The following is a 115343-nucleotide window of genomic DNA, read 5'->3' as shown; positions in this document are numbered from 1 at the left end:
CCGCCCTGGGCGACGACGAGCGCGGACGCCGGGCCCGAGCGCATCTGGAGGAGTCCGGAGTCGCGGTGTCGGCGCCCGCGCGCGGCACCACGTCGACCGCGGCGGCGGTCATCGGCGCCGACGGGTCGGCCCGGTACGAGTTCGACCTCAGCTGGAACCCGGACCGCGTCGATCCCCACGGAGCCGCGCACCTCCACACCGGGTCGATCGCCGCCTTCCTGCATCCCGGCGCGGACGCGATCGCGGACCTGCTCGACCGTCTGCCGCCCGGGACCTCCGTCAGCCTCGACCCCAACATCCGGCCCGAGGTGCTCCCTCCGCGCGCTGAGGTCCACCGCGTCCTCGAGCGGCTCCTCCGGCGCTGCGATCTGGTGAAGCTGAGCGACGAGGACGCCGAGTGGCTCCACCCCGGCGACTCCGTCGACGCCGTCCTCGACCGCCTCCTGGCCGCCGGCCCCGCGTTGGCGGTCGTCACGCGCGGCGGCGAGGGCATGGTCCTCGCGTCCCGCCGGGCCCGGGTCGTCGTCCCCGCCTGCCGCATCGCTGTCGCGGACACCATCGGCGCCGGCGACACGGCGATGGCCGGGCTGATCGACGCCCTCCTCGACAGCGGGACCACCGCTCTCGACGAGGACGCCCTCCTCGCGGCGGGCCGGTGGGCGGCCCGGGCGGCGGGAGTCACCGCCTCCCGCATCGGCGCGGACCCGCCCCTCCGAGCCGAGCTGGCCGGGGTCTGACGGCCGGGCGGAGCGGACCCCGGCATCGAGCGGACGCGCGCGTTCCGAGCAGAGCGGTCGCGCACTCCTCGCATGCCGCCTTCCGCCCCGAGGCACTGCCCCTACCGCGATGTCCCGGCGATCGGAGCGGCGTCTCGACGCACGACCGGGCCCGACGGCACCGGGATGCTCCCGTGTCAGGAGCAGTGCGTGCTCACCCGGACGCGCACGGGGCCTGCGCGCATCGGCGAGGACACCCGAGAGACGGGCGGAGCGCGATCGTGGGCGCAGAAGTGCGCCGGACCCCTCGGGAGTCCGGCGCACGGCCTGGCGGTGATCAGCTGCCGGTGATCAGCCGGGATCAGCTCCCGGTGCGCTCACCGCGGCGTCGGAGGGTGAGGAGCATCAGACCGCCGCCGACCAGGGCGAGCAGGCCCAGCACTCCGGCGGTCGCCGTCGCTGCGGCGTCCACTCCGGTCGAGGCGAGAGCCGGACCGCGGGGACCGTTCGACCCGGACACGGGAACGACCGCGGCGTGGGAGGGCGCCGGTCGCGGCGCTGTGGTCGCGGTCGGAGTCGGCGAGGCCGTGGGCGTCGCGGTCGGCGTGGTGGTGGGGGTCACCGTCGGCGTGGTCGTCGGTGTGGCCGTCGGAGCCACGGTGGGCGTGATCGTGGGAGTCACCGTCGGAGCCACGGTGGGCGCGATCGTGGGAGTCACCGTCGGAGCCACGGTGGGCGCGATCGTGGGAGTCACCGTCGGAGTGACGGTGGGAGTCACCGTCGGCGTCACAGTCGGCACGACGGTGGGAGTCACCGTCGGGGTGACGGTGGGAGTCACGGTCGGGGTGATAGTGGGCGTGACCGTCGGCGTCACGGTCGGCGTGACCGTCGGAGTCACTGTCGGCGTCACGGTCGGAGTCACGGTCGGCGTGACGGTGGGGGTCACCGTCGGAGTCACGGTCGGAGTCACGGTCGGCGTGATGGTCGGGGTCACCGTCGGAGTGACCGTGGGCGTCACCGTCGGAGTGACCGTGGGCGTCACCGTCGGAGTGACCGTGGGCGTCACGGTCGGAGTGACCGTCGGCGTCACGGTGGGCGTGACCGTCGGGGTCACGGTCGGCGTGACCGTCGGAGTCACGGTCGGCGTCACGGTCGGCGTGACCGTCGGAGTCACGGTCGGCGTCACGGTCGGCGTCACGGTCGGCGTCACGGTCGGCGTCGCGGTCGGAGTCGCCGTCGGCGACGATCCGCCGTCGGAGGGCTCGCAGCCCGGCTCGGTGAAGTCGTTGGAGTCGAGCGTGACCGCTCCCGTGCGGGCCAGTGCGCGGCCCTCGACGGAGACGCCCGTCGTCACCGTGATCGAGACCGAGGCGAGCACGGAGCCCACGAAGTCCGAGTCGGTGCCGAGCGTCGCGGAGCTGCCGATCTGCCAGTAGACGTTGCAGGCCTGCGCTCCGTTGATCAGGGCCACCGTGCTCGACGAGGCCGTCGTCAGCGTCGACGCGGCGCGGATCACGAAGACCGCCTCGTTGACGCCCTCGGCGTCGAGCGTGAGCGTCCCCGTCACTCCGACCGGTCCGGCCGCGGTGTAGACCCCGGGCTTCAGCGTTCTGCCGCCGATCTCGGCGCCGATCTGCGCGGTCGTCGCCTGCGAGGCGAGCTGTCCGTAGGCGGTGCCCACGTCGGCCTGGGCCTGAGCCGCCTCCGCGTCTCCGCGGTGGATCACTCCGTCCGTCCGTCCGGGCGGGAACCCGGTGACGGCGGTCAGCGGGCTGACCCCGACGCTCTGGTCCAGGACGCTCGACCCCGTGTTCGTCACGGTCGACGCGGCCAGGACCGAGTAGTCCTCCGCCGTGCCGAGGTCCGGAGCAGTGGCCGCCTGCGCCGAGACGCCGGCGAAGAGCGCGGCGCCGACGACGGCGAGGACGACACCCGTCCCGATCGCCCCTCTTCTGCGGTTCTGCCGATGACGGCGGAGCGAGGTGCGAGAGGACACGTGCGGCATGAGGCCAGCGATCTGCCCACGTCAGCGTGAGCTCAATAACCCGAGGTGGGAGGCTCGAACCGTAGGTCGCGCTCCTCGCCCGCGTCTACGCCGCGACCCTGACGGGGGGCAGGATCCGCCGACGGCGTCCCCCGACCCGGGACATGGCCGCCACTGGAGTCCTCGCGCCGGTGACGGCGGACCCGGCCGGCGGAGCGGATCAGCGGTGACGCCCGCGGCACCCGAACCGGTCGGAGTGCCGTGCGTCCCGGAGCCCTCAGCCGAGAGCCGCCACCCGCTCGATCACGCCCTCGCCCAGCCGGGCGACGTACCCCTCCGGATCCGGCCCGGCCGGCGCCAGCTGCACGTGGTCGATCCCCAGCGCCGCGTACTCCTCCATCGCGCGGACGAAGCCGTCGGGGTCGCCGATCGGATCGCCGCCCCCGGTGATGGTCTTCGTGATCGTCGCGTAGTCGCGCCCGAGGTCGTCGCAGTGCCGCTTCAGCACGTCGAGCTTGTGCGCCACGTCGTCCGCGCCGGTGCCGAACAGGTTGCAGGCGTCGCCGTACTGCGCGACCAGCCGCAGCGTCTTCCTCTCGCCGCCGCCGCCGATGAGGATGGGCGGGCCGGGCTGCTGGATCGGCGCCGGGTGGTTCAGCGTCTCGGCGAGCCGGTAGTGCGTCCCCTCGAACGGCCCGTCGTCGTCGCTCCACATCTGACGGCAGATCCGCAGCGTCTCCTCCAGCCGCTCGAACCGCTCCTTCAGCGGCGGGTACGGCACGCCGAGCCCGAGGTGCTCGCGCTCGTACCAGGCGGCGCCGATGCCGAGCATCGCGCGCCCGCCGGAGAGCACGTCGAGGGTGGTGACGATCTTCGCGAGCAGTCCCGGATGGCGGTACGTCACGCCGGTGACGAGGAGCCCCAGCCGCATCCGCTCCGTCCGGCCGGCGACGAAGCCGAGCGAGGTGTATCCCTCGAGCATCGGATCCTCGCTCGTCGCGAAGTGCTCCATCTGGAAGTAGTGGTCCATCAGCGTGAACCAGGCGCAGCCGACGTCCTCGGCCGTCCGCGCGGTCGCTCCGAGGATCGGCGCGATCTGCGCGCTCCCCCCGGGCAGAGTGAAGTTCATGAAGTGAATGCCGAGCTGCACGCGCGTCTCCTGTCGTCCCGGGATGTCCAGGAGCCAGTGTGCGCCGAGCCACCGCTCAACACGCCGACGCGCCCGCCTCTGAGCGGCGTCTCATCCGTTCCGCGGCGTCTCGGCCGATCGCACCCGTCGAGGCGCGGCCGCGCTCACTCGCAGACGCGGAAGAGGTTCCGGTCGAACCCGACGACGTCGCCGACGACGAGCTGGCGACCTCGGCGCAGATCGACCTCGCCGTTGACGGTCACCATCCCCTCGGCCACCGCCTCCTTGGCCTCGCCGCCCGAGAGGATCCCCGCGAACTTGAGGAACTGGCCCAGGCGGATCGACCCGCCGCCCAGCGGGACGTCGACGGGCTCGGGGACGGCAGCGGCACCTGTCACGTCAGACCGCCGGGATGTCGGCGAAGCGCGAGAAGTGGCCGTGGAAGCCCACGGTGACCGTGCGGGTCGGGCCGTTGCGGTGCTTGGCGACGATGAGGTCGGCCTCGCCCGCGCGCGGGTTGTCCTTCTCGTAGGCGCTCTCGCGGTGCAGGAGGATCACCATGTCGGCGTCCTGCTCGATCGAGCCGGACTCGCGGAGGTCCGAGATCGCGGGGAGCTTGTCGGCGCGCTGCTCGGGGCCTCGGTTCAGCTGCGAGAGCGCGATGACCGGCACCTGCAGCTCCTTCGCGAGGAGCTTGAGGGCACGCGAGAACTCCGAGACCTCCTGCTGGCGGCTCTCGACCTTCTTGCCGGAGGTCATCAGCTGCAGGTAGTCGATGACGACCATCTTGAGCCCGACCCGCTGCTTGAGCCGGCGGCACTTCGCCCGGATCTCGACGAGGGTCATGTTGGGCGAGTCGTCGATGTAGAGCGGCGCGTCGTTGATCCGGCCACGGGTGGAGGCGATGGTCGTCCAGTCGCGCTGGTCGACCGTGCCCTTGCGCATGTGCTGCAGCGGCACGGACGCCTCGGCCGAGAGGAGGCGCATCGCGATCTCGCTGCGCCCCATCTCGAGGGAGAAGAAGATCGTGGCCATGTTGTGCTTGATCGCGGCGGCGCGGGCGAAGTCGAGCGCCAGCGTCGACTTTCCGAGCGCGGGGCGCGCGGCGACGATGATCATCTGCCCGGCGTGGAAGCCGTTGGTCAGGTCGTCGAGGTCGGCGAAGCCGGTCGGGACGCCGGTGAAGCTGCCGTCCTTGTGAGCGGCCGCCTCGATCTCGTCGATCGCGACGGTCACCGCGTCGGTCAGCGGGACGTAGTCCTCCGCCGTCTCGGAGCCGGTGACGTTGTAGATCTCGGCCTGCGCCGTGTTGACCAGGTCGAGCACCTCGCCCTCGCCCTGGTAGCCCATCTGCGCGATGCGGGTGCCCGCCTCGACGAGGCGGCGCAGCAGAGCGCGCTCGGCGACGATGGAGGCGTAGTAGCCGGCGTTGGCCGCGGTGGGGACCATCGAGGTGAGCGTGTGCAGGTAGTCGGCGCCGCCGGCCCGCTGCAGCTCGCCCTGCTTCGTGAGCTCGTCGGTGACCGCGATGACGTCGGTCGGCTCGCCGTGCGAGTAGAGGGCGAGGATCGCGTCGAAGACGATCTCGTGCTTGGGGATGTAGAAGTCGGTGCCCTTGACGCTCTCGACGACATCGGCGACCGCGTCCTTCGAGAGCAGCATGCCGCCCAGCGCCGACTGCTCGGCGAGGAGGTCGTGCGGAGGGGTCCGCTCGTTCCCGCGCGACTCGCCGCGGTCTCCGCGACCGTCCCGTCCTTCCGAGCCGGGTACCGCCAGGTGCGCGATCGTCATGCCTTCGCCTCCTCCTGTCGGGTGCTGCGCGTCCGGTCGAGCCGGTGCCGGGATCCGGTCTACCAGCGACCTCCGACAGCGGCGCACGGGCGCCTGCCCGCACCCCTCGCGGGGCGCTGCGCCACCCTACGGACCGCCGACCGCGGCACGCAAACCGCCCTGTGGAGAGAGCTGTGCAGAACCGAGGGGAAACGCCGGGCCCACTGTGGGCAACGTGTGGACAACCCTGTGGGATCAGCGGCCCTCAGCAAGTTTTTTCCGGCTCTTGACCAGGCATTTCCTGCTTTCCACAGGTGTGTGGGGAAAAGAGTCTCAAGACCACAGTGAAGGTTGGCCCCGCCGAAGGGTGTATGTGGATGGAGCTGTGGAGAACGGGAACGACGAAGGGCGGTGCGAGGGGACTCGGAAGTCCCGTCGCACCGCCCTCCGCGGCGTTCTCGCGGCCTTACTTGGCCGCGACCACCTGCAGCTTCACAGTGGCCTGGATGTCGTCGCGCAGACGCACCACGGCCTCGTGCTCGCCGACGTGCTTGATCGCGTTCGAGATGACGATCTTGCGCTTGTCGAGTTCGCCGAATCCGGCCGCCGCCACCGCGTTCGCGATGTCGGAGGTCTTCACCGAGCCGAACAGGCGGCCGTCCTTGCCGGCCTTGACCGTCAGCTTCACGCGGTTGGCCTCGAGGACCTGCTTGGTGTGCTGGGCCTCTTCGATGGTCTTGTGCTCACGAGCGGCTCGCGCCGACTTGATCTGCTCGACCTGCTTCTCGCCACCGCGGGTCCACGCGACGCCGAAGCCCTGCGGGATGAGGTAGTTGCGGGCGAACCCGTTCTTCACGTCGACGACGTCGCCGGCCGAGCCGAGTCCGTCGACCTCGTGGGTCAGGATGACCTTGGACATACCGTTACCTACCTTCCGCTGCCGGCGTAGGGCAGGAGCGCCATTTCGCGGGCGTTCTTGACGGCACGGGCGATGAGGCGCTGCTCCTGAACGGAGACGCCGGTGATACGACGGGCGCGGATCTTCCCGCGCTCCGAGATGAACTTGCGGAGGGTCGCGACGTCCTTGTAGTCGATGACACCCACGCGGACCGACTTCGCGGGGGCCGCGTTCTTCGCGCCCTTGCCGCGGATCGGCTTGCGGCGGTCGCCGCTGCTCTTTCCAGCCATAGTGGTTTCCTTAGATTCTGGTTCGCCCCTGCCCCGCCGCGAGCGATCGCGGTGCGGGGGAGGCGTGATTCAGGTGAGGAGAGCGTCCGAGCCGAGGCTCAGAACGGCGTCTCGTCGTTGTAGCTGCCCGGCGTGCTCCACACGTCGCCACCGGCGGGAGCGCTCGGCGCCCACGGCTCCTCGGCCTGACCGCCACGGTTGCCGCCGGCGTTGCCGGAGCCCCCCTGACCGCCGCCGCCGAAGCCGCCCTGGCCGCCGCCGATCTGACCGCCGTTGCCCTGGCCGCCACCGGCCTGGCCGCGTCCGCCTCCACCGGAGGCGCGCGTGACCTGCGCGGTCGCGTAGCGCAGCGAGGGCCCGATCTCGTCGATCTCGAGCTCGATGCTGGTGCGCTTCTCGCCTTCCTTCGTCTCGTAGGAGCGCTGCTTCAGGCGGCCGGTCGCGATGACGCGGCTGCCCTTGGTCAGCGTTCCTGCGACGTTCTCGGCGAACTCGCGCCAGACGGAGGCGCGGAGGAACAGCGCTTCGCCGTCCTTCCAGTCGTTCGCCTGACGGTCGAAGGTGCGCGGCGTGGAGGCGATGGTGAAGTTCGCGACCGCGAGCCCGCCCTGCGTGTAGCGCAGCTCGGGGTCGGCGGTGAGGTTCCCCACCACGGTGATGATCGTCTCGCCGGCCATGAGCGCTACGCCTTGGGAGCGGCCGAGGCCTTGGCGGCCTTGCGGGCGGCCTTCTCGTCGGCGAGCTTCGCGGCGGCCGCGACCTGGGCGATGCCCTCTTCGGCCCGCAGCACCTTGGTGCGCATGACGGCCTCGGACAGCTTCAGCTGACGGTCGAGCTCGTTCGCTGCGGCGGAGGTCGACGTGAAGTCGACGACGGCGTAGATGCCCTCGGACTTCTTGTTGATCTCGTACGCCAGACGACGGCGGCCCCAGACGTCGACCTTGTCGATGGATCCACCATCGGTGCGGATGACGTTGAGGAACTTGTCGAGACTCGGAGCGACGGTGCGCTCATCGATCTCGGGGTCCAGGATGACCATGATCTCGTACTGATGCGTCACTAACCCACCTCCTTCGGACTGAACGGCCACGGTATTTCCGTGACAGGAGGGTATGTAGCATCTGCCCACTCCCGCGGACGCGAGTGCGTCTGGTCGTGGACAACCTGTACAGACTACAACAGGACCGCCGCGACGCGCCGGACGGATCCGCTCGAGGCGCACCATCCCGGGCGCAGGGCGAGGCGGGCACGGGGCCCGGGATGGTGCCTCAGCGCGACGCCCACCATTCGCGGAGCCGCTGCGTCGCGACCTCCTCGCCGAGCGGCCCCTCCTCGAGCCGCAGCTCCAGCAGGAACCGGTACGCCTGCCCGACCTCGGGGCCCGGGGCGAGGCCGAGGATCTCCATGATCCGCGTGCCGTCGAGGTCGGGGCGCTTGGAGGCGAGCTCCTCCTTCTCGGCGAGCTCCGCGATGCGCGCCTCGAGGTCGTCGTAGGCGTGCGCGAGCCGGTCGGCCTTGCGGCGGTTGCGCGTGGTCACGTCGGCGCGGGTGAGGATGTGCAGCCGCTCGAGCAGGGGCCCGGCGTCGGTCACGTAGCGGCGCACCGCGGAGTCGGTCCACGCGCCGTCCGTGTACCCGAAGAAGCGCAGGTGCAGCTCAATGAGGCGGGCCACGTCCTTCGTCGTCTGGTTGTCGAACTTCAGCGCGCGCATCCGCTTGATCGCGAGCTTGGAGCCGACCAGGTCGTGGTGGTGGAAGCTCACCGCTCCGCCCGGCTCGAGCCGCCGCGTGGCCGGCTTACCGATGTCGTGCAGGAGGGCGGCGAGCCGCAGCACGACGTCGGGCGCGGCTCCGGGGTGCCGCGACTCCTCCAGCGCGATCGCCTGCTCCAGCACGGTGAGGCTGTGGGTGTAGACGTCCTTGTGGTGGTGGTGCTCGTCCTGCTCCAGGCGCAGCGCGGGCAGCTCCGGGAGGAAGCGACCGGCCAGACCGGTGTCAACGAGCAGCTCCAGGCCGGCTCGGGGCGAGGCGGTCGCGAGGAGCTTCCGCAGCTCCTCCTGCACGCGCTCCGCCGAGACGTCGTCGATCCGGCCGGCGAGCTCGGCCATCGCCCACTCGACCTCGTCGGTGGTGCGGAAGCCGAGCTGCGAGGTGAAGCGCGCGCCGCGGAGCATCCGGAGCGGATCGTCGCCGAAGGAGAGATCGGCGGGGGAGGGGGTGCGCAGCCGGCCGGCGAGCAGGTCCTCCACTCCTCCCGAGGGGTCGACGAGGACGACCTCCGGGAGCCGCAGCGCCATCGCGTTGACCGTGAAGTCGCGCCGCACCAGGTCGCCCTCGAGCGAGTCGCCGAACTCGACCTCGGGCTTGCGGCTCACCCCGTCGTAGCTGTCGCTGCGGTAGGTCGTGATCTCGACCGTCTCGCCGGCCACGCGAGCGCCGATCGTGCCGAAGGCCCGGCCGATGTCCCAGTGCGCCTCGGCGATCGGAGCGACGATCCGCACGATGTCGTCGGGGCGTGCGGAGGTGGTGAAGTCGAGGTCGTGCACGCCGTGGCCGAGGAAGGCGTCGCGGACCGGGCCGCCGACCAGCGCGAGCTCGTGGCCCTGGGCCGCGAACGCCTCCGCCAGCCGCGTCACCGTGGGCGTCCCCGCGAGCGCGCGGAGGGTCTCGAGAGCGGTCTGGACGCTGTGCATTCGCACGATCCTAGTGGCGGGGGGTGTCCCGGCAGCGGGTGACCGTGCCAGGGGGTTACGGGGGGAACCGCCTGCACAGCGGACGCACCGCCTGCCCCGAGGAGGGCTGCCCGTAGAATCACCCGCATGGAGGCCGAGTGAGTCCGATGCATCGGCGCGACCCCTCCCTCCGCTCCCGCCGCTCGCGGGCGGCCCTCCTCCTGCTCCGCTCGGCAGGTGCCGCCGCCCTCGCGCTCGGCCTGACCGGCGTGGCCTCCCCCGCCCTCGCGACCCCGGTCGCCGCCGCGACGGCGACCTCGACGCCCGCTCCCGGCACCGTCACCACGACCGCCGGGGCCGGCAGTGACGGCGTCCTGCGGCCCGGCCAGGACCTCGAGCTCTCGATCGCCGTGCGCAACGGCACCACCGAGGCGATCGACAGCGCCGACGTGACGGTCGCCCTCTCCTACGCCACCCTCGACACCCGCGCGGAGCTGCACGACTGGCTCGACGCCGAGGCCGACAACGACACCGACCCGGTCCGTACGACCGCCCAGCTGCGCCTGCTGCCCTCCAGCACCGCCGAGGCCGGCCTCACCGTGCCGGTCGACCAGATCCCCTTCTCCAACGACCGGACCGCGCTCGGCACCCACGCCGTCCTCGTCACGGTCACCGGTCCAGGTGGTGTCGTCTCGACCGCCCGCACGGCCGTCGAGCTGACCGACGACGCGGCGGCCCCGGAGCGCGAGACCGGCGTCAGCGTCCTCGTCCCGCTCACCGTCCCGGACACGGCCGACGGCCTGCTCTCGGCCGAGGCCCTCGCCGACTACACCGACGGCACGGGGACCCTCACCCGGCAGCTCGACGCGGTCGCGGGGAAGGGCGTCACGATCGGGGTCGACCCGCGCATCCTCGCCTCGATCCGGATCCTCGGCAGCGCCGCTCCGGAGTCGGCCCTCGACTGGCTCGACCGGCTGCAGTCCGTGCCGAACGAGCGCTTCGCCCTGCCGTACGCCGACGCCGACGTCTCGGCCCAGGCGCAGGCCGGGCTCTCCGCGCTCCTCTCTCCCACCTCCTTCGAGTACGCGATCGACGACACCCGCTTCGCCGCGGTCCCCGGCACCGCCAGCCCGGTGCCCACGGTCGCCGTCGACTCCGACCAGCCGGCCGAGGAGCTGCCGGCGCGTCCGAGCACCGAGTCGCTGCTCGCCTCCGACTGGAGCACCTCCCTCGGCAGCGTCGCGTGGCCCGACGAGGGCACCCTCCGGGGGTCGGACCTCGACGTCTACGCGGCCAGCGGAGTGAACCGCACGGTCGTCCCCTCCTCCGGTCTCCTGCTGCCGGAGGAGGTGACCACGACCTCGCGCGCCACCGTCGGCGACTCGGACCTGGTCGTGGCCGACTCGCGCCTCACCGAGGCGTTCGACGCGGCCGCGACTGCCACCGACGACACCGAGTGGCGCGCCCGCATGTCCGAGATCGCCACCGATCTCGCCGAGGTGCAGGAGGAGGGGACCGCGCCGGACGTCGTGCTCACCCTCGGCCGCGGCTCCGCGATCGGCGCCGCGCGCCTCTCCGAGACCCTCGACGCGATCGAGTCGCTGCCCTGGGCCCGCGGAGTCGCCCTCTCCACCGCCCTCGCCGTCCCCGCGACCGAGGGCGCCAGCGTCGTCGACTCGCCGGAGTCGGAGTCGCGGCTCGACCGGGTGCGCGACCTGCTCGACGCCGGCTCCGAGGTCGAGGCGTTCTCCTCCGTGCTGCAGGAGCCGGAGCTGCTGTCGGGCAAGAGCCGCAACGACGTGCTGGCGCTGCTCTCGGTGACCTGGCGCGGAGACGGCAGCGGCTGGGGCGACGCCGTCGGCGCGGCCATGACCGAGGCCGACCGGACGCTCTCGCTGGTGTCGATCGACGCGACCGGCAGCATCCTGCAGGTCTCCCGCGACTCGAGCATCCCCGTGTACGTCCGCAACGAGCTCCCCTGGCCGATCGCCGTCCGCATCCAGGCCTCGACCTCGAACGCCGTCCTCGACATCGACGAGGAGGCGATCGAGACCACCGAGATCGACGCCCGCTCGCAGGGCCGCGTCCTCATCCCCGTGAAAGCCCGGGTCGGCAACGGCGAGACGAGCCTCGGCCTGCAGCTGACCTCGGCGCAGGGCGTCCCCATCGGCACCCCCACGGGCATGACGACCAGCGTCCGCGCCGACTGGGAGACCGTCGGCACCCTGGTCATCGGGATCGCGCTCGTCGTCGTCTTCGGAGCCGGCATCCTCCGCAACATCCGCCGTCGCCGTCGAGGCGACACCCCAGAGGACGAGGAGGACCCGAACGCCGTGCTCGAGGTCCAGCCCGACCTCGACGACCAGCGATCGGACCCGCGTGGCTAGCTTCTCCCTCGGACGCGCGAGCGCCGTCCTCGCCTCCGGCACGATGGTCTCGCGGATCCTCGGCTTCATCATGTCGATCGTCATGGCGAACACGATCGGAGCCGCGGTCGCGCCGGGCGCGGACGCCTTCACGACGGCGAACCTGCTCCCCAACACGATCTACTCGATCATCGCGGGCGGCGCTCTGAACGCCGTCCTCGTCCCGCAGATCGTGCGGGCGGGCCTCGACGCCGACGGCGGCCGCGGCTACATCAACCGCCTGCTGACCCTGGCGCTCGGCCTGCTCCTGGTGACCACGATCGCCGCCACGGTCCTCGCTCCCCTGCTCGTGCGCCTCTACGCGCCCGGCTACGGACCGGAGCAGTACCAGCTGGCCGTCGCCTTCGCGTTCTGGTGCCTGCCGCAGGTCTTCTTCTACGGCCTCTTCACGATCCTCGGCGAGGTGCTCAACGCCCGCGGCTCGTTCGGCCCCTTCACCTGGGCGCCCGTGCTGAACAACGTCGTGGTGATCGCCGGGCTCGTCGCCTTCATGGTGCTGTTCGGCGCCGATCCGGAGGGGAACCGTCCGGTCGACTCGTGGTCCCCGGCGATGGTCACCCTCCTCGGCGGGAGCGCGACACTGGGCATCGTCGTCCAGTCGCTGTTCCTGATGCTCTTCTGGCGGAGGGTCGGCCTCAGCTACCGCCCCGACTTCCGCTTCCGGGGCGTCGGTCTCGGCACGGCCGGGCGGATGTCGCTGTGGTCGTTCGCCACGGTGCTGCTGACCATCGTCGCCGGCATCGTCGAGAGCCAGGTCTCCTCCACCGCGTCCGGCGAGGGGCCCTCGGCCGCGGCGCTGCAGAAGGCGTGGCTGATCTTCATGCTGCCCCACTCGGTCATCGCGATCTCGATCGCCATGGCGTACTTCACCAAGATGAGCGGCCACACCGCGCGGGGGGAGATGAAGGAGTTCCGCTCGGACGTCTCCACCTCGCTCCGCCTGGTGCTGATGATGCTCGTCTTCGCCGCCGCCGCGATCGTCGTGGTCGCGGTGCCGTTCGGCTCCGTCTTCACCGACTCGTTCGCGGACGCGCAGGCCATCGGAGCGATCGCCATGGCCTACGTGATCGCCCTGCCGCTGTTCTCCTCGATCGCCATCATGCAGCGCGCGTTCTACGCCCTGAGCGACGGAGCGCGGCCGTTCCTGTTCACCCTGGTGCAGGTCGTCGTGGCGGTCGCCGGGTACCTGATCGTGCTCCGGCTCCCCGCCGACCGCACCGCCGTCGGCATCGCCGCTGCGACCTCGCTCGGCATCTGCGTGCAGGCTCTCGTGGCGGCCCTCCTCCTGCGCCGCCGGCTCGGCGGCCGCGGAGGCAGGCGGATCCTCGTCAGGCTCGCGCAGTTCGTCCTCGCCGCGGTGCCCTCCGCCGCCGCCGGCTACGGCGTCCTGGTCGCCCTCGGCGGCACGCGCGCGGGCGGTTTCGCCGTCTCGAACTACGTGGAGCCGTTGCTCTCGATGGCCGCGATCGGCACCGTGATGGCGCTCGTCTACTTCGCGGTCCTCTGGTTCCTCCGGGTGCCGGAGCTGCGCGCCGTCCTCGCTCCGGTGCTCCGCCGACTGGGCCGCTGATGCTGCTCCGGTAAAAACCCGGTCAGAGGCCCTTTCCGGTTCTGCTGAGTCGACCGGACCGTAGCGCTGCCCACGCTACCGGGCCCGCGGAATAGTGCCCGCCTAGGATGTGTTGTAGCCCACGGAGCCGCGGAACGATTCGAGCGACCGGCTCCGGGTGCTCGGCTCCCGCCCCACCCGTCACCGCTCGTACAGATCCCGAGGAGTTGCCGTGCGCGACATCGTCATCATCGGATCCGGCCCCGCCGGCTGGACCGCCGCCATCTACGCGGCGCGCGCCGAGCTGCACCCGGTTGTCGTGGCCTCGTCGGTCGAGATCGGCGGCGACCTGATGAACACGACGGACGTCGAGAACTTCCCCGGCTTCCCCGACGGCGTCCTCGGCCCCGAGCTGATGACCTCGATGCAGGCGCAGGCCGAGAAGTTCGGCGCCGAGACCTTCTACGACGACGTCACCTCCCTCGATCTCGAGGGCGAGGTCAAGACCGTCCACCTCGGCTCCGGCGAGAGCATCGAGGCGAAGACCGTCGTCGTCGCGACCGGATCCGCGTACCGCAAGCTGGGCCTCCACGACGAGGACCGCCTGTCGGGACACGGTGTCTCGTGGTGTGCCACCTGCGACGGCTTCTTCTTCAAGGGCAAGACCATCGCCGTCGTCGGCGGTGGCGACTCCGCCATGGAGGAGGCGACCTTCCTCACCAAGCACGCCGCGAAGGTCTACGTGATCCACCGCAAGGACTCGCTCCGCGCCTCGAAGGTCATGCAGAAGCGCGCCTTCGACAACGAGAGGATCGAGTTCATCTGGAACGCCGAGGTCACCGGAATCACCGGTGAGAACCACGTCGACGGCGTGAAGCTGCGCGACACGGTCGACGGCACCGAGTCCCACCTCGACCTCGACGGCCTGTTCATCGCGATCGGCAACGACCCGCGCACGCACGTCGTGCACGGCAAGCTCGACCTCACCACCGAGGGCACCATCTCGGTGGTCGGCCGCTCCTCCCAGACCTCCGTTCCCGGCGTCTTCGCCGCCGGCGACGTGATCGACCCGACCTACCGTCAGGCCGTCACCGCCGCGGCATCCGGAACGGTCGCCGCCCTCGACGCGGAGCACTACCTCGCTTCGCTCGCCGATGGCACCGCCCACACCGAAGGCTCACCCCGGGCCGAGCTCATCACCCGCTGACCGTCAGGTCATCGCACATCGGAGCCGGCAGCCCGCCGACTCGTGAAGGAGAGAACACCATGTCCACCGCGAAGAGCGTCACCGACGCATCGTTCCAGTCCGACGTCCTCGACTCCGAGAAGACCGTCCTGGTCGACTTCTGGGCCGAGTGGTGCGGCCCCTGCCGCATGGTCGCACCGATCCTCGACCAGATCTCGGCCGAGCACGGCGACAAGATCGAGATCGTCAAGCTGAACGTCGACGAGAACCCGCAGACCGCCGCGAAGTACCAGATCACGTCGATCCCGGCGATGAAGGTCTACCAGAAGGGCGAGGTCGTGAAGACCGTCATCGGCGCCAAGCCGAAGCCGGCCCTCGAGGCCGACCTGGCCGCGTTCCTCTGAGTTCGCACCCCTGACCGCCCGTGCGGTCTCTGAGAGCCCCTGTCACGTCGTGACGGGGGCTCTCCTCGTTCCCGGGGCTGTTTCACGTGAAACAGCCCTGCTCGGGGGCAGGCCACGCTCCCTGCGGTGGCGCCCGACCGCCCCGCCGCAGCACAGGACCGGCCGGTACTGTGGATCCACCCGGCTCCGGCCGGAGAGACCCTGTCCACCGAGCGAAGCGGAACCATCGTGACCAACCGCGGCACCAACCTCGACCCCTGGTACAACTCCTACGCGGAGCGCACGGCCGGTCTGGCCGCCAGCGAGGTCCGAGCCCTGTTCGCCGTCGCGTCACGCCCCGAAGTGGTCTCGCTCGCCGGCGGCATGCCGTTCGTGTCCGCGCTCCCCCAGGACCTGGTGACCGGCGCCATCGACACCGTGATGCGGGAGCAGGGACCCGTCGCGCTGCAGTACGGGTCGGGCCAGGGCGTCCCCGTCCTCCGCGAGCAGATCCTCGATGTCATGGCCCTCGAAGGCATCTCCGCCAGCGCGGACGACATCGTGGTCACCACGGGCTCTCAGCACGCCCTGGAGCTCGTCTCGAAGCTCTTCCTGGACCCGGGGGACGTCGTCCTCTCCGAGGGCCCCAGCTACGTCACGGCGATGGTCATCTTCCGGTCGTACCAGGCCGAGGTCGAGCACGTCCCGATGGACGAGCACGGGCTCATCCCCGCCGCCCTCCGCGAGCACATCGCCCGCGTGCGCGCCGCCGGCAAGACGATCAAGTTCCTGTACACGATCCCCACCTTCCACAACCCCGCGGGCGTGACCCTCAGCTGGGAGCGCCGCGTCGAGATCCTCGAGATCTGCAAGTCCGAGGGAATCCTCGTGCTCGAGGACAACCCGTACGGCCTCCTCTACTTCGAGGACGTCCCGCCGAAGGCGATGCGCTCGCTGGAGGAGGACGGGGTGATCTACCTCGGCACGTTCTCGAAGACGCTCGCTCCCGGCTTCCGAGTGGGCTGGGCTCTCGCTCCGCATGCGATCCGCGAGCGGCTGATCCTCGCCAACGAGGCGGCCGTCCTCAGTCCGTCGTCCTTCAGCCAGCTGGTCATCTCGAAGTACCTCGAGACGGCCGACTGGCGCGGACAGATCGACACCTTCCGGGGCGTCTACCGCGAGCGGAAGGAGGCGATGCTGAAGGGCCTGCAGACCCATCTGCCCGGCCTCAGCTGGACGAACCCGAACGGCGGCTTCTACGTCTGGGTCACGCTGCCCGAGGAGCTCGACTCCAAGGCGATGCTGCCGCGCGCAGTGAAGGAGCTCGTCGCGTACACGCCGGGTACCGCGTTCTACGGCAACGGAGACGGACGTCAGAACATCCGCCTCTCGTTCTGCTACCCGACACCGGAGCGCATCGGTGACGGCATCCGCCGCCTCGCCACGGTCATCAACGGAGAGCTCGATCTGCTGTCGACCTTCGCGGGCACGGGCCGGCTGAGCAGCGCCGACGCGAGCAAGCGTGACGCCGTCCTGCCGCCGAACGTCTCCTGACACCGCTCCTTCGATAAGAAAGCCCTGGTCATGACCGATTTCTCTGTGCTCGACCGTACACTCGACATCGTCGTCATCAGCGGTGGCATCAGCCACGAGCGCGACGTCTCCCTGCGGTCGGGCCGTCGCGTGGCGGATCGTCTCTCCGCGATGGGCCACCGCGTCTCCCTGCACGAACCGGACGCCGGCCTCCTCTCGACGCTCCTGCAGAAGCGTCCCGACGTCGTCTGGCCCGCGGTGCACGGGGCGAGCGGTGAGGACGGTGCGCTCCTCGGGCTCCTCGAGGCGGCTGGCTTCGCCTACGTCGGCTCGCAGACGGACGCGGCGCGCCTGGCCTGGTTCAAGCCGACCGCGAAGACGCTCGTCGCTCGCGCGGGCTTCTCGACCCCGCGCTCCGTCACCCTCCCCCGCGAGACCTTCCGCGAGCTCGGAGCCGCCGGGATTCTGGAGCAGGTCGAGGCGCACCTGCCGGGCTCCCTCGTGGTGAAGCCCGCTCAGGGCGGTTCGGCCCAGGGCGTCAGCATCGTGACGGAGTCGTCGCAGCTCCCGCGAGCGATGGTCGAGGCGTACACCTACGGCGACGTCGTGCTCATCGAACAGCAGATCCAGGGGACCGAGGTCTCGGTCGGTGTTCTCGACCTCGATGACGGTCCTTTCGCCCTGCCGCCCGTCGAGATCGCACCCGTCGCGGGCCAGTACACCTTCGAGGCGCGCTACAACGCGGGGGAGACGCACTTCTACACGCCGGCACGGATCTCGCCGGAGATCACGGAGGAGGTGTCCCGCGTGGCCGTTGCGATCCACGAACTGCTGGGACTCCGCCACCTGTCGCGGCTCGACTTCATCATCGACGACGCCGGACTCCCCTGGTTCTTCGACGCGAACGTCCTTCCCGGAATGACCGAGACCTCACTCGTTCCCCAGGCCATCGAGGCATCCGGCCGCTACCTCGGCGACGTCTACTCCACCCTCGCGAAGCTCGCAGCCTCCTGACTCCATACCGTTTCACGTGAAACGGTCCGCTGCGCGGACGCTCCTGATCACGTGGCTGCTGAGTTCTGAACGAGTGCTCGAATCCATGCCAGACGAGTAATCGCGTCGCGGCCGATCAGGACCCTCTATCGCCGCCTTCTCCCTACGATGCGGGTCGAGTAGCCGCTCAATAACGGGTCCACGTCTTCATCAGCAGACCAGTAGTGCCAACTCGGGGAAGAACCCGAGGCCGCGTATCGACTCCCACCAACGTTAGACATCTGTCGCCGCGCCGGTCGATTATCCGCAGATCAGCGTGGTAGACCCCGCCCCCGCCGCCACCTTTTCACCAGGCCCACGGGCATCCATCGCCACCTGGTCCTCGTCGTCATGCTGGTCGAGTAGACGCATTGTCGCGTATCGAGATCCGGCGACCCCCAGTGGGTACCTGGCGGGGCGTTGCCTGGAGCGATGTATCCATGCCCACTGTCTGGCCATATCCGCAGACATACCGGTGAAGAGCAGTAGTGCGTCGAATCGAGGCTCACCACGATCGCCACCCGCGCCATCTCTGAGGAGACACAACATGGTCGATCGACGCTGATCGACACCAGGCACCCGTCGCCATGCTGGTCGAGTAGCCACAACGCGAGGTATTGAGACCCACGGCCCGAAGGGACCCTTTTCGCTTGGTTCTCCGACCTCAACTCCGCCTCGGGGGGGGTGGTGTCTCTATTCCGCTGGTCAGGCGAGCAATCTCTTTCGAGCATTGCGGTCGAAATCGGTCCCGCGATGATCCGCATGGGCGTCCAATGTTCTCGGCAGGGGCGTTTCACGTGAAACGCTTCCGCAGCCGTTGAGGAACTTCGATCCGAAATGTTGCGCCCGTTGGAGCGAGTCGAGCCGATGAGGGCCTCCCCTCCTACATGACAAGCTCGTAGCTCTTCAATGGCTAGGCCGCCCTAGAGCGCACCGTTTCACGTGAAACGGCCCTTCCATCGTCTCTTTCAGTGCTCTCCGGGGGCGACCGCAGACGGGGTCCTCCGTCAAACCTCGGCGAACCCACTCATCACATCCGCGTCGATCCGCGAGAACGAAGCGATACTGCATTTCGTCTAACTTGCCCCCCCGCCGGCCAATTTCTGGAGGCCCAGGAAGCGGTCCTCACCGGCGACTTGGGATGCACGGACAGCCGAGGGGGTCCTCATCTCAGCGGCCAACGTAGGAATGTTTCACGTGAAACACTCCGCACGGGAATATCGGCGACCATGACGTCGCCCTGGGCAGCGGAGAGCGCCACCGAGTACGACCCACCCAGGCACCCGTCCTGCGCCCGCCAGCGAGTCACCGAAAGCGACATGAACTCCGGAGGTCAACGAGGTCTGAACTCAGCCAACCCTAGATCCGGCGCTCCACGACTACTCAACCGCCATATAGGCGCATCGTGAGCTGCTCTATCCAGAGATCAATGCCCCAGATACCCGGCGATCGTCGCCGTTCGGCTATACCAGCCGTATTCTCGACCAGGCCCGGAGTCAGCAGGGCCCCGCAGAACCTGGGGCCACTTCATCAGACTGTGCCGGTCACAAGGGCTCATCAATCAGAGAGATGGCGACGGCCGAGAATGCACAGCTCACAAGGCATTTCGTAGGCCGCCTCAAGCGTACCGATTCCTGTGATCGCGGTGCCGACGAAGGGAGCGGATACCGCCACATCGGCGATTGCGGCCAAGAACACAACGCGAGCACGCGCACGCCAGCCGCACGGCGAATCAGTGGCGGCCACTAGGCCGGCCACTACGGAGCGAGCGACACCTCAGTCGGCTCCCCGATCTCGGCGAGGATGCGGTTCAAGTCCTGGATGGTGGCGAAGTCGATGACCATCTGGCCCTTACGTGCGCCCAGGGTGACCTTGACGCGCGTGTTCAACCGGTCGCCGAGGTGATCCGCGATGGACGAGAGGTGTCCGGAGTGCCCGCCCTGCTCCTCCACCACGGGACGCGTGGTCGTCCGCGGCGCCTTCATCTGCGCCGCGGCGGCCTCGGCGGCGCGGACGGACAGGTCCTCGTTGACGATCTTGTCGGCCAGGCGGCGCATCATCTCGACGTCGTCGAGGGACAGAACCGCACGCGCGTGTCCTGCGGTCAGGACGCCGGCAGCGACGCGGGCCTGCACATCGGCCGGGAGCCGCAGGAGACGGAGCGTGTTCGAGATCTGCGGCCGCGAACGTCCGAGCCGCGTCGCTAGGGCCTCCTGGGTGATCCCGAAGTCGCTGAGGAGCTGCTGGTAGGCGGACGCCTCCTCGAGCGGGTTGAGGTCGGCGCGGTGCAGGTTCTCCAGCAGCGCGTCGCGGAGCATGTTCTCGTCGGCCGTGTCCTTGACGACCGCGGGGATGGTGGTCAGTCCCGCGGCCTTCGAGGCGCGGAACCGGCGCTCACCCATGACGAGCTCGTACTTCGCTCCGCCGCGAGCCGTCACGGGCCGGACGACGATCGGCTGCAGCACTCCGAACTCGCGGATGCTGTGGACGAGTTCCGCGAGGTCGTCCTCGTCGAACACCGACCGCGGCTGCGCCGTGTTGGGGGTGATGTCGGCGAGGGGGAGTCGCGCCAAGCGCGCTCCGGGGACCTCGAGGAGCTCCTCGGCACGGGCCGAATCGCCGACCTGATCAGGGAAGAAGACGTCGACAGGCCGGGAGCGCGACTCGTCGCTGGTCGGGATGAGCGAGCCGATCCCCCGGCCGAGTCCCGTGCGCTTGGTCGCCATCAGCGTGCCTCTCCTTCGTGTGCCGTCTCGGGTGTCTTCCGAGCTCCGCGTCGTGCGACCTCCGCGGCCGCCTCCAGATACGCCAGCGAACCGGACGACTGCGGGTCGTAGCTGATCACGCTCTGTCCGTAGCTCGGCGCCTCCGAGATCCTCACGTTGCGCGGGATCACCGCGCGCAGCACCTCCTTCGGGAAGTGCTCTCGGACATCCGCTGCCACCTGCTGGGAGAGGTTCGTGCGGCCGTCGTACATCGTCAGGAGGATCGTCGAGACACCGAGGTTCGGATTGAGGTGCCGCTCGATCAAGTCGATGTTCTTGAGCAGCTGGCTGAGCCCCTCGAGCGCGTAGTACTCGCACTGGATCGGGATGAGCACCTCGCGAGCGGCGACGAACGCGTTGATGGTCAGCAGACCGAGCGACGGCGGGCAGTCGATGAAGACGTAGTCGAACGGCTCGTCCATGGTGTCGAGCATGCGGTCGAGCGCACGGCGGAGACGCTGCTCGCGTGCGACGAGCGAGACCAGCTCGATCTCGGCGCCGGCCAGGTGGATGGTCGCCGGCACACCGTAGAGCGAGGCGAACTCCGGGCTCTTCTGCACGACGTCCGCGAGGGGAGTGTCGTTGACGATCACGTCGTACACGCTGGCCGTCTCGGCGCGGTGCTCGATGCCCAGGGCCGTCGACGCGTTGCCCTGCGGATCGAGGTCGATGACGAGCACCTTCGCCTCACCGCGGGCGAGCCCGGCGGCGAGGTTGACGGTCGTCGTCGTCTTCCCGACGCCGCCCTTCTGGTTCGAGATCGTGATGACGCGCGTCGACTCGGGCTTGGGCAGCGGCTGGGCGTTCAGCAGTGCGCGCCGACGGGTCATGTCCGCGATCTCCCGGGCCAGGGGAGTCGAGGAATCGAAGCCTCCGGTCAGACCGGCGGAATCGGTTTGTTTCACGTGAAACCTTCGCTCAGCGAGTGGGACGGACATCAGCACCGAGGAGTCGACGGACGAGGAGTCGGGGGCTCACTGCGGCGTCGTGGCGATCAACCCACTGTAGCCCGGACGACCCTCGTCACCTCGGAGAGCACGCCGTCGCCGAGCACGACGACCTCGGGCGGGGAGAGCCGGAAACGACGGATCTGCTTGGCCGCCGCCTCGATCTCCTTCTCGGCGTTGATGCCCTTCAGCAGGACCAGCTCGCCTCCGGGCCGCAGCAGCGGCGCGGTCAGCGGGATCAGCTTCGAGAGGGCGCTGACCGCCCGAGCGGTCACCTGGTCGAGAGGCTCCGGGAGCTGCACCTCTTCAGCACGGGCACGAAGAACTGAGACATTCTCGAGCCCGAGTCCGTCGACCTGCTCCTGAAGCCAGACGACGCGTCGCTCCATCGGCTCGATGAGCACGAAACGGACGTCGGGCCGCACGATGGCCAGGACGAGCCCGGGAAGGCCCGCGCCACTGCCGACATCACCCACCAGTCCAGGACGCAGGAGAGGGGCCACCAGGGCGCTGTTGAGCACGTGCCGCGTCCAGAGCCGGGGGAGCTCCAGCGGCCCGATCAGGCCGCGCTCCTCGCCCTGGTCGGCGAGAGCCTCCGTGAAGCGCCGCAGAAGGGGCAGGTGGTCGCCGGCGATCGCCGCAGCGGCTGCGGGCTCGGCCTCGAGGGTCGACTCCACGCCGCTCAGCCGCGGGTGATGACGGTGTGGCGCTCGCGCGCCTCGCCGCGCGACTCCGACACGAAGCCGCGCTCGCCCACCATGTCGTGGACGAGCTTGCGCTCGTACGACGACATGGGCGGGAGCGAGGCCGACGTCGCGCCGTCTTCGATCCGCTCGATCGCGCGGTCGACCAGCTGGGCCAGCTCCGCCTCGCGGGCGTCGCGGGAGCCGCCGATGTCGAGGATGAGCCGGGAGAACGCGCCGGTCTTCGTCTGGACCGCCAGTCGCGTCAGCTCCTGCAGCGCCTGGACGGCGTCGGGGCGGGAGAGCACCCGGAGGTTCGTGTCGCCGGAGGCGGTGACCGAGAGGTAGGCGCGGCCGTTGCGGACCTCGATGTCGATGTCGCCGTCGAGGTCGCAGATGTCGAGGAACTCCTCGATGTAGTCGGCGGCGACGTCGCCCTCGTCCTCGAGCTGCGAGAGCGTGGACTCGGGCGCCTCGTCGACGGCGGACGCGTCCACGTCCGCGGGTGCGGACGCGTCGTCGGTGATGGTCTGCATCGGATCGGTCATGGCGGCTCTACTTCTTTCCGGCTTGCTTCTTGGAGCGGTTCTTGCTCACGGGCTGCGTGCGCTGCACGGCCTTCTTCTCGACGAGGGTGACGTCGCCGGCGGCCGTGGTCTCCTCGACCAGCTTGCCCTTGCGGCGCAGGCGCTCCTCGCGGGCCTTGGCGGCCTCGCTGCCCGGGGTCGGCATGTTCCGGATGACGATGAACTGCTGGATCATCGTCCAGATGTTCGAGGTCAGCCAGTAGAACATCACGCCGAGGGGGAAGGCGAAGCCCGAGAAGGCGAAGACGAGGGGGAGGATGTAGAGCAGGATCCGTTGCTGCTTGAACGTCGGCGAGGCCTTCGCCTCGGGCGACATGTTCTTCGACACGATCTGCAGCTGCGTGATGAACTGCGATGCGGTCATCAGGACGACCATGATCACCGCGATGATGATGACCGGCTCCTGGCCGCCCTCGGCGAGTGCGCCCTGGATCGACTGGTGCAGCGGCGCGACGCCGAAGAGGTTCGCCTCGCCGAACTGGCGGGCGAGCGTCTCGTCGAGCGGGCCCACGCCCTTCTGGCTGTGCTGCGCCGCGTTCAGCACCGAGAACAGGCTGAAGAAGATCGGCATCTGGATCAGCAGGGGCAGGCAGGAGGCGAGCGGGTTGGTGCCCGTCTTCTTGTAGAGCTCCATGGTCTCGCGGGACATCGCCTCGCGGGACAGCTGGTCGCGCTTGCCCTTGTACTTGTCCTGGATCTTCTTGAGCTGGGGCGCGACCTCGAGCATCCGGCGCTGGCTCTTGATCTGCTTGACGAAGATCGGGATGAGCGCGGCGCGGATGACGATGACCAGGCCGACGATCGAGAGGACCCAGGTGATTCCCGCGGCCGCCTCCATGCCGGTGAAGGTCAGCAGCTGGTGGAAGGCGACGAGGAGCAGCTCGACCACCCACTTGAGGGGCCAGAGGATCGTGCCGAGGAGGTCCATGGAGTGGGGTCAGTCCTTTCGAGGGCCCACGACGAACCCGGCTCGCGTCACGGCGAAGCGGGTCCGGCCGGAAGCCGGTCGGTGCAGGGGGATCGAGGTCGGGACGTCGTCGATGCCGCCGGCCGCCCACGGGTGGCAGCGGAGCAGACGGCGGGCCGCGAGGACGGAGCCGAGGACGAGCCCGTGGAGCTGGACCGCCTGGAGCGCGTACGCGGAGCACGAGGGGTAGTAACGGCAGACATCCCCGTAGAGAGGGGACACGACCGCCCGGTAGACGATCAGGAGCAGGACGCCGATGTTCCGCGGCAGCAGGAGGATCGCCCACCCGAGCCGGGCGAACGGCGCCTCGCGGCGGGGGAGCACGGCGGTCACGAGGACGCCCCGCTCTTCCGCGCGGCTCGCGCCATCGCGGACCACACCTCGGAGCGCAGCTCCGACCAGGGGGCGTCGGCGCTGCCGGGCAGCGCGCGGACGACGACCTGGGTGCCGGGGTCGATCTCGGGGACGAGCTCGAACGCCACGGCCTTGAGCCGGCGGCGGACGGTGTTGCGCGTCACCGCGGTGCCGACCGTCTTGGCGACGATGAACCCGAACCGCGCCGGATCGCCCGCGGAGGACCGGCGGACATACGTGACGGTGTGCGGTCCTGTGGACCGCACACCGCGACGGACGACTGTCCGGTACTCGCCTCCGTGGACGATGCGATTGGCTCTGGCCAGCACCGCTGGTCGGTACCGCTCGCTGCTAGGCGGAGAGCTCGGTGCGCCCCTTGGCGCGGCGCGCGCTGAGGATGCCGCGGCCGGCACGGGTGCGCATGCGCAGACGGAAGCCGTGCACCTTGGCGCGACGACGGTTGTTCGGCTGGAAGGTTCGCTTGCTCATAATCAGATCTCCACGTACGTGTTCCGCGGCGCGAACCGGCACCACCCGCTCGGGCGGAGACTCGGATCCTCCGGGAAGAAGGGGTGCCCGGCTGCGGAATCCGCTCGGCCTGCGAGGGCCGCACGGACGACACCGGGCAGGCGTCAATTGATTTAAACTACGGCCTGTTCCGCCACCGGTCAAATGTGGACGGCGCGAAACCTCGATCATGCACACGGGACACGGGGTTCCGCGCATTGACACGCGGGTGTCGCTGTGGTGGATTTGTCTCCCGTCGGCTCCGTTCGTTACGGTGTTGAGCCGCAGTTATCCACAGGTGGGATCCGCGTCCTCCCGCGCCCGCACAGGCATCGCTCGAGGCCGGTGGACAACCCTGTGGAGAGAGCGGCACTCGAGACCCGGCTCCGCGCCCGGTCCGCGACGCCCCTGCAGCGGGCGGCGACGGGTCCGGCGGAGACGGCGATCCCGCAGCGACTTCACAGCGACAGCACCCAGGACCGGAGACAGATGGCAGACGACACGTCGATGGTCGACGCGTGGAACGTGATCCTCGGCGCACTTTCCCAGGACGAGCGGATCACCGCTCCCCTCTACGGGTTCGTCTCGCTCGTGGAGCCCAAGGGCATCATGGCGGGCACCTTCTACCTGGAGGTCCCGAACGAGTTCACCCGCGGGATGCTCGAGCAGCGCGTGCGCGTGCCCCTGCTCAGCGCGATCGGGACGCTCGACGACTCCTTCGGCGTCACGACGTTCGCCTTCGTGGTGAACCCCGACATCGAGCACGAGCCCCTCAGCTCCCCGTCGTCGCAGGAGTCGATGAACCCGTTCGAGCCGATCACCGCCTCCTCGGCGACGGTCGCGCCGACCCGCGGGGTCGAGGAGCTGCGGACTGTGCCGGCGACCGACACCCGGCTGAACCCGAAGTACAGCTTCGACAACTTCGTCATCGGAGGCTCCAACCGGTTCGCGCACGCCGCGGCCGTCGCGGTCGCCGAGGCTCCCGCCAAGGCCTACAACCCGCTCTTCGTCTACGGCGACTCCGGGCTCGGCAAGACGCACCTCCTCCACGCCATCGGCCACTACGCGATGAGCCTCTACCCGGGGATCCGCGTGCGGTACGTCTCGAGCGAGGAGTTCACGAACGACTTCATCAACTCGATCGCGAACAACCGGGGCAACGCCTTCCACGGCCGCTACCGCAACGTCGACATCCTCCTGATCGACGACATCCAGTTCCTGCAGGGGAAGGCGGAGACGCAGGAGGCGTTCTTCCACACCTTCAACCAGCTGCACGACCACAACAAGCAGGTCGTGATCACGTCCGATCTGCCGCCGAAGGCCCTGACGGGCTTCGAGGACCGGATGCGCTCGCGCTTCGAGTGGGGCCTCATCACCGATGTGCAGGCTCCCGACCTCGAGACCCGCATCGCGATCCTCCGCAAGAAGGCGGTCAGCGAGAAGCTGCTCGTGCCCGACGACATCCTCGAGTTCATGGCGTCGAAGGTGTCGAGCAACATCCGCGAGCTCGAGGGGACGCTCATCCGCGTCACCGCGTTCGCGAGCCTGAACCGGACGCCGGTCGACATGTCGCTCGTGCAGACCGTGCTGAAGGACCTGATCACGCTCGACGAGGACAACGTCATCTCGCCGGTCGACATCATCAACCACACCGCGGACTACTTCAAGCTCACGGTCGACGACCTCTACGGCTCGTCGCGCTCGCAGGCCGTCGCCACCGCGCGCCAGATCGCCATGTACCTGTGCCGGGAGCTGACGAACCTCTCGCTGCCCAAGATCGGCCAGCTGTTCGGCAACCGCGACCACACCACGGTCATGTACGCGAACAAGAAGATCTCGGAGCTCATGAAGGAGCGCCGCAGCATCTACAACCAGGTCACCGAGCTGACCACCCGCATCAAGACGAACCGCTAGCCGGCAGTCGTACGGTCCCCGGGACCACCTGTCCCGGGCGGCGTGCCCCAGGGTCCATCGGCATCCGTGCGCGGTGGTCGGGTAGTCGCTCCCCTCTCCTCGTGTGAGGGGAGGGAGCGACGGGGATCGCGGCGCGAGCAGCAGGACGTCGGTGTCGGCGCGCGTCGAGATCAGGCGAAGGCGCTGGCGGGGGTCTCGATACGCCGCACTGCGGCTACTCGACCAGCACGGACCGGACGTGCTCAGGGGGTCCGGGTGAGCGGCTGAGCGGCCGGCGTGCGATCGGACGGTGTCGTGTCGATCCGCCGTGCGACGGCCCGGAGAGCAACGCGGGGGAGGGGGAGCGCGCACCGTCTTCCGGGCCGCTCGGACGGCGGCAGCTGCGCTCGACGGTCTCCGTCGTGACCGGAGAAGTCGTCGACGGACTCCTCGGACCTGCCTCGCGCGCCTCGGACACGCCGCCTCGCGCCCCTCGGAGGGCCGATTTCCACAGTGTGAGGAACCTGTGGATAACTGTGGACAACCGCCTCGGGACTGTGCGCCGGGAGAGCCCGCCTGTGGAGGGCGACCGGTCGGCTCGGATCGCTCCACAGGGCGTCCACGGGCCCGCTCACACTCCCTCCACAGGGGCGGGTCCCTCCGATCCCACCCAGGAGTAGGGGTCCGAAGCGTTTTCCACAGTTTCCACACGTGTTAACACTGTTAACGCAGTTCTCTCTTTAATGAAGCCTCGACCGGCAACCTCTCCACAGCGGCTCGGGAGTGCTCGGCGGTCCACCCCCTTCCGAGCTCGTCGAGCCCGGCGGGTACGATGGGCGACGGTCTTCGTCCGCGACTCGTCAGGGGTGTACTCGTGAGGTTCCAAGCCAACCGCGATGTCTTCAGCGAGGCGGTGTCCTTCGCGGTCAAGCTGCTTCCGCAGCGCACGACCCTGCCGATCCTCTCCGGAGTCCTCATCGAGGCGACCGCCGAGGGTCTGACGCTGTCCTCCTTCGACTACGAGGTGTCCGCGCAGACGCAGATCGCCGCCGATGTGGAGGAGACGGGGACCGTGCTCGTCTCGGGCCGTCTGCTCGCCGACATCGCGAACCGCCTCCCCAACGCTCCCGTGCGCATCGCCACGGAGGAGTCGCGCGTCTCGGTCTCGGCCGGCTCGGCGCACTTCACGCTCCTGCAGATGCCCGTGGAGGAGTACCCGAGCATCCCCGAGATCGATGCCTCCACCGGCCTCGTCCCGGCCGACGCCTTCGCGGCCGCCGTCTCGCAGGTGGCGGTCGCCGCCTCCCGCGACGACGTGACCCCCGTCATCACCGGCGTGCAGCTCGAGATCACCGAGAACACGATCGGCCTCGTCGCGACGGACCGCTACCGCGTCGCCGTCCGCGAGATCGACTGGGACAACGGGGACAACCCCGCGCCCACCCAGCCGCTCACCGCCCTCGTGCCCGCGCGCACGCTGCAGGAGGTCGGCAAGACCTTCGGCCACTCCGGCACCGTCTCCGTCGCGATCACCAACCGCGACGAGCGCGAGCTGATCGCCTTCACCGCGGACCGCAAGACCGTCACGTCGCTGCTGATCAAGGGCAACTTCCCGCCCGTGAAGCGCCTCTTCCCCGCCTCCGTCGAGAACTACGCGGTCATGTCGACCAGCGACCTCATCGAGGCCACCCGCCGCGTCTCGCTCGTGCTCGAGCGCGAGGCGGCCCTCCGCTTCAGCTTCAGCAGCGACGGCCTCACCCTCGAGGCAATCGGCTCGGAGCAGGCGCAGGCGTCCGAGAGCATCGACGCGATCGTGACCGGCGACGACGTGGTCGTCTCGCTCAAGCCGCAGTTCCTGCTCGACGGCCTCGCCGCCGTCCACTCGGAGTTCGTGCGCATCGCGTTCACGAAGACCGAGAACCCCAACAAGCCCGGCCCCGTCCTGATCACCGCGCAGACCTCGCGGGAGCAGCCCGGCAGCGACAGCTACCGCTACCTGCTCCAGCCCAACCTGCTGCTGCGCTGACCACTCCCCGGATCGCAGAGCCGCGACCGCCCCGCTCCCGACGAGCGCCCGCCCGCCGGACAACGAATCCAGGAAGGTTCACCATGCACATCGGACTCGTCGGCCTCGGCAAGATGGGCGACAACATGCGCTCCCGCCTCCGCTCCAAGGGGCTCGAGGTCACCGGCTACGACCGCAATCCCGACGTCTCGGACGCGGCCTCTCTCGACGAGATGATCGCCGCACTCCCCTCGCCCCGCATCGTCTGGGTGATGGTGCCGGCCGGCGAGATCACCGACGCGGTCGTCAAGGACCTGTCGGAGAAGCTCAGCGAGGGCGACCTCGTCATCGACGGCGGCAACTCCCGCTTCACCGAGGACTTCAAGCACGACGCGCTGCTGAAGCCCAAGGGCATCCACTACATCGACGCGGGCGTCTCAGGCGGCGTCTGGGGACTCCAGAACGGCTACGGCCTGATGGTCGGCGGCCCGAAGGAGCTCGTCGAGTACGCCATGCCCGTCTTCGACGCGCTGCGCCCGGAGGGCCCCCGCGAGGAGGGCTTCGTCCACGTGGGCGAGGTCGGCGCCGGCCACTACGCGAAGATGGTCCACAACGGCATCGAGTACGCCCTGATGCAGGCGTTCGCCGAGGGCTACGAGCTGCTCGAGACCCGCAGCGACATCATCAAGGACGTCACCGGCACCTTCAAGGCGTGGCAGCGCGGCACGGTCGTGCGCTCCTGGCTGCTCGAGCTCCTCGTCCGCGCCCTCGAGCAGGACCCGGACTTCAAGAACATCGAGGGCTACGTGCAGGACTCGGGCGAGGGCCGCTGGACCATCGAGGAGGCCATCAACAACGCCGTCCCGGTGCCCACGATCAGCGCCTCGATCTTCGCCCGCTTCGTCTCCCGCCAGGAGGACTCCCCCGCGATGAAGGCCGTTGCAGCGCTCCGCAACCAGTTCGGCGGGCACTCCGTCAAAGCCGTCGACTGAGTCGGCTGGTGAGGACTGCCTCCGGCAGTCCTCACGGCGGTCGGCTTCCGGAGGGGGGCGCGTTCCGCAGGGCCGGTGACGGACGGCGGACTGCGGCCCGCCGCCCCCGTGAGGCAGGGATGCTCTCACGGAGGCGGCGGGCCTCCGGCCGCCTCCACCTTGCTACCGGCGTCGGGCGGCGAGCCTGCGGCCGCCTTCACGGGCGGGGACGGGGCGCCGCCGATCATGCTGGTCGAGTAGCCCCGGAGGGGCGTATCGAGGCTCGAGGCGAGGGCCTGGCCGGCACTGGGAGAGCGGATCGCAGGCGCCGGAACGGGCGGACCAGCCCGATCGGGACGGGCGAGGACCCCCAGAGGTGCAGGGAAGGCCCGCGACGACGGGTGGAGGAGAGGAGCGCGACGTGCAGGTGACGCAGCTGGCGCTCAGCGACTTCCGGAACTACGAGTCGGTCGACGTCGAGCTCGTGTCCGGACCGAACCTCTTCGTCGGCCGCAACGGCCAGGGCAAGACGAACCTCGTCGAATCACTCGGCTACCTCTCCACCCTGGGCTCGCACCGCGTGTCGAGCGACCAGGCGCTCATCCGCGCCGGCCGGGACAGTGCCGTGGTGCGCGCCCGCCTCCGCAACGGCGAGCGCGACCTGCTGGCCGAGGTGCAGATCAACCGCTCCTCCCCCAACCGCGCGCAGATCAACCGCGGCGGGATCAAGCCGCGCGAGCTCCCCCGCTTCTTCTCCAGCGTCCTCTTCGCGCCGGAGGACCTCCTCCTCATCCGCGGCGACCCGTCGGCCCGCCGCCGCTTCCTCGACCAGCTGGTGATCCTCCGCTCCCCGCGGATGAGCGCCGTCCAGGCCGACTACGAGCGGGTGCTGCGCCAGCGCAACTCGCTGCTCAAGTCCGCACGGGCGAGCGGCGTCCGCGACCCCTCGAAGCTCGGGACCCTCGACATCTGGGACGAGCGCCTGATCGCGCTCGGGACCGAGATCATGCAGTCGCGCCTCACCCTGGTGGAGGAGCTGAGCGGACCGGTGCGCGCCGCGTACGAGGCGGTCGCCGGTGCCGACCAGCGTCCGGTGCTCCGCTCCCGCCTGAGCATCGAGGGCGCGGTCGACGACGACGGCGAGCCCGTGGAGCAGCCGGGCGCCGCGTCACCGGCGGCGGGCGAGGGACTGGCGGAGGCGTTCGCGTCCGCGCTGGCCGGAGTGCGACGCCGCGAGCTCGACCGGGGCGTCTCCCTCGTCGGCCCGCACCGCGACGACGTGCAGTTCGAGCTGAACGCGCTGCCGGCCAAGGGCTACGCCAGCCACGGCGAGAGCTGGTCGTTCGCCCTGGCGCTGAAGCTGGGCGCTGCGGAGCTGCTCCGGCGCGACTCCCCCATGGGCGATCCGGTGCTGATGCTCGACGACGTCTTCGCCGAGCTGGACGCGCGCCGGCGCGAGCGCCTCGCCTCGGTGGTCGCCGACTACGAGCAGGTCCTGATCACCGCGGCCGTCTTCGACGACGTCCCGGAGGCGCTGGCCGCGCACACCGTGCGGATCGAGGCCGGCCGGATCGTCGGCACGGGCGCCGCCGCCGCGCCGATCGCCGTGCCGGAGCCGACCGCACCCGACTCCGCCTCGTCCGATCCGGTGTCCTCCGACTCCGCTCCTCCCGGTCCCGAGTCCTCCCACTCCTCTTCTCCCGATCCGGTCTCGTCCGACTCCCCTTCTCCTGGTGTCGTCTCCTCCGCCGCGGCCTCCTCCTCGGAGACCGCGTCCCCAGCGCCGGCGTCCACAGATCCCGCGTCCCCAGAGCCGCCCGCCCCGTCGGAGCCGACCGATGGCTGACTCCCCCCGCCGCGGAACCCCCGCACCAGACTCAGAGGCCGCCCGCGTCTACCGCCACCTCAAGGAGGTGTTCGGCGCCGACGGCCCGCGCCGCATCCGGAAGACCGTCGAGCGCGCCGAGCCCAAGGGCGACGCGATCCCGTTCGGCAAGGGCCGCGACCCGCACGACCTCGGCGACGTCCTCGACTCCCTCACCGTGAAGCTCGGCTGGACGGCGCCGCTGGCGCAGGGCGACCTGATGTCGTCGTGGACGGCGATCGCCGGCGAGGAGACCGCGAAGCACTCGACTCCGGTGGGCGTCGTCGACGGCGTGCTGACCGTCGCGTGCGAGTCCACGGCGTGGTCGACGCAGCTCCGGCTGATGCGGATCGAGATCATGAACCACATCGCCGTGAACTTCCCCGACGCGGGCATCGCGTCGATCCGTTTCCAGGGCCCGGACGTCCCGAACTGGAAAAAGGGTCCCAGGTCGATTCCAGGGCGTGGTCCGCGCGACACCTACGGCTGAGGACGCATTTTCGGTCGACCGCCGATCTTTCGCGCCTCAGATCGCCGTCCAGCGCTTCGGATCGACCCGGCACGCGGTAGAATGGAGGGCCGCCGAACCGCAGTGACGCCGCCGCGCGGGCGATCTCCAGATCACCGTGCGCGTCGCGACGGACCGTCAGAGGAGAACTCCACAGCTATGACTCACGAGCCGAACGACTCCACGTCACCCGCAGCGAACGACCTGGACGCGAACGGCTCAGCAGCCCCCTCCGCTCCGCACGAGAGCATGTCGACCAAGTCGTCCGGCGACTACGGCGCGAACCAGATCCAGGTCCTCGAGGGCCTCGAGGCGGTCCGCAAGCGCCCCGGCATGTACATCGGATCCACGGGTCCGCGCGGTCTGCACCACCTGGTCTACGAGATCGTCGACAACGCCGTCGACGAGGCGCTCGCGGGCTACTGCGACAACATCGAGATCCTGATGCGCGCCGACGGAGGCGTCACCGTCTCCGACAACGGCCGCGGCATCCCGGTCGACATGCACCCGACCGAGGGCATCTCCACGGTCGAGCTGGTCCTCACCGTGCTCCACGCCGGCGGCAAGTTCGGCGGAGGCGGCTACGCGGTCTCCGGCGGCCTGCACGGCGTCGGCTCCTCCGTGGTCAACGCGCTCTCGACGCGCCTCGACGTCGAGGTCAAGCGCCAGGGCGCCGTGTACCGGATGAGCTTCACCGACGGAGTGCCGGACGCCCCGCTCGAGAAGGGCGAGGCCAGCGACGAGACCGGCACGACGATCACCTTCTGGCCCAACGCCGGCATCTTCGAGACGGTCGAGTTCGACTACGAGACCCTGCGCGCGCGCTTCCAGCAGATGGCGTTCCTCAACAAGGGCCTGCGCATCGCGCTGACCGACCAGAACGAGGTCGAGTTCGAGGGGGAGGGCGAGAACGAGACCGAGGGCGACCGGACCGACGTCTTCCACTACGAGAAGGGCCTCGTCGACTACGTCGAGTACATCAACTCGCTGAAGAAGTCGGACCTCGTGCACTCCGAGATCATCGACTTCGAGTCCGAGGACACCGAGCGCCGCATCTCGCTCGAGGTCGCGATGCAGTGGACCACGGCCTACACCGAGAGCGTCCACACCTACGCGAACACCATCAACACTCACGAGGGCGGCACCCACGAGGAGGGCTTCCGCGCCGCGCTGACCACGCTGGTCAACCGCTACGCGCGCGCGAACAACCTGCTCAAGGAGAAGGACGAGAACCTCTCGGGCGACGACATCCGCGAGGGCCTCACCGCCGTCGTGTCGATCAAGCTCGGCGAGCCGCAGTTCGAGGGCCAGACCAAGACGAAGCTCGGCAACACCGAGGCGAAGGCGTTCGTGCAGCGCGTGGCCGGCGAGCAGCTGGCCGACTGGTTCGACCGCAACCCGAGCCAGGCGAAGGACATCATCCGCAAGGCGATCCAGGCGGCCTCCGCCCGTATGGCGGCGCGGAAGGCGCGCGAGACCGCCCGCCGCAAGGGCCTGCTCGAGGGCGGCGGCATGCCGGGCAAGCTCAAGGACTGCCAGTCCAAGGACCCGTCGATCTCCGAGATCTTCATCGTCGAGGGCGACTCGGCGGGAGGATCCGCGGTGCAGGGCCGCAATCCCGAGACGCAGGCGATCCTCCCCCTCCGCGGGAAGATCCTCAACGTCGAGAAGGCGCGGCTCGACCGCGCTCTCGGCAACAACGAGGTCCAGGCGATGATCACGGCGTTCGGCGCCGGCATCGGCGAGGACTTCAACCCCGACAAGGCGCGGTACCACAAGATCATCCTGATGGCCGACGCCGACGTCGACGGCCAGCACATCACGACGCTGCTGCTGACGCTCCTCTTCCGCTACATGCGCCCGCTGATCGACCTCGGCTACGTGTACCTCGCGCAGCCGCCGCTGTACCGCCTCAAGTGGTCGAACTCCCCGCACGAGTACGTCTACAGCGACCGCGAGCGCGACGCCCTGATCGCGCACGGCTCGGCGACCAACAAGCGCATGCCCAAGGAGAACGGCATCCAGCGCTACAAGGGCCTCGGCGAGATGGACTACAAGGAGCTGTGGGAGACCACGATGGACCCCGCGACGCGGACCCTCCTCCAGGTCACGCTCGACGACGCGGCCGCGGCCGACGAGATCTTCTCCACCCTCATGGGCGAGGACGTCGAGTCCCGCCGCTCCTTCATCCAGAAGAATGCGAAGGACGTGCGCTTCCTCGACATCTAGCTGTCGAGGAAGCGGACGTCCTCGAAAGGTGGCGGCCGGGCGGTCCAGTGGACCTCCCTCGCGACCACCTCGAACACGTCACGGCGGCCCTCGATGGGCCGCATCCTCGACCAGAACGCGACAGAGGCCGTCACCGGCCCGCACACCGACGACACACCTGACACCCAGCGCGACCGCCGCCCCCGCTCCTCCGGGGCACGGACCCACCTGAGAGACCAGAGACCATGGCAGAAGAACCCACCACCCCCACCGGCCCGGACGAGAGCGACGACATCGTCACCGAGACCGGTGTGGTGATCCACGGTCACGACAAGATCGAGCCGGTCGACCTGCAGCTCGAGATGCAGCGCTCCTACCTCGACTACGCGATGAGCGTCATCGTCGGGCGAGCCCTGCCGGAGGTGCGCGACGGCCTGAAGCCCGTGCACCGCCGCGTGATCTACGCCATGTACGACGGTGGCTACCGCCCCGACAAGGCGTTCTCGAAGTGCTCGCGCGTCGTCGGCGACGTGATGGGCCAGTTCCACCCGCACGGCGACTCCGCGATCTACGACGCGCTGGTCCGCCTGGTGCAGCCGTGGAGCCTCCGCTACCCGCTCGCGCTCGGGCAGGGCAACTTCGGCTCCCCCGGCAACGACGGCGCGGCCGCCCCCCGGTACACCGAGACCAAGATGGCGCCGCTCGCGCTCGAGATGGTCCGCGACATCGACAAGAACACCGTCGACTTCCAGGACAACTACGACGGCCGCACCCGCGAGCCGGCGATCCTGCCGGCGCGGTTCCCGAACCTGCTCGTCAACGGCTCCGTCGGCATCGCGGTCGGCATGGCGACCAACATCCCGCCGCACAACCTGCGCGAGGTCGCCGCCGGCGCCAAGTGGGCGCTCGAGAACCCCGACGCGACGCGCGAGGAGCTCCTCGAGGCGCTGCTGCAGCGGATCAAGGGACCCGACTTCCCCACCGGTGCGCAGATCCTCGGCGTCCGCGGCATCCAGGACGCGTACCGCACCGGCCGCGGCTCGATCACGATGCGCGCCGTCGTCTCCATCGAGGAGATCCAGGGCCGCACCTGCCTCGTCGTCACCGAGCTGCCGTACCAGGTGAACCCGGACAACCTGGCGATCAAGATCGCCGAGCTGGTCAAGGACGGGCGCGTCTCGGGCATCGCCGACATCCGCGACGAGACCTCCGGTCGCACCGGCCAGCGCCTCGTCGTCGTCCTCAAGCGCGACGCCGTGGCGAAGGTGGTGCTGAACAACCTCTACAAGCACACCCCGCTGCAGGAGAACTTCGGCGCGAACATGCTCGCGATCGTCGACGGCATCCCGCGCACGCTCTCGCTCGACGGCTTCATCCGCGCGTGGGTCGACCACCAGGTCGAGGTCATCGTGCGCCGCACCCAGTACCTCCTCGACGAGGCCGAGGCGCGGATCCACATCCTGCGCGGCTACCTCAAGGCGCTCGACGCGCTCGACGAGGTCATCGCCCTCATCCGCCGCTCCCCCACCGTGGAGGAGGCGCGCGACGGCCTGATGGAGCTGCTCGACATCGACGAGGTGCAGTCCCGCGCCATCCTCGACATGCAGCTGCGCCGCCTCGCGGCCCTCGAGCGCCAGAAGATCATCGACGAGCACGACCGGATCCAGGCCGAGATCGAGGACTACAAGTCGATCCTCGCGAGCCCCGAGCGCCAGCGCACGATCATCTCGGACGAGCTCGACGAGATCGTCGACCGCTTCGGCGACGACCGCCGCACCGAGATCCTCTTCGGGTTCGACGGCGACATGAGCGTCGAGGACCTGATCCCCGAGGAGGAGATGGTCGTCACCGTCACCCGCGGCGGTTACCTCAAGCGCACCCGGAGCGACTCCTACCGGGCCCAGCACCGCGGCGGCCGGGGCGTGCGCGGCGCGCAGCTGAAGGCCGACGACATCGTCGAGCACTTCTTCGTCACCACCACGCACCACTGGCTGCTGTTCTTCACGAACACCGGCCGCGTGTACCGCGCCAAGACCTACGAGCTGCAGGAGGCCGGCCGCGACGCCAAGGGCCAGCACATCGCGAACCTGCTCGCGCTCGAGCCGGGGGAGCAGATCGCGCAGATCCTCGACATCCGCGACTACGAGGCGGCCCGCTACCTGGTGCTCGCCACGCGCGACGGCCTCGTGAAGAAGACGGCCCTCTCGGAGTACGACACGAACCGCTCCGGCGGCATCATCGCGATCAAGCTGCGCGACGGCGACGAGCTCGTCTCGGCGCTCCTGGTCGAGGAGGACAGCGACGTGCTGCTGGTCTCCCGCAAGGGCATGTCGATCCGCTTCACCGCGTCCGACGAGGCGCTTCGTCCGATGGGCCGCTCGACCTCCGGAGTCCGCGGCATGTCGTTCCGCGGGGAGGACCGCCTCCTCGACGCCAACGTCGTCAGCGACGAGGGCTTCGTCTTCGTGGTCACCGAGGGCGGCTACGCCAAGCGCACCGCGGTCGACCAGTACCGCCTCCAGGGACGCGGCGGGCTGGGCATCAAGGTGGCCAAGCTCGAGGAGAAGCGCGGCGACCTCGTGGGCGCCATCATCACCGGAGAGGACGACGAGGTGCTCGTCGTGCTCGCCAGCGGCAAGGTGGTACGCTCTGCGGTGGCCGAGGTACCGGCCAAGGGTCGCGACACCATGGGAGTCGTCTTCGCACGATTCGCTGAGGACGACCGCATCATCGCACTCGCCAAGAACACCGAACGCAATCTCGACGCCCAGGACGAGGATCCCGACGCCGCGGCGCCGGCCGAGTCCGCTCCGGTGTCGGAGGAGGATGGGTCCGTAGATGAGTAGCACCGTCGCCGAGAAGCTCGCCAGGAAGTCCGCGAAGAGCCCGGCGGCGAAGCAGGTCCGCCTGAAGCTCGTCTACGTCGACTTCTGGTCGGCCGTGAAGCTCTCGTTCCTGCTGGGCCTGACGCTCGCGATCATCACGATCGTCGTCGTCTACCTGGTCTACACGGTCCTGGCCCAGACTGGCGTGTTCGACGAGGTCAACGGCCTCGTGCAGGACATCGCCGGCGCGGAGGCGTTCGACCTCAACACGATCATCTCGCTGCCGCAGGTCATGGGCTTCGCGATCGTCGTCGCGGTGCTGAACACCATCGTCACCACCGCGCTCGGCGCGATCGTGGCGCTGCTGTACAACCTCAGCGTCAAGATCACCGGCGGCCTCCTGGTGGGCTTCACCAACCAGTAGGGCGCACGGTCCGGCCGATTGGGATTCCTGCTCGATGTCGGGTAGAGTCTCCTCTGGCCATTCCGGGGGTATAGCTCAGGCGGTTAGAGCGCTTCACTGATAATGAAGAGGTCCCAGGTTCAAGTCCTGGTACCCCCACCCGGTCCGAACGGCCCGTCACCTTGCGGTGGCGGGCCGTTCGACTCTCGGAGACGGATCGCCCCGTCTCCGGCCCGGGGCCTTAGCTCAGTTGGTAGAGCGCCTGCTTTGCAAGCAGGATGTCAGGAGTTCGAATCTCCTAGGCTCCACACTTCCTCCCCTCTCGCGGGTGCTTCCCCTTCGCCGGCCCTTCTGGTCCACCGGCCCACATCCGGGGTGGTCCCGCGCGTCGGCACTCCCGTCGGCGTGAACGCCGGCGGGCTCTCCTGTCGCCCGTCGTGCGGTCCCCGCGATCGAGGTCGCCACTCGGACGGCCGAGCCGCCCGCTCAGCGGTCCACGCAGGCGAGGCCGAGGAACTGCTGGACCGAGAGGGTCTCGGACGTACCGTCGCGGATGTCGCCGACGATGATCTCACCGACGGAGAGCGTGTCGAACTGCTCGGCCGTGAAGACGACCGGGCGGGCGAGCACGGAGCGGTCGGTCGCGTAGGCGCCCAGCGCGAGGTCGACGCCGAGCGGGAACCGCTCGATCACCGTGTCGGCCGGCCAGACCGTGGATCCGGAGAGGTCGGTCGCGCCCAGTTGCGTGACCGGTGACGGGGAGACCCAGCGGGTGACCCTCCGCAGCCCGTCGCCGATGGTCAGGGGAGCGGAGTCGGAGGCGGCGAGGTCGAGGCCGTCGACGGACCCCGAGCACACGACGACGACGCCGAGGACCTCGCCGCGCTCGCCGCCCCGTCCGAGCCCGACCGCGGCCGTGGTCACCGGCTCCTCGGAGGCGCACCCCGAGAGCGCGAGGGCGCCGAGCAGAACGACGGTGCTCGCGAGCGCAGCGCGACGGTGCATGGGTCCTCCCGCGGCCACCCTACGCGGGCAGGGCGAGGGCCAGAGCGGCGAGAGCCTGCGGAAGGGAGGGAGCGCCCTCCGCTCGGAAGACCACCTCTCCGGCCGTGTCCCGCACGACGACCGTGGGGGTCGAGCGGATGCCGGCGGCCTCGGCCTCGACGGGGTGGAAGGCCACGTCGCGCTCGCGGATCTCGGCGGCGGGGACGAGCTCCGCGGCGCGCTCCAGCACCGAGCGCGCGGCATGGCAGGCGCCGCAGAAGGCGGAGGTGTAGAGCTCGACGATCACGACGAAGGGAACGCCGGGGCGCGGCCGGGGATTCCCGGGCACCGTCAGCGGAGGAGCCAGGCCTCGTTCATGGTGAGGGCCGCGTCGACGAGCTCGACACGCTCCAGCTCCTCGACGTCGCTCAAGGGGAACCAGGCGGCGGCGTCCGTGGAGCCGTCCACCTCGTGCGTGAGCTCGCCGCCCACGATGCGGGCGCGGTAGACGACGCGGATGGCGTGCAGGGGGCCGGCCTCGGGATCGCTGCGCCGGTGCGCGGGGATCACGTGCGAGTCCACGCCGATGAGGGCCTCGAGCTCGGCACGGTAGCCCGTCTCCTCGAAGATCTCGCGGACCGCGGCGTCGGCGGGCGACTCGCCCTCGTCGATCCCGCCGCCCGGAAGCGTCCAGGCCGACCACGGCCCCTGGCTCCAGTGCGCGAGCAGCATCCGCTCACCGTCGATGATCACGCCGTACGCGGCGACCCGGATGTCCACCGCAGAAGCCTAACCCGGGCATGCGAAGGAGCCGGACCCCCTGAGGGGCCCGGCTCCAGCGACGAGAACGTCAGGAAGCGGTCGAGGCCGCGTTCTGCGCGGCGCTCTGCGGCTCGTCCTCGGCGACCCACAGCTCGTCGTCGGCGCGGAACGTCTGCCAGACGGCGTAGCCGATGCCGCCGACGGCGACCAGCGCGGCGCCGATCGCGAAGACCGTCCCGACCTTGCTCTTCTTCTTCGGGGGAGTGGTGAGCTCCTCCCAGCGCGCCTTCGAGATCTCGGCGAGCTTCGCGCGGTTCTTCGAGTCCTTGGCGGCCTCGAAGGCGGCGGCGGCCGTGCCGCCCACAGCGGCGAAGGTCGGGACGACCTTGTGCTTGTAGGCGTTGCGGGCCGAGGAGTACGTGCCCTCGACGGCCGAGACGCCGTTGTCGTAGACCGGCTTGACGCGCGAGTCGTACGTGTCCTTGACGAAGGGGACGAGCTCCTTCTTGGCGTACTTCGACGCGTGGCGGCGGCTCTTCTCGAGCACGGAGGCCGCGTGCGCCAGCACCTCCTGCTGCTCGCCCCAGACCGCCTCGGCGTTCTTGCGAAGACGCTTGAGGTCCTTCTTGTGCTTACGTGACAGACCCATGTTGGTCCTCCATCGGCTACGAGCAGCGAACGCCTCAATACTGCCACTCATCGATCGGCGTCCGCATCGCGCACCCAGCGCATTGACACCGGGCGTTGCAGGGGCCTACAGACGCGCTGTGCGAGAATCCGATCATGCCTTTGCACACCGCAGTCGCGACGTTCCACACCAACAAGGGCGACATCGTCGTCAACCTCTACGGGAACCACGCTCCCAAGACGGTCCGCAACTTCGTCGGTCTCGCGACCGGCGACATCGAGTGGACCCACCCCGCCACGGGTGCGAAGACGAAGGAGCCGCTCTACAACGGCACCGTCTTCCACCGCATCATCCCCGACTTCATGCTCCAGGGCGGCGACCCGCTCGGTCAGGGCATCGGCGGCCCGGGGTACCAGTTCGACGACGAGATCAACTCGGAGCTCGACTTCACCCAGCCCTACATCCTCGCGATGGCGAACGCCGGCAAGCAGGCGGGCCGCGGCACCAACGGCTCGCAGTTCTTCATCACCGTGGCGCCGACGACCTGGCTCCAGGGCAAGCACACCATCTTCGGCGCCGTCGCCGACGAGGAGTCGAAGAAGCTCGTGCAGTCGCTCTCGGCGGTCCCCACCGACGGCCGTGACAAGCCGCTCGAGGACGTCGTGATCGAGAGCGTCGAGATCACCGAGGTCTGATCGCCTCATCCACCACTCATTCGAGGGCCGGGTCCGTCAGGGCCCGGCCCTCGTTCTCCCCGGAGGCACGTCCGTGACCCAGGTCCCGCCGAGCAGCACCTACTCCTGCTACCGACACCCCGACCGGCAGAGCTTCGTGCGCTGCCAGCGGTGCGGCCGCACGATCTGCGGCGAGTGCCAGACGCCCGCTCCGGTCGGCGTGATCTGCCCGGACGACATGGCGCAGCAGCGCGCCACCGCGCCGCGCACCCGCGGTCCCCTCCTCTCCCGAGTGCGGGCCATGACCCGCGCCGACCAGCCGACGGTGACCTACGCGATCATCGCGCTCTGCATCGTGCTGTGGATCGTCGAGATCCTCCCCTTCGTCGGCGGGCCGGCGGTCAACGCGCTCCTGTACGCCCCCGCCTACACGCTCCCCGGCTTCGGCGCCGGTTTCGAGCCGTGGCGGATGCTCACCTCGGTGTTCCTCCACAGCACGTCGCTCTTCATCGTCATCCCGTTCCACCTGGTGCTGAACATGTACACGCTGTGGGTGTTCGGCATGGTGCTCGAGCGCATGCTGGGCCGCGGGCGCTACCTCACCCTCTTCCTCCTGAGCGGTTTCGCCGGATCGGTGGGCGTCCTGCTCCTCGCGGACCCGCTGACCCCGGTGATCGGCGCCTCCGGTGCGATCTTCGGGCTGATGGGCGCGTACCTGGTGATCCTCCGGCATCTGGGCGGTCAGGCGTCGCAGCTGCTGGTGCTGGTCGGACTGAACCTCGTCATCGGGTTCCTGCCCGGGATGAACGTGGCGTGGCAGGCGCACGTCGGCGGTCTGGTGGCCGGCGCGCTCATCGGGCTGGTCTTCACGAAGACCCGGCAGCGCGCCCAGCGGCGCACGCAGAACCTCCTCGTCGGGCTCATCGGAGTCGGACTGGTCGCGATCACCGCCGGCGCCTACGTCCTCGGCTGATCCCTCCCCGGCCCGCCGCTTCGTCGTTCCCGCGGCGACCGTCTCCACCGCTGTCCACAGGTGCTCTCAACAGGTGGGGAGGAAGTTATCCACAGAGTTGTTAACACTGGGGAGAACGTCCCGGGTGTCCTCCTCGGGAGGACGATCCGAGGACGGCGGCGCGTCCGAGGACCGGCGGACTGGTGCGGATCCGGGCCCTCCTCGCCTCGAGCAGGCCAGCGCGGCGGGGACCGCGGAGTTCTCCACAGGAGATTCCACAGCTGGGGATAATTACAGCGGTGTAGTTCTCCGGCGGACGGCCACCAGGGCCGTCGCCTCACGGTCGTCGTCGCGGTGCAGCGAGGTGGCGAACCCGGCCGCCTGGAACGCGGAGGCACTCGCCGCGGCCTGATCCGCGCCGACCTCGATCACGACGACGCCGTGGGGTGCGAGCCACGCTCCCGCCTCCTGAGCGATGCGGCGGTGGAGGGCGAGCCCGTCCGATCCGCCGTCGAGCGTGAGCATCGGCTCGTGCACCCGGGCCTCCGGCGGCATGAGCGCGATCGCCGCGGTGGGGACGTAGGGGGCGTTGACGACGACGACGTCGATCCGCCCGCGCTCACCCCCGGGGAGCGCGTCGAAGAGGTCGCCCTCGTGGACGTCGGCGCGGCCTGCGAGCGTGCGGCGCGCGCAGGCGGCGGCGGCGGGGGAGAGGTCGGCCGCGAGCAGGCGGACGTCCGGCCGCTCCTCGGAGATCGACCGGGCGAGGGCGCCGGATCCGCAGCAGAGGTCGAGCACCACGGCGCCGTCCGGGAGGACCTCCAGGGCGCAGTCGACCAGCCACTCGGTGCGGACCCGGGGTACGAAGACGCCGGGTGCGACGGGGACGCGCAGGCCGCGGAAGGCGACCCAGCCGAGGATCTGCTCGAGGGGCTCGCCCGTCTCGCGGCGGCGGAGCAGCAGCTCGAGGTCGGAGGAGGAGCCGGCGGCCTCCTCGAGCAGGCCCGCCTCCTCCTCGGCGAAGACGCAGCCGGCGGCGCGCAGACGCTCCACCGACGACGAACGCCCCGTCGGCGGACCGGACGGGGCGTCGTTCACGACTGGGGGAGGCTCAGCGCCAGCGCGTCGTCATCAGGAAGCCGATGAACGCGATGCCGAAGCCGATCAGGATGTTGAGGTTGCCGAGATCGGGGATCGGCAGGGTGCCCTGGCTCACGTAGAAGACGATGATCCAGGCGAGTCCGAGCAGCATGAAGCCGAACATCACCGGCTTGAACCAGACCGGATTCGGTGCGTTCTCGCCGGTCCGGGCCTCGTCGCGCTCGGGCTTCGGGCTCTTCGTCGCTCGTGCCATGCCGACCACTGTACCGGGCGGAGGCTCCGGGCCGGGAGCGCCGGGGCTGCGCGGGTGCTGTGCGGACTCGCGGAGCGGCCGGTGCGGGCGCTCGATGGGTCCCATCGGCCCTCCTCAGGCGGCGACTCGGGAGGGCTCTCCACAGGTCCGGATCGTGCGCCACAGCCGGTCACGGCTCGCGCCTAGACTCGTCGCATGACCGCCCAGAACCCCGACGGGGCGGCTCTGCGGCCGCGAGCGAAGCGACGGAGGGCCCGCCCGGTCCGACGACTCTCGTTCTTCGGAGTCGTCGGCGAGCTCCTGATGACCGCCGGCGTCCTGGTCCTGCTCTTCCTGGCCTGGCAGCTCTGGTGGAACGACGCGGTGATCGCCGGCCGGCAGACGACGCAGGCCGCGGAGCTCCGCGAGACCTGGGGCGACTCCTCGCCGGCACCGCAGCCGACCGAGGCCGCCCCGGAGGAGCCGGTCGTCGCGTCGGTCGCCGCCCTCGACACCTCCTTCGGCAACCTCTACATCCCGCGCTACGGCGAGGGGTGGGTGCGCACGATCGCCGAGGGCATCGACGCCGAGAACGTGCTCGACGAGGGGAGCATCGGCCACTACCCCGGGACGCAGATGCCCGGACAGGCCGGCAACTTCGCGCTCGCCGCGCACCGCAGCGCGTACGGCGGAGGCATGCACCTGATCGACGAGCTCCAGCTCGGCGACCCGATCTACATCGAGACGGCGGACGGCTGGTACACCTACCGCTTCCGCAATCTCGAGTACGTCCAGCCCTCCGACGTCCAGGTGATCGACCCGGTTCCGTGGACTCCGGACGCGGCTCCGACCGATCGCCTGATCACGCTGACGAGCTGCAACCCGCTCTACTCGACGGCCGAGCGGATCATCGCGTACGGCGTCTTCGACTCGTTCCAGCCGCGGTCCGCGGGCGCCCCCGCCGAGATCGCCGCCTCGCTGGCTCAGGAGGGCTGACCGTGTACGCAGCGCTGTGGCGGCTCCTGCCCGGGCCGTGGTGGGTCCGGATCCTGATCGTCCTCGTCCTCGTCGCGGCGGTCCTGGTCGCGCTCGACGAGTGGGTGTTCCCCTGGGTGCAGTCGCTCGTGCTCGACCGGAACGTGACCGTCGGCTCGTGACCGGCGGCGCCGCCCCGCGGATCCTGGTCGTCGACCACCACGACAGCTTCGTCTTCACGCTCGTCTCGTACCTCCGCGAGCTCGGTGCCGAGGTCGACGTGGTCGAGGGCGACGACCTCGGGACCACGGCGCTCCTGGCTCGTGCGGAGGAGGCGGACGGAGTCCTGGTCTCGCCCGGACCGGGCCGCCCCGAGGACGTCCCCGCGTCGACGGCGCTCGTGCAGCGGGCGGAGGCGACCGGGCGGCCGCTGCTCGGAGTCTGCCTCGGCCACCAGGTGCTCGCCCACGCTCTCGGCGCCCGCGTCACGGAGGCGCCGGAGCTGCTGCACGGCCGGACGTCCGCGGTCCTCCACGACGGAGATCCGCTCTTCGACGGCCTGCCCTCCGGATTCGCCGCGATGCGGTACCACTCGCTCGCGGTCGACGGCGAGAGCCTTCCCGAGGAGCTGCGGGTGACGGCGCGGACACCGGAGGGCGTGGTCATGGCCGTCCGGCACCGGAGTGCTCCGCTCGTGGGCGTGCAGTTCCATCCGGAGTCGGTCCTCACCGAGGGCGGGCGGCGCCTTCTCGACAACTGGCTGCGCGAGGTGAGGCCGGGCGGAGCGTCCGTATCGGCCGACGACACGCCCGGACTCTCGATCCCGGCTCGATGAGGCGGAATTCGCCGGGCTTATCGGGCTCGTTATCGAGTCGAGAGCATTGAGCATGATCAGCGACCACCGTCCCCCGAACGGGGATGCCGCCCTGAGTGCGTTCTCACGTAGAAATCCGCCATCTGACGGCTAAATGACGGCGGGCGGACGAGAACGCCGCGACAGGGTATGAGCATGACCTTGTCCACCCCCTTGCGCACCCCCCGATCAGGTGGCGGGATTTGACGGGTTCCCGGCGGAGGATGCGGCCCCTTTTCCCTGCATAATCAGAGGGCGTCGACAGGGGGTCGGCGCCACAAGAGAAGTCTGGGGGGACCAGATGGTCGCATCGATCTCCTGGGCTTTCTCGGGAATCCGAGAGCTCGAGAATCTCGGACCGCGCATCGTCGTCAAACCCGGCACCGTTCCGAGCATCACCGGTTCGGGATTCGGCACCGCCGATCTGAGCGTCGTGCTGATGACGGTGTCGCCGCTGCGCGTCCTCCGCGGGACATGGCCGGCCGACGACACCTCCTTCCTCACCTTCAGCTTCCTCATCGACGGCTTCGTGCGCATGGTCGCCCCGGACCGAACTGTGCTGCTGCGTCCGGGCTCGATCTCGTACCAGCAGGGGACGACGACTTTCACGACCGAGTCGACGACTCCGGCCACGATCCTCCACCTCTCACTGCGCGCCGACGAGATGCGCCGCTACGGCTTCGACACGTCGGCCCCGGTCTACGCGCTCGATCCCGACGCCCGGTCCACCCGCGCCGCGTACGCCTTCACGACCGCCTTCGCGCTCGCGGCGGAGTCCGGCACGGGGCTGCCCGGCGAGGGCGAGGTCACCGGCTTCGCCCACGTGGTCAAGCAGCTCCTCACCAGCGCGTTCCTCGCGGCGGCGAGCTCGCAGCCCGGCACCACGAGCGTCCGGGCCGCCACGCTCGGACGCGCGCGCACGGTCATCGACCGGACGCACCGCACGCCGCGCTGCACCCCGGAGGCGGTGGCCGACGCGGTCAACGTGTCCACCCGCTCCCTCCAGCGGCTCTTCGAGGACGCGGGCACCACGGTCGCGAGCGAGATCGAGCGCTCCCGGGTCGCCAGCGCCGTGGAGCTCCTGCGCCGCCGCCCGCGGGAGGTCCCGCTCGAGGCGATCGCCGCCGCGTCCGGATTCTCCTCGGCGGACCACCTCCGCCGTGCGCTCAAGCGCCGCGAGGGGCTCACCCCGAGCGACATCCGCGGCAGGATCGCACGTCCCGCCGACGGATCGGCAGCCGGCGAGGTCGTGCGGCTCCAGCCCCCGCTCGCCGACGCGCGCCGGGCGTAGCCGTTCACCTCGGCGCCGTCGGCTCCGTGGAGCATCGACCCCGACGAGCAACGTCCCGACGAGCCCTTCTCGGCGCGCAGAGCAGCGGCCCGGCCTCCACCGGGCGCCGTCGGTCGACGCCGCAGCCGCAGCGGGCTGCAGGCCGGGTCAGCCCGCGCAGTATCCGAGCTGGACGGTCGATCCCTGCGGGACGTCGCCCGGAGCCAGGGACTGGGTCGTGATGGGCGGGTTCGCCCGGGTCGCGTCGCAGGTCTCGTCCGGGACCTCGACCCCCACGAGCTGCAGCTTCTCGGAGGCGAGGGTGGCCAGTGCGCTGCTGAGGGACGTCCCGACGAGGTCGGGGAGCGTGACCTGGCCGGAGGAGACGGTGAGGTCGACCGGCGTACCCGGGGCGACCTGTTGTCCCGCTCCGGGGGAGGCGGAGAGCACGACGTCGCGCGGGACGGTCGGCGAGTTCTCGCGGGTCTGGGAGCCCTCGACGAAGCCGACGGCGGTGAGCGCGTCGATGGCCTCGGCGAGGCTCTGCCCGACGGTGTCCGGCACGGCGACGGGCAGCGGGCCCTGGGACACGACGATGCGGATGACCGTCTCGGGTGCGACGATCGTGCCCGAGCCCGGATCCGTGCGGATCACCTCGCCCTCGGGGACGGTCGAGCTGTACTCCGCGACCTGGCTCGGCACGAGATCGAGCTCGGTCAGGGTCGACTGGGCGCTGTCGTAGGTGGTCTCGGTGAGGGTGGGGACCTCGCGCGACTGCGACGGCAGCGTCGACGCGGGCTGGAGCGTCAGCACCCAGATCACGAGTGCGGCGACGATCACGGCCAGCACGACGATCGAGGACCAGATCCAGAGGACCGGCGGGCGGCGCTGGGTGCGGACGATCGAGTTGTCCTCGGCCAGCTGGCGGAGGGCGAGCTCGGAGTCGTTGACTCCGCCCTGGCTGCGGGCCGCGAAGAGCGAGGTGGTCAGCTCGTCGATCGGGCGGTGGTCGGGGAGGCGTCCCGCGGCGGCGTCGCGCAGGTCGTCACGGAACTCCGCAGCTCCCTGGAAGCGCTCGTAGCGGTCCTTCGAGAGTGCTCGGGCGACGACCGCGTCGAGTGCTGGGGTGACGGCCGGGTTGATGGAGCTCGGCGCCGGCGGCGTCTCGCTGACGTGCTGGTAGGCGACGGCCACCGGGGTGTCGCCGCGGAAGGGCGCACGGCCGGTGAGGAGCTCGAAGAGCACGATGCCGGCGGAGTAGAGGTCGCTGCGGGCGTCGACCTGCTCGCCCTTCGCCTGCTCGGGGGAGAAGTAGGCCGCGGTGCCGAGGATCGCCGTGGTCTGAGCGACCGTGGCGGCGGAGTCGGAGACGGCGCGGGCGATCCCGAAGTCCATCACCTTCACCTGGCCCGACGGGGTCAGCATGATGTTGCCGGGCTTGATGTCGCGGTGGACGACGCCTGCGCGGTGCGAGTACTCGAGGGCGGTGAGGATGCCCTCCGTGATGCGGACGGCCTCGTCCACGTCGAGGGGGCCCTCGGCGATCAGGTCCTTGAGGAGGCGGCCCTCGATGTGCTCCATGACGATGAAGGGCCGGCGCGACTCGGCGCCGTTGTCGTCGAGCGAGACCTCCTCGCCCGCATCGAAGACCCGGACGATCGTGGGGTGCGACATGCGCGATGCGGACTGCGCCTCCTGGCGGAACCGCAGGCGGAAGGCGGAGTCGGAGGAGAGGGAGAGCTTCAGCTCCTTGATGGCGACGGTGCGGCCGAGCCGGGTGTCGGTGCCGAGGTACACCTCGGACATCCCGCCGCGGCCGAGCCGGGGCCCGACCTGGTACCGTCCCGCGATCAGGCGACCCTCTTCCGTCACGCGCACGCTCCCGCCCTGTACTTCCGTGTGGTGCGGCCCCGAGGAGCCACGGCAAGTGTACCTATGGGCCCCTGGTGTTCCGGGCGGGGGCGCGACGCGACGGCCGCGAGGCGCCGGGCCGGAGCGGTGCCCCGACCCGGCGCGCCGCCGCTACTCGGAGGGGGTGGACGTCGAGGTGGCCTTCGAGGTGGGGGTCGGCGCCGGGGTCGGAGCCGGCTCCTCGACGGTGACGGAGAGGGTGGGCGAGGCCGCCGACTCCGACTCGCCGCAGAGCACGGTGTACGTGACGTCGATCGTGCCGGCCGTGGTGCCGGCCTGGATCGTCGCGGTCGTCGAGTTCGACGGGTTGGTGCTCGTCACGCTCGCGCCCTCACCGGTCGCGGTCACCCGGTAACCGCTCACGGAGGTTCCGCTCGGGCACTGGTTGTAGTTGCTCCAGGTGACGTTGAACGTCGCGCCCGCCTCGACGCTGGAGGCGGCGGGGGTGACGGTCGGCACGGCGGTCGGTGCGTCCGGGGTCGCGACCTCGGTGAAGACGGAGACCTCGATGGTCGTGCCCTTCACCACGTTCGCGGTGGGGTTCACGTCCTCGACGAGTCCGACCTGCTCGGCGGTGGGGGCGCTCGGGCCGTCCGCGCGGCGGACGCCCATGCCGAGGGCCTCGAGCTCGGTCTCGACGTCGTCGAAGGAGCGCCCGACGTAGTCGGCCTTGTCGATGACGACCGTGTTGGAGGTCGGCGTCGGCGTGGGGCTCGGAGTCTCGGACGGCGTCGGCGACGGGGCCGTGCTGGTCGTCGCGGTGGGGGACGCGGCCGGGTCGCTGCTCCCGCCGGTCGTCAGGGCGAAGATCGTGCCCGCGATGACGACGGCGAGGATCACGATGAGGGCGATCAGCGGCCAGGTCCAGGGGCTGCGCCTGCGCGGCTCCTCGGCCGCCTCGAGCGGCTCCTCGATCGGCACGAACGGAGCGGCGGCCGCCGCGGGCGCCCCGGAGGGCAGCACCGTGGTCGCCTGCGTCGCGCCCTGGTTGGAGGGGAGGACCGTGGTCGCCTGCGTCGCGGGAAGGTCGCTGAGGACCGCGGGGACGGCCAGCGCCGCTCCGCGCACGTCGCCCGAGCGCAGCGCCTGAGCCGCCCGCGCGAGGTGCGCGGCGGTGGCGGGGCGGTCGGCCGGCTTCTTGGCGATGCAGGAGTAGACGAGGTTGCGCACCGGCTCCGCGACCGTGACCGGCAGCTCCGGCGGGGTGTCGTTGATCTGCGCCATCGCGATGGCGACCTGCGACTCGCCCGTGAAGGGGCGGCGCCCGGCCAGGCACTCGTACGCGACGATGCCCAGCGAGTAGATGTCGGTGGCGGGGGAGGCGGGCTGGCCGCTCGCCTGCTCCGGGGACAGGTACTGGACCGTGCCCATGACCTGGCCGGTCGCCGTCAGCGGGACCTGGTCGGCGATGCGCGCGATGCCGAAGTCGGTGATCTTGACGCGGCCGTCCGGCGTGATGAGCAGGTTGCCCGGCTTCACGTCGCGGTGCACGAGGCCCGCGGCGTGCGCGGCGTGCAGGGCGAGCGCGGTCTGCGCGACGATGTCGAGGACCTTGTCGGTCGAGAGGACGCGCTCGCGCTCGAGGACGGTCGAGAGCGCCTCGCCGGGGACGAGCTCCATGACCAGGTAGGCGGAGCCGTCCTCCTCGCCGTAGTCGTAGACGTTGGCGATGCCCTCGTGGTTGACCAGCGCCGCGTGGCGGGCCTCGGCGCGGAAGCGCTCGAGGAAGCCGGGGTCGCCGAGGTACTCGTCCTTCAGGATCTTGATCGCGATGGTGCGGCCGATGACGAGATCGGTCGCCTGCCACACCTCTCCCATGCCGCCGATGGCGATCCGGGACTGCAGCTCGTAGCGTCCCCCGAAGGTGAGGCCTGTCGTGGGTCTCATTTGTTCAGCACCGCCTCTAGTACCTGTTGTCCGATGGGTGCGGCGATCAGGTTGCCGTACCCGGTCTGGCCGAGCCCTCCACCGTTCTCCACGAGCACGGTGATGGCGTACTGCGGGTCGTCCGCAGGCGCGAAGCCGGTGAACCAGAGGGTGTACGGGTCGTCCCCGCCGTTCTCGGCGGTACCGGTCTTACCGGCCACAGTGACGCCCCCTATTGTTGCATTCGTCGCCGCGCCGCCCTGGACGCTGGCGACCATCATCGCCTTGACGGCGTCCGCGGTCTGCGTGCTCACCGCCCGGCCGAGCGACTTCTCCTGGAACTGCTGCAGCACGCTGAGGTCCTGCGAGCGGATCGAGTCGACCAGGTTCGGCTGCATCACCTCGCCGCCGTTCGCGATCGCCGCGGAGACCATGGCGATCTGCAGCGGCGTAGCGCGCACCTCGTACTGCCCGAAGGCGGTGAGGGCCGTCTGGGCGTCGTCCGTCTTCGTCGGGTAGGTGCTCGCCTCGACCGACATCGGGATCTCGAGCTCGGTGTCGAAGCCGAACTTCTCGGCCTGGGAGCGGATCGCGTCCGCTCCCAGCTGCACGCCCATCTCGGCCATCGGGACGTTGCAGGAGAGCGAGACGGCGGTGGCCAGCGTGACCGTCTCTCCGGAGCCGCAGAGACCGCCTCCGGAGTTGATCACCTGCGACGAGGAGCCGGGCAGCGTGTACGACTCGACGTTGGGGAAGCTCGAGTCGGCGGTGAAGCGGCCGGACTCGAGGGCGGCCGAGGCCACGACGAGCTTGAAGACGGAGCCGGGCGGGTTGAGCGAGCCGCCGATCGCACGGTTCACGAGGGGCTCGGAGGAGTCGTCGTTCAGCGCCCGGTAGGCGGCGAGGACGTCGTCGGTGTCGTGGGAGGCGAGCGCGGTGGGGTCGAAAGTGGGCTTCGAGACCATCGCGAGGATGCGGCCGGTGGCCGGCTCCGTCACGACGACGGCCCCCGTGTAGTCGCCGAGCGCGTCGAAGGCGGCCTGCTGGGCGACCGGGTCGATCGAGAGCTCGACCGACGCGCCCTTCGGGTCCTGGCCCGTGACGAGGTTGTTGATCTCGTCGAAGAACTGCGAGTTCGAGGTGCCCGAGAGGTAGTCGTTGAGCGTGCGCTCGATGCCGGTGGTGCCCTGGTTCAGGGTGAAGTAGCCGGTCACGGCGGAGTAGAGCGGGCCGTTCGCGTACTGCCGCTGGAACTTGTAGAGGTCGTCCGACGGCGTCGAGGAGGCGATCGGCTGACCGCCGGCGAGGATCGCGCCGCGCTCGGTCGAGAAGCTCTCGTAGAGGGTCCGCGTGTTGCGGCCGTCCTCGTCGAGGGAGTCGGCCTGGATCACCTGGATGGTGGTGGTGGAGAGGAAGAGGGCCACGAACATCGTCAGCACGACGAGGCTCACCCGTTTGAGTTCTCGGTTCATCGACGGATCACACCACCAGACGAGGCTGACTGCGGACTGTGTCGGACAGGCGCAGCAGCACCGCCACGATCATCCAGTTCGCCACGAGGGAGGAGCCGCCGGCGGCGAGGAACGGCGTGGTCAGGCCGGTCAGCGGGATGACGCGGGTGACGCCTCCGATGACGATGAAGCACTGCAGGGCGATCACGAACGAGAGGCCGACTCCCAGGAGGCGCCCGAAGTCGTCCTGCCCGGCGAAGCCGATGCGGAACCCGCGCGAGACCAGCAGGAGGTAGAGGCCGAAGATCGCGAAGAGCCCGGCGAGGCCCAGCTCCTCGCCGAGGCTGGCGATGATGTAGTCGGACTGCGGGACCGGCGTGAGATCCGGCATCCCCTGGCCGAGGCCCGTGCCGAGCAGCCCGCCGTGCGCGAGGCCGAAGAGGCCCTGCACGAGCTGGTAGCTGCCGCCCGGATCCGCCCCGTAGCGCTCGGCGCTGAACGGCTCGAGCCAGTTGGCGAAGCGGTTGCCCACGTAGTCGAGCGTCTGGCTCGCCAGCAGCGCGCCGCCGAGGAACAGGCCGACGCCGATGAGGACCCAGCTGGTGCGCCCGGTCGCGACGTAGAGCATGACCAGGAACAGGCCGAAGTAGAGCAGCGCCGTCCCCAGGTCGCGCTGGAAGACGATGACGCCCATCGTGACAGCCCAGACCACCAGGATCGGGCCGAGGTCGCGCAGGCGCGGGAAGCGCATCCCGAGGACGGTGCGGCCCACCATCGAGAGGGAGTCGCGGTTGCGCACGAGGTAGCCGGCGAAGAAGACCGCGAGGGCGATCTTGGCGATCTCGCCGGGCTGGAAGCTCGCCACGTCGCCGATCCCGATCCACACGCGCGCGCCGCTGACCTCGCGGCCGATGAAGGGCAGGAGCGGCAGCAGGAGCAGCACGATCGCCGCGAACCCGGCGACGTAGGTGTAGCGGAACAGCACGCGGTGGTTGCGGATGACCAGCAGCACCACGATCGCCGCGACGACGGCCAGGGCGCTCCAGAAGATCTGCCGCACCGCGACCGACTCCCAGCCGGTCGCGCCGTCGGCGATGTCGATCCGGTAGATCTCGGCGACGCCCAGGCCGTTCAGCACGGTGGCGATCGGGAGGAGGAAGGGGTCGGCCGCCGGGGCCGCGAAGCGCAGCACGACGTGCACGGCGAGCACGAGCGCCGAGAGGCCGGCGCCCAGCGAGACCAGCGTGGTGTCGATCGAGCCGAGGGCGCCGAGCTGCACGAGCACGATCGCGCCGGCGTCGATCAGGCATGCGCCGATCAGGAGCAGGAGCTCGAGATTGCGCAGCTTCTGGCGGAAGAAGCCCTGCCGCTCGGGGGCGGGGCGGGCGGTGGCCGTGGCGGCGTCCGTCATGGTGCTCCGTTCGCGTCCGTGAGGCGCTCGACGATGTCGACCGCGCCGGCGTAGGAGTCGGCGCTGATCGTCTGCTCCAGCTGCTCGACGTCGTAGGCGCGGAGGGAGTCGAGCGGGATGCCCGTGTCCTCCTTCACCTCCGAGAGCGAGAGCGGGCCGACCGACTGCTGGATGCCCTGGTAGATGATCACGGTGTCCCCATCGGTGCCGACGTAGAAGCGCGACTGCGTCCAGTCGTAGGCGAAGAGGATCCCGAGGAATCCGATGATGAGCACGAGGGACAGGCCGACGAGCCAGGTGATGCGGCGGCGCAGGTGCCGGCGGCGGTCCTCCTCGATCAGCTCGTCGAGGTAGTCCTCGGACGCGGGCTCGAAGTGGGTGGGGCCCTGCGCGGCGGGAGCGCGGGTGTGCAGGCGGAGGCCGGGGATCCGGACGCGGTTCTGCGAGTCGTCGGTGCTGAAGGGCGTGGGCGCGGCGGCGGATCCGACGACCACCGGCTCCTCCACGGGGGCGAGGATGCGCGCGGTGTCGCCCGCCCCGGGGATGTCGAGGACGACGACGGTGACGTTGTCCGGGGCGCCGTGCGAGAGGCTGTCGCGGATCAGGCGGTCGGCCACCTGCTGGGCGGTCTCGTCGCGGCTGAGCTCCTTGAGGATCTCGTCGTGCGGGACGACGCCGGAGAGGCCGTCGGAGCAGATCAGCCAGCGGTCGTGCGGCTCGGTCTCGAGCGTGAGCGTGTCGATCTCGGGGTTGGTGTGCACATCGCCGAGGACCCGCATCAGGACGGAGCGGCGCGGATGCGTCATCGCCTCCTCCTCCGTGATGCGGCCGGAGTCGACGAGGCGCTGCACGAAGGTGTGGTCGGTCGTGACCTGCTCGAGCCGGCCGTCGCGGAGGACGTAGATGCGGGAGTCGCCGATGTGCGCGATCGCCACCGACTCGCCGACGCGGGCGATCGCGCTGACGGTGGTGCCCATGCCGGTGAGCTCGGGGTGGTCGACCACGGCGTCGGCCAGCAGGGTGTTGGCCGCCAGCAGGGTGCGCTTGAGCTCGTCCTCGGCCTCGTAGGTGGAGGCGTAGACGCGGTCCGCCTCCGCGATGCGCTTGATCGCGATGGAGGAGGCGACGTCGCCGCCCGCATGGCCGCCCATGCCGTCGGCGACGACGAAGAGCTGCCGGCCCGCGTAGCCGGAGTCCTGGTTGTTGGAGCGGATCCTGCCGACGTGCGAGACGGCGGCGCTCTCGCGCACCGCGCCGTGGCCGGAGCCGCTCTCCGGAGTGGGGGCCACGCGCTACGACCGCCGCAGTTCGAAGGTGGTGGTGCCGACCTTCACGGGCGTGTCCAGCGGCACCTTGGTGGGCGCGCCGACGCGGCGGCCGTCGAGGAAGGTGCCGTTGGTGGAGTCGAGGTCCTGGATCATCCACTCGTCGTTCCAGAGGAGCAGGCGCGCGTGGTGGGTCGAGGTGTAGTCGTCGCGGATGACCAGCGTCGACTCCGCGGAGCGGCCGATCGTCAGCGGGTCGCCGGTCAGCTCGAGCTCGGTGCCCCGCTTGGGGCCCGAGGTGATCACGAGGCGCTGCGCCGTGTGGACGGTGGCGGCGCCTCCCTGCTCGGCGCGCTCGGCGGCGGCCTCGCGGCTCCTCCGGGCCGAGGGGGCCGACGGGGAGGCGGGCTGCGCGGGCGCGGGAGCCGGGGCGGCCGCGGCGACCACGGGCTGGGCCGCCGTCACGAACGGGGCCTCGGGGGACGCGGCCTGCGCGCCGGGCGGCAGCTTGCGCACGCGCTGCCCGAACAGGTCGGAGCGCAGCGCGTAGACGATGCCGAACACGAAGAACCACAGCAGCGCGAGGAACGCGATGCGCAGGAGGAAGAGAGTGAGCTCGCTCATAGCCGGTCGTCCCAGAATCCCTCGGAGCCGCGTCCGGCTGCCCTGCCGGACGACGGGCGGTCGGTGCGTGCGGGCGCGGAGCCCTGCACGACGCGGTAGACGATCGAGGTGCGCCCGATCGTGATGGTCTGCTCGGGGGCCAGGGGCGCCTGCGTGACGGGCCGGCCGTCGAGCTTGGAGCCGTTCGTGGACCCGAGGTCGTGCACCTGGGCGCGGGAGCCGTCCCAGAGGATCTCGACGTGCTTGCGGGAGGTGCCCGAGTCGTCGACGGTGATGTCGGCGTCGCTGCCGCGGCCGATGACGGTGCGCGCCTTCGTGATCGGGTGGCGCCGGCCGTCGATGTCGAGGACGGGCGTGTAGGCGACGGTGCCCTTCACGCTGCGGGAGTCGACCTCGACCATGCCGTCGCTGAGCGCCGGATCGACGGCGAGGGAGATGTCGATCGGGCCGGGGAAGCGGAAGCCCTGCTTGGTGGCGTGCTCGGTGGCGACCGTGGTGAGCTCGTCGATCAGGGTGGCGCCGAGGCGCTGCATCCGGTCGAGGTCGGTCGCGGACATCCGCAGGACGAGGCTGTTGGGGACGAGGATGCGGTCGCGACTGACCACGGCGGCGGTGGTGTCGAGCTCCCGGCGGAGGGCGGAGGCGAGCTCGACCGGCTGCAGACCCGACTTGAAGGTCCGCGCGAACGCGCCGTTGACGACGCGCTCGAGTCCCTTCTCGAAGTTGTCCAGTATGCCCACAGTCTTCCGATCTTCCGGTTCTTCGCCTTCTCGGCGGTCGCGCACGGATCGAGATGTCTGCGCGCCCGTCGCCGCTTCCTCTTCTTGGTCTGCGCCGCGCACGGCTACGGGCATGTTACTGGGATGGTCTGGATGCGCGATCCTCCGCGGTGGTTTCGCGGCCGGAGTGCCGTGTGCGCGCTCTCACCGGGGCGGCCCGGAGGCGGCTCCCGGGGGAGCGACGGCCCGGGGCGGCGGGTGCCGGTTCGGCTCGGAGGCCGGGGGATGCTACGATTTCTCGTCGGCGCTTCGGTGCCGCTGGTGAGCGCGAGTGGCGGAATAGGCAGACGCGCACGGTTCAGGTCCGTGTGCCCGAAAGGGCGTGGGGGTTCAACTCCCCCCTCGCGCACCAGAGTTCATGAGAACCGGAGTTCGAGAGAACCGGAGAAGAAGCCCCCGATCGGATGTCCGGTCGGGGGCTTCTCCCGTTCCCGGGTGCGGTGCGCCGCGGGGCGGGCTCCTGTCGTGTCGTTCTTGCGGACGGCGTCCCGCGGAGGGGCGGTGTTCACCGGGAGGTCGGCGGGAGGTCGTCCGGCGCGGGCACGCTCGCGGGGTGATCGCCCTCCGTGCCGACGTGTCCGCCCTCGATCCGCGGGCGCTGCCCGAGCTGCTCCGACGCCTCCGCCGGCACCGGAGCGTGCAGGTGGGGGAGTGCCAGTGGATCGCGGTGCTGCCCGGATCGGGCCCGGTGCTGCTGACCTCCGGCGACCGGCTCGTGCTCGACCTGCTGATCGAGCGGCGCGCGCTGCTCCCCGTGGTGATCGACGCGCTCGAGGCGGAGCTGCGCAGCGGCGGCTTCCGCGAGCGGATCGCGCTGCGCTGGAGCACGCCGGACACGGTGCCCGTGCCGCTGCGCTGACGAGCCGCGGTCAGCGGCGGGTGAGCTCCACGACGGGGATGGTGCGGGTGGTGCGCTTCTCGTAGTCGAGGAAGCCGGCGGAGGTGGTCGTGAAGCGGGCCCAGCCGGCGTCGCGCTCCTCCCCGGCGAGGACGCGCGCCCGGACGTCGACGGTGCCGTCGTCGGGGGTCTCGATCGCCAGGTCCGGGTGGGCGATCAGGTTGTGGAACCAGGCGGGGTGCTTGGGCGCACCGGCGGCGGACGCGGCGAGCAGCCAGACGTCCTCGGAGGGGTGCAGCGCCATCAGCGGAGTCACGCGCTCCTCACCGGAGCGGGCGCCGCGGTGGTGCACCAGCACGAGGCTCTTCCCGAAGCCGCCCGTGGTCACGGTCCCGCCGTTCGCGCGGAACTCCTCGATGATCGTGTCGTTCCAGTCGGCCATGGTCGTCCTCCTCGACGCGGTGCCGGCACTCGAGTGCCGGGGTCAGGCGCGGGCGCCCAGAGCGTCCTCGCGGCTGCTGCTCCCACCCGGCGGCTGCGCGCCCCCGGTGACGGCGGCGGGATCCGCCAGCGCCCGCCGCCAGGGTAGCTCCGCGGCGCCGACGAGTTCCAGCCTCGAGCGCAGGGCGGCCCGCTCGATCCGCACGCCGCGCGCGAGGTCGCTCAGGGCCCGGGCGGAGACGCGGGCGGCGAGGCGCTCGCGGTCGACGGTGAGCAGCGAGCCGAGGAAGCCGCCCAGCACGACCGCGGTGGGGTTGAAGAGGTTGATGTAGGTGGACAGGCCCTCCGAGAGCAGGTCGACCTGGCGGGCGACCTCGCCGAGGACGGCGGGGTCGCGGGAGGTGCCCAGGGCGATGTCGAGCTCGTCCTGGTCGAGGACGCGGGCGCCGAGGACGTCGAGGAGGGAGCGCATCCGGACCTCGGCCTCGAGGCAGCCGCGCCGGCCGCAGCCGCAGAGGCGGCCGTTCGTGGCGACGAGGGTGTGGCCCAGCTCGGCCGCGAACCCCGAGGAGCCCTGGAGCGGGACGCCGCCGATGATGACTCCTCCGCCGATGCCGCCCGCGCCGCCGGTGACGTAGACGACGTCGGCCACGCCGTGCGCGGCTCCGAAGAGGGACTCGCCGATGGCGCCGAGGGTCGCGTCGTTGCCGACGGCGACCGGGAGGTCGAGGGCGCGGCTCAGCTGGGTGGCGAGGTCGACGTCGCGCCAGCCCAGGTGCGGGGCGCGGTGGATGAAGCCGGAGTCGGCCTGGACGAGGCCGGGGACGGCGACGCCCGCGCCGACCAGCGTGCGGAGCGACTCCCGCTCGGAGCGGAAGCCCTCGACGATCCCGGTGACGACGCGGACCACCGTGGCGGGGCTCGCGGGCTTGGGGGTGTCGAAGCGGACGCGGCGCAGCAGCTCGCCGTGCAGGCCGACGAGGCCGACGATGATCGCGTCGGTGTCGAGGTGGACGCCCACGGCCGCGAACCGGTCGCCGGGGACGACGGTGGCGCTGGGGCGGCCGATGCGGCCGTCGGGCGCGGTGGTCTCCTCCGCGACCCAGCCGAGCTCGCTCAGCTCGCCGACGAGGTTCGCGACGGCGGAGCGGTTGAGCCCGGTGAGGCGGCCGAGCTCGGCGCGGCTGGTGGGACCGGAGCGGTGCACCAGCGTCGCGAGGCTCGCGAGGTTCGTGCGGCGCAGCAGCGCGTTGCTGGAGGCTCCGACTGCTCCTGCCATGATCGCCTGCCTGTCGCTGGACCCCGACGGGTCTCGGATGCACTCGGGCGCGGCTCCCCCGAGGAGAAGCCGCGCCCGAGAACTGTAGAAGAGAAGGACGAGGAGCGCCGCTGGGCGGCGCCCGGCGTTCGCCTAGCGGCCGCCGGCGCGGCGCTTGTTGAAGATGTCGAACGCCACCGCGAGCAGGAGCACGAAGCCCTTGATCGCCATCTGCCAGGCCGCGTCGACCGAGAGGATGGAGAGGCCCATGTTGAGCACGCCCATCACGAGTCCGCCGATGACGGCTCCGACGACGGTGCCCACGCCTCCCTGGACGGCGGCGCCGCCGATGAAGACCGCGGCGATCGCGTCCAGCTCGTAGTTCTGTCCGGCCGAGGCGACCGCACCGCCGGCGCGGGCGGTGCTGACGATGCCCGCGACTCCGGCCAGTGCGCCCATGTTGACGAAGATGAAGAAGTTGACCCACTTCGTCTTGACGCCGGACATCATCGCGGCGAACAGGTTGCCGCCCATCGCGTAGATGTGGCGGCCGAAGACCGTCCGGCCGAGCACGAAGCTGTAGGCGAGGATCAGCACGGCGAGCACGATCAGGATGATCGGGGTTCCGCTGTAGCCGGCGAGCAGCCAGGAGAGGGCCATGATCGCGATGACGGCGATGGCCGACTTCGCGACCAGCGAGCCGATGGGCTCGCGGGGCAGCTCGAGGCGGCGGAGGGTCGCGCGGCTGCGGAGCTGCTGGGCCACGAGGACGACGCAGACGATCAGGCCGAGGACCAGGGTGAGCGCGTCGCGGCCGGCGATGCCGCCGAGGACGCCCGGCAGCCAGCCGGCGCCGATCGCGGTGAACTCGGTGGGGAGGCCGTTGATCGTTCCGCCGGTGAGGAGGACGAGGGTGAAGCCGCGGAAGATCAGCATGCCCGCGAGGGTCACGATGAACGCCGGTATGCCGACGAAGGCGACCCAGAAGCCCTGCCATGCTCCGACGGCGGCGCCGGTGACGAGGGCGACGACGACGGCCGCCCACCAGGGCAGGCCCCAGTTGTTCATCGCGATCGCCGAGATGGCGCCGACCATCGCCACGACCGAGCCGACCGAGAGGTCGATGTGGCCGGCGATGATGACCATCACCATGCCGATCGCGAGGATCAGCACGTAGGCGTTCTGCTGGATCAGGTTGTTGACGTTGCCGGGCAGGAGCAGGCGCCCGCCGGTCAGCACCTGGAAGAGCAGGATGATGATGGCCAGTGCGGCGAGGATGCCGTACTGCCGGAGGTTGATGTTCAGCCGGCGCGAGCGCTTGGGCGGGGTGGAGGGCGTGTTGGCGGGCGTGTCCGCCGGCGCTGTGGTGGTCGTGGCGCTCATCGGGCCTGTTCCTTTCCGGCGGTCATGTAGTGCATGAGGTGCTCCTGGGTGGCGTCGGCGCGATCGATCTCGCCCGTGATCCGTCCCTCGGAGATGGTGTAGATGCGGTCGGCGAGGCCGATCAGCTCGGGCAGCTCGGACGAGATGACGACGACCGCCTTGCCCTGGGCCGCGAGCTCGTTGATGATCCCGTAGATCTCGTACTTGGCTCCCACGTCGATGCCGCGGGTGGGCTCGTCGAGGATCAGCACGTCGGGACCGGAGAAGATCCACTTCGAGAGGACGACCTTCTGCTGGTTGCCGCCGGAGAGCTTCCCCGTGACGGCCGAGACGGTCGGCGCCTTGATGTTCATCTTCGATCGGTACGAGTCGGCGACCTTGTACTCGCGGTGCTTGTCGATCACGCCGAGCCGGGCCAGGCGCGAGAGCGCGGCGGCCGAGACGTTGACGGTGATGTCGCCGATGAGGTTGAGCCCGTAGCGCTTGCGGTCCTCGGTCGCGTAGGCGAGGCCGTTGCGGATCGCCTCGTCGACGGTGCGGGTCTGGATCTCCTTGCCGTCCTTGTAGACGCGGCCGGAGATGCCGGTGCCGTAGCTCCTCCCGAAGATGCTCATCGCGAGCTCGGTGCGTCCGGCGCCCATCAGGCCCGCGAAGCCGACGATCTCGCCGGCGCGGACGGTGAAGGAGGCGTCGTCGACGACCACGCGGTTGATGTCGACGGGGTGGTGGACCGTCCAGTTCTCGACGCGCAGCTTCTCCTCGCCGATCTGCGGGTCGCGCGGCGGGAACATGCTGTTGAGGTCGCGGCCGACCATCGCGCGGATGATCCGGCTCTCGGACGCCTCCTCGCCGGCCATCGGGAAGCTCTCGATGGTGCGGCCGTCGCGGATGATCGTGACCGTGTCCGCGATGGCGCGGATCTCCTTCAGCTTGTGGCTGATGATGATGCAGGTGATGCCCTGCTTGCGGAGCTGGTCGATCAGGCCGAGCAGGTGGTCGCTGTCCTCGTCGTTGAGGGCGGCGGTGGGCTCGTCGAGGATGAGGAGCTTCACCTCCTTGGCGAGGGCCTTGGCGATCTCGACGAGCTGCTGCTTGCCGACGCCGAGCTCGAGGATCTTGGTCGCGGGGCTCTCGGCGAGGCCGACGCGGGCGAGCAGCTTGGCCGCCTCCGCGTTGGTCGCGTTCCAGTTGATGACGCCGCGGGTCGACTTCTCGTTGCCGAGGAAGATGTTCTCGGCGATGGAGAGGTAGGGGCTGAGGGCGAGCTCCTGGTGGATGATCACGATGCCGTCGGCCTCGCTGTCGTTGATCGACCGGTACTGCGCCTCCTCGCCCTCGAACTCGATGGTGCCTTCGAAGCTGCCGTACGGGTACACGCCGGAGAGGACTTTCATCAGGGTCGACTTGCCGGCGCCGTTCTCGCCGCAGATGGCGTGGACCTCGCCGGGCTGGACCGAGAGCGAGACGCCGTCGAGGGCGCGGACGCCGCCGCCGAACTCCTTGACGATGTCGCGCATGATGAGGATGGGACTGGCCAACAGGGCCTCACTTCGTTGGGGGGAGTGGTGTGCGGACGGGGAGGCGGGGGCGGGGAGGATCGCTCCTCCCCGCCCCCGCCCGACGGATCAGAGTCCGACGTCGCCGGCCTTGAGGAAGCCGGAGTCGACGAGGACCGACTGCACGTCGTCCTTCGTGACGACCTGCGGCTCCAGCAGGTAGGACGGGACGACCTTCTCGCCGTTGTCGTAGGTCTCGGTGTCGTTGACCTCGGGCTCCTCGCCCGCGACGATCGACTGCACCATCTGGAAGACGCGGTCCCCGAGGGTGCGGGTGTCCTTCCAGACCGTCATCGACTGCTCGTCGGCGAGGATCGCCTTGACGTTGGCCTTGTCGGCGTCCTGGCCGGTGATGACCGGGTAGTCGGCGCCGGGGGTGTAGCCGGCCGACTTCAGCGAGGCCTCGATGCCGATGGCCAGGCTGTCGTTGGGGGAGAGCACGACGTCGACCTTCTGGCCGCCGGTGTAGAAGGACGAGAGGCGGTTGTCCATCTCGGACTGCGCCTTGTCGGAGGCCCAGCCCTGGATGCCGATCGAGGCCCAGTCGTCGTCCGACGCGGGCGACTTGCCCGAGGGGACGGTGAGCTTGCCGCTCTCGATGTAGGGCTGCAGGACGTCCCACGCGCCGGAGAAGAAGAACTTCGCGTTGTTGTCGTCGGGGCTGCCGGCGAAGGGCTCGAGGGTGAAGGGGCCCGCGGCGTTCTTCAGGTCGAGGGTCGACTCGATGTACTGGCCCTGGAGCTGGCCGACCTTGTAGTTGTCGAAGGTCGCGTAGTAGTCGACGTCCGCGGTGCCGTTGATGAGACGGTCGTAGGCGATGACGGTGGCGTTCTGCTTCTTCGCCTCGGCGAGGACGGGCGCGAGCGCCTCGCCGTCGATCGCGGCGATGACCAGGATCTTGGAGCCGCCGGCGATCTGGTTCTGGATCTGCGAGATCTGCTGATCGGTCTTGTTGTCGGCGTACTGGAGGTCGACGGTGCAGCCGTCGCCCTCGAGCTGCGACTGGAGGCCTTCGCCGTCGTTGATCCAGCGCTCGAGGCTGCGCGTGGGCATCGAGATGCCGACGGTGCAGTCGCCTTCCGCGCCGGCGCCGGCAGCGGCGCCTCCGGAGTTGGCGGGGCTCGCGGAACAGGCCGCGAGGCCGAGGGAGATGATGCCGGCGGCGGCCAGCGTGGTGATGCCGCGGGAGAACTTCATGGAGTGCATTCCTCTCTGAAAGCAGTGTCCGAGGGAGAGGACGACAAGAGGCGTGCACGTGTGGCGCACGTCGTCGTGTCGTCGCCCGGGAGGGCGGGAGAGCCCCGAGGGGCTTTGTCCACGGAGAGAACATATTCCTTCGATCGGGGGGAGTAAAGCGCGGGCGGCGAATTTGTCCAGGCGATGCCGAAATGTGATCTTCGGGACGCCGATCCCCGCCGTTGCTGCGGGAGAACGCTCTCACCGCCCGGCTCCCGCCCCTCCGCCGGGCGCCCGTCGCCGTCCGCGTGAGGGAAACGCGAGGACTCCGGGCCGGGCCGTAGGGGAACCGTGAGGACCGCTCCGAGGAGCCCCCGCGAGGTGTTGCATCGCTTCCTGTGCCGCTTCCCGGCAGGCGTCCGGTCCCGGGCGTCGTCCGCTCCCCGGATGGAGTCCTCCGTGCTCGACCTCGCCTACCTCCTCGGCGTGCTCGCCCTCTTCTCGCTCATCGCTCTCGCCGCGAAGGGGGTCGAGCGGCTGGGCGGACCGCCCCCCTCGGCGACCCGCGGGACCCGCGAGAAGGAGGCGGGCCGGTGATCGTCTTCGACGCCCTCGCGGCCGTGCTGGCGCTCGCCGCCGTCGTCTACCTCGTCGCGGCCCTGATCCGACCGGAGCGCTTCTGATGGATCCGCTCCTCGCCGTCCTCCAGGTCGCGACCGTCGGCCTGGCCGTCGCCCTCCTCCACCGCCCCCTCGGCGACCACATGTTCCGCGTCTACACCTCGACGCGCGACCTCGCCCTCGAGCGCGGCGTCTACCGCCTCATCGGCGTCGACTCCGCGGGCGAGCAGAGCTGGCGCGCCTACCTCCGGGCCGTGCTGGCCTTCTCTCTCGTCGGCGTGCTCCTGCTCTACGGGATGCAGCGCCTCCAGGCGGTCCTGCCCGGCTCCCTCGGCCTGCCCGCGGTGCCGGAGGGGCTGGCGTTCAACACCGCCGTCTCGTTCGTCACCAACACCAACTGGCAGTCCTACTCCCCGGAGGCGACCCTCGGCTTCGCGGTGCAGCTCGGCGGCCTCGCCGTGCAGAACTTCGTCTCGGCGGCCGTGGGCCTGGCCGTGGCGGTGGCGCTGATCCGCGGATTCGCGCGCCGCTCCTCCGGAACGCTCGGCAACTTCTGGGTCGACCTCGTGCGCGGCGCGCTGCGCCTCCTGCTGCCCCTCGCGGTGGTGGCGGCGGTCGTGATGATCGCGGGCGGCGTGATCCAGAACCTGAACGGCCCGCTGACGGTGACCACGCTCACCGGCGGCGAGCAGAGCATCCCGGGCGGCGCGGTGGCCTCGCAGGAGGCGATCAAGCTGCTCGGCACCAACGGCGGCGGCTACTTCAACGCCAACTCCGCGCATCCGTTCGAGAACCCCTCGGCGTGGGTGTCGCTGCTGCAGATCGTGCTGATCCTCGCGATCCCGTTCTCGCTGCCGCGCACCTTCGGCCGGATGGTCGGCGACGTGCGGCAGGGCCGCGCGATCCTCGCGGCGATGGCGACGATCTTCGTCGTGTCGCTCGCGGCCCTCACCGCGCTGGAGGCGGCGGGCGGCGGATCCGCGGCGCAGGCCGCCGGAGCCGCGATGGAGGGCAAGGAGACGCGCTTCGGCATCGCCGGCTCCGCCCTCTACGCGACCGCCTCGACGCTCACCTCGACCGGCGCCGTCAACGCGATGCACGACTCCTTCACCGCGCTCGGCGGCATGCTGCCGATGCTCAACATGATGCTCGGCGAGGTCGCCCCCGGCGGCGTCGGCTCGGGCCTCTACGGGATGCTCGTGCTCGCGGTGCTGGCCGTGTTCGTCGGCGGGCTGCTGGTCGGCCGGACGCCCGAGTACCTGGGAAAGAAGCTCGGCCCGCGCGAGATCAAGCTCGCGAGCCTCTACATCCTCGTGACGCCGACGCTCGTGCTGGCCGGCACGGCCCTGAGCTTCGCGATCCCGGCGGTGCGGGAGGACGTGGAGAGCACGTCGATCCTGAACCCCGGGCTGCACGGGCTCTCGGAGGTGCTCTACGCCTTCACCTCCGCGTCCAACAACAACGGCTCGGCGTTCGCGGGGCTGACGGCGAACACGCCCTGGCTCAACACGGCGCTCGGCGTCGCGATGCTCCTCGGCCGCTTCCTCCCGATCCTGCTGGTGCTCGCCCTGGCCGGCTCGCTCGCGGCGCAGTCGCCGGTGCCCTCCAGCGCCGGCACGCTGCCCACCCACCGGCCGCAGTTCGTCGGCCTCCTCGTGGGCGTCACGGTCGTCGTGACCGCGCTCACCTACTTCCCCGTACTCGCGCTGGGCCCCCTGGCGGAAGGACTGCGACTCCGATGACCACTGCACTCACCGAGGCCCCCGCGGAACCCGCGCGCCCCACCCGCGCCGCCCTCGGGCCGCGCCAGCTCGCCGCCGCCCTCCCCGGAGCGCTGCGCAAGCTCGATCCGCGCCTGATGTGGCGCAACCCCGTGATGTTCATCGTCGAGGTCGGCGCCGCGCTGACCACGGTGCTGGCGATCGCCGAGCCGTTCCTCGGCGGGCCGGAGGAGTCGGGCGGATCGACGGTGCCCGTCACCTTCACGGCCGGCATCGCGATCTGGCTCTGGCTCACCGTGGTGTTCGCGAACCTCGCGGAGTCGGTGGCCGAGGGCCGCGGCAAGGCCCAGGCCGAGAGCCTGCGCGCCACCCGCACCAGCACTCCGGCCCGGCGCGTGGTCGACTACGACCCCGCGGACCCCTCCGCCCTGTCGGCCCGCCTGGTCGAGGTCTCCTCGGCCGAGCTGCAGCTGGGCGACGTGGTCGTGGCGGAGGCGGGCGACCTCGTCCCCGGCGACGGCGACATCGTCTGGGGCATCGCCTCCATCGACGAGTCGGCGATCACGGGCGAGTCGGCCCCGGTCGTCCGCGAGAGCGGAGGCGACCGCAGCGCGGTGACGGGCGGCACGCGAGTGCTCTCGGACCGGATCGTGGTGCGCATCACCTCGCGGCCGGGCGAGACCTTCGTCGACCGGATGATCGGCCTGGTCGAGGGCGCGTCGCGGCAGAAGACGCCGAACGAGATCGCGCTCGACATCCTCCTGGCGAGCCTCTCGATCGTGTTCGTCGTGGTCGTGCTGACCCTGAACCCGATCGCCTCGTTCGCGGGAGCCTCCGTGAGCGTCCCGGTGCTGGTCGCGCTGCTCGTCTGCCTCATCCCGACCACCATCGGCGCCCTCCTCTCGGCCATCGGCATCGCCGGCATGGACCGGCTCGTGCAGCGCAACGTGCTCGCGATGTCCGGCCGGGCGGTGGAGGCGGCGGGCGACGTCACGACGCTCCTGCTCGACAAGACGGGGACGATCACCTACGGCAACCGCCGCGCTGTGGCGTTCCTCCCCCTCGACGGAGTGGCGCAGGCCGCCCTCGTCGACGCGGCCGCCTCCTCCTCGCTCAGCGACCCGACGCCCGAGGGGAAGTCGATCGTCGACCTCGCGGGCGACTCGGGCCGCCCCGCCGTCGAGCCCGCTCAGGCCGCCGTGGTGCCGTTCACCGCGCAGACCCGGATGAGCGGGCTCGACCTCCCCGACGGCTCCTCCATCCGCAAGGGCGCCGGCTCGGCCGTGCGCGCCTGGGTGGAGGAGGAGGGGCCGCTGCCGTCCGCGGTCGCGGCGCGCCTCACGGTGCTCGTCGACGGTGTCTCGGAGAGCGGCGGCACACCCCTCGTCGTCGCGGTGAAGGACGCCCACGGCGCCCGCCTGCTCGGCGTCGTGCACCTGAAGGACGTGGTGAAGGACGGGCTCGCCGAGCGCTTCTCGGAGCTGCGCGCGATGGGCATCCGCACCGTGATGATCACGGGCGACAACCCGCTGACCGCGAAGGCGATCGCGGCGGAGGCGGGAGTCGACGACTACCTCGCCGAGGCGACCCCCGAGGACAAGCTCGCCCTGATCCGGCGGGAGCAGGAGGGCGGCGCGCTGGTCGCGATGACCGGCGACGGCACCAACGACGCCCCGGCCCTCGCGCAGGCAGACGTGGGCGTGGCGATGAACACCGGCACCTCGGCGGCGAAGGAGGCGGGCAACATGGTCGACCTCGACTCCGACCCCACCAAGCTCATCGACATCGTGCGGATCGGCAAGCAGCTGCTGATCACCCGCGGCGCGCTCACCACGTTCTCGATCGCGAACGACGTGGCGAAGTACTTCGCGATCATCCCGGCGATGTTCGCGGGGGTCTTCCCCGGGCTCGCGGTGCTGAACGTGATGCAGCTGCACTCGCCGGCCTCGGCGATCCTCTCGGCGATCGTGTTCAACGCGCTGGTGATCGTCGTGCTGATCCCGCTCGCGCTGCGGGGAGTGGCGTACCGCCCGGTCGCCGCCTCGCGCATCCTCAGCCGCAACCTCCTGGTCTACGGGTTGGGCGGAGTGATCGCTCCGTTCCTCGGGATCAAGCTCGTCGACCTGATCGTCGCCGCGATCCCCGGCTTCTGACCCGCCCGTCCCGACCACCGAAGACAGAGAGAAGAGACCATGTTCCGTCCCTACGGTGTCGCGCTGCGCGCGATGATCGTGCTCACCGTGCTGCTGGGAGCGGCGTACCCGCTCGCGGTGCTCGGGATCGGGCAGCTCGCCCTGCCCGCCCAGGCGAACGGCTCGCTGCTGCGCCAGGACGGCGCGGTGATCGGCTCGTCGCTGATCGGCCAGTCGTTCACGGACGCCGACGGAGCGCCCCTGCCGGAGTGGTTCCAGTCGCGTCCCTCCGCCGCGGGCTACGACGCCGCGGCCTCGACCGGCAGCAACCTCGGCCCCGAGAACGCCGACCTGGTCGCGTCCGTCGAGGAGCGCCGGGCCGCGATCGCCGCCTTCGAGGGCGTCGACCCGGCCGCGGTGCCGGCCGATGCGCTGACCGCCTCCGCCTCGGGGCTCGACCCCGCGATCAGCCCCGCCTACGCGCAGCTCCAGGCGCCCCGCGTCGCCGCCGCCCGCGGGCTCGACGTGAGCGCCGTGCGCGCGCTGGTCGACGAGCACACCGCGGGCCGCGAGCTCGGGTACCTCGGCGAGCCGACGGTGGACGTGCTCGAGCTCAACGCCGCTCTCGCGCGGCTGTGACCGCTCCGGTGGCGCCTCCGGCTCGTAGAATCGCGATCGGCTCGTCGGGACCGTCCGATCGAGCGGATCGACGCCGGACCCGCGAGCCCGGGACGCCCCGGAGCCGCGAGCACGAGGGGAGGCCCGGAGCATGACGAAGGGCCGCCTGCGCGTGCTCCTCGGAGCCGCGCCCGGAGTGGGCAAGACCTACACGATGCTCGAGGAGGGCCGCCGGCTCGCCGCCGAGGGCCGCGACGTCGTGGTGGCCGTGGTCGAGACGCACGGCCGCTCCGCCACCGCCGCGATGGTCGAGGGGCTGGAGGTCGTGCCGAGGAGGGCCGTCGAGCACCGCGGTGTGCTGCTCGACGAGATGGACCTCGACGCGGTGCTCGCCCGCCGGCCCGACGTCGCGCTGGTCGACGAGCTCGCGCACACCAACGCCCCCGGCTCCCGGCACGAGAAGCGCTGGGAGGACGTCAGGACGCTCCTCGACGCCGGCATCACCGTCTTCTCGACCGTGAACATCCAGCACATCGAGTCGCTCAACGACGTGGTGCACGCGATCACCGGAGCGCCGCAGCGCGAGACGATCCCGGACGCGGTCCTCCGCGCCGCCGATCAGATCGAGGTCGTCGACCTGGCGCCCCAGGCGCTGCGCGACCGCCTCGCCGACGGCCGCGTCTACCCGCCCGAGCGCATCGACGCGGCGCTCTCCAACTACTTCCGGCTCGGCAACCTGACCGCCCTGCGCGAGCTCGCGCTGCTCTGGCTCGCCGACGAGGTCGACAGCGCGCTCCGCGACTACCGCGTCGAGCACGGCATCGACAGCACCTGGGAGGCGCGCGAGCGCGTGGTCGTGACCCTCACCGGCGGCCCGGAGGGGGAGACCCTGCTGCGGCGCGGCGCGCGGATCGCGGCCCGCGCCTCCGGGGGCGACCTGCTCGCCGTGCACGTGGTGACCCCCGACGGCCTCCGCACCCCACGCCCGCACGTGCTCGAGGCGCAGCGGGTGCTGGTCGAGAAGCTCGGCGGCAGCTACCACCAGGTGGTCGGCGAGGACGTGCCGCGCACGCTGGTCGAGTTCGCCCGCTCGGTCAACGCGACGCAGCTGGTGATCGGCGTGAGCAGGCGGAGCCGTCTCGCCTCGGCGCTGACGCCCGGCACGGCGTCGACGGTGATCCGCGAGTCCGGCAACATCGACGTGCACATCGTCAGCCACTCCGCCGCCGGGCGCACCGCGGTGCTGCCGAGGCTCGACGGGGCCCTGACGCTGCGGCGCCGCCTCTTGGGACTGGCCCTCGCCCTCGTGGGCGGCCCGCTGGTGACCTGGCTGCTCTCGAGCCTCCGCAGCGACGAGTCGATCACGAGCGACGTGCTCTCGTACCAGCTGCTGGTGGTGGTGGTCGCGCTGGTCGGCGGGCTCTGGCCGGCCCTCTTCGCGGCCGTGCTCTCGGGGCTGACCCTCGACTTCTTCTTCGTCGATCCGCTCTACACGATCACCGTCGACGAGCCTCTGCACGCGCTGGCGCTGGTGCTCTACGTGCTGAACGCGGCGCTCGTCAGCGCCGTGGTCGACCGCGCGGCCCGGCGGGCGCGGGCCGCCAAGCGGTCGGGGGCGGAGTCGGAGCTGCTGGCGACGATCGCGGGCGGCGTGATCCGCGGGCAGGGGGCGCTGCAGGCGATCCTCCAGCGCTCGCGCGAGGCGTTCGGGCTGACCGGCGTGCGGCTGCTGCGCGGCGGCGAGCTCGTCGCGGCGGACGGCGAGCCGCAGCCGGAGGGCGATCCCGCGCGCATCGCGGTGGGCGAGGGCGCGGTGCTCGAGCTGCACGGCCGCGAGCTGGAGGGGAGCGAGCGGCGACTGCTCCAGGTCGTCGCCGCCCAGCTGGACTCGGTGCTCGAGAACGCGGCCCTCAGCGAGACGGCCAGCTCCCTCGCTCCGCTGGCCGAGACCGACCGGGTGCGCAGCGCCCTGCTGTCGGCCGTCAGCCACGACCTGCGCCGGCCCCTCGCCGCGGCCACCGCGGCCGTCAGCGGACTGCGCTCGCCCGAGGTGGTCTGGAGCGAGCGCGACCGGGAGGAGCTGCTCGCCACCGCCGACGAGAGCCTCACCGTGCTCGCCGCGCTGGTCACCGACCTGCTCGACGTGACGCGGCTGGAGGCGGGGGCGCTCGCCGTGGCGCTCGCTCCGCTCGACGCTGCCGACGTGGTGCTTCCCGCGCTCGACGAGCTCGGGCTCGGTCCCGGCGAGGTCGACCTCGACCTCGATCCGGAGGGCCCGGCGCTGCTCGCCGACGCCGTGCTGCTGCAGCGCGTCGTGGTCAACCTGCTCGCGAACGCCGTCCGCTACGCGCCGTCCGGCACCCGGGTGCGCGTGGCCGCCAGCGCCTTCGGCGGGAGCGCGCAGCTGCGGATCGTCGACCACGGCCCCGGGGTGCCCGAGGAGCGCCGCGCCGAGATCTTCGTGCCGTTCCAGCGACTCGGCGACGACGACAACCTCACGGGCCTGGGCCTCGGCCTCGCGCTCTCGAAGGGGTTCACGGAGGGGATGGGCGGCACGCTCGAGACGGAGGACACTCCGGGGGGCGGGCTGACGATGGTGGTGACGCTGCCGCTGGCGAAGGAGACTGCTGCCGCTGCTCCTGCGGCTCACGTCGCTCCTGCCGCCCCGCACGACGGCGGGTCGGGCACCGCTCCGCACGAGGACTCCGGAGGAGCCGCATGAAGATCCTGATCGCCGACGACGACCCGCAGATCCTGCGCGCCCTGCGCATCACCCTCACCGCCCGCGGATACGACGTGGTGACGGCCGGCGACGGCACCGAGGCGATCAACCGCGCGGTGGACGAGCATCCGGACCTCTACATGATCGACCTCGGCATGCCCCGGCTCGACGGGGTCGAGGTCATCCACGGACTGCGCGGCTGGACGAGCGCGCCGATCCTGGTGGTGTCGGGGCGGACGGGCGCGGCCGACAAGGTGGGCGCGCTCGACGCCGGCGCGGACGACTACGTGACCAAGCCGTTCTCGATGGACGAGGTCCTCGCGCGCATCCGGGCCCTCTCGCGGCGGGTGCAGCCGGCCGACGGCGAGCCGCTGGTCGTGATCGGCGAGGTGACCGTGGACCTGGTGGCCAAGAGCGCGACGCGGGACGGCGTCTCCGTGCGGCTCACCCCGACGGAGTGGCAGGTGCTCGAGATCCTCATCCGCAACGCGGGCAAGCTGGTCACCCGCCGCTCGCTGCTGGCCGAGATCTGGGGCCCCGCGCACGTCACCGACACCGGCTACCTGCGCCTCTACCTCGCGCAGCTGCGCAAGAAGCTCGAACCCGACCCCGCGCATCCGCGGCACCTGCTGACCGAGGCGGGCATGGGCTACCGCTTCGTGCCCTGACCGGCCTGTGCCCGGCGGGGGGAACCCCGGACCGTCGAGGGAGCCCGCTGGTCGTGGCTCCCTCGACGGTCCGGGATCGCCGGGCAGGTCACCAGTCGTGGACGGTGCCGTCGGCGAGGCGGTTGAAGCGGAGCGGAGGACAATGGAGGGACCCCCAGTGAAGGAGACCACCGTGGATCAGCCGCGCATGAACGTCGAGTCGTTCAACCTCGACCACCGCACCGTCGCCGCGCCGTACGTGCGCCTCGCCGACGCGAAGACGCTGCCCGGAGGCGACCACCTCGTCAAGTACGACGTGCGCTTCACCCAGCCCAACCGCGGGCACCTCGAGATGCCCACCGTGCACTCGCTCGAGCACCTGTTCGCCGAGAAGTCCCGCAACCACTCCGACCGCGTGATCGACTTCTCGCCGATGGGCTGCCAGACCGGCTTCTACCTGCTCCTCTCGGGCGAGCCCGAGCTCGCCGAGGTGCTCGGACTGGTCGAGGCGACGCTCCAGGACATCACCGAGGCCGACGAGGTCCCGGCCGCCAACGAGACCCAGTGCGGCTGGGGCGCCAACCACTCCCTCGAGGGGGCGCAGGAGGCGGCGCGCACGTTCCTCGCGCACCGCTCGGAGTGGGAGACGGTCACCGCGTGAGCACGGCGATCGTCCTGGTCGCGATGGACGAGGAGGCCGCGCCGTTCCTCGTCGCCGCGTCCAGAGCCTCCGAGCCGCGCGCCGTCGGCAACGCGCTGCAGTGGGAGCTCGAGCTCGACTCCCGCGCGGTGCTGCTCGTCCGCACCGGCATCGGCCTCGTCAACGCGGCCGGCGGTCTCACCGCAGCGATCCTTCGGGAGGCCGGCGAGCGGCCGCTCGTGGTGAGCGCGGGGACCGCCGGCGGCCTGGGCGCCGACGTCCGCGTGGGCGAGGTCGTGATCGGCGCCGAGTACGTGCAGACCGACGCCGATGCGCGGGCGTTCGGCTACGCGCTCGGGCAGGTCCCGGGGATGCCCGCCCGCTACTCCGGGGACGACGCGGCGCTCGCCGCGGAACTCGAGCTGCCCGAGGGGCCGCCGGTGCGCCGCGGCCTGATCGTCTCGAGCGACGTCTTCGTCTCCAGCGCCCACGTGGACCGCGTGCGGAGCGACTTCCCCGGCGCGCTCGCCACCGACATGGAGTCGGTCGCGCTCGCGCAGACAGCGCACGTGCACGGGCTGCCGTTCGTCTCGGTCCGCGGGATCTCGGACCTCTGCGCCCCCGGCCAGTTCGAGGCGCACGTCGACGACGCGGCCGATCGCTCCGTCGCCGTGGTGCGGGCGCTGCTCGTCGAGCTCGGCGTCCGGGACTGACGGACGGGCGGCCCTCCGCGACACCGCGGAAGGGCCGCCCCGGGGGTCAGTCGTTGCCGACGTGCTGGTCGCCGGCCTCCTGGGCCTTGTCGACCTGCCCGGCGAACTTCCCGCCGGTCGCGGAGTCGGCGGCGTCGCCCGCCTTGTCGAGTCCCTTGTCGGTCAGCTCCTCGCCCTTGTCGCTGCTCGCGGCGTTCTTCGCCTTGTCCGCGAGTCCTCCGAGATCCACCATGGGGTCGTTCCTTCCGTCGATGAGCGCCCGTCGAGCAACGGGCCGTCGCCAGTCTCCGCCGCTCGGCGAGGGTCTGCGCGGGGGTTGCGGCTCACGGCCGCGCCGAGGACGATGCGGCTCCGGATCCGCTGTTCCGCTCGTGCCCACGACGCGCCAGAGTGAGCGGTGCGCCCCCGCGCACCGACCCGAGGGAGACCCGATGAAGTACATGCTGATCATGCGCGCGACCGATGCGGCGAAGGAGGCCTACGCCTCCATCCCGTTCGACGAGATCATCACCCGGATGGGGCAGTACAACGAGGCGATGATCGAGGCGGGCGTGCTGCTCTCGGGCGACGGCCTGGCCGACGACGTCGACTCCTCCGGCTTCGTGGTCGACTTCTCCTCCGAGCCGCCGACCGTCGTCGACGGCGCCTACGGCCCGACCGAGTCGCTCTTCAACGGCTTCTGGATCATCGGGGTCGACTCCAAGGAGCAGGCCCGCGAGTGGGCGCTGCGCTGCCCCCTGGTGCCCGGCAACCGCCTCGAAGTGCGCCGGATCACCGACGAGAGCGACTTCGCGGATTTCGCCGACAACGAGTACGTGCAGAAGGAGGCCCGCTGGCGCGAGGACGAGGCGGCGCGGGCCGCGGGCGCCTGACGCCGAGTCCTGCGGGCGGCCGCGTCCGTCGGGCCCCGCCCGCCGTCGAGCCGCTGCCGTGATCGCCGAGGCACCGCTCCGTCGGCGGTGTCTCGGCGGCAGGGCGGTGTCTCGATCCCGCCGGCGCTTACGCCTCCGTGACGACGCCCGCCTCGACGTGCCAGTGCCGCGTCAGCTGCACCGTCTCGAGCATCCGCCGGTCGTGGGTGACCAGCAGCAGGGTGCCCTCGTACGCCTCGAGCGCCTCCTCCAGCTGCTCGATGGCGACGAGGTCGAGGTGGTTGGTCGGCTCGTCGAGCACCAGGAGGTTCGTGCCGCGGGCCTGGAGGAGCGCCAGGGCGGCCCGGGTCCGCTCGCCCGGCGACAGCTTGCCGACGCGGCGGCCGACGTGGTCGGCCTTCAGCCCGAACTTCGCCAGCAGCGTGCGGACCTCGGCGGTCGGCCACTCGGGCACCAGCGCCTCGAACGCGTCCGCGAGCGGCACCTCGGCGGCGAGCATCCCGCGGGCCTGATCGATCTCGCCGATCGCCACGCTCGCTCCGAGGGAGGCGCCGCCCTCCTCCGGCTCGGCGCGGCCGAGGAGGAGCGACAGCAGCGTCGACTTGCCAGCGCCATTGGGCCCGGTGATGCCGATCCGGTCGCCCGCGTCGACCTGGAGCGACACCGGCCCGAGCGTGAAGGCGCCGCGGCGGGCGACCGCGCCGTTCAGTGTCGAGACGACCGAGCTCGAGCGCGGGGCGCTGCCGATCGTGAAGGCGAGCTGCCACTCCTTGCGCGGCTCCTCGACCTCCTCGAGCCGCGCGATCCGGCTCTCCATCTGGCGCACCTTCTGCGCCTGCTTCTCGCTCGACTCCGCCGAGGCCTTGCGACGGATCTTGTCGTTGTCGGGGGCCTTCTTCATCGCGTTGCGCACGCCCTGGCTCGACCACTCCCGCTGGGTGCGGGCGCGGGAGACCAGGTCGGCCTTCTGCTCGGCGAAGTCCTCGTACTTCTCGCGGCGCTGGCGCCGCGCGGTCTCGCGCTCCTCCAGGAACGCGTCGTAGCCGCCTCCGTAGACCCGGTTGGTGCCCTGCGCGAGATCGAGCTCGAGCACGCGGGTCACGCTGCGGGCGAGGAACTCCCGGTCGTGGCTCACGAGGACCGCGCCGCCGCGGAGTCCGCGGACGAAGGCCTCCAGGCGCTCCAGGCCGTCGAGGTCGAGGTCGTTGGTCGGCTCGTCGAGCAGCACCACGTCGAAGCGCGAGAGCAGCAGTGCCGCGAGGCCCACCCGCGCCGCCTGCCCGCCGGAGAGGGAGGTCATCGTCGAGGAGGCGGCCGCGGCGCCGAGCGACAGGCCCAGGTCGGCCAGGACGACCGGGGTGCGCTCGTCGAGGTCGGCCGCGCCGCTCGCGAGCCAGCGGTCGAGCGCGAGGGCGTAGCGGTCGGCGATCGAGCCGTCGGGATCGGGGTCGGCCAGGGCGGAGGCGGCGGCGTCGAGCTCGGCGGAGGCCTCGGCGCAGCCGGTGCGGCGCGCGATGTAGCCGGCGACGGTCTCGCCCTCGCGGCGCTCGTGCTCCTGCGGCAGCCAGCCGACGAAGGCGTCGCCCGGCGAGAGAACGACGGAGCCCTCGAGTGGAGCCGTCTCGCCCGCGAGGATGCGCAGGAGCGTCGACTTGCCGGCTCCGTTCGCCCCCACGACGCCCACCACGTCCCCGGGGGCGACCGTCAGGTCGAGTCCGTCGAACAGGGTGCGGTGCGCATAGCCTCCGGAGAGGCCCTTGGCGACGAGGGTGGCGGTCACCGGTCCAGCGTAGGCGCGGGCGACTCGCTAGACGGCCTGGTGATCAGCCGGTCTAGAATGTGCGGATGAGCGACACGAGCCTGCGGAGCGGCGCCGGGTACTGGTACCCGGACGAGTCGTCCACCCGCCGCGCTGTCGAGGTGCTGAGCGCCATGCGCACGTACCGCGTCTCCGAGGTCTCGATGCGCCGCCGCACGCGCGAGCGGATGGCGATGGGCGAGACGGACCTGATCGCCATCCAGTACCTGCTCCGCCAGCAGCGCAAGGGCGAGCTGGTGACCGGCAAGGACCTGGCCTCGCACCTCTCCATCTCGTCCGCGTCGACCACGGTCCTCATCGACCGCCTGGTCCGCAGCGGCCACCTCGTGCGCAAGCCCAACCCGACCGACCGGCGCGGGATCGTCGTGGAGGCGACCGTCGACAGCGACGACGAGGTGCGCGCCACGCTCCAGGAGATGCACCGCCGGATGCTCGAGATCGCCGAGGACCTGGACGCCCCCGAGGCCGAGGTCGTCGTCAACTTCCTCCGCCGGATGAGCGCGGCCGTCGACGAGATCGACGCGGAGCACGGCGACGGGCACGATACGGACGAAGCCGACCCGGCGGAACCCTCCGCGGCGAAATAGCTAGACTGACTAGTAATAAGCCGAGAGGCCTATAGTCTGGCGGCATGGGTCAATTCCTCTACGGCACTCCTCCTGCCGTCATCGAGATCGAGGACCGGACCCTGGCCCACCTCCAGATCGTGATCTACGCGAAGTTCCGCCGCGACGAGCGCTTCAGCCTCACCCTCGACTCGATGCCCGAGGGCGCGCGCGGCCGCCACTCCTTCTGGATGAACCCGAACATCGCCCTGCAGTTCCACTTCGCGGGGAGCCGGCAGCCGACGATCAACCCGACCTGGGTCGAGCTCCTGATGGACGCGGCGAACAGCGGCGGCGGGCTGCGCCTGCTCACCGAGCCCCCGTCGTGACCCGGTCCCGGTGAGGCCGACCCGGCCCGGACGACCGCGGAGCTCCCTGCACGAGGGTGGATCCGCAGCACCGCCCTCCTGCGACAGCGCACGTGCCCCCGGCCGCCCCGTCTCCTAGGGTGGAGCGGGCGCCGCGGGGCGCGCGGAGGGCGGGGGACATGCGCAGGACGGTCATCGGAGCGACGGCACTGGCCGGGGTGCTCGCGCTCGCGGGGTGCTCGGCGCCCGCTCCAGCTCCCACGGTCACGGTCACCGTGTTCGCCACGGCGACGCCGACCCCGGTGCCGGACCCGACCGTCACGGCGGCGCTCCCGCAAGCGACGGCCACCGTCTTCGCGCCGGTCCCCGAGGCGACGGTCACCTTCACGCCGAACGCGACGCCGGACATCCCCGAGACCGCCTTCGCGGTCGACAACGGCGCGGTTCCCGGGGCGAACGGCGAGCCGACCCGCGATGGGGAGGGGGACATCGTGAGCTACACCGTGGTGCAGGGCGACACGTTCTTCGACATCGCGCAGCGCTTCGGGATCCCGGTGCAGCAGCTGCTCCGGATGAACCCGACGATCGCCGGAGCCGGCGAGGCGGTCTACATCAATGCAGTCATCAACCTCGACGCGAGCACGCTGGGCTGAGCGGAGCTGCGAGCCGCGGAGGCGGCCGCCCGGAGCGACCCGGCTACTGCGACTTCGGCAGGACGTGGAACGCGACGGCGAGCGATCCCGAGATCATCAGGATGCCGCCGACGAAGAGGAATCCGGCGATGTCGGGCAGCAGGAACGAGTTGCCGAGAACGAGGATCCCGCCGAGGAACAGCACGAACGAGAGGACGACGCCCAGACCAGTCATGCCCTCATCGTACGCAGGTCACGGGAGCAGGAGGTCCGCGAGCTCCTCGGCGCCGGACACCAGCGCGATCGTCCCGACCGCCTCGAGCGGCGATCCGTAGCCCCACTCGACCATGATCGTCGGCACGCCGTGGGCGGCGGCGCCCTGCACGTCGTGCTCGCGGTCGCCCACCATCACCGGCGCCGAGAGGTCGACGCCGAGCTCGCGGAGCTGGCGCAGCGCCTCCTCCACGACGTCGGCCTTGGCGCTGCGGACCTCGTCCTCGGAGGCGCCGCAGATCACCGTGAAGTACTGCGCCAGTCCGTAGTGCTCGAGGATGCGAGTGGCCGCCGACTCCGGCTTGGAGGTCGCGAGCGAGAGCGGCACGCCGGCCTCGGCGATGCGCGCGAGCACCTCGGGCAGCCCCGGGTAGACCGAGGAGTCGAACAGTCCGCCCGCGTTGTAGCGGCGGCGGTAGACCACGAGCGCGGCCTGTGCCTCCTCGACGGTCATCCCGCCGAGCTCGCGGAACGCCTCGAGCAGCGGAGGGCCGACGTAGGCCAGCAGCTCGGCCGGAGCGGGCACGGGGCGGCCCAGCTCGACGAAGGTCTCGACGAGGGTGCCGGTGATGCCGGGGGCCGAGTCGGTGATCGTGCCGTCGAGGTCGAACAGGATGCAGGACCAGGTGCCGGCTCGCGCGTCGAGGCCGGTGGCGGCGAGGGTCGTGTCGGACATGGCGGGCTCCTGACCTCGGAGGACGGGGTGACGCCGGCGCTGCCCCGCCGGGGGCCACACTCTACGGCCGTTCGGCGTCCAGAGCCCGTTCGACGAACGAACGGGTGACGACCTGGGCGATCGAGCCGGGGTCGAGCTGCACGGCGACGAAGTCGGCGGTGCGGATCAGCGCGAAGGCCTCGCGTCCGGGGAGGACCAGCATCTGCACCCGCGGATGCTGCTGCCGGGGGACCGCGGTGCGCACCTCGTCCGTGGAGGTGAACAGCGGCAGGACCTGCTCCCCGGTGGTCGTCGCGACGGTGCGGACGTGCGGCACGCCTCCGGGCTGGGAGCCCGTGACGTCGACCACGAGGGAGCCGTCGAGGCAGGCCTCGAGCAGCCGGTCGACGGCCTCGGCGGTGGGAGCGGCGACGAGCGCCTCCAGTGCTTCCCGAGCCTCCGCATTGCGGTACGGACCGGGTCGCGCCGGGCGTGCAGGGGGTCCGCCTCGTCGTGCCATGACTCCACGCTAACGAAGACCGGGGCGTGATCGGAATCGCCGGGACCGGTTCCCGGGAATGCGCGCGATCGGTGTCCGGAATCGTTACGGCCGTCTGCGGACACCGTGTCCTCTATTCGACGGCTGGTGGCGAACAGCTCGATTCCGCCCTGATTGCCTCCGCTTATCCTGAACATTCCCCTCGACATGGCGCGAGAAAGGGACGAATGGCGCCATTCATGGCGCACTCGATTGTGAAAGGGGGTAATGTCTCTCCCGGTCCGGGTCGAGACAGTCCGGTCCCGCGAACTCCAGGAGGAAAAGTGGCCCAGAAGATCACGCTTGTCGACGATATCGACGGAACCCTTATCGATTCCGGTGACGGCGGTACCGTCCGCTTCAGCATCGAGGGCGCCAACTACGAGATCGATCTCGGCCCCGACAACATCGCCGAGCTCCACTCGGCGCTCGAGAAGTTCGTCTCGAGCGCCCGCCGCGTCGGCTCGCGCCCCGCGGCCGCCACGAGCGTCGCGACCGCCTCCAAGAGCGACCCCAAGCAGCTCAAGGCCATCCGCGAGTGGGCGAACGCCAACGGCCACCCCGTCTCCGACCGCGGACGCATCCCCTCCGAGGTCCAGGCCGCCTATCAGGCCGCCCACAAGTAGCGGCCGCCGGGCTCTCGGCCCGGTGAGACGCCGCATTCCCGGGCCTCGCGCCCGGTGAGCGGAAGGCCCCCGTGATCCGATCGCGGGGGCCTTCGCCGTGCCTGTCGCCGCGTCTTCGCCGTGCCTGTCAGAACAGGCGCGTGTGGGAGTCGTCGGTGCCGCGCATGGCCTCGTAGTCGAGCACCACGCAGCGGATTCCGCGGTCCTCGGCGAGAGTCCGCGCCTGCGGCTTGATCTCCTGAGCGGCGAAGACTCCCGTCACCGGGAAGAGGTGCGGATCGCGATTCATCAGCTCGAGATAGCGGGTGAGCTGCTCCACTCCGTCGATCTCGCCGCGGCGCTTGATCTCGACGGCGACGGCGGCTCCCGAGGAGTCGCGGGCGAGGATGTCGACCGGGCCGATCGCGGTCATGTACTCGCGCCGGACGAGAGTGTGCCCCTCTCCGAGGAGGCCGATCTGCTCGGCGAGAAGGCGCTGGAGATGCGACTCCACTCCGTCCTTCACGAGTCCCGGATCGACGCCGAGCTCGTGCGCCGAATCGTGCAGCACCTCGTGGATCGAGACGACGAGAGCGTCGCCGGTCTTGCGGTGCGCGACGGTCCACTGCTGCGTCACTCCCGCGGCGCGCGCCTCCTCGTCGGGCTCGCCCGTGATCAGCGTGCAGGGCGGGCTCATCCAGTTCAGCGGCTTGTAGGAGCCGCCGTCGGAGTGGATGAGGACGCTCCCGTCGGCCTTGACGAGCAGGAGGCGGGTGGCGAGCGGGAGGTGGGCGCTGAGACGGCCGGTGTAGTCGACGGAGCAGCGCGCGATGACGAGACGCACCCGTCGAGGATAGACGGCGCGGCTCCGGCGGGCTCCCGGCTCAGCGCGCGGCGACGGGAGGCCGGCGGCCGAGCGGAGGAGCGGGCGGCGGCACCGAGAGCGAGGCGCGCAGCGCGACCGCGAACTCGGCCGGCGCCTCCGCCCACGGGTGGTGGCCGCTCGACTCGATGACGGCCAGGCTCGCCTGCGGCAGGAGCGCGGTGAGCGCCTCCAGAGCGGCGACGCCCGTCACCGGATCGTCCTCGCCGCCGAGGACGACCGCGGGGCACTCGAGGCGCTGCAGAGCGTCGCGGATCGCCGCGGTGTCGTCGGAGCCGGCGGGAGTCGTGTGACCGGCAGCCCGGTCGTCGATCCCGAGCCAGGCGGTGCCGGGGGCGATCAGGAGCAGGTGGGCGACGCGCTCGGGCGCGTCCACGGCGGCGAGCAGGACGGCGCGGCAGCCGGAGTCGTGCGCGGCGAGATCGAGCTCGTCGACGCCGAGGTGGCGGCGCAGGTCCTCCACGTCGGCGGCCGTCGTGGCCGGGGGAGCGGGAGGCAGCTCCGAGGAGTCGCCCACTCCGCGCGGGTGCAGCACGAGGACGCGGCGCGTGCAGGCGATCGAGGCGAACGAGCCGAGATAGGAGGGGTGGCGCTCCGGCTCACCGGGGACGACCACCAGGGGCCGCCCCTGACCGGCTCCGTGCTCGTCGACGTGGAGCAGGGCGCCGTCGCGCGCTCGGTACCGCATCCGCTCCCCCTCCGCCGCCGTCCCGGGAAGCCTAGGGGGAGGCGCGCCGGGGCGCCCGGGCCGCACGGGGGCTTGCGGAGGCGCGTGGAGCGGGGCGGTCAGCTCCGCCGGCTGCGGGCGGCGGGGGAGGCGAGCCCGGCCACGACCACCAGGGCCAGCACCAGGAAGAGGGCGTTCAGCAGGCCGTAGTGCTCGCCGAGGAAGCCGATGGCCGGCGGTCCGACCAGGAACGCGACGTAGCCGAGCATCGCCACCGCGCTGACGCGGGCGGCCGAGTGCGGCCCCTCCGCCGCGGCCGACATGCCCACCGGGAAGCCGAGCGAGCAGCCCAGACCCCAGGCGACCGCGCCGACGACGACGAGCGCGTCGACCGGGGCGAGGATGAACAGCAGGATGCCGACGATCGCGAGCCCGGCGGAGGCGCGCAGCACCGGGACGCGGCCGAAGCGGTCGAGCACGGGTCCGCCGATCACGCGTCCGACGGTCATGGCGGCGACGAACACGCCGAACACGACGGCGGCGGTGGTCTTGTCGGTGCCGTGGCCGTCGACCATCGCCAGGGTCAGCCAGTCGTTCGCGGAGCCCTCGGCGAAGGCCATGCCCAGCATGATCAGGCCGATGAGGACGAGGCGGCCGTCGCGCCAGACGCCGAGGGAGGCGGCGACGCGCTCGCGGACCGGCGGCTTCACCGTGGTCGCCGCGCCGGAGGTGTCGAGCTCCTCGCGGACCGGGACGAAGCGGATCGCGATCACCGCGGTCACGGCGATCACCACGGCGATCGCGCCGAGGTGGACGGCGACGGGCACGGCCAGGGCGGAGGCGCCCGCGCCGATCAGCGCGCCGGCCACGGTGCCGAGGCTGAAGAAGGCGTGGAACAGCGGCAGGAGCGTCTTGCCGAAGGCCTTCTCGTTGGCCGCTCCCTCGACGTTCATCATCACGTCGACCGCTCCGTTGCCGAAGCCGAGCATCGCCATGCCGGCGAAGGCCGCGGGGAGGACGCCGATGACGTCGGCCGAGACGCCCAGCACCGCGAGCCCCGCCGCCGAGACGGTGAGGCCGAGCGCCATGCCGCGCCGGGCGCCGATCGCGCCCATGACCGGCGTCGAGAACGCGAGTCCGACGATCGCGCCGATCGACATCGAGAGGATCAGCAGGCCCACTCCGGCGGTCGAGAGCTGGAGCTCGTCACGGATGGCGGGGGTGCGCGAGACCCAGGTGGCGATCGAGATCCCGCTGAGGACGAAGATCGTGAAGACGGCGTTGCGCCAGGCGACCAGCTGCGGGCGCGTGAGCGCGGACGTCGAGGTCATGGCGGTTCTCCTGGTGCGGGCGGGATCCGGACACCGGATCGAGAGGCACGGTCGAATCGATTCGAAGCGAGCCGGTCTAAGCTATCCGGAACCCCGGGGACGGTCAACCGACGACGAGCGCGCCGCCCCCACGAGGAGGAACGTGGAACCCCGCAAGAGCCCCCGGCCGACGCTCGCCCGCGTCGCGAGCCGGGCCGGAGTGTCCCCCTCAACCGCCTCGCTGGTCTTCAGCGGCTCCGGCCCCGTCTCGGAGGCCACGAAGGAGCGGGTGCTGCGCGCGGCGTCCGAGCTCGACTACGCCGGCCCCGACCCGCGGGCGCGCTCGCTCCGCCGCGGCCGCTCGGGGATCGTGGGGGTCGTCGTGGACGAGCGGATGCTGCACGCGTTCCGCGACCCGATCAAGATCGCCATGCTCGACGGGATCGCCGACGTGCTCGGCGGGGTCGACGCCGGGATCCTGCTGCTCACCGAGACCGGCGACGGCGCGGGCCTGCTGGCGACGGCCCCGGTCGACGCGATGATCCTGGTCGGCTGCAGCCCGTCGGTCGACGACTCCGTCGCCGTGCTGCGTCGCCGGGGGGTGCCGGTCGTCGTGGTCGAGGGCCTCTCGGAGCTGGGCGGCGCCGTGATCTCGCTCGACAACCGCGAGGCCAGCCGCACCCTCGCGGAGCACCTGCGCGAGCTCGGCCACGAGCGGGTCGCGGTGGTCTCGCTCCCGTTCGCGAAGGACCGCCGCCGCGGCGCGATCCCGCCGGGCTGGCGCTCGAGCCCCAGCATCACTCCGGTCGACCGGCTCCTCGGCGTGCAGGACGTCTTCCCGGACGCGTCGGTCGTCGCCGCCGCAGCGAGCTCGGTCGACGAGGGCGTCGCCGCGGGCCGCACGCTGCTCGAGGGGGCGGAGCCGCCGACCGCGGTCGTCGCGCAGAGCGATCTGCTGGCCGCGGGCGTGATCCTCGCGGCGGAGGAGCGCGGGCTGCGCGTGCCCGAGGACCTCTCGGTGGTCGGCTTCGACGGCGTGCAGGTGCCCGGTCTCGCGGCCGAGTACGACCTCACGACGATGGCCCAGCCCGCGGTCGAGAAGGGCCGTGCGGCGGGACGGGCCGCGGTCGCGCTCCTGGCCGACGAGGAGGCGGAGGCGGTCTGCTTCCACGCCGTCTTCCACCGCGGGAACACCAGCGCACCGCCGCGCTGACCGGAGTTGTCCACAGGCTTCTCCACAGGGGAGGAGTGCGGTCAGCGGAGCCAGACGTCGCTGTGGACCCGGAGCCCGAGGGTGACCGCGCGGGCGCCGAGGAAGCCGACGGCGAAGGCGAGCCAGAGCGCGAGGAGGCGCCATTCGGCGGGCGCGGCGGGGGCGAGCAGGGCGAGCGGGACGAAGACGGCGAGGTTCGCGAGGCCGCTGAGCGCCAGGTAGCGGCCGTCGCCGGCGCCGATCAGCACGCCGTCGAGCACGAAGACGTAGCCGCCCAGCGGAGCGGTGAGGCCCACGACCGCGATCGCCGCGGGCAGCAGCCGCAGCACCTCCGGGTCGCTCGAGAAGACGTACGGCAGGACACCGCTCAGACCGGTGACCAGCGCTCCGAGCACTGCACCCGCACCGATTCCCCAGGTCACACAGCGTTTCGTGACGGCTCGGGCCTGCTCGGCGTCGCCCGCGCCGAGGAGGCGGCCCAGCAGAGCCTGCGCGGCGATCGCCACCGCGTCGAGGGCGAAGGCGACCGTCGAGAACAGCGTCATCGCCACCTGGAAGGCGCCCAGCTCCTCCGCCCCGAGCGAGGTGGCGGTCGCGACCGCGAGCAGGATCGCCGCGCGGAGGCTCGCTGTGCGCAGCAGCATCCAGCCGCCGGATCCCGCGGAGGAGGCCAGGCCCGCGAGGTGCGGCCGCAGCGGCGCGCCGACCCTCCGGGCGAGCCGCAGCGCGACTCCCGCGTAGGCCGCGAGCATGGCCCACTGCGCGATCACCGTCCCCAGTGCGGAGCCGGTTATCCCCAGGCCGGCCGGGTAGATCAGCACGGCGTTGAGAGCGGCGTTGAGGGCGAATCCGCCGGCGGCGATCACCAGCGGAGTGCGGGTGTCCTGGAAGCCGCGGAGGAGCCCGGTGAGCGCGAAGACGCCGAGCATGGCGGGGATCCCGGCCATGCTCACCGCCAGGTACCGCACGCCCGCCTCGGCCACCGCCGGCTCCGCGCCGAAGAGCGCCACGACGGCCGGAGCGGTCAGCGCGCCCACCACGGCGATGCCGGCGCCGAGGAGCAGGGCCAGCCAGCCGCCGTCGATCCCGGCCGCCACGGCCCTCCGCTCGTCGCCCTCGCCGAGGGCCCGGCCGACCCGCGGAGTCGTGCTGTACGCGAGGAAGACCATCAGGCCGACGATCGTCTGCAGCACCGTGCCGCCCAGCGCGAGCCCGGCGAGCGGGACGGCGCCGAGATGGCCGACCAGGGCGGAGTCGGTGAGCAGGAACAGCGGCTCGGCGACCAGCGAGCCCAGCGCCGGGACGGCGAGCCGGAGGATGCTGCGGTCGAGGGCGGAGGTCACCGCTCGACGCTAGCGGCTCCCGCAGCTCCGGGACGGGCGTACCGTGGGCGGGATGCAGCGCTTCGGGATCGGGCTGGCGGCCGTGGGCCGGCCGGCGTACATCACGGCAGGGCGCGACGACGACCTCGGCCCCGCGGCCGAGCGGAGCGTCGACGCGCTGCGCGAGCGCACGCACCTGCTGCTCGACGCGGCGTGGGACGCCGGCGTCCGCTTCCTCGACGCCGCGCGCTCCTACGGGCGGGCGGAGGAGTTCCTCGGCGGCTGGCTCGCCCGGCATCCGGAGCGGCGGGCGGCGCTCACGATCGAGTCGAAGTGGGGCTACGAGTACGTCGGCGGGTGGGCGATGGATGCGCCGGTGCACGAGCGCAAGGAGCACTCGGTCGCGATGCTCGACCGCCAGTGGCCGCTCACGCTCGACGCGCTCGGCTCGGCGCCCGACTCCTACCTCGTCCACTCGATCACTCCCGAGAGCCCGGCCCTCACCGACCGCCCGCTGCTGGACCGACTGCGCGGCCTCGCCGGCTCCGGAGTGCGCGTCGGCCTCTCCACCAGCGGACCCGAGCAGGCGCGCGTGATCGAGCTCGCCCGCGCGATCCCGGAGTCGCCGTTCAGCGCGGTCCAGAGCACCTGGAACCCGCTCGAGCAGTCCGCGGGCCGAGCGCTCGCCGCCGCGCACGACGACGGCTGGCTGGTGGTGGTCAAGGAGGCCCTCGCCAACGGGAGGCTCGTGGCGCACCCGATCGAGCACGCCGGCGCCGCGCCGGACGCCGTCGCCCTGGGGGCGGCCCTCTCGCAGCCCTGGGCCGACGTCGTGCTGAGCGGCGCGGCGACTCCGGAGCAGCTGCGGGCCAACCTGCGCGCGCAGCCTGTGGAGCTCGCGGATCTCCCGGCGCTCGCCGTGGATCCGGCCCGCTACTGGGCCGAGCGCTCCGCTCTCGACTGGACCTGAGAGCACTCGAACGAAGTGGTGCGTGCGCTCCGGCGCCGCACGGGATAGCGTTCCTCTCAGCGCCCCGTCTGCCCTCTCTGCGAGGGCTGGCGCGCGGATCGGCCCTCGTGATATCGCCCGAGGGGATCCGCCCCGGCCCGCCACCCCTCTTCGAGTGCGGGCGAATCGAGCTTTCCTCCGCACCCTTCCGAGCACCTCCGCCGGTCCTAGCGTGACGCGCAGGTCGTCGATGCGGCCGGCTCGCCACCACCCCCAGGCGAGCGTTCGATCCTCGATCCGACGCCCAGCGGAGTGCCCCCATGTCCCGTGCCCGAACAGTCCTCCTCGTCACCGCCGCCCTCGTCGCGGGCCTGCTCACGGCGCCGAGCGCCGCGTCGGCCGCGACTCCCGGGACCAGTCCCGTGACGGGCTTCGAGAGCGGCTCGCCTGCGCTCACGACGGTGACCGGCACGGCCTCCACGGCCGTCTCCGACGACAGCACGGAGGGCGACTCGTCGCTCGAGGTCGCGTACGACGTCACCGGGGGGCTCGCCGAGCTCGGCTTCGACCCGCTGCAGGCGCCCGTCATCCCCGCGCCCGCCTCGGCCCTGACGGTCGACCTCCGCGGCGACGGCTCCTACAACACCGTCTACCTGCGGGTCCGCGACACGAGCGGCGAGACCTTCGTGCACCGCGTCGACGCGATGCGCTCGACCCAGTGGCAGACGCTCACCGTGGACCTGACCGCGGAGCCGGTGGCCCGCGACGGCGGCGATGGCAACGGAGTCATGGACGCGCCGCTCACCGTGGCCGGCGTCCTCGTGGTCCGCAACGGCGAGCAGCCGCCGACCGGCACGTTCGCCCTCGACGACCTGCGCGCGGACACCACCGGCTGGACCCTCCCCGTCGCCGCGTCGACCTACGTCGCCGCCGGGGCGAGTGCCGCGCTCTCCTTCGACGCCGGATCCGCGGGGGACTGGGAGCTGCGGCTCGCGGACGCCGCCGGGCTCTCGCGCACCGTCACCGGCACGGCCGCCGCGGCGGGTCCCGTCGCCGTCGACTGGGACGGACGCGACGACTCCGGAGCCGCGATGACCGGCGACGTGCGCGCGGTGCTCCGCCAGGACGACTCGGCCGACGGCTCCCTCGGCGCCGCGACGACGACCGGCGTCCCGTTCCTGCTCACCCTGGCCGCGGCCGACGACCCCGACGCGACCTCGGTGGTCGAGGCCTTCGACGGCGGAGACGCCGGCTGGGGAGTCGCCACCGGATCCGCCACCCTGCGCCGCGCCTCCGCGGCCGGGGGAGGCGCGACCGGCACCGAGGGCACCGACGCGCTCGCCGTCGACTACGACCTCACCGACGGCATGGCCGGCATCACGCGGACCGCTCCGCTCGACGTCGCCACCGGCCCGGTCACGGGGCTGAAGGTCGACCTCAAGGGCGACGGCAGCTACAACACGGTCTACCTCCGCGTCACCGACGCGAGCGGCGAGGCGTTCACCTACCGGATGGACGCGATGCGGCAGACCACCTGGACCACGGTGCCCATCGACCTCACCCAGGACCCGGTGCTCGCCGAGGGGGGCAACGCCGACTCCGTGCTCGACATGCCGCTGACGCTGACCGGCTTCTACGTCGTGCGCAACGGCGAGCAGTCCGCCACCGGCTCGCTCGTGCTCGACAACCTGCGCGCGGTGAGCAGCCGGTGGACGATGCCCGTCGCCGACACCGAGTTCCTCGTGCCGTCGGAGGGCGGAGTCGCGAGCCTCGCGTTCTCGGCCGCCACGGCCGGCGACTGGATGATCGTCCTCCGCGACGGCACCGGCCGCAGCCGCTCCCTCACCGGCACCCTCGCGGAGCCCGGCGAGACCGCCGTGCAGTGGGACGGGAAGGCCGACGACGGACAGGAGATGGACGGCCCGATCCGCAGCACCTTCCTGCAGGACTCGACCCCGGACGGGCAGTTCTCCGCGTCGCGGACCCGCTCGGCGACTCCGACCCTGCTGACCGTCGCCGCGGCGCAGCCGTCGACGACCAGCGTGGTCGAGGGCTTCGAGGGCGCGGCGTCGGGCTGGAGCGTCGCGATGGGCTCGGCGGCCGTCTCGCGCACCAGCGCGCAGAAGACCCAGGGCTCCTACGCGCAGCGGATCGACTACGACGTCTCGTCGGGCCTGGTCGAGACGGTGCAGAGCACCCCCGCGACCGTGATCGCGAAGCCGGCCTCGTCGCTCCGGATCGACCTCAAGGGCGACGGCACCTACAACACCGTCTACACGCGCCTCCGCGACGCCTCGGGCGAGACCTTCACCTACCGGCTCGACGCGATGCGCTCGACGGCGTGGGCGACGATCGACGTCGACCTCACCGCTCCGGCCGCGCTGATCGAGGGCGGCGACGGCGACCAGGTGCTCGACTTCCCGGTGAAGCTCTCCGGCGTGATCATCGTGCGCAACGGCAGCCAGCCCGCCACCGGGACCGTCGTGCTCGACAACCTGCGCACCCTCGCCACCGGCTGGTCGCTGCCGACGGCCGCGACCGCGTTCTTCACCCCCGGCGCCTCGGCGACCACCTCGTTCTCCTTCACCGCGGCAGGCCCGGGCGACCACCGCCTCGAGCTGTGCGACAAGGAGGGGCGCGTGAAGACGATCACCGGGCGTGCGGCCGCGGCCGGCCCGGTCACCCTGACCTGGGACGGCTCGGACGACTCCGGGACCCGCATGCGCGGCGACGTCAGCGGCGTCTTCTCGCAGGACGGGACGGACGACGGCGTCCTCGCCTCGAACGCCACCCGCAGCGGGATCCCGCTCCTGCTGACCCTTGCGGAGATCGACGCGGACGCGAGCCTCGCGCAGTCCTTCGACTCCGCCGGGACCGACTGGGTGCAGGCCGCCGGCACCGCGACCCCCTCGACCTCGGCCACCCGCACCGAGGGTTCGGGCGCGCTGAAGATCTCCTACGACCTCTCCCGCGCCGACGCCGAGATCGAGACCGCGACGACTCCGGTGCCGCTGCTGACGCAGCCCGCGACCGCGCTCAAGGTCGATCTGCTCGGCGACAGCAGCTGGAACACCGTGTTCCTCAAGCTGCGGGACGCCACCGGCGAGATGTTCTTCTACCGCGTCGACGCGATGAGCCTCAGCCGGTGGACGACCGCGACGATCGACCTCCGGTCGCCCGCCGCGAACACTCACCTCGGCAACGACGACGGCGTGCTCGACTACCCGGTCTCGCTGGTGCGGATCAACGTGGTGCGGAACGGCGCCTCGGCCCCCGCCACCGGCACCGTCGTGCTCGACAACCTGCGCGTGCTCGACGAGGACTGGACGCTGCCGACCGCGAGCGCCGCGCGCTTCTCGCGCGAGAACGCCGCGACCACGACCGTCCGCTTCACGGCGGGCGGGCCCGGCGACTACGCCCTGGTGCTGCGCGACAGCGCCGGCCGCACCCGCACCTACGGCGGGACCGCCGCCGCCGCGGGCGAGATCACCGCGACCTACGACGGCACCGACGACAGCGGAGCCGCGATGGCCGGCAGCATCGCCGGACGCCTCACCTGGGACACGACCGCCGACGGCGCGCTCTCGGGAGCCGTCACGGCGACCCGCCCCTACCTCACCGGAGTGAGCGCCCGGGTCACCGAGGCGTCGCCCACGTCGATCAGCGGCATCAACAGCTTCCTCACCGAGCAGGACTCGCCCGTCGAGGCCGACCGGCAGGCCGCCCTCCTCGAGGACGCGCAGGTGCGCTGGGCCCGCGAGGAGTTCGAGTGGAAGCGCGTCGAGCCGCGGAAGGGCTTCTACGACTGGGCGAAGTTCGACCAGGCCGTCGCGATCAGCCAGGCGCGCAACGTCGACATGATCGGGAAGCTCGCCTACTCCGCGCCCTGGGCCTCGTCGGCCCCGGCCGGCACCGCGGCGGAGGACGCGCAGTACTACCCGCCGCGCAGCAACGCCGACTTCGCGTCGTACGCGGCGGCGACCGTGGCCCGGTACAAGGACCGCGTGCACGTCTGGGAGGTGTGGAACGAACCGAACACCGACTACTACTGGCGCGGAGGCGCCACGGCCGGCCAGTACGGCGAGATGCTGAAGGCCGCGTACACGGCGATCAAGGCCGTGGACCCGACCGCGACCGTGCTGGTCGGCGGGCTCGACCAGTTCAGCGACCCGTTCATGGCGGGCGTGCTGGCGGCCGGGGCGGGCGACTCCTTCGACGGACTCGCGATCCACACGTACACGGTCGACGGAGCGCCCGAGACGGGAGCGATCCCGACCTACCTCGACGCGGCGCAGAACTTCCTCACCCGCAGCGCGCCGGGCCGGAGCCTGTGGATCACCGAGGTCAGCTGGGCGACCTGCACCACCTGCACCGGCGCCACCAGCGAGGCCGACCAGGCGTCGTACCTCTCGCGCTCCTACCTCGACGCCGCGGCCCGCGGGATCAAGGCGATCGCCTGGTACAACCTCGTCGGAGGCCCCGACCCGCAGGCGCCGCTGGACACCTTCTCGGTGACCGAGCGCTCCGGACGGCAGAAGCCCGCGTACGCGGCGCTGAAGGAGGTCGGCGCGGTCCTCGCGACCGGCACCGCGGTCGGCCGGGCGAGCGCGACCGCCTCCGCCTCGCCGGTGAAGGTCGACGACCTCTCCTCCACGAGCGGGTGGGCCGTGGCGCCGATCGGCGGCGGGACCGCCTCGCTGGCCGCGACGTCGACCGGCTACTCCGGCTCGGGCGCGCTGAAGCTGACGTACGACTTCTCCGGCGCCTCGAAGGGCGCGCAGCTCCACACCTCGCGCACCCTCCCCGGCTCGCCGACAGCGGTCTCGGTCTGGGTCAGCGGCGACGCGAGCACCAGCCCCGTCTACCTGAAGCTGCAGGACGCGACCGGGGAGACCTTCCAGGGCCTCGTCGGCAACGTCGGCGGCTCGCCGTGGCAGAAGATGACGCTGTTCTCGGACGGGCTGAACGCCAACTACACGCACTCCGGCGGTGACGGCGACGGGGTGTGGGACTACCCGGTGAAGCTCGTGGACGCCTTCGTCTACAAGGCGATGTCGGGCATCTCCTCCGGCACGGTCTCGATCGACGACGTGACGGCCGACTACGGAGTGAATCTGCACGGGACGGTGCTGCAGACGCCGACCGAGACGGTGCAGGCGCTCTACACCGCGGGCCCGTCGACGGCCTCGGTGCAGGTCTCGGGGGCGACGGCGTCGATCCGGACCACCGCGGGCAGCACGGCGCTGGCCGTCGCCGACGGCCACGCGACCGCGACGCTCGGCCGGACGCCGGCGTTCGTGGTCTCGGCGCCCGCGGTGACCCGCCCCGGCGGCACGACGACGCTCGACTGGATGACCGGCGACGGTGCGACGACCAGTGTCGCGGTGCTCACGGCGTCCGGCGGAGTCGCGAAGCAGCTGACCTCGTCGATCCGCCACCTCGCGGGCCGGCAGACCCTCGCCTGGGACGGACGTCTGACGAACGGCGCCGTCGCCCCGGCCGGGTCGTACAGCATGCGCATCACGACGACGACGCTCGACGGACGCACCAGCGTGCAGAAGGTCGCGTTCACGCAGCCCTGACGCGGGTCGCTGCGGGGCGGCCGCCTCGACGACTCCTGGAGTCTCGGGACGGCCGCCCCCCTTCGACTCTCCAGGAGTCGAAGGGGGGTCTCGAGTGCGACAGATCCTGGACAGTGGGCGGCAGGCATCCCTCGATGGCGGGCGCCCGGGCGCCTCAGGACCAGTCGCCCTCGCCCGTGCCGAGGCGCTCGCGGCCGAGCTCGGTGATCGGGACGGCCGCGAGGCTGGTGAGGCCGATGCCGAGGAGCGTCGCCCGAGGTGCGCCGGACGCGCCGAGCAGGGCCATCCCCTCCAGCACCGCGCAGAAGTAGGCGCCGAGCGCCTCCGGATCGGCGGAGGCGTCGATCTCGCCGGCCGTCCGCGCGTCGTCGATGCAGGCCGCGTAGTGCGAGCGCATCGCGTCGAACGCGGTCGCGACCGTCGCCGCGATCTCGGGGTCGCGCGCCGAGAGCTCCACCGCGGTCCGGGTGAACAGGGACGGAGCCGACTGCGCCGCGCCGTGCTCGACCGCCACCCGCACGAGCTGCGAGCGGATGCGCGCCAGCGGGCTCTCGGTCCCGTGGCGGATCGTCTCCACGGCGTCGACCGCCTCGGCGGTGTCGCTGAGGAACGCCCGCATGAAGAGCTCCTTCTTGCCGCCGAACGCGTTGTAGAGGCTCTGCCGCGCCAGGCCGGTCGCCTCGAGCAGCGTGTCGAGCGAGGTGCCCGCGTACCCGGTCTCGGCGAAGGCCGTCCGGGCGCGGGCGACGACGTCGGCCTCGTCGAAGGTGCGGGGTCGGGGCATGATCGTCCTCCTGGTCGGGTGGCCCGTCCATCCTGTCCCACCGCACGGGGTCCGCGGATCGAGGGGACGGGCGCGGGTCGGGCTCCGGGTCCGAGGGGCCCCCCGGCTCGGGCTCGGGCTCGGCGCTCCGGGCTCAGGCGATGGACGCGCCGCCGTCGACGAGGATCTCCGCGCCGGTGATGCCCGAGCTCTGGTCGGAGACGAGGAAGAGCACCGTCGCCGCGACCTCCTCGGGGCGCAGCAGCCGGCCGAGCGGCATGCCGGAGGCGATCTGCTCGAGGAGCGCGGACGGGTCGCCCGGGGCCAGGGCCGCGAGGCCGGGCGTCTCGGTCGGCCCGGGCACGACGGTGTTGATTCGGACGCCGCGCGGCGCCAGCTCGGCGGCCCAGGTGCGGGTCATCGTGGCGACGGCCGCCTTCGAGGCCCCGTACAGGCCGAAGCTCTTCTCGGTCCCGGAGCCCGCGGTGGAGCCGGTCACCACGATCGCGGCCCGGTCGGTGAGGTGGGGGAGCGCCCCCTGGACCGTCAGGGCGGTGCCGCGGACGTTGGTCGCGAAGGCCGCGTCGATGTCGTCAGTGGTCACGTCGGCCAGGTCCTTGAACCCGCCCCCGCCCGCGTTGGCGTGCACCGCGTCGAGACCGGACCCGCGGGCGGCGACCGCGTCGAAGACCGCTCGCGCACCGTCGGGCTCCGCGGCGTCCGCGCGGACGACGGTCACGGCGTCGCCGAGCTCCTCCGCCACCGCGTCGAGCTGCTCCTGCCGGCGGCCGGTCACGAACACATGCGCGCCCTCCTGTACGAACCGGCGGACGACCGCGAGGCCGATGCCCGAGGTCCCGCCCGTCACGAGGGCCGTCCTGCCACTGAGTGCTGCATCCATGAGAAGCTCCGTCCGAGTTGTTGACTGATCGTTCTCATACGGTAGACGTGCTGGATCGATCAGTCAATAACTCGGGGGAACCGGGTCTTCGCAGGGCCGCGGACGCGGAAGCGCACCGCCCCCGGAGAGACGGTGCGCTTCTGCGACGGATCAGACCGCGACGAGCCAGGTGAGCTGCGAGTGCGGCTCGACGATCAGCGGGCCGAGCTCCCTGTTGAACTCGGCTCCGTAGTCGGCCGAGATGTGCGCCTGGAAGGCGTCCTCGTCGCGGTAGACCTCGTAGACGAAGAACCGGGCCGGATCGTCCTCTCGCCGGTAGGGCGTGAACTCGACATTGCCCGGCTCCCGGCGGACCAGGACGGCGAGGTCGGCGATCATGCCGGCGACCGTCTCCTCGTGACCGGGCTTCGCGGTGAACTCGGCGTAGAGGATGCGGGCGCTCATGCCGTCGCCGCCCCGGTCATGATCGCGACCGCGTCGGTCATCGAGTGCGACTGCGGGGTGATCGTCGCGGCCTTCTTGCCGAGGCGCTGGATGTGGATCCGGTCGGCCACGTCGAACACGTGCGGCATGTTGTGGCTGATCAGGATGACCGGGATGCCGCGGTCGCGCAGATTGCGCACGAGCTGCAGCACCTGGTTCGACTCGCGGACTCCGAGGGCGGCGGTCGGCTCGTCGAGGACGACGACCTTCGAGCCGAACGCGGCGGCGCGGGCGACGGCCACGGCCTGGCGCTGTCCTCCGGAGAGGTTCTCGACCGGGACCGTGACGTCCTGGAGGGTCGAGATGCCCAGCTCGGTCAGCTCGGCGCGCGCCTCCTTGCGCATGCCGGCGGTGTCGAGCATCCGGAAGACGGAGCCGAGGATCCCCTTCTTGCGCTTCTCGCGGCCGAGGTAGAGGTTCGAGGCGACGTCGAGCGCCGGGGAGACGGCGAGGTTCTGGTAGACCGTCTCGATGCCGGCGCCGCGGGCGTCCTGCGGGCGCTTGAACGAGACGGGACGGCCGTCGAGGAGGATCTCCCCCTCGTCGGGGATCTCGGCGCCGGTGAGGCACTTGATCAGCGTCGACTTCCCGGCGCCGTTGTCGCCGATGATGGCGAGGACCTCGCCGGGGTAGAGCTCGAGGCTCACGCCGTCGAGCCCGACCACGCGGCCGAAGGTCTTGACGAGGCGCTTGGCCTGCAGGACGGGGGTGCGGGCGGCGGCGGGAGCGGTGCCCGCGGCATCGATGAGGGTCACTTGCGAACCTTCCGGATCCACTGGTCGACCGAGACGGCGACGATGATGAGGACGCCGACAGCGAGCGTCTGGTAGAGGACGTCGAGCCCGGCGAGCGAGAGCCCGTTGCGGAAGACGCCGACGATGAGGGCGCCGAGGAGCGTGCCCCAGACCGTGCCGCGCCCGCCGAAGAGGCTGGTGCCGCCGATGACGACCGCGGTGATGGAGTCGAGGTTGAGGTCGGCTCCGGCGTTCGGGCTCGCCGCGTTGGTGCGGCCGATCTGGATCCAGGCGCCGATGGCGAGGATCGCGCCGGCGGCGAGGTAGACGCTCATCAGGACGCGGTTCACGCTGATGCCGGCCAGGCGGGCGGCCTCCTTGTCGTCGCCCACCGCGTAGACGTGGCGGCCCCAGGCGGTCTTGCCGAGGATGAACGCGATCACGATGTAGACGAGGAGCATCAGCAGGACGCCGTAGCTGATGCGGACGCCGAGGATGTCGAAGGTGCCGCCGGTGGAGGGCAGCAGGGCCGGCATGTCGGTGCCGCGGACCGTCGATCCGCTCGAGTAGAGGAGCGTCAGCGCGACGAAGATGTTGAGCGTGCCGAGCGTGACGATGAACGGGGGGAGCCGGAGCTTCGTCACGAGCAGGCCGTTGAAGGCGCCCGCTGCGAGGCCGACGACCAGGCCCAGGAGCAGGGCGACGACCGCCGGGAGGCCGTTCTCGGTCGCGGTCTGCGCGATGACCATCGAGGTGAGGACCATGACCGCGCCGACCGAGAGGTCGATGCCGGCGGTGAGGATGATCAGCGTCTGCGCGACGGCGAGGGTGCCGACCACCGCGACCTGCTGCGTGATGAGCGAGAGGTTCGACGGGTCGAGGAAGCGGTCGTTCAGGAGCCCGAAGACGATGACGGCCAGGACGAGGACGACCGCCGGGCTGACGGCCGGATAGCGGTGCAGGACTCCGCGGACGCGGTCCAGCGGCGTGCGGCGGTCGAGGAACTCGCTCGCGAGGTCGAGTGCGGAGGTCGGCGGATTCGGGTCGGTGGTCTTCTGAGCCACGATGGCCTTTCTGGAGTCGCTGGGAGCGGGAGGAGGAGGGCGGGGCGCCGGAGCGCCCCGCCCGCGGTGGGCTACTCGCCCCAGCAGATCCCGGCGGCGTCGTCGGAGGTGATGCTGTCGAGGCCGTCGACGGGGGTGTCGGTCACCAGCTGCGAGCCGGTGTCGAAGAAGTCGAGGCCCTCGCTGGTGCTGGGCTTGGTGCCGTCCTCGGCGAGCTGGGCGATCGCCTCGACGCCGAGCTGGGCCATCTTCACCGGGTACTGCTGCGCGGTGGCGCCGATGAGACCCTCCTTGACGTTCTTCACGCCGGCGCAGCCGCCGTCGATCGAGACGAGCAGGACGTCCTTCTCCTTGCCCGCGGCCTGGAGGGCCTGGTAGGCGCCGTAGGCGGCGGGCTCGTTGATCGTGTAGACGACGTTCACGTCGGGGTTCTTGGAGAGGAGCGTCTCCATGGCGGTGCGGCCGCCGTCCTCGGCGCCCTGGGTGGCCTCGTTGCCGACGATCTCGTAGTCGCCGCCGCTGTAGCTGCCGGTCTTCGCCTCGTCGCCGTTGGTCTGGTCGTCGGCGACGTCGATCCCCATGCCGGTGAGGAAGCCCTGGTCGCGGTTGTAGTCGACCGAGACGACCTTGTCGTCGAAGAGGTCGAGCATCGCGATGGTCGCCTTCTTCCCGTCGAGCTGCGCGGCGGTCCACTCGCCGATGGCCTCGCCGGCCGTGAAGTTGTCGGTGGCGAAGGTGATGTCGACGGCGTCGGCGGGGTCGGGCGCCGTGTCGAGGGCGATGACGAAGAGACCGGCGTCGCGCGCCTTCTGGATGGCGTCGACGACGGAGGGGCCGTTCGGGGTGATCAGGATGCCCTTGTCGCCCTTCGAGATCGCGTTCTCGATGGCCTGGATCTGGGTGTCCTCGTCGCCGTCCTCCTTGCCCGCGGCGAGCGTGAGGTTCACGCCGGCGGAGGTGGCCGCCTCCTTGGCGCCGTCCTCCATCGCGACGAAGAAGGGGTTCGTCGTCGTCTTGACGATGAGGGTGACGCCGACGCCGTCTCCGCTGCCGGCGGTGGAGCCGGCGTCGGACGAGCCGGGGCCGGAGCTGGAGCAGGCGGTCATGCCCAGGGCCGCGAGGATCGCGACGGAGCCGAGGCCGATGTACCGGGTGAGGCGAGGGGAACGGTTCGTCATTGAAAGTCCTGTTCATAAGGCGGGAGCAGCCTCCCGACAACGATGTCAGAGGTAGGTCTATCGGTTCGGTGACGCTAAGGTCAAGCGATCCTCCAGAAAGCGAGACCCGACCGTGACATCGTTGTCAGATCGAAGCGGCGCCGGTGCAGGCCGCCGTCCGACCATGAAGCACGTCGCCGCTCTGGCCGGAGTGGGCATCAAGACGGTCTCCCGGGTCATCAACGGCGAGCCGAACGTGTCGGCCGCCACGATCGAGCGGGTGCAGGCCGCCGCCTCGCAGCTGCAGTACCAGCCGGATCTGCACGCCGGGAACCTCCGCCGCTCCAACGGGCGCACCAACACGCTCGGACTGCTGGTGGGCAGCGTGGCGAACCCCTTCTCGGGTGCTCTCCACCGTGCCGTCGAGGACCTCGCGAACGAGCGCGGGGTCGCGGTCTTCGCTTCGAGCCTCGACGACGACCCGGCACGTGAGCGCTCCTCGGTGAACGCCTTCGTCTCGCGGCGCGTCGACGGGCTCATCCTGACCACGGTCGCGCCCAGCCAGGCCTACCTGGGCGTCGAGGTCGACCGCGGCACGCCTGCGGTGTTCGTCGACCGCGTCCCCTCGGGGATCACGGCGGACGCGGTGATCACCGACAACGCCGCCGGCATCGCCCGCGCAGTGGGGCACCTCGCCTCCTTCGGGCATCGCCGCATCGCGTTCCTGGGCGATCGGCCCGAGATCTTCACCGCGCAGGAGCGGGAGCGCGGCTTCCTCGAGGAGATGAGCCGGCTCGGCCTGCCGGTGCCGCCCGCGTACGTGCGCCACGGCGCCCACGACGAGCACGCGGCGGAGGAGATGGCGACCGCTCTGCTCGACCTCGAGGTGCCGCCGACCGCGATCGTCGGCGGGCAGAACCTGATCACGATCGGCGTGCTGGCCGCGCTCCGCCGTCGTGGCGCGCACGGAAGAGTCGCCCTGATCGGCTTCGACGACATCCCCCTGGCGGAGCTCCTCGAGCCCGCCGTCTCGGTGATAGCGCAGAACCCCGCGGTCATCGGACGGACGGCCGCCGAGCGGGTGTTCCTCCGCCTCGACGGCGAGGACGAGCCGGCGCAGACGTTCGTGATCCCCACCGAGCTGATCGCCCGCGGCTCCGGCGAGGTGCCCTGCCCCGACTGAGACTCGGTGGGACGGGATCTGATCTTTCTCGCAGACCGCTCTTGAATTGTCCGGAGGACAGTCCGTAGATTGCCCAGCAATTGACAACGTTGTCACTCGTGACACGCGCAACGAAGGGCGTTCTTCCGTGCTTTCTCCTCATCGCTCGCTCCCGCGGCGCAGCGGCCTGGTGGCCGTCGCCGCCGCGCTCTGCCTCGTCGGCGGCGGGCTCTTCGTCCCCGCTGTCTCCGCCGCTCCGCTCGACGCGGCAGCGGAGACCTACCGTCCGGCGATCCACTACTCGCCGACGAAGAACTGGATGAACGACCCGAACGGGCTCGTGTACTACGAGGGGGTCTACCACCTCTACTACCAGTACAACCCGCAGGGGACGCGCTGGGGGAACATGAGCTGGGGCCACGCCACCAGCACCGACCTCACGCACTGGACCGAGCAGCCGCTCGCGATCCCGGGCGATGCGGAGTCGGACATCTTCTCCGGCTCGATCGTCGTGGACAAGGACAACACCTCCGGATTCGGCACCGCCGAGAACCCGCCCCTGGTGGCGATGTACACGGCCGCGTACAAGACGGGGGAGCAGGCGCAGGCGCTCGCGTACAGCACCGACGCCGGGCAGACGTGGACGAAGTACGAGGGCAACCCGGTCATCGACCGTGACCAGAACGACTTCCGCGACCCGCACGTGTTCTGGTACGACGGCGGCACTCCGGAATCCTCCTACTGGGTGGTCGTCACCGTGGAGGCCGACGACCACAAGGTCCTCCTCCACAAGTCGACGGACCTGCGGAACTGGACCGAGCTCAGCGAGTTCGGCCCGGCCAACGCGACCGGAGGCGTCTGGGAGTGCCCGGACCTGTTCCCGCTGGCGGTCGACGGCGACCCGTCGAACATCAAGTGGGTCATGGTCGTCAACCTCAACCCGGGGGCGGTGGGCGGCGGCTCCGGCGGCCAGTACTTCGTCGGCGACTTCGACGGCACCACCTTCACCTCCGAGTCGACCGTCGGCTCCGACACCCTCCCCGAGGGCACGACCCTCGCCGGGTTCGACGACGGGACGTACAACGGCTGGACCGTGGACAACGAGCCCGGCAACGGGAAGAACGGGCCCTTCGGCTCCGCCCCCGCCACCGGTCCGATCGACGGCCAGCAGACCGTCACCGGCTTCTCGGGGACGGGACTGATCAACGGCTTCAACGACGGCGACTGGCCGGTCGGCTCGATGGAGTCGCCCGACTTCACCGTGGACCAGGACCACCTGAACTTCCTCGCGGGCGGCGGCAACCACCCGCACGTCGACGGCACGCAGCTCGCCAACGACCCGCCCGCCGGGAGCGAGCTGCTCTTCGAGGGCTTCGAGTTCCCGGACCAGCAGGGCCTCGCGGACAACGGCTGGACCGTGACCGGCGACCTCGCCGGCGGCACCAACCCCTCGACCAGCGGCGGCGAGTTCTTCCTCGGCCAGAAGCGGATCAACACCTTCGACGGCGGACCGAAGGGCGACGACAACCTCGGCACCCTGACCTCGCCGGAGTTCACGATCGACAAGAGCCACCTGAGCATGCTCGTCGGCGGAGGCTTCCGCCCCGAGGGTGACGCCCAGACCCTCGAGGTGCAGCTCGTCGTCGACGGCGAGGTCGTGCAGACCACCGCCGGCACGAACGACGGCGCCCTGAACTGGAAGAGCTGGGACGTCTCGGCCTACCAGGGGAAGGCGGCGCGGATCGTCGTCGTGGACGACGCGACCGGCGGCTGGGGTCACCTGACGGTCGACCACATCGTGCTCGCCGACACCCCGGCGCAGGTCCGCTCCAACGAGACGAGCGTGAACCTCGTCGTCGACGGGGAGATCGTCCGCACCGCGACCGGCAGCGACAGCGAGACGCTGGACTGGAAGAGCTGGGACGTCGCGGACCTCGCCGGCCGCACGGCGCACCTGCAGGTCGTCGACAACAACCGCGCCGGCTGGGGCCACATCCTCGCCGACCAGTTCATGCTGTCCGACGAGCCCGCGCAGAGCCGCCTCGTCGACTACGACTGGCTCGACTGGGGCCGCGACTACTACGCAGGGGTCACCTTCGACAACGCGCCCGACGACAAGCGGATCATGATCGCGTGGATGAACAACTGGCAGTACGGCGAGGCCATCCCGACCGGGACCTGGCGGGGAGCGATGGCCCTCCCGCGCGAGCTCTCCCTCGAGACCGTCGACGGCGCCCCGAAGCTCGTGCAGAAGGTCGTCGATCAGACCGCGGCTCTCGAGCGCGGCGACGAGGCGTTCACGCTGGGCGCCACGGACATCGCCGACGGTGAGACCGCACTCCCGGCCGCCGCCGAGGGCAGCGTCTACAAGCTCGACGCCGTCTTCAGCGCCGGGGACGCGGACTCCTTCGGCCTCTCGGTCCGCAACTCCGCTGACGGCTCCCAGCGCACGCCGATCACCTACGACGTCGCGTCCGGTCAGCTGAGCGTCGACCGCACCCGCTCGGGCGATGTCGGCTTCGACGCCGACTTCCCGTCGGTCGAGACCGCCCCGGTGGCGCTCGACGACGGTGAGCTGCACCTCGAGCTCTACGTCGATCACGCCTCCGTCGAGACGTTCGCGCAGGGCGGCCGCGCGACGATCACCGACCAGGTCTTCCCCGACCCGAGCAGCACGGGAGTCTCGCTCCTCTCCTCCGGAGGGACGGCGCGCCTCGAGAGCCTGACGGTCACACCGCTCACTCCGTCGATGTTCACCGATCCGGCGGCGGTCGCCTCGCTGACCCCCGCGGGCGCGGCGCAGACCGTCGAGACCGGAGCGGCGATCACCGGCCTCGGAGTCACCGCAGCGAACGCGGCCGGCGAGCCGGTGGCGGGCGCGGACGTCGCGTACACGATCGAGGGTCCGGCCCGCTTCGCCGACGGAGGCACGACCGCCGCCGCGACGACCGGCGCCGACGGCTCCGCTCCGCTCCCCGCCGCCACGGCGGGCCCCGGCACGGGTGCCGTCTCGATCACCGCGGTCTCGGGAGGCGTCAGTCGGCTCCTCCCCGCCGTCACCGTGGTCGCCCCGGCGACCCGGGTCGACGTCGACGTGACGATCACCGGCGTGAAGCGCGGCGGCTCGGTCGTGCTGACCGCCACCGCGACGAACGAGGGGAGCACGCCGGTCCGTCTCAGCATCCCGACGGCCTTCGGTGAGCTGAAGGTCGCCTCGCTGGCGGCGGGCCGCACGAAGACCGTCTCGGTCGACACGCACCTCTCCCGGGTGCCGTCGGGCTCGTTCCGCGTGACGGCGACCGCACCGGACGGGACCCGGGAGACCTTCCGGGTGGCGTACCGCGGCACCGGCAAGTAGCGGCGACGAGCGGCGAGGAGAGGGGCGGAGGCTCGGGGCTGGACCCCGGGCCGCCGCCCCTCTCCTGCGCCCGCTGCCGGATCGCGCGTCCGACGAACGCGTCCGGCACCACGCCCGGTCTCCCGCCGCGAGGGAGGGCATCGATGCGTCACGAACGGTCCTCACGCGCGCCCGGAAGCGACCGTTCGTGACGCATCGATCGCGGACCGCGGACCGTGCGCGGGGAACGCCGCACGGAGAGAGGCCGTCAGGCGAGCGGCTCGCGGTCGCGGGTCAGCGGGGCCGCCCGCAGCGCCCGCATGTAGATCCCGTACCGCCGCAGCTGGCCGGCCGCCGCCGCCGCGCGTTCGGGGCGCAGGCCGGACAGCCGGTACACCAGCATCCGCGACGCCATCCCCGCGAGCACGACCCCCCGCCAGACCTGCTGCTGCAGGTCCGAGCGCGCCATCCGCCAGCCGTAGAGGTCGAAGAGGTTGACGATCCAGGCGGTGCCGACGCGGCCGTCGACGTCGCTCGAGGAGCCGCCCATCGCGTGCAGGGCGTGCAGGCGCGGATCCAGGACCACGCGCAGGCCCTCGGCGCGCAGGCGGAGGCAGATCTCGACGTCCTCGGCGTACATGAACCAGCGGTCGGTGAGTCCGCCGACGCGGTCCCAGACGGCCAGCGGGATCATCAGGCAGCCGCCGCTCACCCAGTCGACGTCGCGCGGGCGGCCGTGCAGGTCGGCGGCGAACAGGTAGTGGCCCTCGAAGGAGGGGAAGCGCCGGCCGAGGCGCGAGAGGCCGGTCTGGTGCAGGAGCATCCGGCGGACCGTGGGGGCGTGGCCGGCGGCGACGATCACGACGTCCTCGCCCTCGTTCTCGAGGAGGGGGGAGACGGCGCCGATCGTCGGATCGCTGTCGAGGAGTGACGCGAGCGAGCCGACGACCTCCGCCGAGATCTGCGCGTCCGGGTTCAGCAGCAGCAGGTGCCGGCCGGTGGCGTGGGCGGCGCCGAGGTTGACGGCCCGCGAGAATCCGGCGTTCTCGGTGTTCTCGACGACATGGACGTCCGGGTACTCGGCGCGCAGCACGGCGACCGTCTCGTCGCGCGAGAGGTTGTCGACCACCAGGATCTCGACGCTCTCGTCGCGGCCGGCGAGCGCGTCGAGGCAGGAGCGGATGACGCCGATGCTGTTGTAGGTGACGATCACGATCGACACGGACGGCCCGCTCACGGCAGCACCGCCACCATCGCGGCGCGCAGCCGGGCGACCACGGCGTCCCAGCTGTAGTACTCGAGCACCGGAGCCGGATCGAGCGGCTCCGGCGGGTCGGCGACGAGCTCGCGGATCGACGCCGCGATCGCCGGCACGTCGCGCGGATCGACCAGGCGGGCGTGCTCGCCGAGGATCTCGCGGAACACGGGGATGTCGCTGGCGAGGATCGGCGTGCGGCAGGCCAGGGCCTCGAGGGTCGGCAGGCCGAAGCCCTCGTCGAGGGTGAGGAAGAGGAACAGTGCGGCGTTCTCGTAGAGCCAGCGCAGCTCCTCGGTCTCGATCCGCCCGAGCAGGCGCACCGAGCCGTCGTCGAGTGCGGCGCGCACGGCCGGAGGGAACTCGGTGCGGACGCCCGAGGCCTCGCCGACGACGAGGAGCGGGAAGGAGGGGGAGAGCACTCCCGAGGCGAGAGCGGCCTCGATCGTGGTCGCGAGGTTCTTGCGCGCGTTGAGGCGGCCGACGGCGAGGAGGAAGCCGTCGAGGTCGTCGACGCCGGCGGGCGCCACGGGCTCCGCGGCGGCGAACGCCCGGTTGAGGCCGAGGCCGACGGGCACCGCGCTCGTCGCGGCGGACGTGCGGACGATGCGGCGCGACTCCGCGACGCTGCTCGCGATCACCACGTCGGCGCGGCGGACGCTGAGCGGCATGAGCGAGAAGTAGGCGCGCTCCCTCCGCGTGAACCACTCCGGATTCGTGAGGAAGAGGAAGTCCTGGATGAACACCGCGGACCGCCCCAGAAGGGGGGTGAAGTTGTGCGCCAGTGTGATGTCCGGACGCAGTCGGAGAGAGAGCAGAGAGAGTTCGATAACGGCGCTGATCCCCTGCGGCCGGAGTCTTGTCGGCACTACTCGGGCGATTCCCGCTAACTCCCGTCTCGCCGTCTCCACCCCCGTCAGGGGGGCAGCAATGACAAGGGAATCCTCAGGAAAGAGTCGCGCCCAGGAGAAGGTGATCTCTCGCATGACCTCACGGTTGGAGATCGGGCCGCGAATCCACCAATTACCATCGAGCAGGACCCGTAGGGATCCTCGGTGCGAACCTGTGCCGGGCATTCGACCCCTGTCTGGGAATGGGTTCTCATGGATGTCCCGACTGTAGCGAACGGACTCCTGCACCGGACGCCCACGAGTACCGGCCCGAGGGTCGCCGCACCGAGGAGAGGGCCCCATGAGAGCTCGACGCCGCACTGCACTCGTCCGCTGGGCCGTCGCCGCGCTGGGGGCGGTCGTGGTGCTCAACGCGGTCGTCGTCGCCCAGACGCAGGTGGGCTCGGACGCGACCGCCGACTTCCTGAGCTCGGTCACGGCGCTGACCAACATCCTCTCGGTGATCGCCTTCGCGATCGCGGGCCGGAGCGCCTGGCGATCCGCGCGATCCGGGGGCAGGAGGAGTGCTGCGGCGCACGGGGAGTCGCGGGCCGTCACCGCGATGCGCACACTCAACACCGCCACGCTGCTGAGCATGTCGGGCCTGTTCCTGGTGATCTACGGGCCCGCCGTGCTCGGCGACCCGGCTCAGCTGAACCCGAGCACGGTGGTCCTGCACGTGCTCGTGCCGGCGCTCGCGCTGGTCGAGCTGCTCGCCGTCCCGGGCGCCCGCCCGGTCGACCTCCGGCTGGTCTGGGCGGTGATGGTGTTCCCCGTCCTGTGGTTCGCCTACACCTTCGTCAGGGGCGCTCTCACGTCGCGCTACGTGTACGAGTTCCTCGACCCGGAGCTCTCGGGCGGGGAGCGGATCATCGTCGGGATGACCGTCCTGATCCTCTCGATCTTCTTCCTGATGGGTGTCGCGATCCTGTCCCTCCAGCGGTGGCGAACGGCGGTCCGTTCGCCGCTAGTATGAGCGCGAATACCCGCCTTCGGGGGTGCGAGTAGGCCGTCGAATGAATGCTGTGCACCGTCGCATACGCCTGGTATTGCGACAGCAGATTTCGTCCGGCGATCGCCTGTGACGAGGCGACGCACAACAAAGGGAGAACCGGGACATGGGCAGGTCGGTCGCCATTATCGGCACGCGGGGCTATCCCAGTTACTACGGGGGATTCGAGACAGCCGTCCGACGTCTCGCGCCATACCTGGCGGAGCAGGGATGGGAGGTCACGGTCTACGGAAGGCCGGGCACCACGGCCCTGCAGGACCCGGACCGCGACGAGCGGGTGATCACCCGGCAGACGCGGGGAGTCGAGAGCAAGTCGCTCAGCACCCTCTCCTACGGGCTCACGGCCGCTCTCGACGCGGCGAAGCGCAAGCCCGACGTCGCCCTGGTGCTCAACTGCGCCAACGGCTTCTGGCTGCCGATCCTCAAGCAGCGCGGCATCCCCACCGTCGTCAACGTCGACGGCATCGAGTGGGACCGCGCCAAGTGGGGCCGCTTCGCGAAGTTCGTCTTCCACCAGGGCGCGGTCTGGACCGCCCGCCACGGCGACCGCATGGTCTACGACGCCGCGGCGATCGAGACGCGCTGGAAGCGGGAGTTCGGCCGCGACGGCGACGTCATCCCCTACGGCGGCGACGTCCCCCCGGAGCACCCGGTCGAGCCGGGGCTCACCCACCGCGGCTACGCGCTGATCGTGGCGCGCTTCGTCCCCGAGAACACGGTGCCCGAATTCATCGAGGCGGCCGAGCGGATCGCGCGGACCCACGACGTGGTCGTCGTCGGCTCCTCCGGCTACGGCGGGCCGATCGACCAGGCGGTCAGCGCCCTCGCGCAGCAGAACGCGCGGGTGCACTGGTTCGGGCACGTCAGCGACGACACCCGGCTCCACTCCCTCTGGCAGCACGCCGGGGCCTACTTCCACGGGCACAGCGTCGGCGGCACCAACCCGGCTCTCGTGCAGGCGATGGCCTGCGGGGCTCCGGTCGTCGCCCGCGACACCGTCTTCAACCGCGAGGTGCTCCAGGAGGCGGGGCGCTTCGTCGCTCCGACCCCGGACGCGATCGCCGAGGGCGTGCTCGCCGTGCTGAACGACCCGATCGAGCAGGAGCGGCTCTCGTACCGCGGGCACCTGCGGGCCGTGCACTCCTACTCCTGGGCCGAGGTGAACGCCGGCTACGAGCGCTCGCTGCTCAGCGTCATCGCCGAGCGGGCCTCCGCGGGAGCGAGCAGGAGCCGGGCGTGAGGGCCCCGCGCGACCTCGGCTACGACGACCTCCTCATCAGCTACCACGTCGGCCCGCTGACGGGCGTGACCGCGGAGCGTGTGCGCACCGCGCTGCGCGACCTCCTCCTCTCGCCCCGCGGCGCCGTGCTCCTGCGGCGCCGCACCCGCCTCCGCGGGTGGCGCCGGATCGACGTGGCCGCCGCCCTCGACGCGGCCGAGCGCGCCGTGCGGGTCGTCGACGGCCCGCTCGAGCGCGAGGACCTGGCGCACCGACTGCTGGCGCCGCAGTTCGCGCCGGGCGAGCTGCCGGTCCGGATCCTGTTCGACGGCGCGACGGTCGGCTTCACCCTCCCGCACAGCCTCTTCGACGGCACCGGAGCGACCGCGGTCGTCGCGCTCGTGATCGAGAAGCTGGGCGCCCCGGGGGCCGACGGCACCGCTCCGAAGCCGCTCGCCGCCGCTCCGCTGCGCGAGATCGTGGAGCGCTTCGAGCTCACCGGTCTCGCCGGCGCCAGGAGGGCCCGCGACACCTTCCGCACTCTGACCGCCGCGACCGGCACCGGCTACCAGCTCGACGCGACCCTCTCGAAGGAGGAGTCGGACCGCCGCGCGCGCCTGGTGACCGCGGTGCTCGGCCCCGAGACTCTGCGGGCGATCGCCGCGACCCCGGAGCAGGCGCGCGAGGGCCGGCGCCCCGCCCGCCCGCCGGTGTCGCTCAAGACCGCGAGCCTCGTGCTCCGCTCCCTGCAGGAGTGCGCCGCCGACGGCCTGGACTTCCGCGTCGTCGTCCCGGTCGACGCGCGCCGCTGGGTCGCGAAGGGCACGGAGGTCGGCGGCAACCTCTCGCCCTCCCTCCCGCTCGGCCGCCTCCGCGCCGACGACTGGTCCGCGACCTCGCTCCTCGAGCGGCTGTCCGCGGCCACCAGGTCCGGCCTCCCCGCGACCTGGCTGCTCGCGAGCGCGCTGCTGAGCATCAAGACCCTCGTGCGGCACCCGCTGGCACCCCTGCGCACGCCGCGCGAAACGCCCCGCGTGCCGTGGGAGATCCACGTCTCCCTCCCCTCCACCGAGGTGCCCGTCCCGGAGGGGCTGCTGCCGCGGATCGAGCCGGACACCATGGTCGCCGGGATGCCCGCCCACCTGCGCTTCCCGCTCGGCGTCTGGGTCGAGATCGCGCCGCTGCGCGACAGCATGCACCTGACCGTCCACGACGAGACCGGCACCTTCGCTCTCGACGGCTTCGAGGAGCGGCTGCTCGCCGCCGTCGGCGCCCGGGCCGCGGAGGCCTCGTGAGCGGGCTGCTGCGCCTCCTGAACTCCCCGATCACCATGCTCGCGAGCCGCCTCTCGGTGGCGGCGCTCGGGCTGGTCAGCGCCCCGCTGATCGCGCAGGCCCTCGGCCCGAGCGGACGCGGCGAGACGGCCGCGGCCCTCGCCTCGATGTACCTGATCCCGATCGTCCTCGCGCTCGGCATGCCCCTCGAGATCCGCCGGCGCGTTCTCGCCGCGGCGGGCGACCTGGGCGCGGTGCGCACGGCCAGGCGGCTCGCGCTGCTGACCGCGATCCCGGCGGCGCTGATCGCCTGGCTGCTCACCTCCACTCTCCTCTCGGCGCTCGACGAGGCGGCCACGATCGCGGTGTTCGTCGCGATCACCGGGACCCCGCTCATGGTCTGCTGGATGATCGACATCGGCGTCGTCGGGGCGCAGCGCCGCTTCGGAGCGGTCGCGCTGCTTCAGGCCACCCAGCCGCTGGTCTACGTCGGCGGGATCGTGGTGCTGTTCCTCCTCGACTCGATCACCGTCTCGGGCGTGATCTGGTCGAACTTCGCCGGCTCCGTGATGACCGCGCTGATCGGCTCGCTGCTCGACCGCCCCCGCGGAGCCGCTCCGGCGCCCTGGCGGCCGCTCGTCCGCGGCTCCGTCACCTTCTACGGCGCGCAGGCCTCGGACGCCGCGTACCAGCGCCTCGACCAGGTCATCATGCTGCCGCTGATCGGCTCGCACCAGGCCGGCCTCTACTCGGTCGCCGTGACGATCGGCACGCTGCCCGTGTTCCTCGCGCACGCGGTCGCCGCTCCGGTCTTCTCGGACATCAGCCGGACGGAGGGCGGCGCCCGCGTCACCGCGACCGGCGACGCGCTGCGCTCGGCCTTCGCGGTCGGCCTGGCCTCGGCCGTGTTCCTCGCCGTCGTCACCCCCTGGGGCGTGCCGTTCCTGTTCGGCGACGAGTTCGCGGAGGCGATGCCCGCGGTCTTCTTCGCGATCCTCGGCTCCGTCTTCGTGGTCGTCACCGTCAGCGCGGGCGAGGTGCTCTCGGCGCGCAACCGAGGCATCAGCCTCACCGTCGCGCAGGGCGCCGGGCTGATCACCTGCCTCGTGCTCCTGTTCGCGTTCGGCCCGGCGAACGGCGCGATCGCCGCCGCCATCGCCAACGCGAGCGGGATCCTGATGGCGCTGGTGGTGATGGTGCTCGCGATCCGGCCCCCGGCGCGGACCATCGTCCCGCGGCCCTCCGACGTCCCGCTGGTCGTCCGGCGCCTCACGATGCGGGGCGGCGCGGCATGACCCGCACCGCGGCGCCGCTGCCCCGGGCCGGCTCCCGCACGGCTGCCCGCGGACCGGTGCGCACCCGCCGCACGCTCCGCGCCCTCCTCGGCCGCGACGGGCTCGGCCTGCCGTGGCTGGGCGTCCTGCTGCTGGTCTTCGCCCTCCCCGCGAACGGAGTCGCCTCCGCGTTCCTGCCGGGCGCCTCGGCGACCGCGTTCGGCGCGATCAAGGACGCCACGATCCTCGGACTCTTCCTGCTCGTGCTGGTCAGCGGGCGGATCAGGCGGGTGCCGGTGCCGATCGTCGTGCTGGTGCTGATGATCGTCGGCCTCGGCGCCGTCTCGGCCGTGTGGACCGAGAACCCGATCCAGGCCGCGTACGGCTGGCGCAACGACTTCCTGCCGTTCCTCGCGCTCATCGTGGTGCCCGCGGTGCTCGAGAAGCGCCACCTCGGAATCCTCGCGACCGCGTTCGTCGTCGCGCTGCAGCTCTCGTCGATCACGACGATCCTCACCTGGAACCAGGGGCTCGACTGGCTGTTCACCCTCGGGGTGTTCCCGCTGGCTCCCGGGACGCCGTTCCCCTCCTCCCTCTTCGTCGCCGGCAGCATCGTGCCCCGCGGCTTCAGCCCCTACAGCGCCCCGAACGAGAGCGCCGTCGCCGTCACGATCGCGCTCGCCGTGCTGTGGACCCGCCCCCGATGGCCGCTGTGGCTGAAGGGCGCTCTGACGCTCCTGCCGCTGGTGGCCGTCTACCTGACGCAGTCCCGGAGCGGCTACATCGGCCTGGCGATGCTCGCGGTGACCCTGGTGGCCTGGGCGCTGTTCCGCGCGAAGCCGATGCTGGTGTGGGCGATGCTCACCGTGACCACGGCCGCGGCCATCGGCGGAGTCACGCTCTACCTCTACATCGACAAGGTGATCTCGCACGTCGCCGACCCGTCGCTGATCGGCCACAGCGACAGCCTGCTCGAGAACATCCCGCTGCTCGTCGCGCACCCGTTCGGCTTCGGCCTCGGCAAGGTCGGCCCGCGCGCGCAGCTGTACTCGACCGACAGCGTCCTCGTCGAGAGCTTCTTCCTCGTGCTCGCGATCGAGTCGGGGATCATCGTGATGCTGCTGTTCGCGGCGCTGCTGGTGTACCTGTTCCTCCGCGGGCTGCGCGCGCCGACCCTCGACGGCTTCCTGCCCACGGCCGTGGTCGCGGGCACGCTGGTCAGCTACACGGTGCTGCCGACGCTCCAGGAGGGTCCGGTGGCGTACACGCTCTGGATCGTCTGCGGCATGGGCGTCGTGGCGGGACGGGCCGAGCAGGCGGTGCGCGCGGGCACCGCCCGGGTCCGCGAGCCCTCACCCTCGCGCAACGCCGCCCACCTCGACGGGCCGCGCGCCGGCACCGGGGCCCACGTCGTCACTCCCCGCGGGGAGGGGCGCCGGCACCGGCTGCAGCGCTCCCGGGTCTCAGGCGGACGCCGTCGCCGCGGCGGTGACGACCGTGCTGCGGGGAGCCTGCGCGACCACGGTCCCGAGGACGTCGCCCCCGACGTCCCGTAGCCGGTCGGCCGCGGCGACGAGGTCGGCCGAGGACGAGACCCCGGCGCCCGCGACGAGGACGGTCGTGGCGACCATCTTGCCCAGCAGCACCGCGTCGGTGGCCGAGAGGATCGCGGGGGAGTCGACGATCACGTGGTCGTAGCGGCGCGAGAGGTGCGCGATCACGCGCTCCATCGCGGGGGTGCCGATCAGGTCGCTCGGGTTCGCCTGGCTGCCGCCGGCCGTGAGCACCGTGACGCCCTGCGCGCTGACGGGCAGTGACCCGTCGGCGGGCAGGGTGCCGGTGCGGAGCAGATCGGCGAGGGTCGGTCCGCCCGTGGGGACGCGGAAGACCGTCGACTGCGCCGGGTCGCGCAGGTCGGCGTCGATCAGCACCACAGTGCGGCCGATCTGGGCGATCGAGACGGCGAGGTTCGCGGCCACCGTGCTCTTGCCGTCGCCCTCGCGGGCGGAGGTGACGAGCAGGGTGCGCTCGTGGGTGCCGGAGCCGAAGAGGAGCGTCGTGCGCAGCATCCGGAACGACTCGGCGACGGCGCTGCGGCCGTCCACGACGAGGGGGGAGCGGCGGACGGCCGTGTCGAAGGGGATCGACTCGAGCACCGGCAGGGTGGTGCCGGCGGCGACGTCCTTGGCCGAGCGGATGCGGGAGTCGCCGAGCGAGCGCAGCACGACGACGCCGACGCCGAGGATGAGGCCGGTCGCTCCGCCGAGCACCAGGTAGACGAGCAGGTCGGGGCTGAGCGGCGAGCCCGGCACGGAGGCGGCCTCGAGCACCTTCACGTCGACCCGGCTCGCGCCGCCCGTGACGGGGCGCTCGATCTGCGCGACGTAGCTGCGCAGGCTCTCGGCGACCGCGTCGGCGATCCGCGCGGCCTGCTGGGCGTCGGCGTCGACCACGTCGATGCTCATGATGACCGTGCCGGGGAGCGCGGCCGGAGTGACCTCGCCCGCCAGGTCGCCGACGGTCATGTCGAGTCCGAGGTCGTCGATGACGGGCTGCAGCACCGAGCTCGAGTCGACCAGCGCGACGTAGGAGGCCACCCGGGCCTCGGCGCTGGTGAAGGACGCGCCGACCTCGGCGCTGGACTGGTTGTCGGCGGTCGCGACGGAGACGAACACGGTCGTCTGCGCCCGGTACTCCGACTCCGACGCCATGGTCGCCACGGAGGCGGCCGCGAGGCCGAGGGCGACGAAGATCGAGATGACGAGCCAGCCCCGGCGGAGAAGACGTCCGTACTCGCGAATTCCCACAGTGCCGTCCTTGTCGAGGAGGGATCCGGCGGACCGGATCGAGACGATGAGCGTGCTGGTGTCGATCCTGGCAGAACCGCGCCGCGTGTCACCGGCGCCGGGCCGAGCCGGCACCCCCGGACAGGCGCGGGAGAGGGCCTGCGGCGGGATCGGGGGGTCAGGGCTGTCGGATCCCGCCCTGTCGACGTCGCGAGACGACGGACGGCGGCTCGTCCGGAACGCCTCCGCTCCCGTCGAGGGGCCGCCCCCCGGCCGCTCCTACTTCTTGTAGCTCCTGGTGACGGTGTTGTTCGCGGGGGTGGGGTCGCCGATCGCGGTGGAGCCCTTGGCGGTGATCGTCGACGTGCCCGTCCGGGGGTTGAGGACGACGGTCCGGGTGGTGCTCTGCCCGGCTCCGAGAGTGGGGATCTTCCAGGTGAGGACGGTCGTCCCGGCGATCCTGCCGGGGGTGCGGGTGGCGCCTCCGGTGTCGGTCACGCTGGTGGGGACGATCATCTGGATGACGGTGGATCCGGTGTCGCGGGTGCCGACGTTGGTGACGGTGGTGGTGGCGGTGAGGGTCCTCCCGGTGATCCTCGTGGTGGTGGGGGTGAGGGCGACCTTGAGGTCGGCGCGGCTGCCCGGGACGACCTTGACGATGCGGGTGGCGGTCGCGGCGGCCCAGGTGCCGTCACCGGCCTGAGCGGCGGTGACGGTGCAGGCGCTGGTCCCGGTGAGGGTGACGGTGCCCGCCGAGGTGACGGTGCACGGGCCGGTGGCGGTGTAGGTCACCGCGAGCCCGGAGGAGGCCCGCGCGGCGAGGGAGTAGGCGACTCCGGTGGCGGGGGTCGCCGAGGTGTTCGCGGTGAACGCGACGGTCTGCGGCTTCTTCTCGACCGACGCGGCGGTCACCGCGAGGGTGCGGGTCGCCTGCGGGGAGGCGTCGCGGTCGGCGTCGCCGGCCTGGTCGAGGGTCAGCACGCAGTCGCCCGGAGCGGTGAAGGTCACGGTGCCGCCCGCGACGGTGCAGGCCGCGGAGGCGGTCCCGAGGACGATCGGGGCGCTCGACCCGCCGCCGGCGACGGTCGGCGTCCACGCTCCTCCGACGACCGCCGCGGGAGCGGTGGAGGTGAAGGCGACGGTCTGCGCAGCCCTGCCGATCGTGAAGGCGCGGTCGGCGCGAGCAGCGGCGTGCGCAGCGTCGCCGGCCTGCTCGAGGGTCAGGGTGCAGGTGCCGGCGTGGTCGTAGGAGACCGAGCCCCCGGAGACCGAGCAGGCTCCCGAGGCGGCGAGCAGCGGATCGGCGGAGGACGGGCCCCGGACGATCACCGGCGTGGACGATCCGCCGACGACCGCGTCGACCGGAGCGTCGCCGCCGAACGAGACGGACCCGGCGGCCAGGCCCACTGCGATGGTCTGCGAGACCTGCGCAGCGGCGAGATGACCGGAGTCCCCGGCCTGATCGGCGGTGACGGTGCAGGTGCCGGTTCCCGCGAAGGCGACGACGCCCTCCGTCAGGGTGCAGGCGCCCGACGCGGCGAGCACGACCGGCTGCCCGGAGGCGCCGCCCGTCGCCGCGGGCGTGTAGGTGCCGCCCGCGAGCGCAGGGGACGGCGGGATGGAGGTGAAGGCGATCGTCTGGGCGGGAAGGGTCACGGCGACCGTGCGCTCGACCGTCGGAGCGGCCGCCCAGCCGCTGTCGCCGGGCTGCGCCGCGGAGATGAGGCAGGTCCCGGCGGTGGTGAAGGCGATCTCGGCGGTCCCCCTGCTCTGCGGGCTCGTCGAGCAGGCGCCCGAGGCGGACAGCGAGACGGGCAGGCCCGAGCTGCTGGACGCGGTCACGGTGGCCGACGCGCCGACCGCCGCGGTCGCCGGCGGCGTGCTCATCGTGACGGTCTGGCTCCGGCTGCTCACGAGGAACGTCTGCGAGCGCTGCAGGGCGGGCTGGAAGTCCGCGTCACCGGGCTGGTCGACGGTCACGACGCAGGGCGCGCCGGTCTCGGTGAAGGTGACGACGCCGTCGGCGACCGTGCAGGCTCCGGTCGCTCCGATGGTCAGCGGCAGGCCGGAGGTGGTGCTCGCGGCGGGGAGGTAGGTGGACAGGCGTCCGGTGTCGACGCCGCTCGGGTAGTCGTGGGTGATGGTCTGGTACTGCCGGTCGACGGTGTAGGACCCCGAGCGCCGGGGCGCGGCGGAGTACTCGGCGGACCCCGCCTGGTCGAAGAACAGGGTGCAGGTCCCCGGCGCGAGGTTCCGCACGGCGGTGCCGCCGATGATCGAGCAGACCTCGGGCGTCGCGCTCGTGACCGTGACCGGGAGCCCGCTCGTCGCCGTGGCGCGCACGTCGTAGTCGCGATCGGTCACCAGGCCGATCGAGGGGATCCGGAAGCCGACGGTCTGGGGCTTGACCATGACGGGGATCGGGGGCCGGACCTGCACGGCGAACGTCAGGTCGACGGGCTCGGCCGCGGCGTACTCGTCGTTCCCCGCCTGCTCGGCGCGGACGGTGCAGGTGCCGACGGCTGTCCCCTCGATGAAGCCGCGGGTCAGGCGTCCGTTCTGCCCGGGGGTGCCGTCGACCCTGCAGACATCAGGAGTGAGGCTCGCGAAGGAGACCGGGAGGCCCGTCGAGGCGGTCGCGAAGACGGCGTAGAGGCCCGTGGACACTTCGGCGCCGTCGTAGGTCTCGTCGATGCCGATCGACTGGGGAGCCTTCGGCGACTGCGCTGTGCGCACGACGTCGGGGGCCGCCCTCCATCCCGTCGCCCCCGCCTGGGAGGCGGTGATCGAGCACAGGCCGCCGACACGGGCGTGGACGCGGCCGTCGGCGACGGTGCAGACGCCGGGGGTCGTGCTGGCGTAGGTCACGGGCAGCCCGGAGGAGGCCGTCGCCTGCAGGGTCGTGCCCTCACCGCCGATGTCGAGGCCGGTCAGCTCCGGGAAGGAGATGGTCTGGGGGCTCGCGGACGCCAGCGTGAAGGTGCTGCGCGCGATCGGGGTGCGCAGGGAGTAGGAGAACGTGACGCCCGTGTACCCCGTGTAGAGCACGCGGATCTCGTGGTCCCCCCGGCTGAATCCTCCGGGCACCTCGATGCTCACGGTCTCGGTCGTCTCGAGGCCGGTCAGAGCGGCCGTTCCGAGCAGGCGCTGCGTCTGGCCGCTGAACTCGGTGAAGGAGATCTGCCCGCCGCCGATGGGGCGCGCCTTGTGGACGAAGGTATCCCCCACCTCCCGGTAGGAGTTCGTCGAGAGCGTGGCGGAGAGCGTCGTGGGGACGTCGACCTCGGTCGTCGAGGCGGTCGCCGTCAGCGTCGCGTCGGGGAGCCAGGTGACCCACGCGGCACCGACCTTGTAGGGGCTCAGGTCCGGGTCCGCGATCGGCCAGCTGCCGCCGCCTCCGCCGCCGCCCCCGGCCGCTCCGAGGTTCGTGATCAGGAAGTCGCCGCCTCCGGCGCCGCCGCCTCCGCCGCCCGCCGATCCGGCGCCGCCCCTCGCGCCGCTGGCATAGACGTAGTTCGCGGATCGTCCGCCCTCGCCGCCGAAACCGGGGGCGGGCCGGTCGGTGCCCAGGCCGTCCCAGAACATCCGCCCGTTCCCTCCGGGGGTCTCGGAGCCGAAGGTCGGGACGGCGCCGAGGAATCCGCCCAGGTAGGCCGTGTCGCCGCCGGCGCCCCCGGTGCCGGGAGTGTCGATCGTGGCGCCGCCACCGGCTCCTCCCGGGAAGTCGCCGCTGCCGTGGCCGGGCTCGCCCGGCTGCCCGGCGTCGCCGCCGTCGGAGCCGTCGTACAGCTCCGTGGCGTGCGATCCGCTTCCGCCGCCCGCGGCGACGATGATCATGTCCGCTCCGACCGGATCGCAGTTCTCGTCGAGGGGGCTGAAGGACACCCAGGTCGCGTCGCCTCCGCCGTCACTGCTGCCGATGCTGCCGCTGGCGCTCGAGATCGTGCCCGAGTAGATCTTCTGCCCGGGAGTCACCTTCACGTTCTCCAGCCCCAGGAAGGCGCCGTCGCCGCCTTCACCGCCCTGGTTGTCCGGGCCGATCTCGTTGAGGTAGTCGCCTCCGTCGCTTCCGCGGCTGCCCGCTGCGGCCACATCGGCGACGCGGACGTTCGACGGCACGGTGAACGTCGTCTTCGTCGGGCACGCGTTGGAGAAGGGCTCGGCCGACGCCGGGGGCGCGCCGACCAGTGTGAGGGCCGCGGCCGCGAGGGCGGCGGCCAGGCCGCCGGCGAGGGGGCGCCGGAAGCGGGACCTGGTCGATCGGGATGTGGTCGATCGGGATGTGGTCGAGCGGGATGTGGTCGAGCGGGACGGGTTCGAGCGCATGGCGGGCCTTCCGGAGGCCCGACCGGCTCGGGGGATCCGATTCTCAGGCGATCCGCAGATTACTGGTGGGGCGGCGGCGTCGGTAGGGGAGCCGGGGAGACCGGCTTAACGGGGGGTGACGCATCGGCGGGCTATGCCGGGAGGCCGTCCGGTGGCGGTCCGCGGGTCGGCACGGGTCGCGCGCACTCGGGGCGCTCGGTGCTCCTCCACAGGACGCGATCGGCGCGGGCATCCCCCGTTGAGCGATCGTCATGATCCGGTGTCGGTGGTCCCTGGTTCGAGACCGCCGGAACCGTACGGGACGGAGCGATACGTGCCGAAGCTCTGCAAGCCGAAGCCCCGCAGGCCGAAGCCCTGCGAGCCGGCGCGCCGGGAGCCCGCACCCTACGAGTCGGCGCCCCGCCGCACGCGCAGCCGCGTCTCCTCGAGGTCGAGCAGCGACTGGGCGTCGCGGAGGATGCGCTGCGGGTAGGCGCGGCGCGAGCGCGCGTCCAGCAGCGCCTCCCGCTCGGCCGCGACCACGGCGAGGCGCAGCGCCCGGTAGAGGCGGTGCGGAGTGTCCGCGACCGACCGCTCCGTGCCGCGCGAGCGCTCCCAGGCGGCCTCGGAGCGGAGGAACGACGTCTGGCGCACCCGCTCCAGGACGTCCGGAGCGACGCCGTCGGCGCCCTCGACGGCGTCGCCCGGGCGCTCCAGCACCGAGAGGCCCTTCTCGGTGATCTCGTCGAGCAGACCCGCGAGCGCGCGCTGGTCCTCGGGCACGTCGATCCCGCGGATGCCCAGCGCCCGGATCAGCAGCGGCAGCGTGCTGCCCTGGATCAGCAGGGTCGCGACGGCCACGGTGAAGGCGATCAGCACGAGCTGCGGGCGGTAGGGGATGTCCTCGGGCAGCGACTGCGCGGCCGCGAGGGTCACCACTCCACGCATCCCGGACCAGCCGAGCACCAGACCGCCGCGCCAGCCGATGCCGTTGCGGCTGAAGTGCCGGTAGTCGCTGCGCCGCAGCAGGTAGCGCCGCTTCGCCCGGCCGCGCTCCTCCTTCGGCAGCTCCTGCGCCTCGGGCGACTCGAGCAGCTCCTTCTGCTCGCGGGCCCGGCGCTCGGCCCGGCGGGTCTGCCAGCGCTCGCCGAGGAGGACCGGGCCGACCCAGAGGAAGCGCACGACGATCAGCCCGACCACCGCGATCAGGCCGATCCCGACCGCTCCGGGCACCGAGAGGCGCGCGCTGTCGGCGTCGTGGATCAGCGAGCGGATCTCGAGACCGATCAGCAGGAACACGCCGTTCTCGAGCAGGAACTGCACGGTCCGCCAGTTGATCCGGTCGTTCACCCGCGACTGGGCGGTGAAGGCGCGGGAGGAGGCGTGCCCGGTGTGCAGGCCGGCGACGACCACGGCGAGCACGCCCGAGGCGCCCAGGCCCTCGGCGGGGATGAACGCGACGAAGGGGACGATGAAGGAGAGGACGGTGTTGAGCACCGGGTCCTCGAGCCGCGAGCGGACGAAGACGGTGACGACGCTGGCCACGAACCCGACCACGACGGCCACGACGACCGCGTAGAGGAAGTCGCCGATCGCGGCCCACGGCGTCGCGAGCGTCCCCGCGGCGGCGGCGAGGGCCGAGCGGAGGAGCACCAGCGCGGTCGCGTCGTTGATCAGCCCCTCGCCCTCGAGCAGGGTGAGCAGCCGCGGCGGGAGGCCGAGGCGCCGGCCGACCGAGGTCGCGGCGACCGCATCGGGCGGGCTGATGATCGCGCCCACGGCGATCGCCAGGCCCAGCCCGAGCTCGGGGAGGAGGAGGAAGAGGAGCGCGCCGACGCCGGCCGCCGAGATCAGCACCAGCACGACCGACAGGCCGGTGATGGTGGTCAGATTCCGGCGGAAGTCGATGAACGGGACGCTGAGCGCCGCCGCGTACAGCAGCGGCGGCAGCACGCCGTCGAGCACCCACTCGTGCGGGACGACCACCTCCGGCACCCCGGGGATGTACGAGAGGCCGACGCCGGCGAGCACGAGGACGATCGGGGCGGCGACGCCGAGGCGCCGCGAGAAGACGGCGACCGCGACGAGGACCGAGACGCCGACGATCGCGGCGATGCCCAGCTCCATCAGCGGAGGCTCTCGAGGGCGCAGAAGGGCATGGTCTCGTCTCCAGGGGGTGGCGGGCGATCGCCCGCCACCCCCTGGAGACGAGACCATGCCCTTCTGCGCCCTCGAG

The 115343-nt window shown here is 71.5% G+C and carries 100 protein-coding genes, 3 tRNA genes and 1 pseudogene (1 of these 104 running past the window's edge); 49 read left to right on the top strand and 55 right to left on the bottom strand.

Features of this window, described 5'->3' with window-relative positions; genetic code table 11:
- On the top strand, positions 1 to 737 hold the 3' portion of the coding sequence (locus C5D50_RS04105; RefSeq protein ID WP_104282806.1) for a carbohydrate kinase family protein. It extends 163 nt beyond the left edge of the window; only the last 737 of its 900 coding nucleotides appear in the window; its start codon lies beyond the left edge, outside the window; its stop codon occupies positions 735 to 737.
- Between the two features lie 340 nt (positions 738 to 1077).
- Here the strand turns inward: C5D50_RS04105 and C5D50_RS04100 are convergent, their stop codons facing one another.
- The 9 genes from C5D50_RS04100 to C5D50_RS04060 all read right to left on the bottom strand — a co-directional run bounded on the left by C5D50_RS04100 (position 1078) and on the right by C5D50_RS04060 (position 9480).
- Positions 1078 to 2712: an ice-binding family protein gene (locus C5D50_RS04100; RefSeq protein WP_181137285.1), complete on the bottom strand. Its 1635-nt coding sequence runs from the start codon at positions 2710 to 2712 to the stop codon at positions 1078 to 1080.
- A gap of 265 nt (positions 2713 to 2977) precedes the next feature.
- Positions 2978 to 3850, bottom strand: coding sequence for an LLM class F420-dependent oxidoreductase (locus C5D50_RS04095; RefSeq protein WP_244229529.1), 873 nt, complete (start codon positions 3848 to 3850; stop codon positions 2978 to 2980).
- A 143-nt stretch (positions 3851 to 3993) separates the two neighbouring features.
- Positions 3994 to 4227: an RNA-binding S4 domain-containing protein gene (locus C5D50_RS04090; protein WP_104282804.1), complete on the bottom strand. Its 234-nt coding sequence runs from the start codon at positions 4225 to 4227 to the stop codon at positions 3994 to 3996.
- Position 4228: 1 nt separating this feature from the next.
- A complete protein-coding gene (gene dnaB / locus C5D50_RS04085) occupies positions 4229 to 5620 on the bottom strand; it encodes a replicative DNA helicase (protein ID WP_104260882.1) in 1392 nt (463 codons plus the stop codon).
- A gap of 445 nt (positions 5621 to 6065) precedes the next feature.
- The gene (gene rplI, locus C5D50_RS04080; protein ID WP_104222692.1) at positions 6066 to 6518 is read right to left on the bottom strand and encodes a 50S ribosomal protein L9; all 453 of its coding nucleotides are present in this window, start codon (positions 6516 to 6518) and stop codon (positions 6066 to 6068) included.
- 8 nt (positions 6519 to 6526) lie between these two features.
- Positions 6527 to 6787, bottom strand: coding sequence for a 30S ribosomal protein S18 (gene rpsR, locus C5D50_RS04075; RefSeq protein ID WP_055784551.1), 261 nt, complete (start codon positions 6785 to 6787; stop codon positions 6527 to 6529).
- 98 nt (positions 6788 to 6885) lie between these two features.
- On the bottom strand, positions 6886 to 7464 hold the full coding sequence (locus tag C5D50_RS04070; protein WP_104222691.1) for a single-stranded DNA-binding protein: 579 nt from the start codon (positions 7462 to 7464) through the stop codon (positions 6886 to 6888).
- 5 nt (positions 7465 to 7469) lie between these two features.
- A complete protein-coding gene (gene rpsF / locus C5D50_RS04065) occupies positions 7470 to 7847 on the bottom strand; it encodes a 30S ribosomal protein S6 (protein ID WP_068207796.1) in 378 nt (125 codons plus the stop codon).
- A 208-nt stretch (positions 7848 to 8055) separates the two neighbouring features.
- Positions 8056 to 9480, bottom strand: coding sequence for a CCA tRNA nucleotidyltransferase (locus C5D50_RS04060; protein ID WP_104237760.1), 1425 nt, complete (start codon positions 9478 to 9480; stop codon positions 8056 to 8058).
- 146 nt (positions 9481 to 9626) lie between these two features.
- On the opposite strand from C5D50_RS04060, the gene C5D50_RS04055 reads away from it, so the two are divergent.
- From C5D50_RS04055 to C5D50_RS04030, 6 genes are all read left to right on the top strand, one after another.
- A complete protein-coding gene (locus C5D50_RS04055; protein WP_104282802.1) occupies positions 9627 to 11846 on the top strand; it encodes a DUF6049 family protein in 2220 nt (739 codons plus the stop codon).
- Entirely contained in the window at positions 11839 to 13455 is a 1617-nt protein-coding gene (gene murJ, locus C5D50_RS04050) for a murein biosynthesis integral membrane protein MurJ (RefSeq protein WP_258062189.1), read from the top strand. Before C5D50_RS04055 ends, murJ begins: the two co-directional genes overlap by 8 nt.
- 211 nt (positions 13456 to 13666) lie before the next feature.
- Entirely contained in the window at positions 13667 to 14641 is a 975-nt protein-coding gene (gene trxB / locus C5D50_RS04045; protein ID WP_104225794.1) for a thioredoxin-disulfide reductase, read from the top strand.
- A 59-nt stretch (positions 14642 to 14700) separates the two neighbouring features.
- The gene (trxA, locus tag C5D50_RS04040; protein WP_104222687.1) at positions 14701 to 15024 is read left to right on the top strand and encodes a thioredoxin; all 324 of its coding nucleotides are present in this window, start codon (positions 14701 to 14703) and stop codon (positions 15022 to 15024) included.
- Positions 15025 to 15252: 228 nt separating this feature from the next.
- Positions 15253 to 16557 carry a PLP-dependent aminotransferase family protein gene (locus C5D50_RS04035; RefSeq protein ID WP_104225793.1) on the top strand — a complete coding sequence of 435 codons (1305 nt, stop codon included), beginning with the start codon at positions 15253 to 15255 and terminating at the stop codon, positions 16555 to 16557.
- A gap of 30 nt (positions 16558 to 16587) precedes the next feature.
- A complete protein-coding gene (locus C5D50_RS04030; protein ID WP_104282801.1) occupies positions 16588 to 17550 on the top strand; it encodes an ATP-grasp domain-containing protein in 963 nt (320 codons plus the stop codon).
- A gap of 1775 nt (positions 17551 to 19325) precedes the next feature.
- On the opposite strand, the gene C5D50_RS04025 is transcribed toward C5D50_RS04030, so the two are convergent.
- From C5D50_RS04025 to rpmH, 8 genes are all read right to left on the bottom strand, one after another.
- Positions 19326 to 20294: a ParB/RepB/Spo0J family partition protein gene (locus tag C5D50_RS04025; RefSeq protein WP_104222684.1), complete on the bottom strand. Its 969-nt coding sequence runs from the start codon at positions 20292 to 20294 to the stop codon at positions 19326 to 19328.
- Entirely contained in the window at positions 20294 to 21163 is an 870-nt protein-coding gene (locus C5D50_RS04020) for a ParA family protein (protein ID WP_258069550.1), read from the bottom strand. Before C5D50_RS04020 ends, C5D50_RS04025 begins: the two co-directional genes overlap by 1 nt.
- Positions 21164 to 21327: 164 nt before the next feature.
- A complete protein-coding gene (gene rsmG, locus C5D50_RS04015; protein ID WP_104282800.1) occupies positions 21328 to 21957 on the bottom strand; it encodes a 16S rRNA (guanine(527)-N(7))-methyltransferase RsmG in 630 nt (209 codons plus the stop codon).
- A gap of 5 nt (positions 21958 to 21962) precedes the next feature.
- Positions 21963 to 22511: a R3H domain-containing nucleic acid-binding protein gene (locus tag C5D50_RS04010; RefSeq protein WP_244229531.1), complete on the bottom strand. Its 549-nt coding sequence runs from the start codon at positions 22509 to 22511 to the stop codon at positions 21963 to 21965.
- 7 nt (positions 22512 to 22518) lie between these two features.
- Complete coding sequence (yidC, locus tag C5D50_RS04005; RefSeq protein WP_104222681.1) at positions 22519 to 23478, bottom strand: membrane protein insertase YidC; 960 nt, start codon at positions 23476 to 23478, stop codon at positions 22519 to 22521.
- Between the two features lie 9 nt (positions 23479 to 23487).
- Entirely contained in the window at positions 23488 to 23841 is a 354-nt protein-coding gene (yidD, locus tag C5D50_RS04000; protein ID WP_244230695.1) for a membrane protein insertion efficiency factor YidD, read from the bottom strand.
- A 5-nt stretch (positions 23842 to 23846) separates the two neighbouring features.
- Positions 23847 to 24200, bottom strand: a complete 354-nt coding sequence (rnpA, locus tag C5D50_RS03995; protein ID WP_104222680.1) for a ribonuclease P protein component — start codon at positions 24198 to 24200, stop codon at positions 23847 to 23849.
- Positions 24201 to 24222: 22 nt separating this feature from the next.
- Positions 24223 to 24360, bottom strand: coding sequence for a 50S ribosomal protein L34 (gene rpmH / locus C5D50_RS03990; RefSeq protein ID WP_055784512.1), 138 nt, complete (start codon positions 24358 to 24360; stop codon positions 24223 to 24225).
- 507 nt (positions 24361 to 24867) lie between these two features.
- Between rpmH and dnaA the strand changes: the two genes are divergently transcribed.
- The 10 genes and pseudogenes from dnaA (at position 24868) to C5D50_RS03940 (ending at position 37363) form a co-directional block, all read left to right on the top strand.
- Positions 24868 to 26292: a chromosomal replication initiator protein DnaA gene (gene dnaA / locus C5D50_RS03985; protein ID WP_104225789.1), complete on the top strand. Its 1425-nt coding sequence runs from the start codon at positions 24868 to 24870 to the stop codon at positions 26290 to 26292.
- 853 nt (positions 26293 to 27145) lie between these two features.
- Positions 27146 to 28297: a DNA polymerase III subunit beta gene (gene dnaN, locus C5D50_RS03980; RefSeq protein ID WP_104232992.1), complete on the top strand. Its 1152-nt coding sequence runs from the start codon at positions 27146 to 27148 to the stop codon at positions 28295 to 28297.
- A gap of 83 nt (positions 28298 to 28380) precedes the next feature.
- Positions 28381 to 29268, top strand: a complete 888-nt coding sequence (gene gnd, locus C5D50_RS03975; RefSeq protein ID WP_104222677.1) for a phosphogluconate dehydrogenase (NAD(+)-dependent, decarboxylating) — start codon at positions 28381 to 28383, stop codon at positions 29266 to 29268.
- Positions 29269 to 29668: 400 nt separating this feature from the next.
- Positions 29669 to 30823, top strand: a pseudogene (gene recF, locus C5D50_RS03970) (DNA replication/repair protein RecF); the annotation flags it as partial.
- 262 nt (positions 30824 to 31085) lie between these two features.
- A complete protein-coding gene (locus tag C5D50_RS03965) occupies positions 31086 to 31601 on the top strand; it encodes a DUF721 domain-containing protein (RefSeq protein ID WP_104268818.1) in 516 nt (171 codons plus the stop codon).
- Positions 31602 to 31868: 267 nt separating this feature from the next.
- Positions 31869 to 33848 (top strand): DNA topoisomerase (ATP-hydrolyzing) subunit B, encoded by a 1980-nt coding sequence (gene gyrB / locus C5D50_RS03960; protein ID WP_208543372.1) that lies wholly within the window; start codon positions 31869 to 31871, stop codon positions 33846 to 33848.
- Between the two features lie 224 nt (positions 33849 to 34072).
- Positions 34073 to 36673, top strand: coding sequence for a DNA gyrase subunit A (gene gyrA, locus C5D50_RS03955; RefSeq protein WP_104222674.1), 2601 nt, complete (start codon positions 34073 to 34075; stop codon positions 36671 to 36673).
- On the top strand, positions 36666 to 37076 hold the full coding sequence (locus C5D50_RS03950; protein ID WP_104222673.1) for a DUF3566 domain-containing protein: 411 nt from the start codon (positions 36666 to 36668) through the stop codon (positions 37074 to 37076). The genes gyrA and C5D50_RS03950 overlap by 8 nt, the downstream gene beginning before the upstream one ends.
- Before the next feature lie 64 nt (positions 37077 to 37140).
- Positions 37141 to 37214: transfer RNA gene (locus C5D50_RS03945), tRNA-Ile, on the top strand.
- A gap of 76 nt (positions 37215 to 37290) precedes the next feature.
- Positions 37291 to 37363: transfer RNA gene (locus tag C5D50_RS03940), tRNA-Ala, on the top strand.
- Positions 37364 to 37541: 178 nt separating this feature from the next.
- Here the strand turns inward: C5D50_RS03940 and C5D50_RS03935 are convergent.
- From C5D50_RS03935 to C5D50_RS03920, 4 genes are all read right to left on the bottom strand, one after another.
- On the bottom strand, positions 37542 to 38060 hold the full coding sequence (locus tag C5D50_RS03935) for a hypothetical protein (protein WP_104222672.1): 519 nt from the start codon (positions 38058 to 38060) through the stop codon (positions 37542 to 37544).
- A gap of 19 nt (positions 38061 to 38079) precedes the next feature.
- Complete coding sequence (locus C5D50_RS03930) at positions 38080 to 38388, bottom strand: thioredoxin family protein (RefSeq protein WP_258059325.1); 309 nt, start codon at positions 38386 to 38388, stop codon at positions 38080 to 38082.
- A gap of 2 nt (positions 38389 to 38390) precedes the next feature.
- A complete protein-coding gene (locus C5D50_RS03925) occupies positions 38391 to 38819 on the bottom strand; it encodes an NUDIX hydrolase (RefSeq protein WP_104222671.1) in 429 nt (142 codons plus the stop codon).
- Between the two features lie 70 nt (positions 38820 to 38889).
- Positions 38890 to 39450, bottom strand: coding sequence for a hypothetical protein (locus tag C5D50_RS03920; protein WP_104232995.1), 561 nt, complete (start codon positions 39448 to 39450; stop codon positions 38890 to 38892).
- A gap of 134 nt (positions 39451 to 39584) precedes the next feature.
- On the opposite strand from C5D50_RS03920, the gene C5D50_RS03915 reads away from it, so the two are divergent.
- Positions 39585 to 40124, top strand: a complete 540-nt coding sequence (locus C5D50_RS03915; protein WP_104222669.1) for a peptidylprolyl isomerase — start codon at positions 39585 to 39587, stop codon at positions 40122 to 40124.
- Between the two features lie 73 nt (positions 40125 to 40197).
- Positions 40198 to 41076, top strand: coding sequence for a rhomboid family intramembrane serine protease (locus C5D50_RS03910; RefSeq protein ID WP_104266568.1), 879 nt, complete (start codon positions 40198 to 40200; stop codon positions 41074 to 41076).
- A 270-nt stretch (positions 41077 to 41346) separates the two neighbouring features.
- On the opposite strand, the gene C5D50_RS03905 is transcribed toward C5D50_RS03910, so the two are convergent.
- Both C5D50_RS03905 and C5D50_RS03900 read right to left on the bottom strand, forming a co-directional pair.
- Complete coding sequence (locus C5D50_RS03905) at positions 41347 to 42108, bottom strand: putative protein N(5)-glutamine methyltransferase (RefSeq protein ID WP_104282818.1); 762 nt, start codon at positions 42106 to 42108, stop codon at positions 41347 to 41349.
- Between the two features lie 58 nt (positions 42109 to 42166).
- Entirely contained in the window at positions 42167 to 42409 is a 243-nt protein-coding gene (locus C5D50_RS03900; protein ID WP_104222667.1) for a cell division protein CrgA, read from the bottom strand.
- 195 nt (positions 42410 to 42604) lie between these two features.
- Between C5D50_RS03900 and C5D50_RS03895 the strand changes: the two genes are divergently transcribed.
- From C5D50_RS03895 to C5D50_RS03885, 4 genes are all read left to right on the top strand, one after another.
- On the top strand, positions 42605 to 43384 hold the full coding sequence (locus C5D50_RS03895) for a class E sortase (RefSeq protein ID WP_104282798.1): 780 nt from the start codon (positions 42605 to 42607) through the stop codon (positions 43382 to 43384).
- Positions 43385 to 43386: 2 nt separating this feature from the next.
- The gene (locus C5D50_RS16505) at positions 43387 to 43545 is read left to right on the top strand and encodes a hypothetical protein (RefSeq protein ID WP_181137283.1); all 159 of its coding nucleotides are present in this window, start codon (positions 43387 to 43389) and stop codon (positions 43543 to 43545) included.
- Positions 43542 to 44198 (top strand): aminodeoxychorismate/anthranilate synthase component II, encoded by a 657-nt coding sequence (locus C5D50_RS03890; RefSeq protein WP_104282797.1) that lies wholly within the window; start codon positions 43542 to 43544, stop codon positions 44196 to 44198. Before C5D50_RS16505 ends, C5D50_RS03890 begins: the two co-directional genes overlap by 4 nt.
- A gap of 319 nt (positions 44199 to 44517) precedes the next feature.
- Positions 44518 to 45507, top strand: coding sequence for a helix-turn-helix domain-containing protein (locus tag C5D50_RS03885; protein WP_104222664.1), 990 nt, complete (start codon positions 44518 to 44520; stop codon positions 45505 to 45507).
- A gap of 147 nt (positions 45508 to 45654) precedes the next feature.
- Here C5D50_RS03885 and pknB read toward each other — a convergent pair whose 3' ends face one another.
- The 7 genes from pknB to C5D50_RS03850 all read right to left on the bottom strand — a co-directional run bounded on the left by pknB (position 45655) and on the right by C5D50_RS03850 (position 54754).
- Complete coding sequence (pknB, locus tag C5D50_RS03880; RefSeq protein WP_104282796.1) at positions 45655 to 47358, bottom strand: Stk1 family PASTA domain-containing Ser/Thr kinase; 1704 nt, start codon at positions 47356 to 47358, stop codon at positions 45655 to 45657.
- A 150-nt stretch (positions 47359 to 47508) separates the two neighbouring features.
- A complete protein-coding gene (locus tag C5D50_RS03875; protein ID WP_104282795.1) occupies positions 47509 to 49284 on the bottom strand; it encodes a protein kinase in 1776 nt (591 codons plus the stop codon).
- Positions 49281 to 50735, bottom strand: a complete 1455-nt coding sequence (locus C5D50_RS03870; protein ID WP_104232999.1) for a penicillin-binding protein 2 — start codon at positions 50733 to 50735, stop codon at positions 49281 to 49283. Before C5D50_RS03870 ends, C5D50_RS03875 begins: the two co-directional genes overlap by 4 nt.
- Before the next feature lie 7 nt (positions 50736 to 50742).
- On the bottom strand, positions 50743 to 52125 hold the full coding sequence (locus tag C5D50_RS03865; RefSeq protein ID WP_104225777.1) for an FtsW/RodA/SpoVE family cell cycle protein: 1383 nt from the start codon (positions 52123 to 52125) through the stop codon (positions 50743 to 50745).
- Complete coding sequence (locus C5D50_RS03860; RefSeq protein ID WP_244229533.1) at positions 52122 to 53414, bottom strand: Stp1/IreP family PP2C-type Ser/Thr phosphatase; 1293 nt, start codon at positions 53412 to 53414, stop codon at positions 52122 to 52124. Before C5D50_RS03860 ends, C5D50_RS03865 begins: the two co-directional genes overlap by 4 nt.
- Before the next feature lie 3 nt (positions 53415 to 53417).
- Entirely contained in the window at positions 53418 to 54014 is a 597-nt protein-coding gene (locus tag C5D50_RS03855; RefSeq protein WP_104225776.1) for an FHA domain-containing protein, read from the bottom strand.
- Positions 54011 to 54754 carry a DUF3662 and FHA domain-containing protein gene (locus tag C5D50_RS03850; RefSeq protein WP_104222658.1) on the bottom strand — a complete coding sequence of 248 codons (744 nt, stop codon included), beginning with the start codon at positions 54752 to 54754 and terminating at the stop codon, positions 54011 to 54013. The genes C5D50_RS03855 and C5D50_RS03850 overlap by 4 nt, the downstream gene beginning before the upstream one ends.
- 304 nt (positions 54755 to 55058) lie before the next feature.
- On the opposite strand from C5D50_RS03850, the gene C5D50_RS03845 reads away from it, so the two are divergent.
- Positions 55059 to 55145, top strand: a tRNA-Leu gene (locus tag C5D50_RS03845).
- Between the two features lie 201 nt (positions 55146 to 55346).
- Entirely contained in the window at positions 55347 to 55652 is a 306-nt protein-coding gene (locus C5D50_RS03840; RefSeq protein ID WP_104282794.1) for a hypothetical protein, read from the top strand.
- A gap of 10 nt (positions 55653 to 55662) precedes the next feature.
- On the opposite strand, the gene C5D50_RS03835 is transcribed toward C5D50_RS03840, so the two are convergent.
- The 5 genes from C5D50_RS03835 to chvE all read right to left on the bottom strand — a co-directional run bounded on the left by C5D50_RS03835 (position 55663) and on the right by chvE (position 61466).
- On the bottom strand, positions 55663 to 56073 hold the full coding sequence (locus C5D50_RS03835) for a nitroreductase/quinone reductase family protein (protein ID WP_104282793.1): 411 nt from the start codon (positions 56071 to 56073) through the stop codon (positions 55663 to 55665).
- A gap of 42 nt (positions 56074 to 56115) precedes the next feature.
- Positions 56116 to 57351, bottom strand: a complete 1236-nt coding sequence (locus C5D50_RS03830; RefSeq protein ID WP_104282792.1) for an ROK family protein — start codon at positions 57349 to 57351, stop codon at positions 56116 to 56118.
- Between the two features lie 132 nt (positions 57352 to 57483).
- Positions 57484 to 58713 carry a multiple monosaccharide ABC transporter permease gene (gene mmsB, locus C5D50_RS03825; RefSeq protein WP_104222654.1) on the bottom strand — a complete coding sequence of 410 codons (1230 nt, stop codon included), beginning with the start codon at positions 58711 to 58713 and terminating at the stop codon, positions 57484 to 57486.
- On the bottom strand, positions 58710 to 60230 hold the full coding sequence (gene mmsA / locus C5D50_RS03820) for a multiple monosaccharide ABC transporter ATP-binding protein (RefSeq protein WP_104255654.1): 1521 nt from the start codon (positions 60228 to 60230) through the stop codon (positions 58710 to 58712). The genes mmsB and mmsA overlap by 4 nt, the downstream gene beginning before the upstream one ends.
- A 108-nt stretch (positions 60231 to 60338) precedes the next feature.
- On the bottom strand, positions 60339 to 61466 hold the full coding sequence (gene chvE / locus C5D50_RS03815) for a multiple monosaccharide ABC transporter substrate-binding protein (protein ID WP_374952918.1): 1128 nt from the start codon (positions 61464 to 61466) through the stop codon (positions 60339 to 60341).
- Positions 61467 to 61892: 426 nt separating this feature from the next.
- On the opposite strand from chvE, the gene C5D50_RS16500 reads away from it, so the two are divergent.
- The 9 genes from C5D50_RS16500 (at position 61893) to mtnN (ending at position 71258) form a co-directional block, all read left to right on the top strand.
- On the top strand, positions 61893 to 62042 hold the full coding sequence (locus C5D50_RS16500) for a hypothetical protein (RefSeq protein ID WP_167299012.1): 150 nt from the start codon (positions 61893 to 61895) through the stop codon (positions 62040 to 62042).
- Positions 62039 to 62128, top strand: a complete 90-nt coding sequence (gene kdpF, locus C5D50_RS03810) for a K(+)-transporting ATPase subunit F (RefSeq protein WP_068209492.1) — start codon at positions 62039 to 62041, stop codon at positions 62126 to 62128. The genes C5D50_RS16500 and kdpF overlap by 4 nt, the downstream gene beginning before the upstream one ends.
- Complete coding sequence (kdpA, locus tag C5D50_RS03805) at positions 62128 to 63807, top strand: potassium-transporting ATPase subunit KdpA (protein ID WP_104282787.1); 1680 nt, start codon at positions 62128 to 62130, stop codon at positions 63805 to 63807. Before kdpF ends, kdpA begins: the two co-directional genes overlap by 1 nt.
- Positions 63804 to 65939, top strand: coding sequence for a potassium-transporting ATPase subunit KdpB (gene kdpB, locus C5D50_RS03800; RefSeq protein ID WP_104282786.1), 2136 nt, complete (start codon positions 63804 to 63806; stop codon positions 65937 to 65939). The genes kdpA and kdpB overlap by 4 nt, the downstream gene beginning before the upstream one ends.
- A 39-nt stretch (positions 65940 to 65978) precedes the next feature.
- Positions 65979 to 66557 (top strand): K(+)-transporting ATPase subunit C, encoded by a 579-nt coding sequence (gene kdpC, locus C5D50_RS03795; protein ID WP_104222649.1) that lies wholly within the window; start codon positions 65979 to 65981, stop codon positions 66555 to 66557.
- A gap of 130 nt (positions 66558 to 66687) precedes the next feature.
- Positions 66688 to 69258, top strand: coding sequence for an ATP-binding protein (locus C5D50_RS03790; protein WP_104282785.1), 2571 nt, complete (start codon positions 66688 to 66690; stop codon positions 69256 to 69258).
- Entirely contained in the window at positions 69255 to 69926 is a 672-nt protein-coding gene (locus tag C5D50_RS03785) for a response regulator (RefSeq protein WP_104222647.1), read from the top strand. The genes C5D50_RS03790 and C5D50_RS03785 overlap by 4 nt, the downstream gene beginning before the upstream one ends.
- A gap of 187 nt (positions 69927 to 70113) precedes the next feature.
- Complete coding sequence (locus C5D50_RS03780; protein WP_104247555.1) at positions 70114 to 70566, top strand: S-ribosylhomocysteine lyase; 453 nt, start codon at positions 70114 to 70116, stop codon at positions 70564 to 70566.
- Positions 70563 to 71258, top strand: coding sequence for a 5'-methylthioadenosine/S-adenosylhomocysteine nucleosidase (gene mtnN, locus C5D50_RS03775; RefSeq protein WP_258069549.1), 696 nt, complete (start codon positions 70563 to 70565; stop codon positions 71256 to 71258). The genes C5D50_RS03780 and mtnN overlap by 4 nt, the downstream gene beginning before the upstream one ends.
- 46 nt (positions 71259 to 71304) lie before the next feature.
- Here mtnN and C5D50_RS03770 read toward each other — a convergent pair whose 3' ends face one another.
- The gene (locus tag C5D50_RS03770; protein WP_104282784.1) at positions 71305 to 71490 is read right to left on the bottom strand and encodes an antitoxin; all 186 of its coding nucleotides are present in this window, start codon (positions 71488 to 71490) and stop codon (positions 71305 to 71307) included.
- A 199-nt stretch (positions 71491 to 71689) separates the two neighbouring features.
- On the opposite strand from C5D50_RS03770, the gene C5D50_RS03765 reads away from it, so the two are divergent.
- Positions 71690 to 72130 carry a YciI family protein gene (locus tag C5D50_RS03765; RefSeq protein WP_104282783.1) on the top strand — a complete coding sequence of 147 codons (441 nt, stop codon included), beginning with the start codon at positions 71690 to 71692 and terminating at the stop codon, positions 72128 to 72130.
- A 127-nt stretch (positions 72131 to 72257) separates the two neighbouring features.
- On the opposite strand, the gene C5D50_RS03760 is transcribed toward C5D50_RS03765, so the two are convergent.
- On the bottom strand, positions 72258 to 73910 hold the full coding sequence (locus tag C5D50_RS03760) for an ABC-F family ATP-binding cassette domain-containing protein (protein WP_104282782.1): 1653 nt from the start codon (positions 73908 to 73910) through the stop codon (positions 72258 to 72260).
- Positions 73911 to 73975: 65 nt separating this feature from the next.
- On the opposite strand from C5D50_RS03760, the gene C5D50_RS03755 reads away from it, so the two are divergent.
- The 3 genes from C5D50_RS03755 to C5D50_RS03745 all read left to right on the top strand — a co-directional run bounded on the left by C5D50_RS03755 (position 73976) and on the right by C5D50_RS03745 (position 75515).
- Complete coding sequence (locus C5D50_RS03755; protein ID WP_104256423.1) at positions 73976 to 74536, top strand: MarR family winged helix-turn-helix transcriptional regulator; 561 nt, start codon at positions 73976 to 73978, stop codon at positions 74534 to 74536.
- A 44-nt stretch (positions 74537 to 74580) separates the two neighbouring features.
- On the top strand, positions 74581 to 74883 hold the full coding sequence (locus tag C5D50_RS03750) for a hypothetical protein (protein WP_068250131.1): 303 nt from the start codon (positions 74581 to 74583) through the stop codon (positions 74881 to 74883).
- 158 nt (positions 74884 to 75041) lie between these two features.
- On the top strand, positions 75042 to 75515 hold the full coding sequence (locus C5D50_RS03745) for a LysM domain-containing protein (RefSeq protein ID WP_104222627.1): 474 nt from the start codon (positions 75042 to 75044) through the stop codon (positions 75513 to 75515).
- A gap of 43 nt (positions 75516 to 75558) precedes the next feature.
- Here the strand turns inward: C5D50_RS03745 and C5D50_RS16495 are convergent, their stop codons facing one another.
- The 3 genes from C5D50_RS16495 to C5D50_RS03735 form a co-directional block, all read right to left on the bottom strand.
- Positions 75559 to 75729 (bottom strand): hypothetical protein, encoded by a 171-nt coding sequence (locus tag C5D50_RS16495; protein WP_159911733.1) that lies wholly within the window; start codon positions 75727 to 75729, stop codon positions 75559 to 75561.
- Positions 75730 to 75747: 18 nt separating this feature from the next.
- Positions 75748 to 76443 (bottom strand): HAD hydrolase-like protein, encoded by a 696-nt coding sequence (locus C5D50_RS03740; protein ID WP_104282781.1) that lies wholly within the window; start codon positions 76441 to 76443, stop codon positions 75748 to 75750.
- A gap of 61 nt (positions 76444 to 76504) precedes the next feature.
- Positions 76505 to 76942 (bottom strand): SseB family protein, encoded by a 438-nt coding sequence (locus C5D50_RS03735; protein ID WP_104222625.1) that lies wholly within the window; start codon positions 76940 to 76942, stop codon positions 76505 to 76507.
- Positions 76943 to 77244: 302 nt separating this feature from the next.
- Here C5D50_RS03735 and C5D50_RS03730 point away from each other — a divergent pair, with 302 nt between their 5' ends.
- Entirely contained in the window at positions 77245 to 77586 is a 342-nt protein-coding gene (locus tag C5D50_RS03730) for an Lsr2 family protein (protein WP_104222624.1), read from the top strand.
- A gap of 127 nt (positions 77587 to 77713) precedes the next feature.
- Here the strand turns inward: C5D50_RS03730 and nucS are convergent, their stop codons facing one another.
- From nucS to C5D50_RS03715, 3 genes are all read right to left on the bottom strand, one after another.
- On the bottom strand, positions 77714 to 78409 hold the full coding sequence (gene nucS / locus C5D50_RS03725; RefSeq protein ID WP_104222623.1) for an endonuclease NucS: 696 nt from the start codon (positions 78407 to 78409) through the stop codon (positions 77714 to 77716).
- Between the two features lie 40 nt (positions 78410 to 78449).
- Positions 78450 to 79136, bottom strand: a complete 687-nt coding sequence (locus tag C5D50_RS03720; protein WP_104282780.1) for an alpha/beta fold hydrolase — start codon at positions 79134 to 79136, stop codon at positions 78450 to 78452.
- A gap of 98 nt (positions 79137 to 79234) precedes the next feature.
- Positions 79235 to 80446 (bottom strand): MFS transporter, encoded by a 1212-nt coding sequence (locus C5D50_RS03715; RefSeq protein ID WP_104225755.1) that lies wholly within the window; start codon positions 80444 to 80446, stop codon positions 79235 to 79237.
- Positions 80447 to 80588: 142 nt separating this feature from the next.
- On the opposite strand from C5D50_RS03715, the gene C5D50_RS03710 reads away from it, so the two are divergent.
- A complete protein-coding gene (locus tag C5D50_RS03710) occupies positions 80589 to 81638 on the top strand; it encodes a LacI family DNA-binding transcriptional regulator (protein WP_244230542.1) in 1050 nt (349 codons plus the stop codon).
- Between the two features lie 41 nt (positions 81639 to 81679).
- Here C5D50_RS03710 and C5D50_RS03705 read toward each other — a convergent pair whose 3' ends face one another.
- On the bottom strand, positions 81680 to 82981 hold the full coding sequence (locus C5D50_RS03705) for an MATE family efflux transporter (RefSeq protein ID WP_104282779.1): 1302 nt from the start codon (positions 82979 to 82981) through the stop codon (positions 81680 to 81682).
- A gap of 52 nt (positions 82982 to 83033) precedes the next feature.
- On the opposite strand from C5D50_RS03705, the gene C5D50_RS03700 reads away from it, so the two are divergent.
- Together C5D50_RS03700 and C5D50_RS16300 are read left to right on the top strand one after the other, a co-directional pair.
- Positions 83034 to 83930, top strand: coding sequence for an aldo/keto reductase (locus tag C5D50_RS03700; RefSeq protein WP_104282790.1), 897 nt, complete (start codon positions 83034 to 83036; stop codon positions 83928 to 83930).
- Between the two features lie 299 nt (positions 83931 to 84229).
- Positions 84230 to 89491: a cellulase family glycosylhydrolase gene (locus tag C5D50_RS16300; protein ID WP_146086875.1), complete on the top strand. Its 5262-nt coding sequence runs from the start codon at positions 84230 to 84232 to the stop codon at positions 89489 to 89491.
- A 154-nt stretch (positions 89492 to 89645) separates the two neighbouring features.
- On the opposite strand, the gene C5D50_RS03690 is transcribed toward C5D50_RS16300, so the two are convergent.
- The 6 genes from C5D50_RS03690 to C5D50_RS03665 form a co-directional block, all read right to left on the bottom strand.
- Positions 89646 to 90275, bottom strand: coding sequence for a TetR/AcrR family transcriptional regulator (locus C5D50_RS03690; RefSeq protein WP_104282778.1), 630 nt, complete (start codon positions 90273 to 90275; stop codon positions 89646 to 89648).
- Between the two features lie 133 nt (positions 90276 to 90408).
- Complete coding sequence (locus tag C5D50_RS03685) at positions 90409 to 91155, bottom strand: SDR family NAD(P)-dependent oxidoreductase (protein ID WP_104282777.1); 747 nt, start codon at positions 91153 to 91155, stop codon at positions 90409 to 90411.
- Between the two features lie 150 nt (positions 91156 to 91305).
- On the bottom strand, positions 91306 to 91599 hold the full coding sequence (locus tag C5D50_RS03680; protein WP_104250283.1) for a putative quinol monooxygenase: 294 nt from the start codon (positions 91597 to 91599) through the stop codon (positions 91306 to 91308).
- A complete protein-coding gene (locus C5D50_RS03675) occupies positions 91596 to 92393 on the bottom strand; it encodes an ATP-binding cassette domain-containing protein (RefSeq protein WP_104250284.1) in 798 nt (265 codons plus the stop codon). The genes C5D50_RS03680 and C5D50_RS03675 overlap by 4 nt, the downstream gene beginning before the upstream one ends.
- Positions 92390 to 93436 (bottom strand): ABC transporter permease, encoded by a 1047-nt coding sequence (locus C5D50_RS03670; RefSeq protein WP_104238958.1) that lies wholly within the window; start codon positions 93434 to 93436, stop codon positions 92390 to 92392. The genes C5D50_RS03675 and C5D50_RS03670 overlap by 4 nt, the downstream gene beginning before the upstream one ends.
- Positions 93437 to 93507: 71 nt before the next feature.
- Positions 93508 to 94614: a substrate-binding domain-containing protein gene (locus C5D50_RS03665; protein ID WP_104282776.1), complete on the bottom strand. Its 1107-nt coding sequence runs from the start codon at positions 94612 to 94614 to the stop codon at positions 93508 to 93510.
- Positions 94615 to 94777: 163 nt separating this feature from the next.
- Between C5D50_RS03665 and C5D50_RS03660 the strand changes: the two genes are divergently transcribed.
- Together C5D50_RS03660 and C5D50_RS03655 are read left to right on the top strand one after the other, a co-directional pair.
- The gene (locus tag C5D50_RS03660; RefSeq protein ID WP_104256432.1) at positions 94778 to 95776 is read left to right on the top strand and encodes a LacI family DNA-binding transcriptional regulator; all 999 of its coding nucleotides are present in this window, start codon (positions 94778 to 94780) and stop codon (positions 95774 to 95776) included.
- Positions 95777 to 95903: 127 nt separating this feature from the next.
- On the top strand, positions 95904 to 99113 hold the full coding sequence (locus tag C5D50_RS03655; protein WP_258069548.1) for a GH32 C-terminal domain-containing protein: 3210 nt from the start codon (positions 95904 to 95906) through the stop codon (positions 99111 to 99113).
- 247 nt (positions 99114 to 99360) lie between these two features.
- On the opposite strand, the gene C5D50_RS03650 is transcribed toward C5D50_RS03655, so the two are convergent.
- The gene (locus C5D50_RS03650) at positions 99361 to 100314 is read right to left on the bottom strand and encodes a glycosyltransferase family 2 protein (RefSeq protein WP_181137282.1); all 954 of its coding nucleotides are present in this window, start codon (positions 100312 to 100314) and stop codon (positions 99361 to 99363) included.
- 11 nt (positions 100315 to 100325) lie between these two features.
- Entirely contained in the window at positions 100326 to 101093 is a 768-nt protein-coding gene (locus tag C5D50_RS16490) for a glycosyltransferase family 1 protein (RefSeq protein ID WP_181137281.1), read from the bottom strand.
- A 445-nt stretch (positions 101094 to 101538) separates the two neighbouring features.
- Between C5D50_RS16490 and C5D50_RS16485 the strand changes: the two genes are divergently transcribed.
- From C5D50_RS16485 to C5D50_RS03620, 5 genes are all read left to right on the top strand, one after another.
- The gene (locus C5D50_RS16485) at positions 101539 to 102213 is read left to right on the top strand and encodes a Pr6Pr family membrane protein (protein ID WP_159940262.1); all 675 of its coding nucleotides are present in this window, start codon (positions 101539 to 101541) and stop codon (positions 102211 to 102213) included.
- 142 nt (positions 102214 to 102355) lie between these two features.
- Complete coding sequence (locus tag C5D50_RS03635) at positions 102356 to 103489, top strand: glycosyltransferase (protein ID WP_104282774.1); 1134 nt, start codon at positions 102356 to 102358, stop codon at positions 103487 to 103489.
- Positions 103486 to 104763, top strand: a complete 1278-nt coding sequence (locus C5D50_RS03630) for a hypothetical protein (protein WP_104282773.1) — start codon at positions 103486 to 103488, stop codon at positions 104761 to 104763. The genes C5D50_RS03635 and C5D50_RS03630 overlap by 4 nt, the downstream gene beginning before the upstream one ends.
- On the top strand, positions 104760 to 106037 hold the full coding sequence (locus C5D50_RS03625; protein WP_104256436.1) for a lipopolysaccharide biosynthesis protein: 1278 nt from the start codon (positions 104760 to 104762) through the stop codon (positions 106035 to 106037). The genes C5D50_RS03630 and C5D50_RS03625 overlap by 4 nt, the downstream gene beginning before the upstream one ends.
- Positions 106034 to 107572 carry an O-antigen ligase gene (locus C5D50_RS03620; RefSeq protein ID WP_104282772.1) on the top strand — a complete coding sequence of 513 codons (1539 nt, stop codon included), beginning with the start codon at positions 106034 to 106036 and terminating at the stop codon, positions 107570 to 107572. The genes C5D50_RS03625 and C5D50_RS03620 overlap by 4 nt, the downstream gene beginning before the upstream one ends.
- Here C5D50_RS03620 and C5D50_RS03615 read toward each other — a convergent pair.
- The 3 genes from C5D50_RS03615 to C5D50_RS03600 all read right to left on the bottom strand — a co-directional run bounded on the left by C5D50_RS03615 (position 107480) and on the right by C5D50_RS03600 (position 115234).
- Entirely contained in the window at positions 107480 to 108823 is a 1344-nt protein-coding gene (locus C5D50_RS03615) for a polysaccharide biosynthesis tyrosine autokinase (protein WP_146082086.1), read from the bottom strand. The two genes, C5D50_RS03620 and C5D50_RS03615, sit on opposite strands and share 93 nt — an antisense overlap.
- Positions 108824 to 109081: 258 nt before the next feature.
- A complete protein-coding gene (locus C5D50_RS16480) occupies positions 109082 to 113128 on the bottom strand; it encodes a DUF11 domain-containing protein (RefSeq protein WP_181137280.1) in 4047 nt (1348 codons plus the stop codon).
- A gap of 384 nt (positions 113129 to 113512) precedes the next feature.
- Positions 113513 to 115234, bottom strand: coding sequence for a sodium:proton antiporter (locus tag C5D50_RS03600; protein WP_104282769.1), 1722 nt, complete (start codon positions 115232 to 115234; stop codon positions 113513 to 113515).
- Positions 115235 to 115343 lie beyond the last annotated feature (109 nt).

The sequence above is a fragment of the Rathayibacter sp. RFBD1 genome (assembly GCF_002932915.1).
GTDB lineage: Bacteria > Actinomycetota > Actinomycetes > Actinomycetales > Microbacteriaceae > Rathayibacter.
The sequence above is the reverse complement of the archived record's forward strand: the minus strand, read 5'-3'. Positions and strand labels throughout refer to the sequence as shown.

What these genes read in the sequence shown, in the direction of transcription:
- C5D50_RS04030 (WP_104282801.1), top strand. Translation starts at nt 16,588, where the DNA reads ATGACCGATTTCTCTGTGCTCGACCGTACACTCGACATCGTCGTCATC.
- C5D50_RS03855 (WP_104225776.1), bottom strand. Translation starts at nt 54,014, where the DNA reads ATGAGCGAGCTCACTCTCTTCCTCCTGCGCATCGCGTTCCTCGCGCTG.
- C5D50_RS03755 (WP_104256423.1), top strand. Translation starts at nt 73,976, where the DNA reads ATGAGCGACACGAGCCTGCGGAGCGGCGCCGGGTACTGGTACCCGGAC.
- C5D50_RS03915 (WP_104222669.1), top strand. Translation starts at nt 39,585, where the DNA reads ATGCCTTTGCACACCGCAGTCGCGACGTTCCACACCAACAAGGGCGAC.
- kdpC (WP_104222649.1), top strand. Translation starts at nt 65,979, where the DNA reads ATGTTCCGTCCCTACGGTGTCGCGCTGCGCGCGATGATCGTGCTCACC.
- C5D50_RS04020 (WP_258069550.1), bottom strand. Translation starts at nt 21,163, where the DNA reads ATGACCCGTCGGCGCGCACTGCTGAACGCCCAGCCGCTGCCCAAGCCC.
- C5D50_RS04070 (WP_104222691.1), bottom strand. Translation starts at nt 7,464, where the DNA reads ATGGCCGGCGAGACGATCATCACCGTGGTGGGGAACCTCACCGCCGAC.
- C5D50_RS04010 (WP_244229531.1), bottom strand. Translation starts at nt 22,511, where the DNA reads ATGACCGATCCGATGCAGACCATCACCGACGACGCGTCCGCACCCGCG.
- C5D50_RS03830 (WP_104282792.1), bottom strand. Translation starts at nt 57,351, where the DNA reads ATGGCAGGAGCAGTCGGAGCCTCCAGCAACGCGCTGCTGCGCCGCACG.
- C5D50_RS03635 (WP_104282774.1), top strand. Translation starts at nt 102,356, where the DNA reads ATGGGCAGGTCGGTCGCCATTATCGGCACGCGGGGCTATCCCAGTTAC.
- C5D50_RS03780 (WP_104247555.1), top strand. Translation starts at nt 70,114, where the DNA reads ATGAACGTCGAGTCGTTCAACCTCGACCACCGCACCGTCGCCGCGCCG.
- C5D50_RS03900 (WP_104222667.1), bottom strand. Translation starts at nt 42,409, where the DNA reads ATGGCACGAGCGACGAAGAGCCCGAAGCCCGAGCGCGACGAGGCCCGG.
- mmsA (WP_104255654.1), bottom strand. Translation starts at nt 60,230, where the DNA reads ATGCGCGACATCGTCAAGGAGTTCGGCGGCGGCGTCCGCGCCCTCGAC.
- C5D50_RS03785 (WP_104222647.1), top strand. Translation starts at nt 69,255, where the DNA reads ATGAAGATCCTGATCGCCGACGACGACCCGCAGATCCTGCGCGCCCTG.
- mmsB (WP_104222654.1), bottom strand. Translation starts at nt 58,713, where the DNA reads ATGAGCGCCACGACCACCACAGCGCCGGCGGACACGCCCGCCAACACG.
- C5D50_RS16485 (WP_159940262.1), top strand. Translation starts at nt 101,539, where the DNA reads ATGAGAGCTCGACGCCGCACTGCACTCGTCCGCTGGGCCGTCGCCGCG.
- C5D50_RS03965 (WP_104268818.1), top strand. Translation starts at nt 31,086, where the DNA reads ATGGCTGACTCCCCCCGCCGCGGAACCCCCGCACCAGACTCAGAGGCC.
- C5D50_RS03680 (WP_104250283.1), bottom strand. Translation starts at nt 91,599, where the DNA reads ATGAGCGCCCGCATCCTCTACGCCGAGTTCACCGCGAAGCCCGGTCAC.
- rpmH (WP_055784512.1), bottom strand. Translation starts at nt 24,360, where the DNA reads ATGAGCAAGCGAACCTTCCAGCCGAACAACCGTCGTCGCGCCAAGGTG.
- rplI (WP_104222692.1), bottom strand. Translation starts at nt 6,518, where the DNA reads ATGTCCAAGGTCATCCTGACCCACGAGGTCGACGGACTCGGCTCGGCC.
- C5D50_RS03660 (WP_104256432.1), top strand. Translation starts at nt 94,778, where the DNA reads ATGAAGCACGTCGCCGCTCTGGCCGGAGTGGGCATCAAGACGGTCTCC.
- C5D50_RS03920 (WP_104232995.1), bottom strand. Translation starts at nt 39,450, where the DNA reads ATGGGTCTGTCACGTAAGCACAAGAAGGACCTCAAGCGTCTTCGCAAG.
- C5D50_RS16500 (WP_167299012.1), top strand. Translation starts at nt 61,893, where the DNA reads ATGGAGTCCTCCGTGCTCGACCTCGCCTACCTCCTCGGCGTGCTCGCC.
- kdpB (WP_104282786.1), top strand. Translation starts at nt 63,804, where the DNA reads ATGACCACTGCACTCACCGAGGCCCCCGCGGAACCCGCGCGCCCCACC.
- C5D50_RS03870 (WP_104232999.1), bottom strand. Translation starts at nt 50,735, where the DNA reads ATGAACCGAGAACTCAAACGGGTGAGCCTCGTCGTGCTGACGATGTTC.
- C5D50_RS03935 (WP_104222672.1), bottom strand. Translation starts at nt 38,060, where the DNA reads ATGCACCGTCGCGCTGCGCTCGCGAGCACCGTCGTTCTGCTCGGCGCC.
- C5D50_RS03745 (WP_104222627.1), top strand. Translation starts at nt 75,042, where the DNA reads ATGCGCAGGACGGTCATCGGAGCGACGGCACTGGCCGGGGTGCTCGCG.
- C5D50_RS03750 (WP_068250131.1), top strand. Translation starts at nt 74,581, where the DNA reads ATGGGTCAATTCCTCTACGGCACTCCTCCTGCCGTCATCGAGATCGAG.
- C5D50_RS03665 (WP_104282776.1), bottom strand. Translation starts at nt 94,614, where the DNA reads ATGACGAACCGTTCCCCTCGCCTCACCCGGTACATCGGCCTCGGCTCC.
- C5D50_RS03685 (WP_104282777.1), bottom strand. Translation starts at nt 91,155, where the DNA reads ATGGATGCAGCACTCAGTGGCAGGACGGCCCTCGTGACGGGCGGGACC.
- dnaB (WP_104260882.1), bottom strand. Translation starts at nt 5,620, where the DNA reads ATGACGATCGCGCACCTGGCGGTACCCGGCTCGGAAGGACGGGACGGT.
- C5D50_RS04025 (WP_104222684.1), bottom strand. Translation starts at nt 20,294, where the DNA reads ATGGCGACCAAGCGCACGGGACTCGGCCGGGGGATCGGCTCGCTCATC.
- C5D50_RS03690 (WP_104282778.1), bottom strand. Translation starts at nt 90,275, where the DNA reads ATGCCCCGACCCCGCACCTTCGACGAGGCCGACGTCGTCGCCCGCGCC.
- C5D50_RS03895 (WP_104282798.1), top strand. Translation starts at nt 42,605, where the DNA reads ATGACCGCCCAGAACCCCGACGGGGCGGCTCTGCGGCCGCGAGCGAAG.
- C5D50_RS03600 (WP_104282769.1), bottom strand. Translation starts at nt 115,234, where the DNA reads ATGGAGCTGGGCATCGCCGCGATCGTCGGCGTCTCGGTCCTCGTCGCG.
- C5D50_RS16495 (WP_159911733.1), bottom strand. Translation starts at nt 75,729, where the DNA reads ATGACTGGTCTGGGCGTCGTCCTCTCGTTCGTGCTGTTCCTCGGCGGG.
- C5D50_RS16480 (WP_181137280.1), bottom strand. Translation starts at nt 113,128, where the DNA reads ATGCGCTCGAACCCGTCCCGCTCGACCACATCCCGCTCGACCACATCC.
- C5D50_RS03735 (WP_104222625.1), bottom strand. Translation starts at nt 76,942, where the DNA reads ATGGCACGACGAGGCGGACCCCCTGCACGCCCGGCGCGACCCGGTCCG.
- C5D50_RS03885 (WP_104222664.1), top strand. Translation starts at nt 44,518, where the DNA reads ATGGTCGCATCGATCTCCTGGGCTTTCTCGGGAATCCGAGAGCTCGAG.
- kdpA (WP_104282787.1), top strand. Translation starts at nt 62,128, where the DNA reads ATGGATCCGCTCCTCGCCGTCCTCCAGGTCGCGACCGTCGGCCTGGCC.
- C5D50_RS03790 (WP_104282785.1), top strand. Translation starts at nt 66,688, where the DNA reads ATGACGAAGGGCCGCCTGCGCGTGCTCCTCGGAGCCGCGCCCGGAGTG.
- dnaA (WP_104225789.1), top strand. Translation starts at nt 24,868, where the DNA reads ATGGCAGACGACACGTCGATGGTCGACGCGTGGAACGTGATCCTCGGC.
- C5D50_RS03740 (WP_104282781.1), bottom strand. Translation starts at nt 76,443, where the DNA reads ATGTCCGACACGACCCTCGCCGCCACCGGCCTCGACGCGCGAGCCGGC.
- C5D50_RS03765 (WP_104282783.1), top strand. Translation starts at nt 71,690, where the DNA reads ATGAAGTACATGCTGATCATGCGCGCGACCGATGCGGCGAAGGAGGCC.
- C5D50_RS03875 (WP_104282795.1), bottom strand. Translation starts at nt 49,284, where the DNA reads ATGAGACCCACGACAGGCCTCACCTTCGGGGGACGCTACGAGCTGCAG.
- C5D50_RS03715 (WP_104225755.1), bottom strand. Translation starts at nt 80,446, where the DNA reads ATGACCTCGACGTCCGCGCTCACGCGCCCGCAGCTGGTCGCCTGGCGC.
- gyrA (WP_104222674.1), top strand. Translation starts at nt 34,073, where the DNA reads ATGGCAGAAGAACCCACCACCCCCACCGGCCCGGACGAGAGCGACGAC.
- gnd (WP_104222677.1), top strand. Translation starts at nt 28,381, where the DNA reads ATGCACATCGGACTCGTCGGCCTCGGCAAGATGGGCGACAACATGCGC.
- yidC (WP_104222681.1), bottom strand. Translation starts at nt 23,478, where the DNA reads ATGGACCTCCTCGGCACGATCCTCTGGCCCCTCAAGTGGGTGGTCGAG.
- C5D50_RS03835 (WP_104282793.1), bottom strand. Translation starts at nt 56,073, where the DNA reads ATGGCCGACTGGAACGACACGATCATCGAGGAGTTCCGCGCGAACGGC.
- C5D50_RS03700 (WP_104282790.1), top strand. Translation starts at nt 83,034, where the DNA reads ATGCAGCGCTTCGGGATCGGGCTGGCGGCCGTGGGCCGGCCGGCGTAC.
- C5D50_RS04060 (WP_104237760.1), bottom strand. Translation starts at nt 9,480, where the DNA reads ATGCACAGCGTCCAGACCGCTCTCGAGACCCTCCGCGCGCTCGCGGGG.
- chvE (WP_374952918.1), bottom strand. Translation starts at nt 61,466, where the DNA reads ATGAAGTTCTCCCGCGGCATCACCACGCTGGCCGCCGCCGGCATCATC.
- C5D50_RS16300 (WP_146086875.1), top strand. Translation starts at nt 84,230, where the DNA reads ATGTCCCGTGCCCGAACAGTCCTCCTCGTCACCGCCGCCCTCGTCGCG.
- trxA (WP_104222687.1), top strand. Translation starts at nt 14,701, where the DNA reads ATGTCCACCGCGAAGAGCGTCACCGACGCATCGTTCCAGTCCGACGTC.
- C5D50_RS03950 (WP_104222673.1), top strand. Translation starts at nt 36,666, where the DNA reads ATGAGTAGCACCGTCGCCGAGAAGCTCGCCAGGAAGTCCGCGAAGAGC.
- C5D50_RS03770 (WP_104282784.1), bottom strand. Translation starts at nt 71,490, where the DNA reads ATGGTGGATCTCGGAGGACTCGCGGACAAGGCGAAGAACGCCGCGAGC.
- C5D50_RS03720 (WP_104282780.1), bottom strand. Translation starts at nt 79,136, where the DNA reads ATGCGGTACCGAGCGCGCGACGGCGCCCTGCTCCACGTCGACGAGCAC.
- rpsR (WP_055784551.1), bottom strand. Translation starts at nt 6,787, where the DNA reads ATGGCTGGAAAGAGCAGCGGCGACCGCCGCAAGCCGATCCGCGGCAAG.
- C5D50_RS04055 (WP_104282802.1), top strand. Translation starts at nt 9,627, where the DNA reads ATGCATCGGCGCGACCCCTCCCTCCGCTCCCGCCGCTCGCGGGCGGCC.
- C5D50_RS03865 (WP_104225777.1), bottom strand. Translation starts at nt 52,125, where the DNA reads ATGACGGACGCCGCCACGGCCACCGCCCGCCCCGCCCCCGAGCGGCAG.
- gyrB (WP_208543372.1), top strand. Translation starts at nt 31,869, where the DNA reads ATGTCGACCAAGTCGTCCGGCGACTACGGCGCGAACCAGATCCAGGTC.
- C5D50_RS03620 (WP_104282772.1), top strand. Translation starts at nt 106,034, where the DNA reads ATGACCCGCACCGCGGCGCCGCTGCCCCGGGCCGGCTCCCGCACGGCT.